This window comes from Skermanella mucosa (assembly GCF_016765655.2).
In the GTDB taxonomy this organism is placed as follows: domain Bacteria; phylum Pseudomonadota; class Alphaproteobacteria; order Azospirillales; family Azospirillaceae; genus Skermanella; species Skermanella mucosa.
Genome location: NZ_CP086106.1, coordinates 2,756,641 through 2,868,767 on the forward strand (window position 1 = coordinate 2,756,641; position 112,127 = coordinate 2,868,767).

Below are 112,127 nucleotides of genomic sequence, written 5' to 3' on the forward strand. Positions count from 1 at the left end.
GGATGGACAGGGACACGTGGTCGGTCGCGACCAGCCCGCCGAAGCGCTTGCAGAGATCCCGCGTCTCCAGCATCGCCTAGCGCTCCCGCCGGTCCGGGCCGGCGATGACGCCCCAGATGCCGCGCCGGGCGAACACCACGACGAACAGCAGGATCGGGCCGAGGAAGATCTGCCAATGCTCAGTCAGGTCGGCCAGCCATTCCTCCAGCAGCAGGAAGGCCGCGGCGCCCAGCACCGGGCCGAACAGCGACCCCATTCCGCCCAGCACGACCATCACGATCAGCTCGCCCGACCGCTGCCACGACATGTAGGCCGGCCCGACGAACTCGGCGGCGTTGGCCAGCAGCGCACCGGACAGCCCGGCGGCGGCGCCCGAGATCACGAAGGCGGTCAGCTTGTAGCGATAGGTCGGGAAGCCCAGCGCCTTCATGCGCCGCTCGTTGACCTTGGCTCCGCGCACCGCCATGCCGAACCGGCTGCCGACCAGCCGCCGGCACAGCATCAGGAACGCCGCCAGGATCGCGAGGCAGACATAGTAGAAGGTGGTCCGGTCGAACAGGTCGAGGGCGGGTACCAGCTCGCTCTTGTCGTAGAGCGCGATGCCGTCCTCCCCGCCATATTTCCGCAGGCTTATCGCCAGGTAGAACAGCATCTGGGCGAAGGCCAGCGTGATCATGATGAAGGAAATGCCGGTCGTCCGCAGGCTGACCGCCCCGATCACCAAAGCGAACAGCCCGCCCATCAGCGCCGCCAGCGGCCAGACGACGAAGGCGTTCTCCGTCCCCTCGATCAGCAGCGGCCACGTGATCACCGGCGAGGCGTCGAACACGTGCCACGACAGGATGCCCACCGTATAGGCCCCGATTCCGACGAACGCCGCGTGGCCGAAGCTGACCATGCCGCCATAGCCCAGGATCAGGTCCAGGCTGACCGCGGCCAGCCCGAAGATCAGGATGCGGGTGAACAGGGTGACGTAGAAGCCCTTGCCCATGGCGTCCGCCAACGGCGGCAATGCCAGCAGGAAGGCGAGGCCGATCAGGACCGCCCAGGTTTCGCGCTTGCTGAAGTCAGGCATGGGCCGGGAACAGCCCCCGGGGCTTCCAGGCCAGCACGGCGGCCATAAGGATATAGATGGTCATGGACGCCAGCGACGCGCCCATGCCGTCCGCCTGGGACGGCGGCATCACGGCACGGAGCAACGTCGGCAGCAGCGCCCGGGCCATGGTGTCGGCCATGCCGACCAGCAGGGCTCCGGCCAGTGCGCCCCGCACGGAACCCAGCCCGCCGATCACGATCACCACGAAGGTCAGGATCAGCACGCTCTCGCCCATGCCGACCTGGACCGCCAGGATAGGCCCCGCCATGGCGCCGGCCAGGGCGGCCAGCGCGGCCCCCAGGCCGAACACCAGGGTGTACAGCCGCTTCACATCCACTCCCAAGGCGCCCAGCATCTCCCGGTTGGAGGCGCCGGCCCGGATCAGCATGCCGGTCCGGGTCCGGGTGATCAGCAGGTAAAGGAAACCGGCGACCGCCAGCCCCACTCCGATGATCGCCAGCCGGAACGCCGGATACGGCACGCCGGGAATGATCTCGACGGTGCCGCCCAGCCACGCCGGCGGGCTCAGGAAGATCGGCTGCGGCCCCCAGACGATCCGAACCAGCTCATTGAAGAACAGGATCAGGCCGAAGGTTGCGAGCACCTGGTCCAGGTGCTCGCGCCGGTACAGGGTCCGCAGTGCCACCATCTCGACCGCCATGCCGGCCAGGGCCGCCAGCGGCAGGGCGACCAGCACGCCCAGGACGAAGCTGTCGAGCAACGGCGCGAAGGTCGCCGTCAGGTAGGCGCCGACCATGTAGAAGGAGCCGTGCGCCAGGTTGATCATGTCCATGATGCCGAAGACCAGCGTCAGCCCGGCCGCCATCAGGAACAGCATCACGCCCAGTTGAAGCCCGTTCAGCCCCTGCTCGACCAGCAGAAGCGTGTTCACATCCTGCACTCTGCCGCGTAGGGATCGGCATGGTCCTCGAACACGGTGCCGCGGATCACGTTGGTCAGACGGCCCTTGTCGTCCTTGACCACCTCGCGCAGGTAATAGTCCTGGATCGGGAAGTGGTTGGCGTTGAACTTGAAGTCGCCCCGGATCGACTTGAAGTCGGCCGCCTTGAGCGCCGCCCGCAAGGCGTTCTTGTCGTCAAGCTTTCCGCCGGTCCTGCGTACCGCGCTGTCCAGCAGCAGCGCCGTGTCATAGGCCTGCGCCGCATAGACCGACGGCAGCCGGTTGTAGGCCGCCTCGAAGCCCTGGACGAACTTGCGGTTCTGCGGGTTGTCGATATCGCCGCTCCACTGCGCCGTGTTCATGACGCCGAGCGCCGCGTCGCCGATCGCCGGCAGCGAGTCCTCGCTGAAGCTGAAGCCCGGACCGAACAGCGGGACCTTCCCCTTCAGCCCGGCCTGCTCGAATTGCTTTACGAAGTTGATGCCCATCCCGCCGGGATAGAAGATGTAGATGCCATCCGGGGCCGCCGCGCGGAGCTGCGCCAGCTCGGCCGCGTAGTCGAGCTGCCCGACGGCGGTGTAGACCTCGCCCACGACCTCGCCCTTGAAGAAGCGCTTGACCCCGGTCAGGGCGTCCTTGCCCGCCGGGTAGTTCGGCGCCATCAGGTAGGCCCGCTTGATCCCCTGGGACTGCATGTGCTGCCCCATCGCCTCGTGCTGGCCGTCGTTCTGGTAGGCGACGCCGAAGAAGAACGGATTGCACTGCTTGCCCGCCAGCTGCGACGGACCGGCGTTCGGGCTCAGAAAGAACACTTCCGCCCGCTCCAGGCTGGGCATCAGGGCCAGGGCCAGGTTGGACCAGATGATTCCGGTCACGACGTCCACGTCGTCCCGCTCCACCATGCGGTCGGCGAGCTGCTTGGCGATGTCGGGCTTCTGCTGGTCGTCGCCCTCGATCACCGTTGCCTTCAGGCCGCCTAGCGTGCCGCCCAGGTCCTTCAGCGCCAGCGCGAAGCCGTCGCGCACGTCAATGCCGAGTCCGCTGCCGGGACCCGACAGCGTGGTGATCATGCCCACCTTCACTTCGCCCGTCTGGGCGGAAAGGGGCGCCGCGAAACAGGCCAATCCTGCCGCCAGGACGGCGGCGACGCCGCGGGATACGGATTTCATCTATTGGGGACTCCCTGTCCGGTCTTCTTCGTTGCCGCAGCTTAGCGACGTTTTTTGCCGGTATCCCGCTGAATCTTCAAGCGGATCCTTTCAGCATCTTCTCCAATTCCCGCCACAGCGGCCCGTCGGCGTCGGCCAGATCGTCGAGGATGGTGAAGTGGTTGCGCCCCGCCACCTCCAGTGCCTCGGCCGGCGATTCCTCGACCCGCAGCGCGTCGGCATAGTCGCGCGACTGGCGGCGGAACTCGGCGCTTTCCAGTCCTCCGACCGCGGCGAGCACGGGGATCGGCACCGGCGGCGGGCGCCGGATCGGGCTCTCGTTCAGGATGTCGTCGCCGGTCAGCTGGATGGTCGGCTGGAGCCAAGACCAGCGCAGCGGCTCCAGGTCGAACAGCCCGCTGATCGGCAGCGCCCCCTTGATTAGGTCGGCCGGCAACCCGTAGTCGCGGACCCAGTTGGTCGCCAGCAGCCGGCCGACCAGATGACCGCCGGCGGAATGCCCCGACACCACGATGTTGCCGCGGTCGCCGCCGAACTCGGCCGCGTTGTGCCAGACCCAGGCCAGCGCGCCGCGGACCTGCCGGGTGATCTCAGGGATCCTGACCCTCGGGCACAGGTCGTAGTTGACCACCACGGTCGCGACACCCCGCCCCCGTCCGGAGTCGGCGATGAAGCTGAAATCGTCGGCGTTGAACGCCCGCCAATAGCCCCCATGGACGAAGACATGGATCGGCGCGTTCGGCGATTCGGCGGGAAAGACATGAAGGTATTCAGCCAGCGTCGGCCCGAAGGAGCGGCGCAGTCGGTTCGGGCAAGCCTGCCGGGTCGCGGCACTCCGCTCGGTCCAGCCCGCCACCACCCGATCGACGTCCGTCACGATGAGTCGGGGATTGTACTCGCGGTCGATCTCGTCCTGGCTGGTCAGGTGACGGTACATCCGGCTCCTCCTCTGCGTCTCCGGCCCGGCGTCTGCCGCGCTTTTGGGCACTCTCCCGGTGCGCGGCGGCAATTGCAAGGAGAGCCGTCGAAAAGCATGGCGTGGACCTAAGGTAATATGACTAAAGTTCGCGGTGGACGGCATCACGTCATTTCTCAATGAACTCGACCCCAGCATGACGGAGCGGCACGATGAACAGGACCCCCCTTGAGCGAATCGAGCATCTGGAACTGCTCCAGTCCGAAGCCCTGAAGATCCTCTCGGCCTTCGAAAACCTGGCCCTGATCCAGGACCCGCCGCAGCCTGTCACCGAGCGGCTGGTGAACCTGACCCGCGAGCAGGTCGAGGCTATCGGCGAAGCACTCCAGCTCGCCCGCTCGACCCTGGCCGACGCGGTCTGATCCGGCGGGCCGGGGCCGTCCTCTATCCCGGGACGGCCCCGGTTCACCCCGGACTGAGGTTCCTGCCATGGACATGCCCGACGACAGCCTGCCGCGCGACATCAGGGGGTACCACCGGCGCAGCAAGCATGCGCCGCACCGCTACGCGCTCGGGCCGGCCTTCCTGGACTGGGAGTCGCAGCCGAACCCTTTCCGCCGATACCGTGGCGCCCGTCAGGTAGACCTACCGCTCGGGCTGGATCAGCCGACGCCACCATTCGGAAAGTGGGACTGCGTGCCGCCTCGGCACCTCGACGCCGGATCGCTCGGCCTGTTCCTGGAACTGGCACTGGGGCTGAGCGCCTGGAAGGCGGTCGACGGCGCCCGTTGGGCGGTGCGGAACAATCCGTCCAGCGGCAACCTGCATCCGACCGAAGGGTATGTCGTCCTCCCGACCCTTCCCGGCATCGGCGAGGCGCCGGCCCTTTACCACTACGCGGTCGCGGCCCACGCTCTGGAAGAACGCTATGTCTTCGAGACCGTACCCGAACTGCCGCCCGCCGGCTTCATGGTCGGGCTTTCCTCGGTCGTCTGGCGCGAGGCTTGGAAATACGGCGAGCGGGCTTTCCGCTACTGTCAGCACGATGTCGGGCACGCGATCGGATCGCTCACCTACGCCGCGGCCTGCCTGGGCTGGCGGCTGACCGTGCTGGCCGAGCCCGGCGACGCCGAGGTCGCGGACTGGCTCGGCGTGAACCGCGAGGACTCCGGTCACCGGTTCGAACGCGAACATCCCGACCTGCTGGCCCTGGTTCATCACCCCGGCCCCTGTGTCGCGTTCCTTCCTCAGCGCCCCGGCGGGACCTGGCATGGACAGGCAAACCGCCTGAGCGACGACCATGATCCCTGGCCGGCGATCGACCTCGCCCTGCACTTCACCGCCAAGCCGGCCGGGGAAGCGCCGAAAAGGCGGCCGGTCGCGGCACCACCCGTTCCGGCGAGGGACGAGGCGGCCGGGACCATCATCAGGCGTCGGCGCAGCGTGATGCGCATGGACGCTTCGCAGATCCTTTCGAAAGGGGCATTCCTCGGCATGCTGGCGGCAACCTTGCCGGACGCGGGGCATGTTCCCTGGTCGGGCTTTCCCTGGCCGGCGCGGGTCGCGCTCTTCCTGTTCGTCCACCGGGTCGAGGGGATGGAGCGCGGGCTGTACGCCCTGGTCCGGGACCCGGACTCGTTTTCAGCCTTGAAAGCGGCATGCGACCGCGACTTCCTCTGGCAGCCATTGGCGGAGTCGGGTGGCCCGCCGCTTTTCCTGCTCGCGCGCGGCGACCTTGAGAAACGCGCTTCGCAGCTCAGCTGCCTTCAGGCCATCGCCGGCAAGGGAGCCTTCAGCCTCGGCATGGTCGCCGAGTTCAGCCGGACCTTGGACGAGGAAGGCCCCTGGGCCTACCGGCGCCTGTTCTGGGAAGCCGGATTGATCGGCCAGGTGCTGTATCTGGAGGCGACCGCCGCGGGGGTTTCGGGTACCGGGATCGGCTGCTTCTTCGACGACTCTGTACACGAAACCTTGGGCATCGACGGCGAGGCGATGGCGTGGCAGAGCCTCTACCACTTCACCGTCGGCACCGCGATCGAGGATCCCCGCATCGCGACGGAGCCGGCTTACGGCCACCTCGACCGGTGACCGCGGTCAGGGCTCCGCCCAGAGGCGCATCAGGTTCGCGGTGCTCTTGGAGATCAGGTCGAACTCCGCCGTCTTGCCCTGCTGCTGGAAGATCGCGCGTCGCGCGGTGTCCAGGTCGAACAGGATCTCCCGCTTTCCGGGGTCCCGCACCAGGCTCTGCGCCCAGCCGACCGCGGCGAGGCGGGCTCCCCGGGTGACCGGCTCGACCCGGTGCAGCGCGCCGGACGGATAGAGGATCATGGAGCCGGCGTCGAGCTTGTAGGCCTGCTCCCCGCCGGTCCCCTCCATCACCAGCTCCCCGCCGTCGTAGGTCGCGGGGTCGCCGAGGAACAGCGTGAAGGATATGTCGGTGCGGATGCCGCCCATCATCGCGTCGTCCACATGGGTCCCGTATTCCATGCCGGCTGTGTAGCGGCTGATCATGACCGGCCGGACCGCCTTGGGCCGTGCCGCGATCTGGAACAGCGGATGCCCCTCGACGGCGTCATTGATCCGGCGGACCAGGTCGGCGTGGGCGGCGTCGGCCGATGACAGCTGCTCGTTCGCCTTGACCAGCCTTGCGTGCCAACCGGCGGTCCGGGCGCCGTCGACGAAGCGTGCGTCCTCCAGCCGGCGGACGATGTCCGCCAGCAGGTCGGGCGGCAGGACCTGTGCGATGCATAGTATCATGACGGTTTCATCCCCGAGGTTCCCAGCCGCCCGATGCCGTCGCTCAGCGCAGCCGGGCCGAGGCGAACTCGATGCGGGACACCAGGCCGGAGACTTCCGAGGCGCTCTTGGCCGCCTTGCGTTCGGGCACGACCGACGGCCATGCCTGGAGCAGCGTATTCATCTCCTGCCGCAGCGTGTTCGCGGCGTCGGCGTCCTTGGCGGTCAAGGCGGGGGTCAGCAGCTCGACCGAGGCGTTGGCGACGCGCGCAAAGCCCAGCGAATCCTGGTACTCCACGGGATTGGCGATGGACTCGCCCTCGAACGCCGCCGCGTACTCGTCGGCCGCCGTGCGCAGCACGCCGATCACGATCGGCAGGGCGAAGGCGGGATCGGTCTGCCTGGCAGCCGGAACCACGGCGGTCGCGTCGGTCAGCCGGGTCAGGACCACTTCGGTCTGGGCCTGGACGTCCGACACGGAGGCTTTCCGCTTGACCATGTCGGACAGCTTGTCGAGATCGGCCTTGAACGGCGAGACGCTCTTCTCCTTGATCATCCCTTCCAGCTCGCCGTACAGCTCCTCGACCGGGTGCAGGAAGTGCGGCAGGGCGTCGTCGGGGCGGTTTTTGGCGTACAGCTCGTTGCCGACATTGAGGTGCCCCCGGATCATGGCGATGTTCGCCAGGTAGGCCTGCTCGGCGTCCAGCCCGGCGAGCGCGTCGGAACCGGCCTCGCCGCCTTCGCCGCCCTCACCCCCCTCGCCGCCTTCTCCCCCCTCGCCGCCGTGGCCATGGGTGGCCTGGGCAATCTGCACGCCGTGCTTGCCGTGTTGATCGGCCTTGGGAGCTTCCGCCCAGGCGGCGCCGACGCTGCTGGCCAGCACATATGTGCCGAGCCCGACCCAGATCTTGACCTTCGAACCAGCCATCGTTCCGATGCCTTCCTTTTGACCGCGAATGAGAGCTATTCGCAAAGCAATAGAACATAGGGCCGGCTATCGCCGCTTGGCAATGGAGAAACGTTGGATTTGTTCTTCCGACCGTCTCAGAACCAGGTCGCCACCGCCGAGACGACGTCATACCTGTCGTCCACGACGTAGAGCACCCGCCACTTGTCGAAGGTGGTGCAGGGATGCGAGACACCCAGGGCCACCATGTCGCCTACCTCCAGGTCCGACTCCGGCGGAATGGACAGGTGGGCGTGCTGGTCGTTCAGTTCGGTCACCACGGCACCGGACGCCATGGCGGCGGGATGGCCGTGCCGCCCCGGCCGGAACCACAGGGCGGGAACCGGCATTCCGGCATCGTGGGAGATGTCGCGCTTGCCCACCGTCAGGATCGCCTTGTCGGGCTGCGGCCTGCTCTGGACATAGGCCCATACCTCCAGCGCCGCGGCGGGTCCGGGTCCGAGGTCGTCCACTTCGGGCATGCGTTGCCGGACCTGCTCGAACAATGCCGCGTAGGAGCTGCTATCATGGGTCAGGTAACAGCCGGACCGCAGCAGGACCATGCTTTCCCGCCCCAGATCCACCCTGCCGAGGCGCTCCGCGACCATGTCGTAGAAGGCGGAGCCGCCGGCACTCAGGATCACGGGACCCGGCCCGAACAGGCCCTTGTCCTCGCAGGCCGCCGCGACGGCGGCGATGCGGTCGAGATAGGCCCGGATGGCCCCGTCGCGGTCGCCATCGCCCCGCACCATGCCCTCATAGCCCTCCACGCCGCGCAGGGTCAGGAGCGGTTCCGCCCGTTTCACCGCCTGCGCCACCGCGAGCGCCATGCCGTCGCTCCGGCACCCGGTACGGCCTCCGGCGGCGCCGACCTCGACCATGACCTGGAGCGGCCGGCCCGGCGCGCGCGCTTCCAGGCGGGCGGCGAGCTGTTCCACGCCCTCGATCGAGTCGACCAGACAGTAGAAATCGAATCCGGGATCCGCCGCCAGCTCGGCGGCGACATAATCGATCGCCTGCCGGCCGACCAGCTGGTTGGCCAGGACGATCCGGCCGATCCCGGCGGTGCGGGCGACCCGGACCTGCTGCACCGTCGCCAGGGTCAGTCCCCAGGCGCCGTCGGCGAGCTGCCGGGCGAACAGGTCGGGGCTCATGGTCGTCTTGCCGTGAGGCGCCAGCGCGGTCCCGGTCAGATCGACGAAGCGGCGCATCCACCGGCCGTTATGGGCAAGGGCGGACGACTTCAGCACGGCCAGCGGCAGGACCATGTCCTCCCGCAGCACGTTCCATCCCTTGCCGCCGATCTCTGCAAGCGCGAACGGCGCCTCGCCCGGCGGGATGCCCTTGGTCCTGCCGTCGATCAGGGTTTTCTCCTCCCGGTCCGTCATGGTGTGCCCTTCCCGTGCTGAACTACTTCCGGATGCAGCTTAAGCGACGCTGAACAGCGTGCCAACGGCAAGATAGGTCAGGCCGGTGATCAGCAAGGTGCTGATCAGGTTCAGGTAGAATCCGGCCTTGGCCATGTCGGCGACGGTCAGGTTGCCGCTGCCGTAGACAATGGCGTTGGGCGGCGTGGCGACCGGCAGCATGAAGGCGCACGACGCGGCGAGTGCCACCGGCATGGTCAGCATGAAGGGGTCCATGCCGATGCCGACCGCGACCGATCCGACCAGCGGCAGGAAGGCGGCCGCGGTCGCCGTGTTGCTGGTCAGCTCGGTCAGGAAGATCACCGCCAGGGTCGCTACCAGCATGACCAGGATCACCGGCCAGCTTCCCAGCAGCCCCAGGGTCTGGCCCAGCCATTCCGCGAGACCGCTGTCGGAAATGGCCGAGGCCAGCGACAGGCCGCCGCCGAACAGCAGCAGGACGCCCCATGGGATCCCGCGGGCGGTGTCCCAGTCCATCAGGAACCCGCCGCGGTCGGAACCCGACGGGATCAGGAACAGCAGGAGCGCCGACGCCATCGCGATGACGGTGTCGTCAAGACCGGGGATGAAGTCCGACAGCAGCGGCCGCAAAATCCAGGCCGCCGCGGTGGCGACGAAGACCATGCCGACCAGTTTCTCCGGCCTGCTCATGGGACCCAGCGAGGCGATCTCGCTCCCGACCGCACTCATGGCGCCTTTGATCGCCCCGGCCGGGGTACGGAACACGACCTGGGTCAGCAGCGCCCAGGTCAGGGCGAGCATGACCAGGACGAGCGGCACGCCGACCATCATCCACTGTGCGAAGCCAATCTCCACCTGATATGTGCGCGCCATGTAGGCCGCCAGGAGGGCATTGGGCGGCGTGCCGATCAGGGTCGCCAGTCCGCCGATGCTGGCCCCGTAGGCGACCGCCAGCAGCAGCGACACCGCGAAGTTCCGCCGGCCGGCGGCCAGCGCGCCGTCCGCGTCGCCGCGAGCGTCGGAACTCCGGTCGTTCTGCAGCAGTGCTATGACCGACAATGCCACCGGCAGCATCATCACCGCGGTCGCGGTGTTGCTGACCCACATGCTGAGGAAGGCCGTCGCCAGCATGAACCCGCCGACCAGCCGGGCCGGTTGGGTGCCGACCCAGGAGATGATGGTCAGCGCGATGCGGCGGTGCAGGTTCCAGCGCTGCAGACCGAGCCCGAGCACGAAGCCGCCGAGAAAAAGGAAGATCAGGGGATCGGCGTACGGCGTAGCGGCTTCCCGGCTCGTCGCCACCCCCAGGAGCGGAAATGCCACGATCGGGATCAGCGCGGTGGCGGCCAGCGGCAGGGCTTCCGTCACCCACCAGGCTGCCATCAGGATTGCCACCGCCGCCACGGTCCATGCCGTCTCGGACATGCCGGCCGGGGGTGGCAGCAGAAGCATGACGACGAACAGCAGGAAGCCTGCTCCCACCGCGAGCAGGGAGCGCCCCACAGGGATCCGCCCGATCCGGGAACCTGGGGCGTCCGCCGCGTCCGCCGCGCGGGCGGTTCGTTCGGTCTTCGCCATGCTTCGGTCTCCTCCAGATTTGCCCAGGCATAGGCGGTGCACGCCCGCCGTTTGTCTTAATTGTGCATGGGAGTCCAACAATCGATCATCACGATGGCTGCCGGGTCACCCGAAGGAAGGGGGCGGCGCCTTGGTGGTATTCCATCCTGTTCCGGATCGTCCACCAGTGTGGTAGATTTGCACTCACCCTGGAGGCAGCGGACCGATCGTGACGGAAATGTCGATAACAGCCAATCCCAAGGACGTTCAGATCGTCATCGGGATGGCGCGCACCCTGGCCGCCGACATCACCGACCTTCAGCGCCAATCCAACGGCGGTGCCATCAAGACGTTCCTGCACTACAAGAAGGTCCGGGAGAACTATCTCGGGATCCAAAGCCTGATCTTCACGGTCGAGGACAGATACCCGCGTGTCGAGAAAAGCCTGCCGACCGGTTTCAACCAATGGGTCATCCGGGCGAAGCTGAAGGCCCTGTCCGCCTTCACCCATATCAGCCATGTCTTCTTCTCGAATCCGCCCCTGACACTGACCCATTCGCTCGGCGCCTGGGACATCCTCTCGGACGAGATGACGGCCTTCGCTGCGGTGAACGGTTATTTCGACAACATGATCTTCGAAGCCGGAATCGACGACAAGACCGCGGACGCGCTCGAGGCGACCCGGATCGAGATCGAGGAGATCGTCGGCATGCTGGAAACGCTGCTCAAAAGCAGCCCGAAGCGGCTGGAAGAGTTCTGAATCCGATTCGGATCCGAAGTGGTTGCTACAAAAACGTGCGGTTTCAGGATGTCCTTCTGTCAGAGATTTGACAAAGCGCACCTGAATGCATGTGAAGAGAGAGGCTGTTCCGGGAAATGCACCCATCAAAGGGTGCGGCAAATTGGTCCAAGAAAAATCCGCCTTCCAGTCGGATTTTCTGCAAGACCTGTGAGTTTGCTCACAGCTCGTTAACCATTATCGACTTATAGTCCATTCCACGATGTCCTTTGGGCAGCGTTTCCTCCCTGTAAAACTCGAGCCGCTCGGCGATAATGCCGAGCGGCTTTTTTCTTGCTGGCCAGCCCCTGGTCAGCCTCCCCTCACTGTGCGGCAACTCCGGCGGATATGACGGTCCGGTCGGTCATGAGACTGGACAAGGTTGCGATAAGGCGGTCGGCGAGCACCGGCTTGGCCAGCAAGGGAACCTGGTTCAATCTTTCGCTGACGTCATCCAGCCTCGAATAGCCCGAGCAGAACAAGAAGGGAACGCCAAGAACCAGCAGCCGTTCGGCCACGGGGAAAACCGTCTGGCCGAACAGGTTGACGTCGAGCACGGCGACGTCGGGGGTTGTCTCGCGCAGCAGTTCCAGGGCGTCTTCGACCCGACCTACCGGTCCGAGCACGGTAAGGCCGGCGTCGAGCAGGACCTGTTCCATGGCAAGTGCTGTCAGGGCCTCGTCCTCCACGACGAGGACGCGCGCGCCCGAGCCGGCGGGCCCCGTCACCTGCCCTTCATCGAAGGCTTCGTTCAAAGGTTCCGAGGAATCCGTCGTTCCCGCGGTCGAGAAGCAGTCGTTCGGCATCGCGATCCGGCAGCGCAGTCCCGCCGCATTCCAGTCGAGGACCAGTTCTCCGCCAAGCTGGCCTTCGACCGTCTGCCGCAGGACTATCGAGCCGAACCCCTCGTGGCTGGGCGGCGTCACGGGCGGACCACCGTCCTCCACCCACTCCAGGACCAGCCGCTCACCACGCTCCTGTTCCTCCACCCTCCAGGACAGTTCCAGACGTCCGGCGGGGGTCGAGAGGGCACCGTACTTGGCGGCGTTGGTGGACAGTTCGTGCAGGCTCATGGCGACCGCCTGGGCGGCCTCGGCGGAAATCGACACCGCCGGCCCACGGATCGCGATCCGGTCGGCGCTGGCGAACGGTGCCAATTCATCGACGCTCATGGCGGCGAGGTCGGCACCGGCCCAGTGGCTGGCGGCCAGCAGCATGTGGGCGCGGGCCATCGCCGCCAGGCGGCCTTCGATCGCGGTGGTGAGGTCGGCCGGATTCTCGGCGCGCGTGAGGTGCAGGATCGACTGTACGACGGCCAACACGTTCTTGGCGCGGTGGTCGACCTCGCGCATCAGCAGGTGAAGCCGCGCCTCGTCCTCCTTGCGCTCGGTCAGGTCCACCGCCATGGTGACGACCAACTGGCGCCCGTCCAAGTCCCGCCCGATCGGAGCCGAGCGGAAACTCCAGGTCCGGCGCGATCCGTCGGCCGTCCGCACCACGTTCTCCCGCTCATCGACCGGGCAATCGCGCTCGAACAAGGATTTCACCCGCATCCTGACCGCTTCGGCGCCATCGCCGTAGGCGAGGCGGATCCAATCGGCCGTGGTCCGGATGTCCTCGGCGGCATAGCCGGTGATCGTCAGCCATGCCTTGCTGAGATGGACCACGCTTCCGTCCTCCGCGTGGACCATGATCGGGAACGGTGCATCCTCGACCGCGCGACGAAGCCGCGCCTCGCTGTCCCGCAGGGTGTCCGCGGTTCGCCGCTCCGCGTCTATGTCGAAGATCGTGACGACGATGCCGGTGACGTCCCCGTTGGGATCGCGGATGGGAGCGCTGGTGATCCGCAGCCAGCCCATGGAGCCGTCCTGACGAGGGCTCCGGGCGATCAGTTCCGCCGGCTCGCCGGATGCCATTGTGATGGCCAGCGGCTGGGCGGCGGCTGGGATTTCCCGACCGGTCTCGTCATAGCCCTTCCACCGGTCCAGCACCCAGGCATCGGGATCCTCCGGGATAGCGCATCCCGTGATCCGTTCCACCTGGAGGTTGCCCACCAAGGTCCGGCCCGATGGGATTTCCACCAGCAGGAGGCCCACCGGCACATGCTCGACCACGGTCTTGAACCTCATGCGCTCGATCATTAGCGCCTGTTGGGCCGCCTTGCGGTCGGTGACGTCCTGCAGCGTGCCGATCACCCTGATCGCCTTGCGGTCGCCGCGTTCGCCCTCGAAGACCACATGCGATTGGGAATTGATCCAACGCGTCTGCCCGTCCGGACGCAAGATGCGGTAATCGATCGACCAGAAGCCAACCCCGCCCGGGTCCAGCCCGCGTTCGAACGCCGCCGCGACGCGGTTCCTGTCCTCGGGATGGATCAGGTCGAAGGCGCGTTCGCAAACGATCGATCCGGTGCATGGCAGCCCATGGATCGCGTGGCTTTCCTGTGACCAGAACAGCTGCCCGTTCGCGACGTCCCAGTCGTAGGTGCCGAACCGTGCGGCGTGGGCCGCCAGCCGAAGGCGCTTCTCGCTTTCGTTCATGGCGGCTTCCGCCGCCTTCTGGGCGGATATGTCGCGTGAATGGACCAGCAGGCCGCCGTCCGGCCGGGGCAGCACGAGGTAGGATTTCCAGCGATTGAGGATCGGGGACACTCCGACGAATTCCCGCGCCTTGCCGTCCCGCATGGCTTCGATGCAGCTGCTGTGAAGTCCCGACCCCTCGGCCTGGGGAAAGACCTCGAGGAATTGCCGGCCGATCAGCTGGCCTCGCGGCTTGCCGATCTGCTCCAGGGCCTTGCGGTTCAGATAGGTGAACCGGAAATGGCGATCCACCGCGTAGAAGGCGTCGCCGACACTCTCCAGTATTTCCGATGTCTGCCCAAGCACTTGTTCGTCGGTGATCCTGTGGGCGATGCGGTTGCGCGCCACCCTGAAGAGCATTGCCGGCACCAAGGCAAAGATCGCTGTAAGAATTGCAGGTACATTCAATGTTAGACAAAACTGAATTATGTTGACGCTAAGCAAAGTCGTCAGACTCCACTCAAGTGTCCAAGGAAGTCTGATCCTCTTCACGCGCCTCATAACGGGCTATGGACCCCCGAGACATTAAAACTACGTTTCGCCAGATTTTTAGTCGATAGCATGAATTTCGCGCAGTTACTATAGTTGTGAGAAGATAGACAGGTCGGTCTTCACAATGATGAAGAGTTATTTTCCTGAAGCGGAAAGTCATGAGGGGTTGCTTCTCCGCGACGGGACGCGATCCCGTTCGGAAGGGGAGCATGGATGGGACGTATCAGCGTTCCCGACGTTCCCGCGGCGGCGGCACGATGTCCGCTGGTCCGCATGGACCCAGCCTGTGATACAAGGCTCTCCCAAGGTGACGGCCGGGAGCCGCTCGAAGGAAGGGAAGCTGAACTAGATGACCGAGGACAGGCGGCGGACATCCGCCGGTGGCGCGACCTTCTGGGCCGATGCGCTCCATCACTTCGACGCGGTCCGCCGCTGGCGCGGCTTCGCCATGGACGGCATGGGCCTGGGGCCGCAGGAAAGCCCGTACGCGATCGTGCTGGAGCAGTCGGGGGTCCGCCTGCGGCGCTACGAGCTTCCGCCCGCCTCCGACCCCGCGGTATTGCCCGCGGTTCTGATCGTACCCGCACCGATCAAGCGCGGCTACATCTGGGACCTGCTGCCCCATGTCAGCGTCGTCCGGCGGTTGGCGGCGGATGGCTTCCGGGTCTATATGACGGAATGGACGGAACCCGGCGACGCGGAGCAGGACTTCGGCCTTGCCGACTATGCCGACCGCCTGATCGGGAAGTGCGTCGCCGCCATCGCCCGGGACGGCGGAGGCGAGCGGGTGTTCCTGGCCGGCCACTCGCTGGGCGGCACGCTGGCGACGCTGTTCACCAGCCTCCATGCGGACAGCGTGCGCGGACTGGTGGTCGTGGAAGCCCCGCTCCATTTCGGTGTGGGCGGCGGCGCGCTCGCCCGGATGGTCGCCGACGCGCCGCCGGCGGCGACCCTTCGCGAGGCTTTCGGCAACATTCCCGGAAGCTTCCTCAATCTCGTCTCGGCGCGGGCGTCCCCGCGGGAGTTCAACTGGCAGCGCCGGGTGGACATGATCGCGAGCCTCGCCGATCCCAGGGCCCTTCAGACCCACTTGGCCGTCGAGCGGTGGACGCTGGACGAGTTCCCCATCGCCGGCCGGTTCTTCGAGGAACTGATCGAGCAGCTTTACCGAGACGACCTGTTCGCCCGCGGCCAGCTTTCGATCGGCGGCCGGCCGGCGCTGCCGTCGGGCCTGGCGGCGCCGCTGCTCGCGGTCATCGGCAAGGGTAGCGAGATCATCCCGCCCGGTTCCATGCTGCCGGTGATCGACGCCTCGCCCGCCGACCGGAAACTGGTGCTCGACTATGCCGGCGACGTGGGCGTGGCGCTCCAGCATGTCGGTCCGCTGATCGGCCGCGCGGCGCACGAACATCTTTGGCCGCAGATCACCCGCTGGCTATGGGAGATCGTCCGTTCCGATGAACCCGGCCGACCGGCTTGAGCGGCGCCGTGAGCGTTGGTCTGAATGCCGCACCCCGTGACTGCCACTGCCGCCAAGGTGGGCTTTATGGTAAATCTTTTCCAGGGAGGATCACACTCGTCCCGTGTTGACTCTGGCAACGCCAGGCGCAGCACCCGCCCGGCTTCGGACACAGGGAGAAGCAGATGAGTGATCCCCGCAGCGGCAAGGATGAACCTACCTTCGCGAACGACACCGACACGCCCGAGACGCCCTCCATCGAGACGACTCCGGGCGTTCTCCCGCAGAAGCCCATCCCGGGTGAGGCTCCGTCGCGGGAGCAGGCCGACCGCGGCCGCTCCACGGTGGCGGACCGCTAGGTCCCTGACCACTATACCAGAACTGCCGAAGCCGGCTCGTCCGGCATCAGAATTAGGGGGGAACCAGCATGGCGACCATGAAGAGCGATGAAACCAGGCGCAAACGGCCGCCGGCTGCCAAGCGGGCCGTCGACGCTTCGGAGAGCCCGGGCCAGCCGAGTCCGCAGAAGGTTTCCGGAGACACGGCACCCCGGAGCCCGGCTCCGCACGACGATGCCGGGCCGCCGGTCGGCATGGGAATTCCGACGCCGGAGGCGGCGCTCGGCCTCTGGATGTCCTGGATGACGCAGAATGTCGGCGGCATGGGCAAGATGCCGGGCGCTTCCGCAGCCGGTGGCGACCAGCCCTGGTGGGCGATGAACGCCGATGCGATGTCCGGCACGCTGCTCGCCAGCGGCGTGGAGCAGTTCCAGCGGTTCGTGGCGGCGGATCCGATGCTGGCGTCGATCGACAAGGTCTGGAACGCCAACCCGCTCCGGGAGGTGATCCCGGTGGATTGGGCCGAGGCGGTCCGCGCCCTGCGGATCGTCTGGCTCCGTTCGATGCGCGACCCGGCCAAGACCCTGACGCGGTCGGCCGAGCTGAACATGCAGATCTGGACCTCGGCCGTCGAGGCCTGGAACGCTGCCGGGGCGCGCTGGTGGGGCGTCGCTTCGGGCGCGCCCGCCGGCGGCGACAAGCGGTTCGATGCGCCGGAGTGGCATTCCAACCCGGTCTACCGGACCCTGAAGGAGATGTATCTGCTCGCCTCCGACTTCCTGCTGCGCCAGGGGCTGGAGGATAACGACATGGACCCGCAGGAGCGCGAGCGCATCGCGTTCCACCTGCGCCAGTTCGTCGACGCGATGAGCCCCAGCCTGCTGCTGCTGTCCAATCCGGTGGCATTGCGCCGGGCGATGGAGACGGGCGGCGCCAGCCTTGCCGACGGTGCGCGCAACCTGCTGCATGACCTGCGTGAGGGCCGCCTCAGCATGGTCGACGCGACCGCCTTCGAGCCGGGGCGCAACCTGGCGGTCACCAAGGGCAAGGTCGTCTATCGCAACCGGCTGATCGAGCTGATCCAGTACAGCCCGACCACGGAGCAGGTCCAGGAGGTCCCCATCCTGTTCATGCCGCCGTGGATCAACAAGTTCTACATCCTGGACATGCAGCCCAAGAACAGCATGGTGAAGTACCTGGTCGACCAGGGCTTCACAGTGTTCATGGTCAGCTGGAAGAACCCGGACGCCTCGATGGAGGATATCACCTTCGAGGACTACATGAACCTCGGGCCGCTCGCCGCGGCCGACGTGGTCCGGGACATCACCGGCAGCAAGACGGTCAACCCGGTCGGCTACTGCATCGGCGGCACCCTGCTGGCGATGACGCTGTCCTACCTGGCCGAGAAGGGCGACGAGCGGTTCGGGGCCGCGACCTTCATGGTGTCCATGCAGGACTTCAGCCGGGTCGGCGACACGGCCTTCTTCATGGACGAGCCGCAAATCGACTTCATCGAGCAGCAGATGATGGAGCGGGGCTATCTCGACAGCCGCGAGATGGCGAACATGTTCAACCTGCTCCGTTCGAACGACCTGATCTGGAGCAACGTCGTCAACAACTACCTGCTGGGCGGCAAGCCGCCGGCCTTCGACCTGCTCTACTGGAACAGCGACGGAACCCGCATGGCGCGCGCCGCCCATAGCTGGTACCTGCGCAACACCTACGTCGAGAACAACCTGATCAAGCCGGGCAAGATCCAACTGGGGGGCGTGCCGATCGATTTGGGCCGGATCAAGCTGGACATCTACGCGGTGGGTGCCGAGAAGGACCACATCGTGCCCTGGAACTCGGCGTGGCGGATCACCCAGCTGACCGGGGGCAAGGTGCGGTTCGTCATGGCCACCAGCGGCCATATCGCCGGCATCATCAACCATCCTGCCGGCAAGAAGGGCAGCTACTCGGTGCTCGAAGGGGAGAAGCCGGCGGAAAGCCCGGAAAAGTGGCTGGAAGCGGCCGAGCGGAACGACGGCAGCTGGTGGACGGACTGGAACCGCTGGCTGGTCGCCCATTCGGGCGGCAAGGTGGCCGCCCCGCCGGTCGGCAACGCCAATTATCCGGCGCTGTGCGACGCCCCCGGCACCTACGTGCTGGAGAAGTAGCGGCATCCCGGGGCCGGCCCTCCGCCGGCCCCGGAGCCTGTCAGACCTCTTCCGGGAAACAGCCCGCTCGTGCCGCCGCCACGGCCACCTGGGTCCGGTTCTTGACGCCGAGCTTCTGCATGATGGCGCGGACGTGAACCTTGACGGTCCCTTCCAGGACGCCCAGCGACCGCGCGATCTCCTTGTTGGAGTGGCCGGCCAGCAGGAGTTGGAATACGTCCCGCTGCCGGTCGGTCAGGCGGTCGAGCATGTGGTTGCTCGGACGCTCCGGCTCGGCCATGGCTGCGCTGACCAGCACCGTGCGCGGCATCGGAACATAGGTTTCCCCGGACAGGACCAGAAGGATGGCGTGCTCGAGCAGGGCCGACGATCCGGATTTAAGGAGGTATCCCTTCGCCCCGGCGCGTACGCTGTCGATGACGTCGGCGCTTTCGTCGGAAGCCGAGATCACGATCAGCGGTATGCCGTCCAGCGCCTCGATCATGCGGCGCACGTTTGACAATCCGTCGGCGCTGTCCAGATGAAGGTCGAAAAGAACGAGCGATAGACCCTCGGTGCGGCGCACGATCGACAGGGCCGCGTCCAGGGAGTTCGCTTCGAAGACTTCCGCATCCGGGAACAATTCAAGGACCGAGAGCGCAAAGCCGTGCAGAACGAGGGCGTGATCGTCAACGATCAGCACTTTCAATCGATTGCCGGTCATTGCAGCAGATCACGTCTGTTGTTGGGTAAATTGATTAGAAAAGAAACCTTTTCAGGTCGGACTGTGGGTTGCTGCAGTGCAACCGTCTGGCTGGTGTCCATGGATACTCCCCCTCGCAAGGATTCACGAAGCCTGATCCGGCTCGACGAAACGTCTCTTTTTAGTTGCCCCCTACGATCACCGGATTAGGATTGCGTATTTGGACTTGTAAGTATCCTATAGCACTGCACTACATAATTCATGTAGGTTTTTGTTAACGGTGTCCTCAACTACTCCTTTTGACGAAATCAGCCGTAGAACCTGATCTAACTTCAAACAATGCGGATTGAGCCGCCAGATCGGAGAGCCCGATGACGACCAACTGCGAAGTCATGCTTGTCGACAGCGACCGTCTTTTTTGCGCCGCGTTGGCAGCTCTGCTGGAAACGACCGCATTCCGCATTTCCGCGGAATTCCCGACGCTCGCCGATGCCAATAACGCCGTTCGCCAGGGACGGCGGCCGGACCTGATCCTGCTCAACCTGCAAAGCGGCAACGCCGAGGAACTGGGTCAGCTCAAGCTGCTGCGCACGAGCTCGGCGCAGGCGCGCATCGTCGTCCTCGCGTCGGAGCTGACCTCGCAGATCTTGAGCGGCGCGCTGCAGAGCGGCGCCGATGGGTGTCTGAACAAGACCATGTCCTGCGAAGCCCTTCAGCGGTCGCTGCATCTCGTCATGCTTGGCGAGGCGGTTTTCCCGCGCAGCATTGCCGACCTGCTGATCAGCAACGCGCTGGAAGACGTCGCCCTGCCGTCTTCGGCCGCCATGCCCCCAATTGGCAACGAACTGTCGAAACGCGAGATCGAGATCCTTCGCTGCCTGCTGGGCGGCCAGTCGAACAAGGCCATTGCACGCAACTTGAATATCACCGAGTCGACCGTGAAAATGCACTTCAAGAACGTGATGCGAAAGATTCGTGCCCAGAACCGCACGCAGGCAGCCGTCTGGGCGATCCAGCACGGCATCTCACCCCGACTTTCCGCCTAGGCGGGCCGGACAGGAATCTCGGATTCACATATCCTTAAGCAATCCTCACCTTCGACCGTGTTGCAAGTGCGAACCCATTGGGGGCACCATCCGGGTGTAAGGCTCACGGAGCGTTCTGTCTTCGCAAGGCGGAACGCTCCGGATGCTGTGCCAGGAAGCGGGGGTACGCCGGCATGCAACGGGTTCTCGAATATTTGCGTAATGATCTGGGAAGACGCCACGCGGGGTCTCCGCGCAAGTGCGAAGATCCGCAGGCGCTGCGTTTCCACGCCATGGGCCGTAACGGCAACTGGCCGGTGATCATGACCGTTGACGAAGGGTGCCGGGAGCACGGGGACGACATTCTCGACATCACTTCCACGCTGCCCCTGACCGTCATCCGGCGCCAGCGCGCCTCGGTCGAGGAACTGGTTGCGTGCCTGAACGACCTGGCTGACGACGGGTGGTTCGAGGGACCGGACGCTTCGGGACGAATTCATTGCCGGGGCATCCACCACATTCCGGCCGAAGCGGTTCCCAGCGGCCTGCGCCTGCTGGTGGAGCGCCATATCGCCCTGGTCGATCGTCATCTTCCCAGCTTTTTCGCGGTTGCCGCCGGTGGCCAGACCCCTTCGGAAGCGGTCAGCCAACTGGAACGGATGCGCCGCTTCGCCTGATCCAGTCCGTGCTCCTGCCGATGAGCGGACGCCCCGCGGACTTGTCCGCGGGGCGTCCGCCAGTCGCTGGGATTTCCTACGCGGCCTTCCTCAATTGTGACCGGGCGGCCCTGACGGCCTCGTCGGCATCCTCGAAAACGTGACCTTCCAATTCCGCCATGCGTGCATCCGACGCATGGAAGGTGACCCGGCTGCCATAGGGCACGACGACGCCGACCGCATCGTCTTCCAGCTCTATGATGTAGCTTTCCCGCACTACCATTCCTGACATGTCTCGACCGGTTGCTTTCGGGTTTTCCTGCCCGAAGTATGACGGCGCTCTGTGACAGTTTCCACCGGGACACCGAAAGTAGTTCGGTGCGCTGAAAGTTCACTGATCCGGCATAATCGTTGATGCGGCGGACCGGCAAGCCTGTATAACGAAACGGGTGGTGCCGGCCGGACGCCCGAGACCAACAAACCGAGCCCACGCAGATGGAAGAAGCCCGACGCGCCCCGAGGCAGGTTATGGACGAGCTTCCCGAACCGGGGACCGTGCGGCAGGTCGCGCCCGGCGTCCTGTGGGTGCGGATGCCCCTTCCGTTCGCGCTCAATCATATCAATGTCTGGCTTCTGGAATCCGAAGACGGCTGGACGATCGTCGACACCGGCATCGGCAGCGATCGGACCAAGGACTGCTGGGAGCGGATCTTCAAGAACTCGCTCGGTGGAAAGCCAGTGGGACGGGTGATCGCGACCCATTTTCACCCGGACCATGTCGGCCTTGCGGGATGGATGGTCGACCGCTGGCAGGCCGAGTTCTGCGCCAGCCTGACGGAATGGCTTTTCGGGCGGATGCTCAGCCTGGAAAGCCCGGAAGCCATGGTCCGCACCAGCCTCGCCTTCTACCGCCGCGCCGGGCTGGATGAAGCGGCGCTCGCCGTCATGGCGGATCGCGGCAACTCCTATGCCAGGGGCGTGGCTCCCCTGCCCGCCCAGCTGCGCCGCCTCAAGGCGGGCGACCGCCTGCGGATCGGTGGGGCCGACTGGCACGTGATCACGGGCGGCGGCCACACGCCGGAACATGTCTGCCTGCATTGCCCCGACCGTGGCCTCTTCATCGCCGGCGACCAGGTGCTGCCCCGGATCAGCCCGAACATCAGCGTCTGGTCATCGGAACCGGACGCCGACCCGCTGGAGGATTTCCTGCGCACCCTCGACCGGCTGCGGAACCTTCCCGACGATCTCCTCGTCCTGCCGTCCCACGATACGCCGTTCACCGGCCTGCATGCCCGGCTGGACGCCCTCGCGGCTCATCATGGCGAGCGGTTGGAGCAGGTCGCGAACGCCTGTTCTGAGCCGAGCACCGTCGCCGAGGTGACCCGCGTGATGTTCAACCGCCCGCTCGACCCGCACCAGCTGGTGTTCGCCATCGGCGAGGCGCTGGCGCACCTCAACCATCTCGCCGCCCGAGGCCGGCTGGTTCGGCGGACGGATAGGGACGGCCTGCTTCGATTCTCGCGTCGCTGATCCCTTGCCGGGCTTTGCGCGCCAGGACCCGGGAAGATGATGCATTCTTTACCAAACCATGTCCGGCCGGGTATTGCTGGGGACGGCCCCGGGTGCGGGCGTCACTGGCATGGACGGAGATAAGCATGGTTCGGGTCGCCTGCATCGGCGAATGCATGATCGAGTTGTCGGAGCGTGCCGACGGTACCCTGTCGCGCAGCTTCGGTGGCGACACCCTCAACACCGCCCTGTACATGGCCCGTCTCGGCGTCGAGGTCGATTATGTCACCGCGCTGGGCGATGACGGGTGGAGCGAGGAGATGGTCACGGCCTGGGCCGACGAAGGCATCGGGACCGGCCGGGTGGTCCGCATGGCCGGCCGTCTCCCGGGACTCTACGTGATCCAGACCGATCCGAAGGGGGAGCGGCGGTTCCAGTACTGGCGCGACCGCGCGGCGGCGCGCGACCTGTTCGACCAGCCTGCCACCCCGTCCCTGATCGAGGCGCTGGCCCGCGACTACGGCCTTCTGTATCTCTCCGGCATCACCCTGTCGCTCTATGGCGAGGCTGGGCGCGGGCGCCTGTTGGAGGCGATCGACCGCGCCCGTGCCGGCGGCGCGCGCCTGGCCTTCGATACCAATTTCCGTCCCCGCGGCTGGCCCGAGCCCGAGTTGGCGCGCAACGCCTACCGTCAGGTCCTCGACCGCTCGGACATCGTCCTGGCGTCAACCGAGGATCTCAACCTGCTGTACGGCGGGCGCGGCGAGGAAACGCTGCTGGAAGGCGGCAAACCCGAAGAATTAGCCCTGAAGCTGGCCCATCCCTCGTGCCGGGTGATGGCGGGAGACACCGACACCGTGGTCGATGCGGCACCGGTGGAGAATGTCACCGACACCACCGCCGCCGGCGACAGCTTCGCCGCCGCCTACCTCGCGGCCCGCCTGAAGGGAGCCGACCCGGAAGCGGCGGCGCGGGCTGGGCATCGGCTGGCCGGCGTGGTCGTGCAGCATCGCGGCGCCATCATCCCGCGGGCGGCGATGCCTGCGACCGTGTTCGAAACCTGAAGAGCGAAGGACTGACAAGCGTGACCGAAACAGACCTGTCCGCAGCCGCCGACCTGCTGCTCGACGCCCGGCGCACCGGAGCGTGGCTGACGGAACTTCCTGAGTCCGCCCGGCCCCGCACCCTGGAAGAGGCCTACGCGATCCAGGACCTGCTCGTCCGGCGCAAGGGCGGGGCAACCGGGTGGAAGGTCGGAGCGCCGTCCCCCACGGCCGAACCCGTCCGCGGAGCCCTTGCGGCTGACACCATCCACGACAGCCCCGCCCGGCTTCCCGCCTCGGGCTTCAACGTGATCGGGGCCGAGGCCGAACTGGTCTACCGCTTCGCCTCTCCCCTGCCCCTCCGGGACAAGTCCTACGACCTCGAGGAAGTGCTGGCCGCGGTCGGATCGGTCCACGCGGCGATCGAGATCGCCGACACGCGCTACAAGGTCTGGAAGTCGGTGGACCAGTTCAGCCAGATCGCGGACCAGACCAGCCACGGCGTCCTCGTGGTCGGCACCGGCACGGCCGACTGGCGCGGCATAGAGCCGGTCAACGAACCGGTCACGCTGTGGGTCGATGACAGGAAGGAATTCGAGACCATCGGCGGCAACACCGCGGGAGATCCCCGGCGCATGCTGCTGTGGCTCGCCAATGTCGGTTCCCGCGGCCAGGGCGGCATCAAGGTCGGCGACCAGGTGACCTCGGGCTCGACCTGCGGGACGATCTTCGTGAAGGCTCCCTGCACGCTGATCGCCGAATTTCCCGGAGTGGGCAAGGCCGTGCTCGAAATCTTCTAGTGTTCCGGCCGGGACATTTGATTCCATGCGTTGGGCCACGGCCCAACGCATCGCGAGATCTTAGGAACCGCCCGATCCTTGCCGCGGACACGCGCCCTTCCTTCATTTCAGTACGATCGCGGCATGCCCAGCACGTGCTCGCCGACATAGGCCAGGATCAGGTTGGTCGAGATCGGCGCAACTTGGTACAGCCGGGTCTCGCGGAACTTGCGCTCCACGTCGTACTCCGCCGCGAAGCCGAACCCGCCGAAGGTCTGGAGGCAGGCGTTGGCCGCCGCCCAGGAGGCGTCGGCCGCCAGCAGCTTGGCCATGTTCGCCTCTGCGCCGCAGGGCTGGCCGGCGTCGTGCAGGCGGCAGGCCGTGAAGCGCATCAGGCTGGCCGCCTCCACGTCCACGTGGGCGCGGGCGATCGGGAACTGGATGCCCTGGTTCCGGCCGATCGGCTGGTCGAATACCACCCGCTCCCCGGCATAGGCCGATGCCTTCTCGACGAACCAGCGGCCGTCGCCGATGCACTCCGCCGCGATCAGCGCGCGCTCGGCGTTAAGGCCTTCCAGGATGTAGCGGAAGCCCCGGCCCTCCTCGCCGATACGGTTCTCGGCAGGGATCTCCAGGTCGTCGAAGAAGACGGAATTGGTCTCGTGGTTCACCATGTTGCGGATCGGGTGGACGGTCATCCCCTTGCCGACCGCTTCCGCCAGGTCAACGATGAAGACCGACAGCCCCTCCGACTTCTTCGCCACCTGATCCAGCGGCGTCGTCCGGGCCAGCAGGATCATAAGGTCCGAGTGCTGGAGCCTCGACGTCCATACCTTCTGCCCGTTGACCACGTAGCGGTCGCCCTTTCGGACCGCCGTCGTCTTAAGCTTCGTCGTGTCCGACCCTGTCGTCGGCTCGGTTACCGCCATGGATTGCAGGCGGAGGTCTCCCGACGCGATGCCCGGCAGGTACCGGCGCCTCTGTTCCTCGCTACCCGCCCGCAGGAGCGTGGACATGTTGTACATCTGCCCGTGGCAGGCACCGGAATTACCGCCGGACCGGTTGATTTCCTCCATGACGATGGACGCCTCCGTCAGCCCGAGGCCCGAGCCGCCGTATTCCTCGGGGATCAGCGCCGCCAGCCATCCGGCCCGCGTCAGGGCGGTGACGAACTCCTCCGGATATCCCCGCTCCTCGTCGATCCGCCGCCAATAGGCGCCATGGAAGTCCGCGCACAGGGCGCGCACGGCGTCCCTCAGGTCTGAGTGGTCGTCACGGTTCGGGATCTCGATCGGCATCGGTGCGCATTCCTTCGGAATCTTCGACAAGTCTTCCCTGGATAACATCTGCCAGCCGAATGTGCTGCCGGTCATTTGGGCACCGCCGACACACTGCCGTATTTTTGAGCATGAAACGAAGCGTTGCGAACAGTCAGTTCGACCAATCGCCAAGCGCCACCTCCCTGGCACCGATCTTGAACAAGCCCTGCGACAAATCGGACCTGAAACGGGGCGGAGGCACTTTTGCGCATGAGCACGATGAAGAGACTGATGGCCGCGGCGGCGGTCGCGACGGCGCTGACGGCGCCAGGCTTCGCCAATGCCCAGGGTACCCTGAGGATCGGCATGACGCTGGCGGACATCCCGCTGACCACCGGCCAGACCGACCAGGGCGGCGAGGGCCAGCGCTTCATGGGCTATACAGTCTATGACGCGCTGGTGAACTGGGACCTGACTTCGGCCGACAAGCCGTCCGAACTCGTCCCCGGCCTCGCGACGGAGTGGGCGGTGGACGCCACCGACAAGACCAAATGGACCTTCAAGCTGCGTGAGGGCGTCAAGTTCCACGACGGCTCCGACTTCACGGCGCAGGCCGTGGTCTGGAACCTGGACAAGCTGCTCGACGACAAGTCGCCCCAGTACGACCCCAAGCAGGCGGCCCAGGGCCGCAGCCGCATCCCGGCGGTCGCCTCCTACCGGGCGGTCGACGACCATATCCTGGAGGTGACCACCAAGGAGCCCGACGCCTTCCTGCCCTACCAGCTCGCCTGGATCCTGATCTCAAGCCCGGCCCATTGGGATGCGGTCGGCAAGGACTGGGTCAAGTTCGGCGAGAAGCCTTCCGGCACCGGGCCGTGGCAGCTCGTCTCGTGGACCCCGCGCGAGCGCGCCGAGATGCTGCCGTTCAAGGACTATTGGGACGAAACCCGCGTGCCCAAGCTGGACAAGCTGATCCTGGTGCCGATCCCGGAAGCGGCGACCCGCACCTCGGCGCTCCGCTCCGGCCAGGTGGACTGGATCGAGGCCCCCGCCCCCGACGCGATCCCCAGCCTGAAATCGGCCGGGTTCCAGATCACCTCCAACGGCTATCCGCATAACTGGACCTGGCATCTCAGCCGGGTCGAGGGCTCGCCCTGGAACGACATCCGCGTCCGCAAGGCCGCCAACCTGGCCGTGGACCGCGAGGGGCTCAGCGAGTTGCTGGGCGGCATGATGGTGCCGGCCAAGGGCCATGTCCTGCCCGGCAGCCAGTGGTTCGGCAAGCCCGAGTTCGACATCACCTACGACCCGGAGCAGGCCAAGGAGCTGCTGGCCGAGGCCGGCTACGGTCCGGACAAGCCGGTCACCGTCAAGGCGCTGATCTCCGCCAGCGGGTCGGGCCAGATGCAGCCGCTTCCCATGAACGAATACATCCAGCAGACGCTCGGCGAAGTCGGCATCAATGTCGAGTTCGAGGTGGTCGAGTGGAACACCATGGTGAACCTGTGGCGGGCCGGCGCCAAGTCGGACCAGGTCAAGGGCGCCCACTCCATCAATTTCAGCTACTTCATCCAGGACCCGTTCACCGGCTTCATCCGTCACCTGGACAGCCGGCTGACCGCTCCGAACGGCACCAACTGGGGCTGGTACAATGATCCGGAGATGGACGCCCTGTTCCTGAAGGCCAAGACCACCTTCGAGCCGGCCGAGCAGGCCAAGGCTCTGCAGCAGGTCCACGAGAAGTTCGTCAACGACGCCCTGTTCCTCTACGTCACCCACGACGTGGCCCCGCGCGCCATGTCGCCCAAGGTGAAGGGCTTCGTCCAGGCGCAGAACTGGTACCAGAACTTCTCCTCCATCACCGTCGAGTGACGGGCCGGGGCGGCGCCGCGCCGCCCCGATCCAGGAAGGCCGCGCCATGATCTCCTACCTGATACGACGGCTGCTCTATTCCGTGCCCATCGCGCTCGGCGTGTCGCTGATGATCTTCCTGCTGGTCCATCTCGCCCCCGGTGACCCGATCAGCGCCATCGCCCCCGCCGACGCGCCTCCGGAAGTGGTCGAGCGGCTCCGCGCCGACTATGGCTACGACAAGCCGCTGCCGGTCCAGTTCGCGCTCTGGCTCGGCCGCGCCGTCACCGGGGACCTGGGCAATTCCGTGGCCTCCGGCCAGCCTGTGGCGGCGGAGGTCATGTCGGCCGTGGGCAACACGATCCTGCTCTCGCTCTGCGCGGCCCTCGTCGGCTTCACCCTGGGCGCCGTGCTGGGCTTCGTCGCCGGCTACAACCAGGGGCGGGCGATGGACAAGGCCGCGACCGCCATCGCCGTGGCCGGGATCAGCGTGCCGCACTACTGGCTCGGGATGGTGCTGGTGATCGTCTTCTCGGTCCAGATGAACGCGCTGCCCGCGGTCGGCATGGGTCCCGGCGGCTCGACCGACTGGGCCTGGGACTGGGACCACATGAGGCACCTGATCCTGCCCGCGATCACCCTGGCAGTGATCCCGATCGGCATCGTGATGCGCACCACCCGCTCCGCCGTCGCGGAGGTCCTTAACCAGGAATTCGTCCAGGCGCTCCGCGCCAAGGGCCTGTCCGAACGCCATGTCCTGGGCCACGTCATCCGCAACGTCGCCCCGACCGTGCTGGCCGTCATGGGGCTCCAGCTGGGCTATCTGCTGGGCGGGTCGATCCTGATCGAGACGGTCTTCTCCTGGCCGGGCACCGGCTTCCTGCTGAACACCGCGATCTTCCGCCGCGACATCCCGATGCTCCAGGGCACCATCCTGGTGCTGGCGCTCTTCTTCGTCTTCCTCAACGTCGTCGTGGACCTGATCCAGACGGCGGTCGATCCCCGCATCAAGAGGGCCTGACCCATGGCCGAAACCACACTGCCGGGTTTGGTCCCCGACGCTCCGGTCACGTCGCGCGGCTACTGGAGCACCGTCTTCCGCCGGCTGAGCGGCGATTGGACGACGATCCTCTGCCTCGTCGTCCTCGCCGTCATCATCCTGTCCGCCGTCTTCGCGCCGTGGATCGCGCCGGCCGACCCCTACAAGACCAGCGTGATCCGCCGCCTGAAGGATATCGGGACGCCGGGCTTCCCGCTGGGCACCGACGAGCTCGGCCGCGACATGCTGAGCCGGCTGATCCATGGCGGGAGGCTGTCGCTCCTGATGGGCATCACCCCGGTGATCAACGCCCTGGTGATCGGCAGCCTGCTCGGCATCGTGGCGGGATTCGTCGGCGGCAAGGTCAACATGGTGATCATGCGGACGGTGGACGTGTTCTACGCCTTTCCCTCGGTCCTGCTCGCCATCGCGATCTCCGGGGCGCTGGGCGCAGGGCTGGTCAACAGCATCGTGTCCCTGACCATCGTCTTCATCCCGCCGATCACCCGCGTCGCCGAGAGCGTGACCACCAGCGTCCGCAACCTGGACTTCGTGGAGGCGGCGCGCGCCAGCGGCGCCGGCAGCTTCACCATCATCCGCGTCCATGTGCTGGGCAACGTGCTGGGGCCCGTCTTCGTCTTCGCAACCGGGCTGATCAGCGTGTCGATCATCCTGGCCTCCGGCCTCAGCTTCCTGGGGCTGGGGGTCCGCCCGCCCGAACCCGAATGGGGCCTGATGCTGAACACGCTGCGCCAGTCGATCTACGTCAATCCCTGGGTCTGCGCCCTGCCCGGCGTGATGATCTTCATCACCTCGATCTGCTTCAACCTGATGAGCGACGGCCTGCGCGCCGCCATGGACGTGAAATCATGACCGCGGCGATCTCCGCCCCCGGCAGCGCGCAGCCGCTCCTCCTGGTCAAGGATCTGAAGAAATATTTCCCGATCCTGGGCGGCGTGCTGAACCGCAAGGTCGCCACCGTGCAGGCGGTGGACGAGGTCTCGTTTGAGGTCGCCCGCGGGGAAACCCTGGGCGTCGTGGGCGAAAGCGGCTGCGGCAAGTCCACCACCGCCCGCCTGCTGATGCGCCTGATCGAGCCCGACGCGGGCGACGTCATCTTCGACGGCGAGGGCGTCGGCGAGCAGCATGGCATTTCCGTCCGGGACATGCGGCGGAACATGCAGATGGTCTTCCAGGACAGCTACGCGAGCCTCAACCCGCGCCTGACCATCGAGGAATCGATCGCCTTCGGTCCCAAGGTCCATGGCCTGCCCGCCAAGGCGGCGCGGGAGCGTGCCCGCTCCCTGCTCGCCAAGGTCGGGCTGGACCCCAACCTGTTCGTCCGCCGCTATCCGCACGAGCTGTCGGGCGGCCAGCGCCAGCGCGTCAACATCGCCCGCGCCCTGGCGCTGGAGCCCCGCCTGGTCATCTTCGACGAGGCCGTCTCCGCCCTGGACAAGTCGGTCGAGGCGCAGGTTCTGAACCTGCTGAACGACCTGAAGCGCGAGATGGACCTGACCTACATCTTCATCTCCCACGACCTCAACGTGGTCCAGTACATCAGCGACCGGGTGCTGGTCATGTACCTGGGCAAGGTGGTCGAGACCGGCACGGTCGAGTCCATCTACGGCGATCCCCGGCACCCCTATACCCGCGCCCTGCTCTCCTCCATGCCCAGCATGGACCCGGCCCGCCGGACGACCGCGCCGGCCCTGACCGGCGACCCGCCCAACCCGATCAATCCGCCGTCCGGCTGCCGCTTCCGCACCCGCTGCGCCTTCGCGGAGGATGTCTGCGCCCGCACGGAGCCCCGCCTGGAGACCATCCGTCCCGCCGAACGCCACGCCGCCGCCTGCCACATCGAAATCGCGGGTTCCGGCCACACCAGGGCCGCCCCCCAGCCGATCGGAGCCGTAGCATGACCGCAGCCCTGCGCCAGGACGCCGCCCCCGTGGCGGCTCCCGCCGAAGCGCCCCTCGTGTCGGTGGAAGGCCTGACCGTCCGATTCCGGGGCGGCGACGGGGAGATCAACGCCGTCAACGGGGTGGACTTCACCCTGGAGCGCGGCAAGGTGCTGACGATCCTGGGGGAGTCCGGCTCCGGCAAGAGCGTCACGCTGAAGGCCATGATGCGGCTTCACCCGCCGAGGCGCACCCAATATGGCGGCGGCATCCGGATCGGCGGGCGCGATATCCTGTCCCTTTCCGAGCGCGAACTGGTCCAGGTCCGCGGCTCCGTCGTCAGCATGATCTTCCAGGAGCCGATGCTGGCCTTCGACCCGGTCTACACGATCGGCCGCCAGATCGCCGAGACGGTCGTCCGCCACGAGGGCGTGTCCTACCGGGATGCCGACAAGCGCGCCCTGGAGCTGCTGGAACTGGTGCAGATCCCGTCGGCCGCCCGCCGGCTCAAGGCGTATCCGCACGAGATGTCCGGCGGCATGCGGCAGCGGGCGATGATCGCCCTGGCCCTGTCCTGCCGGCCCGACCTGCTGCTGGCCGACGAGCCGACGACGGCGCTGGACGCCACCGTCCAGATGCAGGTGCTGGTCCTGCTGCGCCAGCTTCAGCGCGAGATGGGCATGGCGGTGATCTTCGTGACCCACGACATGGGCGTGGCGGCCGAAATCGCGGACGACGTCGCCGTCATGTATGCCGGCCGCTTCATCGAGACCGGTCCCGTCGGCGACGTGATCGGCCGGCGCCTGCATCCCTACACCGAGGGGCTGCTCGCCTCGACCGTCCACGGCGCGTCGCGCGGCGAGCGCCTGCAGACGATCCCCGGAGCCCCGCCCAACCTCGCCCGCCTGCCTTCCGGCTGCAGCTTCGCGCCGCGCTGCCGATATGTCGATGCCCGGTGCCGGGAGACCGATATCCCGCTGTTCCAGCCGGCCCCCGACCACACGGCCCGATGCCTGAGAATCGACCGCGAGAGATCATGAGAGTCCTCGTCATCAATCCGAACACGACCGTAGCCGTCACCGAGAGCATCGTGGCCGAGGCGCGGCGCGTCGCGACCCCGGACATCGAGATCACCGGCTTGTCCGCCCGCTTCGGCTCCTCCTTCATCCAGACGCCGGAAGAGTCGGCGACGGCCGCCGAAGCGGTGCTGGAACTGGTCGCCCGCTTGGCCCCGGGATTCGACGCCGTCGTGATCGCGGCGTTCTCCGATCCGGGACTGGACGCGGCACGCGAAATCTCGCCGGTTCCCGTGGTCGGCATCGCGGAAAGCGCGATGCTCACCGCATTGATGTGCGGCGGCCGATTCGCGATCGTGACCCTGGGATCTGCCTTGAAACCGGTCCTGGAGCAGGCGGCTCGCCGGCTGGGCTGCGCCGCGAGGCTCTCCGCCGTCCATGCGCTCGACCTGCCCGCCGGCGCGGAGGACGGCGCCCGAAGGGCGACCACCGTGCAACACGACCACGGCGCCACCTTGGCCGGCCTTTGCCGCAGGGCCGCCGCGACCGAGGGCGTACGGTCGATCATCCTCGGCGGTGGCCCCCTTGCCGGCCTCGCCCACCATATCCGCGACCAGGTTCCAGTCCCGCTGCTCGACGGCACCACCTGCGCCATCAACCATGCCGCCACGCTTGTTCGGCTGGGCGTTCGCTTCTGGCCGGAGCCCGAACCGAAACCGGAGGTGGCCAAGGCTTCCTGATCCGCGGCAAGCAAATTTGCGGTAAGCATGATCCGAAGGGGCGGTCAGGCCGTTATCAGCGGTCACTGCCCACGAACGAAACCCAACAGGGGAAGCTTGCCGACGATGGAATACCTGCTCGCGCTTGCCGCCGATCCGGCGGCCTGGATCGCCCTCGCGACGCTGATTGCGATGGAGGTTGTCCTGGGCATCGACAACCTGATCTTCATTTCGATTTTGACGAATCGCCTGCCGGAAGATCAACGCTCGCGTGGACGCCGCATCGGTATCAGCCTCGCCCTGGTCCTGCGTCTGGGCCTGCTCGGCACCGTCGCCTTCATCGTCCAGCTGACCGAGCCGATCTTCACCGCCTTCGGCCATGGCTTCTCCTGGCGCGACCTGATCCTGATCGCCGGCGGCCTGTTCCTGGTCTGGAAGGCGACCAAGGAGATCCACCACAACGTCGATCCCGATCCGGGGCCGGACATGTTCGACAAGAAGGGCGGCAGCATCGGATTCGGCGCGGCGATCGGCCAGATCCTCCTGCTGGATCTCGTCTTCTCCGTCGACAGCATCATCACCGCCGTCGGCATGACCGAGCATATCCCGATCATGGTGATCGCCGTGCTGGTCGCCGTCACCGTCATGCTGGTGGCCGCCGACCCCCTGGCGAACTTCATCGCCAGGAATCCGACGGTCGTCATGCTGGCCCTGGGCTTCCTTCTGATGATCGGAATGACCCTGATCGCCGAAGGCTTCGGCGCCCATGTGCCGAAGGGCTACATCTATGCGGCGATGGCCTTCTCCGCTCTGATAGAAAGCCTGAACATACTGGCCCGCCGCCGGGCCGGCAAACGCGCGCATTGAGCATGGGGAACAGGCGGACCGGGCGTCTTCGTGCCCGGCCCGCCGATGATCAGGCCTCGACGTAGTCTTCTGCCGCGGCCTCGTCCGGCTGGGTGACCATGCTGACGCCGATGAAGAGCACGACGTTGACCATCAGGCCCAGGATACCGGCATTGATGTCCAGCGGCGTCGCAGGCTGGACGAGCTGGAAGTAGTAGTTGACGGCGATGCCGCCGACCAGGCCGGCGATGACGCCCGGGGCCGTGCCGCGCCGCCACCAGAGGGCGCCGTAGACGGCCGGGGCGAACTGGACGATCGATCCGTACGCACCGACCAGGAGTTGGACCAGCCCGGCGGCCCCGAAGATCGACAGGTAATAGGCCACCGTCCCGATCGCCACGACCGACAGGCGCATGATCCAGATCTGCGCCCTTTCGGACAGGTCGGGCTTGAGAGGCTGGATGATGTCACGGCCGAAAGACACTGATCCGCCATGGGTAATCGCGTCCGCCGAAGACATGGCGGCCGCCAGCGCCCCGGCGCCGATCAGGCCGTAGACCAGCCCGCTCGCCCCCAGCTCGTTGGTCACCAGATGCGGCAGGATCGTGTCCGGGCCGGACAGCTCGGACGGATCGACGATGCCGATCGCGGAAAAGCCGATGAACAGGATGGGCACCAGGAAGATCGCGAACAGCGGATAGACCAGCACCGTCTGCTTGATCTTCTTCTCGGTCGTGGTGAAGGACTTGGTGAACAGGTGCGGCCACATGATGAACCCCACCACCGAGACCAGCAGGATGGTCGTATAGGCCATGGGCGACATCGCCGACCCTTCGCCGCCGATCGTCAGGAAGCCGGGACGGGTTTCGGCGATCCCCCGGAACATCGCGCCGATACCGTCATGGAACTGGTAGACCAGGGCGAATCCGACGACCCAGGCGACCACCAGCATCAGGATGCCCTGCAGCACGTCGCTCCAGGCGGCACCCCGCACGCCGCTGGTCGCGACATAGACGATGACGATCCCGTAGGAGATCAGCGCACCCAGCCAGATCGGGATCGCGTCTTCAGTCAGAACATTGAAGACGTACGCCATCCCCTTGATCTGCAGCGTTAGATACTGGATGAAAGCCAGCACGGAGATGACCCCCACGAGCACCTGGATCGCCCGCGACCGGTAGCGGTCGCCCAGGAAATCGCCCATGGTGTAGAAGTTCTTGCGCTCGCCGATGCGGGCCACCTTCGGTCCGATCAGGTACCAGGGCAGCAGGCCGAGGCAGGTGTAGGCCAGGATGTAGAAGGATGCCGCCCCTTTGGAATAGGCCCAGCCCGGCCCGCCCAGGAAGGCGAAGGCGCTGAACACGGTCCCGCCCATCAGGAACCACATCAGCACGAGGCCGAGACCCCGGTCGGCGACGGTATATTCCGACACCGACCAGAAGGACCGGCCCCGGCCCGCCAGCAAACCGACCAGGAAGGCGAAAACCAAGTACGCGCCCATGGCCAGCAACGCGATCATCCACCGTTCCATCAGCGGTCGCCTCCCGTGAACTCATACGCGATGAAGCAGACCAGGCCGACGAACTCGACGCAGATCCAGGCGATGATCCAGAACAGGGAGAACGGCAGGCCCAGGATCATGGGCTCGACGGTGTTGGCGAAGCCATAGACGGGGAAGATCATGACCAGCAGCATGATCAGGGTGAAGATCGCGAAAGGCTTGCTCGCGTCCCGGCGGCTTTCATTCGGCAGTCTCGCCACGGTCACCTCCCTCAGCCGCGCGCCGGAAGGGCGCGCTCGACCAGTTCGCTCCAGTAGGAGACCCCGATCGGCAGGATGTCGTCGTTGAAATCGTACCGGGGATTGTGGAGCAGTCGGTTGCCGTCGGTCGGGCCGTTGCCCACCCAGACATAACAGCCGGGCCGGTGCTCCAGCATGAAGGCGAAATCCTCGGCGCCCATGCTGGGCGCCAGGTCGGTCCGGACCTGGTCGGACCCGACGACCTGGGCCGCGACGATCCTCGCGAACTCGGTCTCGGCCGCGGTGTTGACCGTCACCGGGTACCCGTAGGTGTATCGCAGGTCCATGGTGATGCCGTGGGCGTGGGCCAACCCCTCGCAGATCCGGCGCAGCGCCGGCTCCATCCCCGCCTGGACGTCGCGGTCGAGGGTGCGCACGGTGCCGCGGATGTTCACCGTCTCCGGGATCACGTTGAAGGCATCCCCGGCGTGGAACTGCGTCACGCTGACCACGACGGCGTCGGTCGGAGCGATCGTCCTGCTGGCGATCGTCTGGAGGGTCGAGACCAGGTTGGCGCCCGCGACGATCGGGTCCCGGCCCAGGTGCGGCATGGCGGCGTGCGTGCCCAGGCCGGTCACGGTGATCTCGAAGGTGTCCATCGACGCCATGACCGGCCCGACCATGGCGCCGATGCTTCCGACCGGCATGCCCGGCCAATTGTGCATCCCATAGACCGCCGCCATCGGAAAGCGGTCCATCAATCCCTCCTCGACCATTACCCGGCCGCCACCGGCGGTTTCCTCGGCGGGCTGGAAAATGAAGTAGGCCGTCCCGTCGAACCGCTTGGTTTCCGCGAGGTAGCGGGCGGCACCCAGCAGCATGGTCGTATGGCCGTCATGGCCGCAGGCATGCATCTTGCCCGGCGCCATCGACTTGTACGGCAGGTCGTTGGCCTCGGTGATCGGCAGGGCGTCCATGTCGGCGCGAAGGCCGATCGCCTGGTTTCCGCCGTGCCCCGCGCGCAGCACGCCGACCACGCCCGTCTTCGCGATGCCCCGGTGGACCTCCAGGCCGAACTGCTCCAGTTTGGCCGCGACGAAGTCGCTGGTCCGGTGCTCCTCGAATCCCAATTCCGGGTGGGCATGGAGGTCACGCCGCCAATCGGTCAGTTCACCGTGCATCTCCCTGATGCGGTCGTCGATCTTCATGTCACTTCTCCAAGACTTTACCCGCCGTCCATCGATTCAATGGACGGCGGGCCGTAAAGTGCCGTCAGTTGGACGGCATCAGCCGGATCCGCTCCGCTGCGGCTCCTTCGATCTCCTTGCGGCTGTAGAGCAGCGGGAAATACTGTTCCTGCTGCCAGAGCGGAGCGAGGTCCCGGTAATGGGGGCTGTTCGGATCCCCGGACTGGCCCGGCGTGTTGACCGCGCGCGAGGCGTCCCAGTTGCCGACGTCGAGCACCATCTTGAACGAGCCGCCGGCGGTGATCCGGAAATCGCTCGTCCGGTAGGTCGTGGCGTTCGGCGTGAAGCCGCTGCCGCCCTTGGGGAACGGCCCCACATCCAGCAGGCGTCTTTCCTCATCCCCGACGACCGCCGCCAGGGGATGCTGGAAATAGCCATGGTGCAGGCCGGCCCAGCGCCATGCCTGCATGTCCGGCCCCAGCTTCGCCTTCACCTCCGCTATCGCCGGCTTCAGGGTGTCCAGCAGCAGGGCATTCCGCGCTTCGGCGGGATCGCTGCCGAGCCGCTGGTCCGGCTGTTCGAGCGCCGCGATGATCGCCGCCGGTTCGCCGCTCCGGACGCCGCCTTTATCCACCAGTTCCACGGCTTCCTTCGGCACCGTCGCGCGGACCACCGCGGACCGCAGGTGCTTCATGAACCATACCTCATAGAGCGCGCCGGCGGCGCTGTCCGCGGTCAACACGCCATTCCAGGAGGTCAGCAGCCGGAGCGCCTCCGCCACTTCCCCATCGGGGCTCTGAAGCCCGTCGAGGAGCGCGGTGACGCGCCGGCCCTGGATCGAGGTCGTGTCGGCCTGGAGCGCCATGGAGTCTTCCAGCCCGAACTTCCGGTCGGCGTCCAGGACCTCGCTGATGCGGTTGAACCGGGACGGGTCGGTCCATTCGAAGCCGATCTTCTTCTCGGCGTTGGGGTAACCGGGCGGCAGGTTGTTCTGGTTGGCGCTTCCGACCCAGTTGCGCTGTGGATTGTACTCGACCGGCAATTCGTCCATGTCGCGGTAGCCGGCCCATTCGTAGCGGCCGTCACCCGGCACCGGCAGCAACCCGTCCCAGTTCGGCCGCACGGGCGTCAGCCCGCCCGGCTTCCATCCGATATTTCCCTCGACGTCGGCGTAGACCTGGTTCTCCGACGGGGATCCCCAGCGGTTCATGGCTCCCAGGAACTCGTCCCAGTTCTCGGCGCGCATATAGTCGATGCTGCCGAAGTAAGGCGCCATGCCCGGCTCCAGCCAGGCGGCCCGCACGGCGTAGGCCTTGTTGTTCGCCTCGTCCACGTGGAGGACCGGGCCGTGCCGGGTATAGCGGAGACCCACCTTGCGGTCGGACTGGCCCTTGACCGGGATCTCGTCGGCCACGGTCGCCATGGACTCCCAGCGGCCCTGGTAACTGTACTGGGACCGGTCGGCCGGGTTCAGGTCGTAGACGTAGAGGTCTTCCTGGTCGATGGAGAAGATCGTCAGGCCGAAGGCGATCTTGCCGTTGTGGCCGATCGAGATGCCGGGAAGCGACGGCTCGCCCGCGCCGATCACGCTGAAGCCCGGTCCGTTCAGGTGGGTGATGTAGCGCAGCGACGGCGCGCCATGGGCCCGGTGGGGATCGTTGGCCAGGATCGCCCTGCCGGTCGTGGTCTTTTCAGGGGCGATAGCCCAGTTGTTGCTGCCGAGCGCCGTCGGCTCGATCTCGGGCTCCCGCTCGAACTCCAGTTCCGCCCGCTGGCCGCCCGCCAGCTTCTCCTTGGTGAAGGTGACGCCGCCGGTGCCGAGCTTGTACGCCTGCGCCACCTGGGGCGGTATCGCACAGGGGTCGAGCCCCTCCGGCACCTTCGTATCCCAACCCGTCGTCTCGGCATCGACCTCCAGGCTGCGGCGCATCAGGTCGGTCTCGAGGTCGGCGGCGCAGGCCACGGCGGCGCGCTCGATCTCGCTGTCGAGATTCCGGGTCAGGCCGTGGCTGCGGATGCGCACCACGTCTTCCGGCAGCCAGTAGGACGGCTGGTATCCCAGAAGCTTGAACTCCATCGGCAGCAGGTCGGCGTCCTGCCGCGCGAGGGTGACGAACGCGTTCACTCCGTCGGTGTACCGCTGGGCGATCCGCTTCGCATCGGACCCGTACGCCAGCCATTCCCGGTACATGTCGCCGCGGTACAGGAACTGCCGTGCCATCCGGTCCTGCTCGACATAGGCCGGGCCAAAATCGCGGGCGAGTTCGCCCAGGCCGCGCTTCCGCCACAGGTCGATCTGCCAGAGCCGGTCGCGCGCCGCGTTGAAGCCCTGCACGAAGAAAACGTCGTAAGTATCTTCCGCATAAAGGTGTGGGACGCCCCAGCGGTCGACGATGATCTCGGCCGGGGTGGTCAGGCCGGCGACCCTGTAGGTCGTCTCCGCGACCCGCGCGGGCGATCCGGTCTGTGCCGTGGCGGCCGTCCCCATCAGCGCCAGGAGCGAGCAGGCCGCAAGCGCCCGCTTCGTGAACTTTTCCATTTATCCTCCCTTTTTTCCTTCAACCGCTGAACTTTCGGTTGAACGCAGTCTATTCGGCCCGTCCGACATCAGGACAGGGTTCCGATCCGGGAAGAGCTTCATGGCAGGCATGCCCGACTTTCATCCGGGCGTGCGGGAACAGGCTGGCCCCCGATGCATTTCACTATGTTGCCCCGATTGAACGAATGCTGGAGACTTTCGCGCCTATCGACCTAAATGACCGTATCGGCAAGCAAACGGCAGCCATCGAACAGAAGGAGGAACCAAGCCATGGCAGAACCAGCAATGAATCGTCGTGCCCTGCTCGGCACCGCAGCGGCCATGACCGCGGCTGCGGCGGCAGGCCCGCTTGTCGCCGGCAGTGCCCAGGCCCAGGGCGCACCGCCGCAGGCCAACGCCCAGCTTCCGGGAGCCTTCCGCTACAAGGTCGGGTCGTTCGAGGTGACATCCCTGTTCGACGGGTACGGCACCCGGCCCATGAACGACCAGTTCGTCGTCAATGCGCCGCTCGATCAGGTGCAGGAAGCTTTGAGGGACGCGTTCAGGCCGACCGACAGTCTCCGCATCACCTACACTCCGGCGGTTGTCCATACCGGCAGCCAGATCGTCCTGCTCGACGCCGGGTCCGGCGGCAAGCTGGGGCCGACCACCGGCATGATGAGTCGGAACATGGCCGCGGCCGGGATCGAGCCGGCCTCGATCACCACCCTGGTGATCTCCCATTTCCACGGCGACCACATCTCGGGGATCAAGGGCACCGACAACAGCCTCGCCTTTCCCAACGCCGAGATCCTGGTCCCGGAAGCGGAATGGGCCTATTGGATGGACGATGGCGAGATGAGCCGGGCGCCGGCCGGACGGAAGCCGGCTTTCGAACTGGTCCGCTCAACCTTCGGCGATCTCGGCGACCGGGTCCGGCGCTACAAATCCGACGAGGAGATCATCCCCGGTTTCACCGCCGTCGAGGCCCACGGCCATACGCCCGGCCATACCGCGCTCCAGATCTCGTCAGGCAACGAAACGGTCATGGCGCTGGCCGACACCACCAACGTCCCGTTCCTGTTCGTGCGGAACCCCGACTGGTCGGCGGTGTTTGACATGGATGCCGATATGGCCCGGGCGACGCGCCGAAGACTGCTCGACCGGATCGCGGCTGACCGCGTCCTGGCGTTCGGTTACCATTGGGGCCTGCCCAATGCCGGCCATATCCGCCGCGAAGGCTCGGGATACGAGTTCGCACCGCTGAATTACGTACAGACCCTCTGATCGACCCGGGTGACGGAACGGGAAAGGTAGGACTTCATGAAGCTAGACGGTTCATGCCGCTGCGGCGCGGTCAAGTTCTCCCTGAACTCCCCTACGCCTGTCCCCTTCATGTACTGCTATTGCTCGATCTGCCGGAAAAGCGCCGGCGGCGGCGGTTACGCCATCAATCTCGGCGGCGACGCCGACACCCTGGTGGTTCTTCAAGGCAAGGAGGAGATCGCGACGTGGCGGGCTCCGATGCAGGATCCCGAACACCCAGGCGAGACCAGCCTTGGCACCTCGCACCGGCGTTTCTGCGCCAAGTGCGGGTCCGCCCTGTGGGCGGAGGACCCGGCTTGGCCGGACCTGGTCCACCCCTTCGCGTCGGCGATCGACACCCCGCTGCCTGTGCCGCCGGAGCGGGTCCATATCATGCTGGATTTCAAGGCGCCGTGGGTGACGGTACCCTCGGGACCGGGCGAGGTTCATTTCGCCCGGTATCCCGACCTGTCGCTGGAGGACTGGCATCGGCGCCACGGCCTGCTCGACCGGTGAAGCGGCCGGAGCCCTGCGTCAGCCCTGGCTCCAAGGCAGGCCGGACCGCTTCCAGCCGGCGACGGTGCCCCGGTGGCCCTGCTCATCCTTCGGCCCTTCGAAGCCGTCTTCGATGTTGAAGACCTGGGTGTAACCGTGTTGGGCGGCCAGTTTCGCGGCGGCCGTGCTGCGCACGCCGGAACGGCAGAGGAAATAGACCTTGTCCTCCGGCTCCACTCCTTCCACCCGCAGTTTGTGGATGAAGTCAGCCTCCACCTCCATTCCTGGATACACCTGCCACTGGATCCTGACCGGCGCCTTGCCGATCGAGGACATGTCCGGCTGTCCGACGAACGACCATTCGGGCGTTGTCCGGACATCCACCAACTTGGCGGAGGGGTCGGTCTTCAGTGCCTCCCATACGTCCTTCGGCTGCACGTTCGGAATGTCTTCGCTCATTGTTCCAAGCTCTCCCTTCAGGTTCGTGACGGGCCGGCGCGCCGGCCCGTCACTCTCCGGACGCTCGGGCGGGCGGTCAAGGGCGCATCATGGCACGGCCGGATCGCAGGGACGTCTCCAGGCGGCGCGCCTCGCGCTCGGCCTGGGCGGGACTCTTGAAGATACGGCCATCCAGTGCCCGTGCCGCGGCATCGGACGCGAAGAAGCGATATCCGCCGTCCTGGAGGACGACGACTCCGACGGCGTTTCCGGCCGTCTCTATGATGAAGGCGGGTGCTGTAGACATACTCAACTCCGAGAAGCCGCTTCGAGCGCGGCAGCGGTCTAACAGCGGGATCAGGTTTACGTTCCGTTCCGAACTTTCCGGACGGCATGGATGTGCGAAAACGAACATGCCGCGCCTCGCCTCTCCTTGCCGTTCCCCGACCCGGGCGGCTAGAAGGTCAGGACCATGACGCCCCCGACCGCGACGCCAGCCCCATCCCCGCCCTCGCCCGGCATCCGTTTCGCCGCCACGCTGACCGAGGGGCGGCTCGTCCAGCGCTATAAGCGCTTCCTGGCGGACGTGGCCATGTCGGACGGCGCCGTGGTGACCGCCCATGTGCCGAACTCGGGCGCCATGCTCGGCCTAAACGCCCCAGGGTCCCGGGTCTGGCTGTCCCGGTCGGACAACCCGGCGCGGAAGCTGGCCTATACCCTGGAACTGGTCGAATCCGACGGCCACCTGATCGGCGTCAACACGGGCCATCCCAATGCGATCGCCGCTGCCGCCGTCCGCGCCGGCGCGATCCCGGAACTGGCCGGCTACCCGACGGTGCGGCGCGAGGTCAAGTACGGGCGCAACTCCCGGATCGACCTGCTGCTCGAGGCGGACGGCCGCCCGAACGCTTATGTCGAGGTCAAGAACGTCCATCTGCGCCGCCGGGACCGGTACGGCGGAACGGCCGCCGAATTCCCCGACTGCGTCACGGCGCGGGGCGCCAAGCACCTCCTCGAGCTTGCGGACATGGTTGCCTCGGGGTGCAGATCGGTCATGCTGTACCTTGTGCAACGCACGGATTGCGACCACTTCCGAGTCGCACATGACATCGACCCGGCCTACCATCGGGGTCTGGTCGACGCGAGGAATGCCGGTGTCGAGACCTTGTGCTATTCATGCACCGTCTCGCCGGAGGCGATCCTGCTGGAGCGGCCTCTCCCGGTGCATCTTGAACTTGCTTGAAACCCTACGGGACCAGAATGACTAGAGCTGAAGCGGCCCAGACCGACGACCTTGACTCCAACCGGATCCGTCTGCATGGGCCCGAGGATTTCGCAGGCATGCGCAAGGCCGGTCAGCTGGCCGCCGCGACGCTGGACTTCATCACGCCCCATGTGGTCCCCGGCGTCACCACGGGCGAGATCGACGGCCTGTGCGAGACCTTCATCCGCGACCACGGCGCGGTGCCGGCGCCGCTGGGTTACCGCGGGTATCCCAAGTCCACCTGCATCTCGATCAACCACGTGGTCTGCCACGGCATTCCCGGCGACAAGCGGCTGCGTGACGGCGACATCCTGAACATCGACATCACCGTCATCCTGGACGGCTGGTTCGGCGACACCAGCCGGATGTTCCTGGCCGGCGACGCCGTCAGCGTCAAGGCGCGCAAGCTGGTGGACGTCACCTACGATTCGCTGATGCTCGGCATCGCGGCGGTCAAGCCGGGCGCCACCCTGGGCGACATCGGATATGCGATCCAGAAGTACGCCGAGTCCCACCGGTTCTCGATCGTGCGCGACTTCTGCGGCCACGGCGTGGGCCGCGTTTTCCACGACGCGCCGTCCGTGCTGCATTTCGGGCAGCCCGGGCGCGGTACCGTGCTGCGCGAGGGCATGTTCTTTACGATCGAGCCGATGATCAACGCCGGCCGCTACGACGTGAAGATCCTGTCCGACGGCTGGACCGCGGTCACCAAGGACAAGAGCCTGTCGGCCCAGTTCGAGCATTCCATCGGCGTCACCAAGGACGGCTGCGAGATCTTTACGCTCTCGCCCGCCGGGTACACCAAGCCGCCCTACATCACCGGCTGACAACCGACACGCGACACGTCTATAGTCCTGCATTCCACTGCATGCAGAACTGTCGCGAGGATCGCGTGACCGACACAGAACCGGCCAGAACAGAAGGCGCCCTGGCGGCCGGTACCCTGGAGGACGCGGGGCCGGACCATCTCGGCCACCGCGATCGCCTGCGAACCCGTTTCCTGACGGCGGGCGCCGACGCGCTCCAGGACTACGAGTTGCTGGAGCTGCTGCTGTTCGCGGCGCTCCCCCGTCGCGACGTCAAGCCGCTCGCCAAAAGCCTCTTGCGCGCCTTCGGTGGCCTGTGGGGGGTGCTGAACGCTCCGCCGGAGGCGCTGCGCCGCCAGTTTCCCAAACTGACCGACGGCACCATCGCCGCGCTGACGGTGGTCGGCGCGGCCGCGCTCCGCATGACCCGGCAGGAGATCATGGACAAGCCGGTGCTCAGCACGTGGCAGCGCTTGCTCGACTATTGCCAGGGGACCATGGCGAACCTGCCGACGGAGCAGTTCCGCCTGCTGTTCCTGGACCGCAAGAACGTGCTGATCGCCGACGAAGTGCAGCAGCGCGGCACCGTGGACCATACGCCGGTCTATCCCCGCGAGGTGGTCAAGCGGGCGCTGGAACTGGGCGCGTCCGCAATCATCCTGGTCCACAACCACCCGAGCGGCGACCCCACGCCCAGCCGCGCCGACATCGAGATGACGAAGGAGATCGCCCGGGCTGCCGCGGCGCTCGGCATGCAGATCCACGATCATCTCGTGATCGGCAAGGGCAAGCACAGCAGCTTCAAGGCGATGGGGCTGCTCTGAGCCTTCAGGAGGCGTAGTCCGGCTCCTCCCGGTCGAGGATCCGCAGCAACGCCGCGAAGTGCCGGTCGGAATTGTCCTCGCCGGCGATCTGGAGCGCCACCTTGCGCGCCAAGTCGTCGGGCACCCGCTTCAGCGGCCGGCCGGTCGACATCGCGAGCACCTGGTTCCGGCAGGCCCGCTCCAGGTAATACATGGTGTCGAAGGCGAAGGCCACGCTGTGGCCGATCACCGTCACCCCGTGGTTCGCCATGAACATGACCTGGCGGTTGCCCAGCGCGCCGCAGATCCGGTCGCCCTCCTCCTCGTCCAGTGCCAGCCCGTTGTAATCGTCGTCGTAGGCGATACGGTCGTAGAAGCGCAGGGCATTCTGGTTCACCGGCTCCAGCCGTCCCCCTTCGAGCGAGGTCAGCGCGGTCGCATGGGGCATGTGGGTGTGCAGGATGCAGCGGGCCTGCGGAACGCCGCGGTGCAGCCTGGAATGGATGAAGAAGGCGGTCGGCTCGGGCGGCTCGCCGCCGCCCGCGACCGAGCCGTCCGGCTCGACCAGAAGCAGGTCGGACGCCCGGATCTCCGAGAAATGCATGCCGTGCGGGTTGACCAGGAAACGGTCCCCGGCGTCGCTGACCGCGACGCTGAAATGGTTGCACACGCCCTCATGGAAGCCGAGCCTCGCGGCCCAGCGGAAGGCTGCGGCCAGTTCCACGCGCAGGCGCTGGATTTCGTCGCTCTCCATGGATGTCTCTCCCCTCCCCGTTGTGCTGCCGCCCCTCCGGGGGTGCGGTCAATTCTCCCAGGCAGCAGTATTAGAGAAACCCCGCCCTGACCAACTCTGCTATAAGGCTTATCCATACACCTTTCGGCATAGCCACAAGGCCCCTGCATGAGCGAATTGGATTTCCGTGATGCCCGCGTGCTGATCATAGACGATCAGGAGATGAATATCGCGATGTTGTCGGGCATGCTGAAGAAGCACGGATTCCGCCAGCGTTTTTCGGCGAACGATCCGTTCGTCGGGATCGAGATGTTCCAGCGGATCGCTCCCCACCTCGTGCTGCTCGATATCGAGATGCCCGGCCTTGACGGCTATGGCGTGCTGGCCAGGATCCGCGCGATCAGTCCCGACGTGATGATCCCCGTGATCGTGCTGACCGCCCATACGGAACAGGCCGTGCGGCTCAAGGCGATCGACGCCGGGGCCAGCGATTTCCTGACCAAGCCGTTCGACGGGATGGAGGTCATCGGCCGGGCGCGGAACATGTCGATCCTGGGCATGATGTCGCGCCGCATCGCCGACGAGAACCGCCGTTTGGACGAGGCGGTGCGGGCGCGGACAGCCAAGCTGGAGCAGATGGTCGAGATCCTGCGCACCGCCGAATCGGCCCTGTCGGCGAAGGTCAGCGCCGCCGACGAGTCGACGACCCTGATGCGCAACCTGGCTTCCCGGGGCGCCCGCAGTTTCGCCGCCCTGGCCGATACCATCATGGAAACCAGCCTGGCCAATGCCGGCGAAACACCGGAATGGCTGGCGGTCAGCGGGATCGCCGAGCGGATCAAGCTGACCGCGGAGGAGATCGAACTGGTCGCCGATGCAGAGCGGCGCGACCTGACGGTGTCGCGCCAGCGCGTCGAGCTGAAGGGGGCCGTCAACGGAGCCATTGCCGCCGTCGCCGGAACCGCGGAAGCCCGCAAGGTCACCATCTCGGTGGACCTGGAATCGGCTCCGGCCGCCGTGATCACCGACAAGAGCTGGTTCGGCGTGTCGCTTCAGCGGGTGCTGGCCGAAGCGATAGACTGCACGCCCCCATCGGGCGCCGTGAAGGTGTCGTGGGATGGATCCGGCGGTCCGGGATGGCTGTCGGTCGCCGACGGCGGCTCTCCGGTCGTCCTGGCGCAGCCGCGGGAACTCGCGATGCCCTTCGACGTGAGACGGGTCCAGCCGGCGGCGCGGGACGCGCGCACCGGCCTCGGCCTCGCCATCGCCGCCGCCCTGAGCCAGATGATGGGTTCGGAACTGGAGATCGCAGGAACGAGCGAAGGCGCCGTCTACCGCATCAGGCTGACGCCGGAGTGATGCCGGACCTGCATATCGCGCCGCCTATAGTTTGTCCTTGAGATTTCCGGCGCCCTTCTGGATCTTGCCTTCGGCCTTATCTAGGCTTCCCTCATCCCTCAAGGCTTGGTTGCCGGTCAAATCCCCGATCTCCTTCTTGATGTCGCCTTTGATGTCTTTTGCCGCGCCGGCGATCTGGTCCCGATTCATGGTCCATTCCTTCGTTTCGTCGAATGAAGGCGAAACCCGCGATTGACCTTTTAGTTGCCGATGGCAGGAGAATCGATTCGGACTGCGCCCTATGGCGGATTCCCGTCGCGCCCGCTATGGTCGCCCCGTCGCCCGCTGCCCTGCCGCTGCCCTGAGAGATGAACGATGATTCCGCGCTACAGCCGCCCGGAAATGGCCCGTATCTGGGAGCCCGAGAACAAGTTCCGCATCTGGTTCGAGATCGAAGCACATGCCTGTGACGCCCAGGCCGAACTGGGCGTGATCCCCCGCTCCGCCGCCGAGGCCGTGTGGCAGAAGGGCAAGTTCGACATCGCCCGGATCGACGAAATCGAGCGCGAAACCAAGCACGACGTCATCGCCTTCCTGACGAACCTCGCGGAGTATGTCGGTCCGGACGCCCGCTTCGTGCACCAGGGCATGACTTCCTCCGATGTGCTGGACACCACCCTGGCGGTCCAGCTGGCCCAGGCTTCCGACCTGCTGCTGGCCGACCTGGATGCCCTGCTGTCTGCCTTGAAGCGCCGCGCGATCGAGCACAAGGATACGCCCACCATCGGCCGGAGCCACGGCATCCATGCCGAGCCGACGACATTCGGGCTGAAGCTGGCGGGACACTACGCCGCTTTCGCGCGCAACCGGGAACGGCTGGTCGCCGCCCGCGCGGAGATCGCGACCTGCGCCATTTCCGGCGCGGTGGGCACCTTCGCGAACATCGACCCCTTCGTCGAGAAGTACGTGGCGGACAAGATGGGGCTGGCGGTCGAACCGGTCTCCACCCAGGTCATCCCGCGCGACCGCCACGCCATGTTCTTCGCGACTCTTGGGGTGATCGCCTCCTCGATCGAGAACCTCGCGGTCGAAGTCCGCCATCTCCAGCGCACCGAGGTGCGGGAGGCGGAGGAGTATTTCTCGCCGGGCCAGAAGGGTTCCTCGGCGATGCCGCACAAGCGCAACCCCGTCCTGTCGGAGAACCTGACCGGGCTGGCGCGGCTGGTCCGCGCCGCCGTAACGCCGGCCCTGGAGAACGTGGCGCTCTGGCACGAGCGCGACATCTCCCATTCGTCCGTGGAGCGGGTGATGGGGCCCGACGCCACCATCGCGCTGGACTTCGCGCTGGGGCGCACGATCGGCATGATGGAGAAGCTGGTCGTCTATCCGGAGCGGATGCGCCGGAACCTGGACGACCTCGGCGGCCTCGTCTTCTCGCAGCGGGTGTTGCTGGCCCTGACCCAGGCAGGCATGAGCCGCGAGGGCGCCTATGTAGCCGTCCAGCGCAACGCCATGAAGGTGTGGGAGAGCGGCGGCAGTTTCCTGCAGAACCTGCAGGGCGACGCCGAGGTCGCGCAACACATCGATGCCGACGCGCTCGCCGCCCTGTTCAACATGGCCTACCACACCAAGCACGTGAACACGATCTTCAAGCGCGTGTTCGGCGAGTGATCGGCGTCGTCCGCCGCCGCCCGAGCTATTCGCGGCGGCGGATACCGCCCCTGAGGAGACCGGGCTTGCCGGACCGCCTTACTGGGTAGTGATCTGTTGGCGCGCGACCTGGAGCAGGTGTTCGGCTTCCTTCTCGACCCGGTGCCGGCTGATGTCGATGCCGTGCTGTTCCAGGTCGGTGCAGACCCGCCGGACGATGTCGGCGGAGCCGGCCTCCTCGAAATCGGCGTCGACGATGGCGCGGGCGTACGCGTCGGCCTCCGGCTTCTCGAACTTCATCTGCTCGGCCGCCCACAGGCCCAGCAGCTTCGCCCGGCGAACCTGGATCTTGAACAGCAACTCCTCGTCATGCTTGAACTTGTTCTCGAATGCTCTTTCGCGCTCTTCAAACGTGGTCATTCGACCTTCTCCCCAGTTGACTGGCACCAGGTGACTGGCATCGGTTGGCTCACTGCCCTGCCGGTGGCTGTTCCATCTCCTACATAATGGCAAAGCGGACGGACGACCATGTGCTCTATCGTCATTCTACGCCAGCCGGGCGCGACATTCCCGCTGATCATCGGCGGCAACCGCGACGAAATGGCAGGACGCCCCTGGAAACCGCCGTCACGCCACTGGCCCGACCGGCCCGACGTGCTGGGCGGCATCGACGAGCTGGCCGGTGGCAGCTGGCTTGCGCTGAACGATACCGGCGTGGTCGCGGTGGTGCTCAACCGCATGGGAACCCTGGGACCCGAACCGGGCAAGCGCAGCCGTGGCGAGCTGGTGCTCGATGCCCTCGACCACGCCGACGCGGCCGACGCCGCCGGAGCGCTGGTCCACCTCGATCCGGCGGCCTACCGGCCGTTCAACCTGGTCGTCGCCGACAACCGGGACGCCTTCTGGCTCACCCGGCGAGTTGACGGCACCCGTATCGAGATCGAGCGGATTCCCGAGGGGGTGTCGATGGTCACCGCCAACGACCTCAACGACGACTCGAGCCACCGGATCCGCTTCTACCGCCCCCTGTTCACCCATGCGTCGGCTCCCGACCCGGAGAAGGGCGACTGGAAGGCGTGGGAGGGACTGCTGGGCAGCCGGATCTGGGACGGCGACGCGGGACCGCGGGGCGCCATGTGCGTGGTCACCCCCACCGGATTCGGGACCACCAGCAGCGCTCTGCTGGCGCTGCCGGCGGCCGACCATCCGGAAATCAAGCCGGTCTTCCGGTTCTGTCCGGGACGACCGGACGAGACCCCTTGGGAGGAGGTCGATCTCTCCTGACCATCCATTTCGACCGGTTGCCGGTGCAAGCCGCACGCGGAGGCTCCGCACGCCGCCTCCATTGTGCTAAAGGTAGTTGCTTGCTATATCAGCAACCATATTACCTGGACCGGTCCGTACAATCCGGTCCTGCCACTTCCGGAAGCCCATCATGACGCGACGCAGGCGGATCTACGAGGGCAAGGCCAAGGTTCTGTTCGAGGGACCGGAGCCTGGCACTCTGGTTCAGTATTTCAAGGACGACGCGACCGCCTTCAATAACCAGAAGCGAGGCATCATCACGGGCAAGGGGGTCCTGAACAACCGGATCTCGGAATACCTGATGACCAAGCTGGGGGAGATCGGCGTTCCCACGCATTTCGTGCGGCGCCTCAACATGCGCGAGCAGCTGGTCCGCGAGGTCGAGATCATTCCGATCGAGCTGGTGGTCCGCAACGTCGCCGCGGGCTCCCTGTCCAAGCGTTTCGGAATTCCGGAAGGCACTCAGCTCCCACGCTCGATCATGGAGTATTATTACAAGTCGGACGAACTGAACGATCCCATGGTGTCGGAAGAGCATATCACCGCGTTCGGCTGGGCGACGCCCCAGGACCTGGACGACATGATGGCGCTGTCCCTGCGGATCAACGATTATCTCTCCGGCCTGTTCCTGGGCATCGGCCTGAAGCTGGTCGACTTCAAGGTCGAGTTCGGGCGCCTTTGGGAAAACGACGAGATGCGGATCGTGCTGGCCGACGAGATCAGCCCCGACAATTGCCGGCTGTGGGACGTCAAGACCAACATGAAGCTGGACAAGGATCGCTTCCGCGAAGACCTTGGCCGGGTCGAGGAGGCGTACCAGGAAGTGGCGCGCCGGCTGGGCATCCTGCCGGAGGGCGGACCGGGCGATTTCAACACACCGAAGCTGATGCAGTAGCGGCTCACGCGTTCTCGAAGGCAGATCGATCATGAAGGCAAATGTTCACGTCACCCTGAAGCGTGGCGTTCTCGACCCCCAGGGCAAGGCGATCGGCCATGCGTTGCAGTCCCTGGGCTTCGATGGTGTGGACGAGGTCCGGCAGGGCAAGTTCATCGAGCTGGATCTGGCGGAGACCGACCCGGAAGCCGCCCGAAAGGCGGTCGAGGCCATGTGCCAGAAGCTTCTGGCGAACACCGTGATCGAGGATTACCGCATCGACCTCGTCGGTTGACCTCCCACGAGGCCGCGGTAGGGTCCCTGCTCTCCCGGGACCCTTTGTTCCACCGGTGTCTGGAGGCCGGTGGACCGCTGGCCGAACCCGTCCCCCGGACTCCCGCCGGCTTTCCAGGGTTGCTGCGCATCATCCTGGAGCAGCAGGTCTCGACCCTGGCGGCCGAGGCCATGTGGCGCAAGCTGTGCGCCGCAGCCGGCCCGCTGACGCCCGACGCTGTGCTGGCGCTGCCTGACGACACCCTGAAGGCCTGCGGCTTCAGCCGCCAGAAGATGATCTATGCCCGCGGCTTGGCCGACGAGGTGGCCTCCGGCCGGCTCGACATGGATGCGGTCGACCGGATGCCCGACGACGCAGCGCTGGAGGCGCTGGTCCGGGTGAAAGGCATCGGCCGCTGGAGCGCCGAGATCTACCTGCTGCTCGTGCTGTGCCGGCCCGATATCTGGCCGGTGGACGACCTTGCCGTCGCCGTGGGACTGCAATGGCTGCTCGGCCGCGATGCTCGCCCGCCGCGCGACGAATTGGTGGCGCTCGGCGATCCCTGGCGCCCCTACCGCAGCACCGCCGCCCGCCTGGTATGGCATTACTATCTCGCGGAGGCGCCTGGGCGCCGGCGTCTCGCGCGCGGTTCAGCGGCACTGGCACCCGACCGCATTTCTCCTAAATAGCAGCGGGTGTCTGCGCGGGACAATAGCCAGGGAGGAACAAGATGATCGGCTCCACCACCCGGAACATCCGACGCTGGGCAATCGGCGCCATAGCGCTTTCGGCTTCCATCACCCTGGCGCTCCCGGCCGGCGCCGCCCCGCGCGACTACCGGATCGATCCGGAGCACGCCTCGTTCGGCTTCCTCGTCTCCCACATCGGCTATGCCGACGTGCTCGGCATGTTCAGGGACGTCGCCGGGACCTTCCGCTTCGACGAGGAGACCCAGGCCATCTCGGACGTCAAGGTGACGGTCAAGACCGCGAGCGTCTTCACCAATCATGACAAGCGCGACGAACATCTGCGCAAGGAAGACTTCTTCTGGGCCGACCGGCACCCGGAGATGACCTTCATCATGACGTCGGCGCAGAAGACCGGGGAGCGTGCCGGCAAGATGACCGGGGACCTCACCCTGCGCGGAGTGACCCGGCCGGTAACCTTCGATGTCGTCCTGAACAAGGTCGGTGAGTATCCCTTCGGAGGAGGTCTGTTCGGCAGACCGAACTACGTTGCCGGGGTATCCGCCCGCGGCACCATTCGACGGAGCGAATGGGGCATGGTGTACGGGACGGACAACGGCTGGGTCGGTGACGACGTGCAGTTGATCATAGAATTCGAGGGCATCCGGCAGAACTAGAGCGGCACCCGATCGGCTTGACCCGGCCGGAAGCGTCGGGTCGATGCGTTGGGCCGCGGCCCAACGCATCGGAACGATCTTGAACGGCAGGCTCGGCGCGAATGAGCAGGCGGCACCGTCGCGTGTAATTCAATCACAGAAGTTAATGTTATCTTAAGTATTGCGTGGGCGTGCCAGTTTTGGATGTGTAGATGCGATACCTGTTGACGCTCCCAGACCTTCGTTTATGCTAACGACCAAGGGTGAATCCCGCTCTGGCTGCCATAGTCCAGTATCGGCGGTACCGCTGGGCGGGTTCTTCGCTTATGCAGCACAAGAATAATCAGTCAGACAGAAACTTGATGTAGGGAGGATGAACATGAAAACCGAAGAGAACACGGTTTCGCGCCGCAAGTTTCTGCGCACCGGCGCCATCGGTGCGGGTGCCGCCGCCGGAGCGCTTGCCGCTCCCGCCGTCGTGACGGCCCAGTCCCCGGTCGTACTCAAGATGCAGACCTCCTGGCCGTCCTCGGACATCTTCCAGGACATGGCGAAGCAGTATGTCGAACGCGTCGAGGCCATGTCCGGCGGACGTCTCAAGATCGACCTGCTGCCCGCCGGCGCCGTGGTCGGCGCCTTCCAGGTCCAGGATGCCTGCCACGACGGCATCATCGACGCGGCACATACCGTCCCCGTCTATTGGTACGGCAAGCACAAGGCCGCGTCCCTGTTCGGCACCGGTCCCGTCTGGGGCGGCAGTGCCTCCAACCTGCTGGCCTGGATCCACAAGGGCGGCGGGCAGGAGTTCTACCGGGAACTGACCCAGGACATCCTCGGGCTCAACGTCGTGGGTTTCTTCGGCTTTCCGATGCCGGCCCAGCCGCTCGGCTGGTTCAAGAAGGAGATCACCGGAGCCGGTGACGTCAATGGCCTGAAGTACCGGACGGTCGGCCTGGCCGCCGACCTGATGCAGGCGATGGGCATGCGGGTGACCCAGCTCCCCGGCGGCGAGATCGTCCCGGCGATGGAGCGCGGCGTCATCGACGCGTTCGAGTTCAACAATCCGACCTCCGACATGCGGTTCGGCGCCCAGGACGTGGCCAAGAACTACCTGCTGTCGTCGTACCATCAGGCCAGCGAGTCGTTCGAGTTCATCTTCAACAAGGACCGCTTCGAGCGGCTGGACAAGGACCTCCAGGCCATCCTTCGGTACGCGGTCGAGTCCGCGAGCACGGCCAACACCGCCCTCGCCCTGGACCAGTACTCCGCCGACCTGCAGAAGCTGCAGAAGGAGTCGGGCGTCAAGGTAGTCCGCACCCCGTCCGACGTCCTCGCCAAGCAGCTGGAGGCTTGGGACAAGCTCATCCCGCAGCTGGAAGGCGACGCCTTCATGAAGCGCGTCATGGACAGCCAGCGTGCCTGGACCGAACGCACCGTGTTCTATCAGCTGATGAACGACCCCGACTACAAGCTGGCCTTCAACCATTACTTCCCGAGCAAGATGGCCCTCTGAGCGGCAAGGCCCCGGGTTTTGACGCCGGCGCGGTCCAGGACCGCGCCGGCGCTTTGCTGACCTTGAGGCTTGGGAGTATTCCATGATCCGGTATATCGAGTTCGCCGATCGCTTGTCGGCATGGATCGGCAAGGCGTTCGCCTGGGCGATCGTCGTCATGACGTTCGGCGTAAGCTACGAAGTCTTCGTCCGTTACTTCCTTGACAATCCCACCACATGGGCGTTCGACATTACCTACATGATGTACGGCGCGCTGTTCATGATGGGTGGCGCCTACACGCTGTCCCGCGACGGGCACGTGCGGGGCGACTTCGTCTACCGGCTGTGGCAACCCCGCACCCAGGCGAAGGTCGAACTGGTACTTTATTTCCTCTTCTTCTTTCCGGGAATCCTCGCGCTGATCCTGGCGGGTTGGAAATACGCCTCGCGGTCGTGGCGCTATGCCGAGGTCAGCGTGATGAGCCCGGCGGGTATTCCGATCTTTCAGTTCAAGTCGATCATCATTGCTGCCGGCGTTCTTCTCCTGATCCAGGGGATAGCCCAGGTATTCCGTTGCATCATCTGCATACGCACCGGTGAATGGATGCGGGCCCGCGACGACATCGAGGAAACCGAAACTACCTTGGCGAAGTCACTCGCCACCGGCAGCCTTCCCCATGCATCCGAGGCGGTGGATATCGTCACCCCCATGCATCACAAGAACAACGGCGACAGGCGGGGCTGATCCATGTCCGACCCACAAGTAGCCCTGCTGATGCTGGGCTCGTTCCTTTTCGTCATCCTCCTCGGCTTCCCGATCGCCTTTACGCTCATGGCCATGGGTGTCGGGTTCGGCTACTACGCCTATTTCGACGCCGAGCGGATGCGGACGATCTTCGACAACCGCATCTTCGACCTGTTCGTCAACCAGACCTATTCGGTCATGGCCAACGACGTGCTGACCGCCGTGCCGCTGTTCCTGTTCATGGGATACGTGGTCGAACGAGCCAACATCGTCGACCGTCTGTTCCAGACGATCTACATCGCGGCGCGCCGGGTCCCGGGCTCGATGGCCGTGGCGGCATTGATCACCTGCGCGCTGTTCGCGACCGCCACGGGGATCGTCGGCGCGGTCGTGACGCTGATGGGCCTGCTGGCGTTCCCGGCCATGCTCAAGGCTCGCTACGACACCAGTTTCGCATCGGGCGTGATCTGCGCGGGCGGCACGCTCGGCATCCTGATCCCGCCGTCGATCATGCTGATCGTCTATGCGGCTACGTCGGGCGTCTCGATCGTCAGGCTGTACGCCGGCGCGCTGTTGCCCGGCCTGATGCTGGCGGGGCTGTACCTCGTCTATGTCGTCATCCGCGCCGTCCTTCAACCGAGCATCGCACCCAAGCCGCGGGACGAGGACATCGGCGACGTGCCGATCGGCAAACTGATGTTCATGCTGGCGACGTCGTTCCTGCCCCTGGCGGTGCTGATCCTGTCGGTGCTGGGAGCCATTCTGTTCGGGCTGGCGACACCGTCCGAAGCGGCGGCCATCGGCGCGCTGGGCGGCCTCGTCCTTGCGGCCGCCTATGGGTCTCTGACCTGGGAGCGTTTGAGGCAGTCGGTCTATCTCACGGTCCGCACCTCGGCGATGGTGTGCTGGCTGTTCGTCGGTTCCTGGACCTTTTCCTCCGTCTTCTCCTATCTCGGCGGCGAAGGGGTCATCACCGAGTTCGTCACCGGCCTGGACCTGACGCCGCTGCAGTTCCTGCTGCTGGCGCAGCTGATCATCTTCCTGCTCGGCTGGCCGCTGGAATGGTCGGAGATCATCATCATCTTCGTGCCGATATTCCTGCCGCTGCTGCCGCACTTCGGGATCGACCCTCTGTTCTTCGGCATCCTGATCGCGCTGAACCTCCAGACCTCGTTCCTGACGCCGCCCATGGCGATGTCGGCATACTATCTGAAGGGCATAGCACCGCCCCATGTCCAGCTCGTGCAGATCTTCAAGGGATGCATGCCGTTCCTCTTCCTGGTGTTCCTGTCCATGATCATCCTCTACATGTTCCCGCAGATCGCCTATTTCCTGCCGAACCTGGTCTATGGTCAGTAATAGCATGACTGAGAACCCGGAACTGACGCGCCTTTCCGCCGCCGACCTCCGCCGCCGGCTCGACCGGGGCGAGGTTCGGGCCGTCGAGGTCGCCGAAGCCCATCTGGAAGCCATATCCGCCCGGGAGGAGGAGGTCCGCGCCTGGACCTTCCTCGACCCCGACCATGTCCTGCTCCAGGCCCGGATGCTCGACAGCCTTCGTTCGTCCGGGCGTCCGACCGGCCCGCTCCACGGCATCCCGGTCGGCGTGAAGGACATCATCGACACGCGCGACATGCCGACCTGCAACGGCACGCCGCTGGATGCCGGCAGAAGGCCGCAGACCGACGCTTTCCTCGTCGCGCGGCTTCGCGAAGCCGGCGCCATCGTCATGGGCAAGACGGCCACGACCGAACTGGCCGTGATGAACCCTTGCGAGACCCGAAACCCGCACGATTCCGGACGGACGCCGGGCGGCTCGTCCTCCGGGTCGGCGGCGGCGGTCGCGGCGTCGATGGTGCCGCTGGCCGTGGGAACGCAGACCAACGGATCGGTGATCCGGCCGGCGTCGTTCTGCGGCGTCGTCGGCTACAAGCCGAGCCGCGGCACCATATCCAGGCGCGGCGTGCTGACCCAGTCGCCGACGCTCGACAGCGTCGGCGTCTTCGCCCGCTCCGTCGAGGACGCGGCCCTGCTGGCCGACGTGCTCGCGGTCTACGACGAGGCGGATGCCGCCATGCGGCCGACGGCCCGGCCGCAACTCCTGGACGGGGCGAATGCAACTCCTCCCCTGACGCCCGTGCTGGCCTTCGTGCCGTCGCCCGTCTGGGACCGCGCCGAGCCGGCCACCCGCGAGGCATTCGGCGAACTTTGCGACGAACTGGGCGATGGGATCGACCAGATCGACCTGCCGGAGCCGTTCGACCGGGCGCACGGCCTGCATCGGACGATCATGCTGGCCGACATCGCCCGCAACTTCGCCCGCTATGCCGAGCGGGGGCGCGACCAGCTCAGTCCCCTGCTCCGCGGCATGATCGACGAAGGGGGCACGCTGCGGGCGGTCGATTATTCGCTGGCCCAGGACTGGACGGAAGTCCTGAACAGCGCGCTGGACCGTATCTTTGACCGGTACGACGCCATCGTCACGCCGGCCGCCATCGGCGAGGCTCCGGCCGGGCTCGAAACAACGGGCGACCCGGTTTTCTGCACCATCTGGACCTATTGCGGCGTCCCGGCGATCACCCTGCCCCTTCTCCAGGGGGAGAACGGAATGCCGGTCGGCGTCCAACTGGTCGGTCGGCGCGGCGGCGACGCCCGGCTGCTTCGGACCGCAAGCTGGCTGATGCGCAGGTTCGCCACGGCATAACCCATTTGAGGATCGGATCATGAGGATCATCGACATCGTTCTCGCAATCCTGGGGCTGGCGGGCTTCGCCGGGTTCCTCGGGATCATCGCGGCCTACGTGACGGAGCCGGTGCTGATCATCATCTTCGTCGCCTGCGTGGCGATGGCTGCATTCGATTTCGCCCAGGAGATCATGAAGAAGCGGTACGGCCAGGGGTGACCCCGGACTGAGCGGCGGCACCCTTCGGCAGGGCTGCCCCGCGTCCGCGGGCTTGCAATGGCGGGGCCGGCTCTTTAGTGTCTGCCGCAATTGCCGCTGGGGCATCATCTCCAAGGAAGTTGCTGAAGCGCCTCATGAAGGCCGCCGTCATTGTATTCCCCGGCTCCAACTGCGATCGCGACGTCAGCGTCGCTTTGGAGCACGCCACGGGCACAAAGCCCGCCATGGTCTGGCACCGCGACAGCGACCTTCCCCCGGTCGATCTGATCGCCGTTCCGGGCGGATTCTCCTACGGCGACTATCTGCGCAGCGGCGCGATGGCAGCCAGGTCCCCGGTGATGCGCGAGGTCGTGGCCCGCGCCAGGGCCGGCGTCCGTGTGCTGGGGATCTGCAACGGATTCCAGATCCTGACCGAAGCCGGCCTCCTGCCCGGCGCGCTGATGCGGAACGCCGGGCTGAAGTTCATCTGCCGGACCGTGGACCTGCGGGTCGAGAACACCGACAGCGCCTTCACCTCCGCCTTTTCCAAGGGGCAGGTCGTCCGGTTTCCGGTCGCCCATCACGACGGCAACTATTTCGCCGACGCCGACACGCTCGCGCAGATTGAGGATGCCGGCATGGTGGCCTTCCGGTACGTCAGCCCCGGCGGCGTGATCGATGCGTCGGGCAACCCTAACGGCTCGGCCAACGCGATCGCCGGCCTGTTCAACGAGACCCGTACCGTGCTGGGCATGATGCCGCACCCCGAGCGGGCCTACGAGCCGCTGCACGGCAATACCGACGGCAAGCCCCTGTTCGATGGTCTGGTGGAGGCCCTGTCGTGACCGCGAACTCACCTCGCAAGGAACCTGCCGTCACCGCCGAACTGGCTGCGGAGCATGGTCTTTCCCCTGAAGAATACCAGCGGATGCTGGACATCGTCGGTCGCACGCCCTCCTTCACGGAATTGGGCATCTTCTCCGTCATGTGGTCGGAGCATTGCTCCTACAAGTCGTCGAGGGTCTGGCTGAAGAAGCTTCCGACCAAGGCGCCGCACGTCATCTGCGGACCGGGCGAGAATGCCGGGGTGATCGATATCGGCGACGGGCAGGCCGCCATCTTCAAGATGGAGAGCCACAACCACCCCTCTTTCATCGAGCCCTACCAGGGGGCCGCGACCGGCGTCGGCGGCATCCTGCGCGACGTCTTCACCATGGGCGCGCGGCCGATCGCGAACATGAACGCGTTGCGCTTCGGCAGCCCCGACCACCCGAAGACCCGTCACCTGATCTCGGGCGTGGTCGCCGGCATTGGCGGCTACGGCAACTGCGTCGGCGTGCCGACGGTCGGCGGCGAGACCAATTTCCACCCGTCCTACAACGGCAACATCTTGGTCAACGCGATGACCGTGGGATTGGCCGAGACCGATCGGATCTTCTACTCGGCCGCGGCCGGCGTGGGCAATCCCGTCGTCTATGTCGGGTCCAAGACCGGCCGCGACGGCATCCACGGCGCCACCATGGCCTCGGCCGAATTCACCGAGGACAGCGAGGAGAAGCGTCCGACCGTGCAGGTCGGCGACCCCTTCACCGAAAAGCTGCTGATCGAAGCCTGCCTGGAACTGATGGCGACCGACGCCATCGTGGCGATCCAGGACATGGGCGCCGCCGGCCTGACCTCCTCCTCGGTCGAGATGGCCGACAAGGGCGGCCTCGGCATCGAGCTTGACCTGGACACGGTCCCGCAGCGCGAGACCGGCATGACCCCGTACGAGATCATGCTGTCCGAGAGCCAGGAGCGCATGCTGATCGTCCTGAAGCCGGGCCGCGAGGATCTGGCGAAGGCGATCTTCGACAAGTGGGAGCTGGACTTCGCGGTGATCGGGCGGGTCACGGACAGCGGCCGCCTTGTCCTGAAAATGCATGGCGAGACCTATTGCGACCTCGAAGTGGGGCCTCTGGTCGATCGGGCACCGGTGTACGAACGCCCGTGGGAGCCGACCCCGCCGCAGGCCGACATCGACGCCGGCGACGTCCCCCTGCCCGCCCCCGCGACCGAGATCCTGCACCGGCTGGTCGGCAGCCCCGACCTGGCGTCGCGCCGCTGGATCTGGGAGCAGTACGACAGCCAGGTCGGAGCCGACACGGTCGCGGCCTCGGGCGGCGACGCCGCGGTGGTCCGGGTCCACGGGACGAACAAGGCGCTGGCCATCACGACCGACTGCACGCCGCGCTATTGCTTCGCCGACCCGGTCCGCGGCGGCGCCCAGGCGGTGGCCGAGGCGTGGCGCAACCTGACCGCGGTCGGCGCCAAGCCGCTGGCGATCACCGACAACATGAACTTCGGCAATCCGCAGAAGCCGCGGATCATGGGCCAGTTCGCCGGGTGCATCCAGGGCATGGCGGAGGCCTGCGCGGCGTTGGAGTTCCCGGTCGTGTCGGGCAATGTCAGCCTCTATAACGAGACCAACGGCGAGGCGATCCTGCCGACCCCGGCGATCGGCGGCGTCGGCATCCTGCCCGACGCGTCGCTGGCCGTCTCACTTGCGTTCAAGGCGCCGGACCAGGCGATCCTCCTGGTCGGCGAGACGGCGGGCCATGTCGGGCAGTCGCTGTATCTGCGGGAGATCCACGGCCGGGAGGAAGGCTCGCCGCCGCCGGTGGACCTCGCCGCCGAACGCCGCAACGGCGACTTCGTCCGCGACCTGATCCGCGACCGGGCAGTCACCGCCTGCCACGACGTCTCGGATGGCGGCTTGCTGGTGGCGCTCGCGGAAATGGCTATGGCCGGCCGGATCGGCGCCGCGATCGACCTGCCGGACGGTGCGGATGCCGCCGGCTTCCTGTTCGGCGAGGATCAAGGCCGTTATGTCGTCAGCACGGCCGATGCCGACGCGGTGACGGCGCGCGCGAACGCGGCCGGCGTGCCGGTGCGGCGTCTCGGCTTGACCGGCGGCGCCACGTTGACACTCGGTGCGGGTGACGCCATATCGGTAGATGGCCTTAGAACGGCACATGAAGCCTGGCTGCCGTCGATCATGGCAGGCGGTGCGGATTAAACCCACAAGCTGAGCGGGAAGGCTGAAAATGGCGATGGACGCGGCTCTCATCGAGAGCTTGATCAGGGAAGGCATCCCCGATGCCGAGGTTCGCATCGAGGATCTGCGTGGCGATGGCGATCATTACGCCGCCTATGTCGAAGCCGCCGCTTTCAAGGGCAAGACGCGCGTTCAACAGCACAAGATGGTTTACGACGCCCTGCAGGGCCGCATGGGCGGGGAACTCCACGCCCTCGCCCTGCAGACCAGCGTTCCCAAGGACGCGTGATCGCCCCCACCGCCGGTTCCCAATGCCGGTTCCCACTGCCGGCCGCCCCAAACGATCGAATTCACGAGGATATCGAGAGATGGATAATTCCGTAGCAGAGCGGATCAAGAGCGACATCGAGAGCAACGACGTCGTCCTCTACATGAAGGGCACCCCGGTCTTCCCGCAGTGCGGTTTCTCGTCCGCCGTGGTCCAGGTGCTGACCCATTTGGGCGTCAAGTTCAAGGGCATCGACGTGCTGGTCGACCCGAGCCTGCGCGAGGGCATCAAGACCTTCAGCAGCTGGCCGACCATCCCGCAGCTCTACGTCAAGGGCGAGTTCGTCGGTGGCTGCGACATCGTCCGCGAGATGTACCAGACCGGCGAACTGACGGAGATGCTGAGCTCCAAGGGCGTGGACGTCCAGATTAAGGCCTGACCGCTCCCGCTCAGTTGGAAACTTCCGGGAAAGGGCTCCGCTTGCGGAGCCCTTTTTCGTGTCCGTATCCAAGTCACTCAAGCACCCGATCCCGCCTTTTGGCATATGTCTTCGTTAAGCGGTCGGTAATGCTTAGCACGCGAAAGTCCTGGCCGAAGAAGAAGTAAAGGGAAAAGGACTTGGTCATGGCACGCGGTTCGACTACGGCAGTCACCAGCGGCTTCGCTCGACACCTGACGCTGCGGTTCGTGGGATCGGCCGTCGCTTACGCCCTGCTCGGGATCGGCGTCATCGGCGCCTCCATGTCGGTGCTCGTCCTCATGGGGCTTCGCCGATTCTCGCAGGACTGGACGGCGCTCGTGGCCGAAGCCCGCCTCCCGGGTGCCGAGAGCCTGACCTCCACCGTCTCCCTGATGTCCTTCCTGGTGACCTGGGGCAGCGTCGCGACCATCAGCACCCTGATATCGGTCGGCCTGTTCTTCCTGTGGTTCACGCGCAGCCGGGTCGTCAATCCGCTGGTGCGGCTGACCGGCGCCATCGACCAGCTTGCCGGCGGACAATCGACCGTCTCGATCCCCTATGCTGCGCAGCAGGACGAGATCGGGGTCATGGCGCGCGCCGTTCTGGTCCTCAAGCAGAACACCGTCGAAAAGCTTCGACTGGAGGCCGAACAGGCCGCCCTCAAGCAGCAGTCGGAGGCGGAGCGCAGGCGCGTGCTGGGCGATCTCGCCGGCCGTCTGGACGAGAGCATCGGTCAGGTCGTCGAGACACTGTCCGGAGCGGCCACCGCGCTCCAGTCCAACGCGCAGCTTATGCTGCATTCCTGCGATGACGCACGCCAGCGTTCGTCAGCCATCGCCTCGACCTCGAAGACCTCATCCGCCAGCGTCGAGAGCCTGGCCTCCGCCGCGAACGCACTGTCGGACAGCATCGCCGACATCGAGCGGCAGACCGGTAAGGCGACCAGCATCGCCCGCACCGGAATGGACCAGGTTGCCGCGACGAACGAGGTGGTGACGGGGCTGAACGATACCGTCCGGGAGATCGGGCAGGTGGTCGGCATGATCGGCGAGATCGCGGCCCAGACCAACCTGCTCGCGCTCAACGCCACCATCGAATCCGCCCGGGCAGGCATGGCGGGCAAGGGTTTTGCCGTCGTCGCGAGCGAGGTGAAGAACCTGGCCGGACAGGCCGGACGCGCGACCGAGGAAGTGACCCAGAAGATCCATCAGATCCAGGAGGTTACCGGAAGGGCGGTCGCGACCATGACCAGCGTCGCGCAGACCATCGAGCAGATCGGCGGCATCGTCACCGACATCGCGTCGGCCGTCGAGCGCCAGAGCACCGCGGCGAGAACGATCGCCCACAATGTGGACACCGCCTCCGACGGGACGCGGCGGGTCTACAGCGACATCGAGCGGGTCGCCTCCGCCACCGAGAACTCCGGGCGGACGGCCGACCAGGTCATGTCGTCGGCCCGTTCGGTGAACGACAAGGCCAGGGACCTCCGCTCGACCGTGGACAGCTTCCTGCAGAAATTGCGCAGCGCCTGACCTGTCCAGACACGTCGCAGGTCAGTCATGCCTGCGGTGCAGGACGTCCGATGCACCGGTTGGTCCGCTGCCGTGTTAAGCAGCGATCATGTCCGATTCGCCCCTCACCAATCCCGGAAGCCCTCGCGTGGCCCGTGACGCGCGCGCTCCCGTCGATCCCGCCGTTTCCGGCGTCCTGTACGCGCTCGGCGCCTTCCTGGTCTGGGGTGTCGCCCCGATCTTCTTCAAGGCGCTCCAGCCGGCCACTCCGGTAGAGATCCTGTCGCACCGGGTGCTCTGGTCGCTGCTGCTGATGATCGTCCTGGTGCTGGTGATGCGCGACCCGCGCGACGTCGTAACCGCCCTGTCCAGCGCCCGGCGCGTCGGTGTCTTCGCCCTGACCACCTGCCTCGTAACGACGAACTGGCTGCTGTTCATCTGGGCGGTCAACAGCGACCATATCGTCCAGACCAGCCTGGGCTATTACATCAACCCGCTGGTCAATGTCGTGCTCGGGGTGCTGTTCCTCGGCGAGCGCCTGAACATCAAGCAGACGCTTTCTGTAGCGCTGGCGGCGATCGGCGTCACCAGCCTCGTGATCAGCCTGGGCGAACTGCCCTGGGTTTCGCTGACCTTGGCGACCACCTTCGGCTTCTATGCCCTGATCCGGAAGAAGGCGGCCATCGATCCGCTCGTCGGGTTGCTGATCGAGACGGCGATGCTGACGCCCTTCGCGGCGATCTATCTGATCTGGATCGGCGCCGCGGGCACGGGTGTCTTCACCTTGGACGATCCCGGACTGGCGGCGCTGCTGGCCGTCTCCGGCGTGGTCACGGCACTGCCGCTGATCTTCTTCAACTTCGGCGCCCAACGCCTGAAACTGTCGACCATGGGGCTGATGCAGTACATCTCGCCGACGCTCCAGCTGGCGGTCGGCGTGCTTCTGTTCGGCGAAGCCTTCACTCCCGCCCATGCCATCGCTTTCGGGCTGATCTGGCTGGCGCTGGCGATCTACAGCACCGATGCCTTTCTGTTGCACCGGGCGCGCAGGTAGGCTTTCGTCCCTTCGGGGCGGGCATGAAAAAAGGGGCGCCGGTTCGAGCCGGCGCCCCTCTTGTTCTTCAAACCGCCAGGATCAGCGGCTGTAGTACTCGACCACCAGGTTCGGTTCCATCTGGACCGGGTACGGCACGTCGGCGAAGGCCGGGGCGCGCACGAAGGTGCCCTTCAGGGCCGAGGTGTCGACGTCCAGATAGTCGGGGATGTCGCGCTCACCGGAAGCGATCGCTTCCATGACCAGCGCCATCTGCTTCGACTTCTGCTTGACCTCGATCACGTCGCCGTCCTTGACCTGGTAGGACGGAATGTTGACGCGCTTGCCGTTGACGCGGACATGGCCATGGTTCACGAACTGGCGCGCGGCGAACGGGGTCGGGACGAACTTCATGCGGTAGACGACGGCGTCGAGCCGGCGCTCCAGCAGCTGGATCAGGTTCTCGCCGGTGTCGCCACGACGGCGGACGGCCTCGGCATAGAGACGGCGGAACTGCTTCTCGCCGATGTTGGCGTAATAGCCCTTCAGCTTCTGCTTGGCCATCAGCTGCAGGCCGAAGTCGGACGGCTTCTTGCGACGCTGGCCGTGCTGGCCGGGACCGTATTCACGGCGGTTGATCGGGCTCTTCGGGCGACCCCAGAGGTTTACGCCCAGACGGCGGTCGATCTTGTACTTGGACTCTTGACGCTTGCTCATACGCTATCGCTTTCGACGCTGTTTGTTGTCCCAATAGTTCCTGCCGGTCAGTGGATCCCGTAGGACCTGATCGACCGCGGACGGGGCGTTACCGCATGCACGCCCGCCTTCTTGGGAGGAAGCGCCGCACTATACAAACCGGAAGCCGAAAGTCAAACGGATGTCGCCTAAAAAGCCACTGCGCGGCGTCATACCCTGGTCCGCGACGCATTGACCGAGCGGATATCGGCCAGAAAGCGGTCGATCATGGTGCGCAGGTCGCTCGCCTGGCTGGACAGCGTGCCTACCGCGCCGTTGACGTCCTCCGCGGCCTTGCCGGTTTCTCCGGCACCGTCCCGGACGCCTTCGATGCTGCGGGACACCGTACGGGTTCCGTCGGCCGCCTGCAGCGCGCTGTCGACGATCTCGTGGGTGGCGCCGCTCTGGTCCCGGACCGCGCCGGCGATGATGCCGCCGATCTCGTTCATCCGGCCGATGATCGACGTGATCTCGCGAATCGCCTCCGCCCCCAGGCGGGTCGCGTCCTGCACGGCGGCGATCTGGGCCGTGATCTCGCCAGTGGCGTGGGCCGTCTGGTTCGCCAGATCCTTGACCTCGTGGGCGACCACCGCGAAACCCTTCCCGGCTTCCCCTGCCCGTGCCGCCTCGATCGTGGCGTTCAGGGCCAGCAGGTTCGTCTTGGCCGCGATGCTGGTGATCAGCTTGACCACCTCGCCGATCTTCCGGGTCGTTTCATCCATGCCGGTGACCAGATCGTTGGCCCGCTGCGCCGACGTGACGGCCTGGCCGGAGACCCGCGTGGACTCGCCCACCTGGCGGTCGATCTCGACGATGGCCAGCGACAGGCGTTCCGCCGTGGCCGCCACGGTATCGACGTTGGCGGAAGCCTGGGCCGCGGCGCCGGCGACCGAGTCGGCCTGGTGCTCCGTCTGCTGCGCGACGGCCGAGAGAGACTCCGCCGCTTTCTCAAGGGTGACGGTCGCGGCCGATACCTGGTTCAGGGTCCGGGAAATCTCTCCGTCGAGCGACAGGACGAGCTGTTCCATGGCCTGGGCGCGTCGCTCGCGCTGCTCGTGCTCGTGCTTCTGCGCTTCCCAGGACTGATCCAGCTTTATGCCATTGTCCCTGAACACCGCCAGCGACTCCACGATGGCACCCAGTTCGTCGCTCCGGGCAAGCGCGGCGATATCGACGTCACGCTCTCCGTCGGCGAGCTTCCGGGTCACGGCGGCGATCCGCTCGATGGAGCCGGTGGTCGACCGGCCGATGCCCCAGGAGAACCCGGCAACCACCACGGCGGCGAGCAGTGTCGACCCCAGGAACACCAGCCTCATCAGGTCGGCCGCGGTAGCGGACTGGTCGGCCTGCCCCCGGGCGTTCTCGACTCCGGAATCGATGATGCCGGCGATCAGCGCATTGAGCTTCTTATAGTTCTCCTCCAGCGGCCCGATCAGCTTGACCACCCCCCGGAAATCGAACTCCAGCATCGACTCGACGACGTCGATCATCTCGCGGTACGTGCCGAGCCCCTCGATCGCCTCGTCCAGCTTGCCGAGTTCCTGCGGCTGGGCGTATCGGTCGCGCCAGGTGCCGAGATCCCGGATGATCGAATCCAGTTCGCCGCGGATCGCCGTCAGCCGCTCCGGCACGTGCGCATCGTTGCCCTGGGCGGCTTTTGCGACGACGGTCTGGTAGAGATGGCCGTTCACCCTGTCGATCCGTCCGCTGACCGTCGCAAGGTCGATGCCGCCCCGCAGGTTCGCCTCGACCATGGTCCGGAGGTCTCCGACGAGCCTGCCCAACCCCGTGTAGCCCACCGTGGCGACGACCATCATCAGGCAGACCGCCAGACCCGGCGCGAGGGCGAACTTGAAGAAGAACGGCAGGTTGGACAGAGTCGGGCGCTTCGCCATGATGGCTTCTCCGGACAGGGTTTCCGAAGCGGGAACTCAGTAGTCGGCCCGCACCGAGAAATAGAGCCTCCGTTCGACCTCGGGCAGCGAGGTCTCCCGGTGGCTCGTCTGGTTGAACGACAGTCCCTCCACCGCGACGGTGATGATGTCGTTCAGGTGATAGCCGACGCGGCCGCTCAACGTGATCCGGTCCTCGACGTCGGCCAGCCCCCACATGCCGGCGCCGGGCTGATACTGCGGCACCCGGTAGCCGGAGACGTAGTTGGCGAAGAGGTCCGCCTCGAACCCGCCGCGCGTATAGCCGATCCGCCCGTTCACCTTGTGCCGCGGCGTGGAGTCCTCGAAGGCGACGGCCGTCGGATTGCCGTCGTTGTAGGCCGCGACCAGATCGTCGTCGACGATCTCGAACGCGTAGTTCAGCCCCCAGCGCCAAGCGGTGCCGATGCGGCCGTCCATGCCGACTTCCAACCCCGTGGCGTCCGAACTGCCGACATTGCCGAACAGGAAATCGACCGGGATCGGGAAGGTGTTGAAGTCGATCGAGCTGATCCGGGTCGGATCGACGTCTCCGATCAGGTTCTTCGAGGTTTGCCGGTACAGGCTGAATCGGGCCAGCGCGTCGATCTGCGGGATCTGCCGGTCGTATCCCAGCTCATAATTCATGACCGACATCGGGTCGATATCCGGGCTACCCGATATCCGGGAATAGATCGGCAGCGGACTGCCGGGATTCGGCGGGAACCCGTCGTGATAGCCGAAGGCCAGCATCGAGGGGAGCTGCACGCCCCGCGACGCCATTACGCGTACCGTGTCGAGCTTGGTCGGCCGCCACGCAAGGCTGCTGTTGAAGCTGTATTCCGTCAGGTTCTTGTCGTAGTCGTCGTTGGTGAACGGCCCGGTGGCGCTCGGGAAGTTAGCCAGGGTCACCGGCCCGCTGCGGTCCAGCCGCAGATGGTCCACCCGGACCGCGTTGGTCAGCGACACCGACTTCGACACCGACCAGTCCCACATTCCGCCGGCGGAGTAGACGTCGTAGGAGACGGTGGCTTCCTTGTGCGGCACGACTTCCATGGTGTTGTGCCGGTACTCGCCGGAGATCCGGAAGCTGTGGTCGGCGCCGACCTTGAACAGGTCCTGGAGCTTCGCCACGGTGACGCTGTTGGTAATCGGCAGGTCCGACGAGACGCCGCCGCTGTCCAGGTCGGCCTCCAGCCAGTTGCGGTAGATGGAGGCTTCCCACAGGCCCCAGCCGCTCTCGCCCGTCAGCGACGTGCGGGCGGAATAGGTATCCGTCGTCGCCCGCGACGGCGTGTAGATCGAAAGCGTGTCGGTATATTCCAGGTGGCTGCGCGTCAATTCGACGCCCCACTGCATGTCGTCCGTCACCTGGACCAAGCCGTCAAGGCTGAGCGACCGCCGCTCCGGCCCCCGGCGCAGGCGGTCCTCCAGCGCGCTCGCGTCGGTGTCGAACTCGTCGGCGTCGGAGGCGCCGGCGGATATCTTCAGACCCGCCCTGTCGCCGGCCTTCAGGGTATTGACCAGCGAGACCTGCCGGTACTTCTGCGTCCCGCCGCGCAGGGTCGCGGTGTTCACGTCGTCGTAGAGCGGCGAAAAGGTGATGATGTTGATCACGCCGGCGACGGCGTTGAATCCGAACAGCGCCGAGTTGGGTCCCTTCACTACCTCGATCTGGCGGATTTCCGACAGTTCGACGGGGATCGCATTCCAGGTCGTGACGCCGTAATGATCGAGATAAACCTGCCGGCCGTTCACCAGCACCAGCAGCCGGGGCGAGGCCGCCTGGTTGTATCCGCGCACGCCGACATCGGTGGCGCCGTTGGTCCAGCGCCAGACATCGACCCCGGCGACGTTCCGCAGGATTTCGGGAATGTCGTTGGCACCGGATCGGCGAATGTCCTCCGCGGTGATGATGTCCATGGTGACCGGCACTTCGGTCTGCCGCTGCGGCTTGCCGGTGGCGCTGGTGGTCACCGGCTCCTTGAACAGCGCCTCCAGCTCTCCGTAGTTGATCGTTTGGGCGGTCGCCGACCCGGTCGCGGTCAGGGCGAGCGCGATGCCGATGGATGCGAGCGGAAACAGGGTCTTCATGGCGGATCCTCGGAGCGTCACGCTAGGCGGGGACGGCATCAGATTTCGATGATGAGCATGCGGAAGGCGGCCTTGAAGGCCACCTGGGATTGATCAGCTGCCTGCTTGTTCACCAGAATTTCAACGGCCGGCTGGCTGGCGACCGACATGACGCAGCGGCCCGCGCGAACACAGCTGGAATCGGTCGAGACGGTGAGCAGGCGTTTCGCCTTCGCCGAGTCGAAGATCGCGCCGTGGTGCGCCGCCAAGCCCGTGGTCACGAAGACGACGCCGGCGCCCTCCAGCTTGTCCAGCTGGGTGACCGGCACCAGCAGCGGCTCCAGCGTCAGCGAGCCTTCCTTGAAACCACCGCCCAGCATGGCGGCCAGCCGGTCGGCGTCCGCCTTGGACGCTTCGATCTCCGGCGCGAAGACGATTGCCATCTTGGCGGGAGTGGCCGGCTTGGCCGTCAGGAAGCCCAACGACTTGGCGATGACCTGCACATCGTCCAGCGCCACGTCGGCGCGAGCCACGGCTGCGGGCAGGCAAAGCAGAACCGTCAGGACAAGCGCCTTCCACTTCATAAGCGTGTCCTCGCTGATTGGCGGGTAGTTTTCGGAAAGTCTCTCGGTTCGAAAGCTATAGTTTGCCTTTGCATGTCTCTAGTAAAACTTAGACGAATTTTGTGAATGAAATTGAATGGGTTATTTCAAAAGTGAAACTTCATAGTTCGCAAAGATCAGTAGATCGAGATCGATTGAATTCTTGGGTAATCACTTGCCGGTGTCGGGAAATCCCGCACATCGGGCGTCAGACCGCCGCGAAGCAGTATCCCTGGCCGTGGATCGTCAGGATCAGCCTCGGATCCTGCGGATCGATCTCGATCTTGCGCCGCAGTCGCCCGATCAGCACGTCGATCGTGCGATCGTCCGGCGACCCGGGCCGCCTGTTTATGGCGGCGGTCAGGCGGTCGCGGTCGAGGATGCTCCCGGGATTGGACGACAGCGTGACCAACAGGTCGAACTCGCTGCGAGTCAGCCGGACATTGCGCCCGGTCGGGTCCTGCAGATGGCGCCGCGCCAAGTCCAGCATCCACCCGTCGAAACGGCAGGTGGCTCCGGCGCCCGACCTTCCGGCACGCAGGCGGCGCAACAGGTTCCGGACGCGCAACGCCAGTTCCCGCTGGTTGAGAGGCTTCACAAGATAGTCGTCGGCGCCCAGCTCCAAGCTGAGGATGCGGTCGACTTCCTCCGTCCGGGCGGTGACGACGATGATGCCGAGAGATTCGTCGCGGCGGAGTTGTCCGAGACGGGTGAATGAAACGCCGTCGGGCAGAGCCAGATCGGTGAGAAGCAGATCGAAACGCCGCTCCGCCAACGCCCGGTCCATCTCCCTCAGGCTCGCCGCTTCGACGATATGGTGGCCTTCCTGCCTCAGGACCGCGGCCGTTGCGGCGCGCTCGGGCGAGTCTCCTTCCACCAGCAGTATGGCATGCCGGTTGGACGCACCGGTTTCAGTGCCCCGATCCATGTCGCTCGTCTCTGGTCAGCCCCGGCGCGGGCACTAGGTCCCCGGTATTGATAATCCGGGTCCCCTTGCCGGGCAAGCGGCATACCGTCTGTCCGGCTCTCCTGGGAGGCGAGAAAAGGCAGCTTGCCTCCCATCTATCCGATCCTGCGGTGGACCCCGCTGATCAGGTGGATCGCCTCCTGGATCTGGGCGGTTGCCTCGCGCAGGTCGGCGCACTCCAGGTCGTTGCTGTTCGCCGTTTCCAATTCCATGAGAGCGAGATCGACCTCCTCCGCCGCATCGCTCAGCAGAACTCCCGCCTCGGTCAATCTGACCCGCGTGTTCGCACCCTGCCCCGCAAATTGCAAATGTCGAAGCGCGTGGCGCAGGCTCCGGCTGAACTTCTGGAAATTCATGATCCCCTCCTATCCGTTGGATGGAGGCAATTCAGCAACCCTCATGCCAGTCGGCGGAAGTCTATCCGGATTGTAAAGGGACTATTCCTTTGCTGCCGACCTCTTCCGTCCGGTCAATGCCGAAATGATGCCATGGAAGGTCCTGACTTCCTGTTCAGTCATATCCATGCGCTGGAAGCAATTCCTTATCGATCGAATCATCGAAGGCTTTTTCTCGGGCGATGAAAAGAACCGCGAGTTTTCCAGTTCCTCTTCCAGGTGGGAGAACAGGTTGACCAGTTCTTCCTTGTTGGCGGGGCGGGTCGCTCCGGTGTGTAGATAGCGCCCAGGGGCCACGTCGCCGGTCTGGTACCATTCGTACCCGATGATCAGGACGGCCTGGGCGAGGTTGAGCGAGCTGAACGCCGGGTTCAGCGGTACCGTCAGGCTGGTGTCCGCCAGCGCCAGGTCGTCGTTGAACAGACCCGTCCGCTCCGGCCCGAACAGCACGCCGGTTGCAAGGCCGGCGGAAGACTGGGACCGCATCTCCGACGCCGCCTCGCGCGGTGTCATGATCCGCTTGATCATGCCGCGATTGCGCGCGGTGGTCGCGAAGACGTGGGACAGGTCGGCGATCGCGTCCTCCGTCCGGTCGAACAGGCGCGCGTTGTCGAGCACGAGGTCCGCTCCGGACGCGGAGGCCTTGGCGCTGCCGCTCGGCCATCCGTCGCGCGGACGGACCAGCCGAAGGTCGGTCAGCCCGCAGTTCAGCATGGCGCGGGCGCAGGTGCCGATATTCTCGCCGAGCTGGGGCTCGATCAGGATGATCGCCGGTCCGCCGAGCACGGCGTCCCGCTGGGGGTTGGTTCCTGCCATCTCTCTATACGTCTGACTATCTAAATCACTGTCCGTCCCGTGCCGGGGCGGTGCTGGCGCGGTACAGCCGGTAGGTGATGCTGTCATGCAGCGCGTTGTAGGATGCGTCGATCACGTTGGCCGAGACGCCGACGGTCGTCCAGCGGGCGCCCCGCCCGTCGGTGCTCTCTATCATGACACGGGTCACCGCCTTGGTGCCGTCGTTGGGCGTCAGGATGCGGACCTTGTAGTCGACCAGCCGGAGTCCTGCCAACTCCGGATAGGCGGGAAGCAGCGCCTTGCGCAGCGCAATGTCCAGCGCGTTGACGGGGCCGTTGCCCTCCGCGACCGTCATCAGGGACTGGCTGCCGACATCCAGCTTGATGGTCGCCTCGGACAGGGTGATCAGTTCGTCCCGGGCGTTCCAGCGCCGCTCGTCGATGACCCGGAAGCTCTGGAGACGGAAGAAATCCGGCACCTCGCCCAGGGCGCGGCGGGCCAGCAACTCGAAGCTCGCCTCGGCGCCGTCATAGGCGTAGCCGTCATATTCCCGCCGCTTGACCAGATCCACCAGATCGGCGATGCGCTCGTCCCGCGGATCGATCTCGATGCCGATCTCGCGGAAACGGGCGAGCAGGTTCGACCGGCCGGCCTGGTCCGAGACGACGATGGTCCTGCGGTTACCGACGCTGGCAGGGTCCACGTGCTCGTAGCTCGTCGGGTCCTTCTCGACCGCCGAGACATGCAGGCCGCCCTTGTGGGCGAAGGCGCTTTCCCCGACATAGGGCGCGTGCCGGTTGGGCGCCCGGTTCAGCCTTTCGTCCAATCCGCGCGAGACCTGGGTGAGGCGGCGCAGGCCGTCGGCCGTAATGCCGGTCTCGAAGCCCATCTTCAGCATCAGCGTCGGGATCAGCGACACCAGGTTGGCGTTGCCGCAACGCTCTCCCAGCCCGTTCAGCGTCCCCTGGACCATGCGCGCGCCGGCGCGGATCGCCGTCAGGGAGTTGGCGACGGCGTTCTCCGTGTCATTATGGGTGTGAATGCCCAGGTTGCCGCCGGGAATGCGCTCCGCCACGGCGCGGACGATGCGCTCTACCTCGTCGGGGAGCGAGCCGCCGTTGGTGTCGCACAGCACGACCCAGCGGGCGCCGGCCTCATAGGCCGCCCTCAGGCATTCCAGCGCATAGTCCGGGTTGGCCTTGTAGCCGTCGAAGAAATGCTCGGCGTCGAACAGCGCCTCGCCCTTGCGCTCCCGGATCAGCCGGATGCTGTCGGAGATCAGTTCCAGGTTCTCCGCGCGCGGGATGTTCAGCGCCACGTCCACATGGAAGTCCCAGGTCTTGCCGACCATGCAGACCGCATCGCATTTCGCACCGACCAAGCCGGCCAGGCCGGGGTCGTTAGCCGCGCTCCGGCCGGGCCGGCGGGTCATGCCGAACGCGGTGAAGGTGGCGTTCCGCAACTCCGGCGGGTCGGCGAAGAAGGCGTCGTCGGTCGGGTTGGCGCCCGGCCATCCGCCCTCGACATAGTCGATCCCAAGCAGGTCCAGGTCCTGGGCGATGGCGGTCTTGTCCGCCACCGAGAAATCGACTCCCTGGGTCTGCGCGCCGTCCCGGAGGGTCGTGTCGTAGAGATAGATGCGCTCGCCCATGGTCACGCCCGCTTCCAGGTGGTCCCGCCGGGACCGTCCTCAAGGACGATGCCCTGGTCGGCTAGTTCCTTCCGGATCCGGTCGGCGGCCGCGAAGTCCTTCGACTTGCGGGCCTGCTTGCGCTGCTCGATCAACGCTTCGATGGCCGCGGCGTCCGGCCCGTCGGCATCGCCGCCGCGGAACCACTCCGTCGGGTCCTGCCCAAGCAGGCCCAGCGCGCCTCCGGCCCCCAGCAGCGCGCCCTTCAGGGCCGCGCGCTCCGCAGGGTCGGTCGCCTTGTTCAGGGCAGAGACGATGCCGTGGACGTGGCTGATCGCCAGCGGCGTGTTAAGATCGTCCTCCAGCGCCGCCATCACCTCGGCCGGCACGCCGTCCCCCGACGCGGGCACGTCCTCGACGGCGCGCAACGCCGTGTACCACCGGTCGAGGGTCGCCTTGGACTGTTTCAGCCCGTCCTTGGTGAAGTCGAGCGGCTGGCGGTAATGGGATCCTAGCAGGGTCAGGCGGATCGCCTCGCCGGGGAACTCGCCCAGCAGGTCGCGGACGGTGAAGAAGTTGCCCAGGCTCTTGGACATCTTCTCGCCTTCCACCGTCAGGAAGCCGTTATGGATCCAGTACCGCGCCAGCGGCGCGCCGCCATGGACGCAGACGGACTGCGCGATCTCGTTCTCATGGTGCGGAAAGATCAGGTCCAGTCCGCCGCCATGGATGTCGAAGGTTTCCCCCAGGTGCTCCTCCGCCATGGCGGAGCACTCGATGTGCCAGCCCGGCCGTCCCCGCCCCCAGGGGCTGTCCCAGCCCGGCACCTCCGGGGCGGAGGGCTTCCACAGCACGAAGTCGGCAGGGTCGCGCTTGTACGGCGCCACCTCGACGCGGGCGCCCGCGATCAGCTCGTCCCGGGACCGGCGCGACAGCCGGCCATAGTCCGCCATCGACGGCACGCTGAACAGCACGTGGCCTTCGGCCTCGTAGGCATTGCCGGCCGCGATCAGGCGCCCGATCATCCGGATCATCTGGGCGACATGGGTGGTCGCCCGCGGCTCGACGTCCGGCGGCAGGGCGTTCAAAGCGGCCATGTCCTTGTGATAGGCCTCGGTCGTGCGGGAGGTGACGCTGTCTATGTTCTCCCCGCTGTCGCGTGCCCGGTCGATGATCTTGTCGTCCACGTCGGTGATGTTCCGCACGTAGCGGACCTCGCCGTAGAGCCGGCGTAGCAGGCGGTACAGCACGTCGAACACGACGACCGGGCGCGCGTTGCCGATATGGGCGTAGTCATAGACCGTCGGGCCGCACACATAGAGGCCCACCTTGCCCGGCACCAGCGGCTCGAACCGTTCCTTCTGGCGGGTCAGCGTGTTGAAAAGATCCAGCGCCACCGGTTCTTCCTTAAAACAAATCGACTTCAGGCAACCCGGCCGGCGAGGCGCGCTTCCGCCCGCTCGCGACCGATGAGAGGTAACAAATTCTTCAGCTCCGGTCCATGGTCGCGGCCGGTGAGCGCCAAGCGCAACGGCATGAACAGGCCCTTGCCCTTGCGCCCGGTGGCCGACTTGACGGCGGAAGTCCAGGTGCTCCACGTCGTCTCGTCCCAAGGCTCCGCCGGCAGAAGCGCCGCTGCGGCGGAGGTGAATTCCGCGTCCTCGACAGTAGGCTCGATCGGCTCCCGCGCGACGTGCCACCACTCCGCCACGTCGGCAATCCGCGACAGGTTGGGCCGCACCGCTTCCCAGAACATGGCGTCGATCCCGCCGAAGCCCAGGGCTTGCAGCCGGCCGGCGACCGCCTCGAAAGGCGTCGCGTGGAGCACGCGGGCGTTCAGCCGGGCCAGCTCCTCCGGATCGAACTTGGGGGCGCCGCGGGCGACCTTGGCCATGTCGAATTCGGCCGCCAGCTCCGCCAGGCTCATGCGGGCCTCGATCGCGTCCGACGTGCCCAGCTTGGCGAGCAGGCTGTTGATCGCCATCGGCTCGATGCCCTGGTCGTCGCGCAGGCTGGCGACGCTGATGCTGCCCAGCCGCTTCGACAGGCCCGCCCCCGTCGCGTCGGTCAGCAGCGGCAGGTGGGCGAAGCCCGGCACCGGTCCGCCCAGCGCCTGCCAGAGCTGGACCTGCACCGCCGTGTTGGCGACGTGGTCCTCCCCCCGGATGACGTGGGTGATGCCCAGCTCGATGTCGTCTACGACGGACGACAGCGTGTAGAGCGTCCGTCCGTCCTCGCGGATCAGCACCGGATCGCTGAGGTCCCTTCCGTGGAAATGCTGCGGACCGCGAACCAGGTCGTCCCATTCCACCGGCTCGTGCTCCAGCAGGAATCGCCAGTGCGGCGTCCGCCCCTCGGCTTCCAGGCGCGCCCGGTCCGCGTCGGTCAGCCGCAGCGCCGCGCGGTCGTAGATCGGCGGCAGGCCGCGGCCGAGCAGGCTCTTGCGCTTGAGCGACAGTTCCTCGGCCGTCTCATAGCAGGGATAGAGGCGCCCGGCTCCCTTCAGCCGCTCGACCGCCGCCGCGTAGCGGTCCAGCCGGTCCGACTGCCTGGCGAACCGGTCCCATTCCAGCCCCAGCCAGCGGAGGTCGCGCTCTATCCCGGCGGCATATTCGACGGTCGACCGTTCGAGGTCGGTGTCGTCGAGGCGCAGCAGGAAGCTGCCCCCCTGGCTGCGGGCGAACAGCCAGTTCACCAGCGCCAGGCGGATGTTGCCGACATGGAGCTGACCGGTCGGGCTCGGCGCGAAACGGACGGCGACGCTCATGGATCTCTTCGGGCTTCGGGAACACAGGGCCGGCACCGATAGCACACCGGGGCTCCATGCGAAACGGCGGAAACCCGGTCCATCCCCTGCCCTACTCCACGTCCACCCGAAGCTTCATCTTGGGATGGATGCCGCAGAACACATGATAGGTGCCGGGCTCGGTGAAGGGCAGGCTGACATGCTCGCCCGGTTCCTGGTATCCGCTGTTGAAGTCCATGTTCTCTTCGAACACACGGATATTGTGCGCCCGGGTGTCCTGGTTCTGGATCGTCAGGACCTCGCCGGCCTTGACATGGACATGGCGGTGGCTGAAACGCTTGTCCTTCTGCACGATCGTCAGGGTATCGGAGGTTTCGGACTCCGGCGTCGAGGCGACGGCGAGGCTATCCGCCGCGGTCGCGGGATCGGGGCTGAGGCTGCGCAGGAAGGCGACAAGGTCGGCCTTTTCCCGGTCCGACAGGGCGTCGATCCTCGGCAGGTCGGGCGACAGGGTGTCCCGGCGGACGATGCCGCTGCGGTAATGCTCGACCACCCCTTCCAGCGTCCCGATGGAGCCGTCATGCATGTAGGGGGCGCGGTCGGCGACGTTCCGCAACGGCGGCGTCTTGAAGGCGTGGTTCAACTCCGGCAGACCCAGGATCGCGCCGCGGCCGAGGTCGTCGCCGGGCAGGCCGATGTCATGGAAGGCATGGTCGGTGAACTGCCAGCCGGAATGGCAGGAGGTACAACCCGCCGGACCGGTGAACACCTCGAAGCCGCGCTTCGCCTCCTCGCTGATTGCCCCGCCGTCCCCGCCGACCCAGCGGTCGAAGGGCGTGACGCCGGAAACCAGGGTTCGTTCGAACGTGGCCAGCGCCTTGGCGACGGTGACCGGCGTGATCCTCGGGTCCTCCGGGAAGGCTCGGGCGAACAGAGGCGGATACTCCGGGTCCGCTTCCAGCGTCCGAACCATGCCTTCCAGAGTCTGGTTCATCTCGCGCGGGTTCTGGACCGGGCCGAGCGCCTGTTCCTCCAGGCTGCCGGCGCGGCCGTCCCAGAAGAACAGCTCGCCCCAGGCCGCATCCTGGACCGAAGGCGTCCGGCGACCCAGGGGCGTCCCGTCCAGCCCCTGGTGGGCCGGCACCCCGTCCTGCCACCCGGAAACCGGCGCGTGGCAGGTGGCGCACGACCGGTCTCCCGCTCCGGACAGGCTGGCGTCGAAGAACAGCTTGCGGCCCAGTTCGGCCTTCGCCTCGGTGAAAGGATTGTCGTCCGGAAAGGGAACGGATTCGGGTCTGACATAGTCGGCCAGCACCGATGCCACCGCCGAATCGAGTTTCCGTTGCGCCAGGGCGGGCATGCCGCCCAGCAGGGTGCAAACCAGGCTGGCCATCAGGACGTGGAAAGGATTGACAGCGGAAAAGCGCATTCGATTCAGGGCCTCGGTACGGGCGGATTACCGTGGCCACGACACTACTGCAAATCACTCGCATTAGCGATGCGACGGAATGCACCCCTGCCAAGGGCGCGGCGCGTCAAAGGATCGACGTGAAGCCGTTGACGACCGGCAACCTGAAGCCCGTGCCGAAGCCGCGTCCGCTGATCCTGACTCCCGGGGGAAGCTGGCGGCGCTGGTGCTCCGCCTGGGCCACCAGGCGCCAGACCTGTTCCACCACCACCGGGTCGTGGTCGCGGTCCAGGATTTCAGCCAGGGTCAACTCCTGGTCCAAGAGGCAGCGCAGGATGTCGTCGAGGAGGTCTCCCGGGGGCAGCGCCCGCTCCCCTTCCCGACCGGTCCGCCATCCGAAGGCCGCCGTGTCGGTGATGACCCGTTCGGGCACCACGCGGCCCGCTGGCCCCTTGGCATCGTCGGGAACATTCCGGTTGCGCCAGTTGGCCAGCGCCACGACGGTGGTCCGGTAGACATCCTTCAGCACGGCGAAGCCGCCCCACAGGTCCCCATGCAGCATCGACCGTCCGACCGCCACGTCGGTCCGGGTGGCGGACGACAGGGCGAGCGCATCGAACTTCTCCGCCAGGGCCAGCAGGACGGCACCGCGCAGGCTTCCCCGAAGGTCGTCATCCGCCCTGTCTGGGTCGCGGCCGGCGAAGGCCGGGGCGAGCATGGCATCGGCCGCCCGCAACGCCGGCGCGATCGCGATCTCGTCGATCTTGCAGCCGAGCAGCTCCGCGAGTTCCGCACCGTCCTCAAGCGCTTCCCGGCCGGTGTCGGGGGACGGCAGCAGGATGCAATGGACCCGGTCCGCTCCCAGCGCATCGACGGCCAACGCTGCCGCCAGCGCGCTGTCGACGCCGTCGGTCAGGCCGACCAGCACCCCGTTCCGGCGGCTCTTCCGGACATGATCGCGCAGTCCCAGCATGAGCGCCTGATATGCGGCGGCCAGCCCGGACGGCGGGGCCGCCAGTTCGCCTTCTTGGCAGATCCAGCCATCGTCACCGCCGCGTTCCCATCGGGCGACCGTCAGGCTCTCCCGGAAAGCGGGCGCGTGGATCCGCAGGGCGCGGTCCGCGCCCAGGACGAAACTCGACCCGTCGAACACCAGTTCGTCATGCCCGCCGACCTGGTTCACGTACATCAGCGGCAAGCCGGTCTCGGCGACCCGGGCCACGGCGCGGTTGATCCTGCGGTCCTGGATATCCACGTCGACCGCATCGCCCCCGGCGACCACCAGGATTTCCGCTCCGCATTCGCCGAGCGCTTCGGCGACGTCCGCCGTCGCCATGTCATCGGCGATCATGACGCCCAGGCGAACACCCCGGAAATTGACCGGACCGGGAACCGGGCCGGCGGCAAACAGGTGCCGCTCGTCGAACGGCGTCCCGTCCGCCAGAACATGCTTGGTCCGGATGGTAGCCACCCGGCCCCCGTCCAGCAGCAGGGCGGCGTTGCAGACCTGCCCATCCACCCGCCAGGGGGCGCCGACCAGCACTCCCGGCCCGCCGTCTGCCGTTTCCTCGGCGAACTCCCGGACCGCCTGCTCGACCGCGTCCAGGAAAAAGGACTTCAGGACGAGCTGCTCGACCGGCTGCCCCGAGACTCCCATGGCGGCGCAGACGACCAGGTCGGCCCCACGGGCGGCCGCCTCCGCCCGGGCCGTGCGGATCCGGTCGATGTTCTGGTCGATGGCGCCCGTGGTCGGGTTCAGCTGGGCCAGGGCGATGGCGAGGCGGTCGGTCATGGCGATGCCGGCATCAGGAAGGATCGATCGGGCAATCTACCAAGACGGTCCGCCTGCTCAAAGCGGCAAGGCGGGACCGTCGGTCATGCCGCCATCTGGCCCGACCGCAGCAGGCCCGCCAGTTCGACCGGCGTCAGCGTCCGCTCGAACTTCAGGTGGGTGATGTCGCTCTCGGTCGAGAGGATCTGCCCCCGGATCGCGGCCTCAAGTCCGGGAAGGACAAGCTCGACCATCCCGCCGGCCGAACCCGTGATGGTCCCGACGAGTCCGACGCCGCCCGCCGACAGGTCGACCAGCCCGACCTGCCTCCTGGCACCGCCGACGGAAACCGTCGCCGAGAAATCGACGGCGTGCCGTCGGTGTCTCCGGCGGTCGAATACCTCGTGGGTCCTCATCGTGCTCATCAGCCGATCGATCTCGTTCTGGAGGTGACCGACATGCTGGGTCATGGTGCCGGTTTCGGACCGCACCTCGTGCATCAACTCCGACGCCTCGCCGGTGTCATGGGCCACTTCGGTGATGCTGGCGGCGACCTGCCGCGTCCCGGCGGCGGCTTCCATGACGCTGCGGCTGATCTCACCCGTCGAGGCGGTCTGCTGCTCGATTGCGGCGGCGATGCCGGCGGAGATCGCCTCCACCTCGTGGATCACGCCGACGATGCTCTGGATGCCCGACACCGCCTTCTCGGTCTCGGCCTGGATGCGCGCGATCTGGGCGGAGATCTGCTCGGTCGCGCGCGCGGTCTGCGATGCCAGCGCCTTCACCTCGTTGGCGACCACCGCGAAGCCCTTCCCGGCCTCCCCCGCGCGTGCCGCCTCGATCGTGGCGTTGAGGGCCAGGAGGTTGGTCTGGCCGGCGATCTCGTTGATCACCCGGACGATCTGCCCGATCTCCCCCGCGGCGGTCGCCAGCCCCTGCACCGAGAGGTTCGCGGATCCCGCCTGATCGACCGCCTGCCGGGTGACGGTGCGCGAAACGCTGACCTGCCGGCTGATCTCCGATACCGAGGCGGAGAGCTGCTCGCCCGCTGCGGCCACGGTCTCGAAGCTGGCGGTGGCCTGCTCGGCCGCAGACGCCACGGCGGTCGCGTTGCCGGCCACGCGGTCGATCGCGGCAGACGTCTGCGTCGCGATGTTGGAAACATGGCCGCCGCGCTCGGCGACCTGGGACACGACCGAATGGACTTCCCGCTCCAGCGTGTCGGCAAGGTGCCACAGCTCCTTCTGCCGGTTCTGGTCGCCGCTCTCGATATAGCAGGAGATCGCCAAGTCCATGTCCAGGAATACCGTCTGGACGATCGCCCGGAGCACCCGCCTCAGCTGGGCCGGCTGCCAGCGGTAGCGGCTGACCGCCGCGTCCATCAGGTCGCCCATCGCCAGGGAATAGCCGCCGATGTACCAGCGCGGCTCGAGGCCGATACGCTGGTGCGTGGAGCCGATCTGGACGGTCCGATCCAGTTGGGCATCGTCGAAGGTCCCTGCGAACAGATTCGTCCAGTGACGGCGCTGCGCCTCCTTGAGGCGGTCGATCGAAACGCCGGCTAGCATGACCCGCATCTCGGCGTCGGTGGCGAGATGCTCATAGAACCTGTCCAAGGTCTTCGGCAGGGTCGCGTCGAGGGTCGGAGCGAAGTTCCGCAAGGCCGATCGCGTTTCGTCATTGATTCCGAGGAATCCGAGCCTTGCTTCGCGATCCAGATCGTTGGACATCCTGCCTCCGGGGTTCCAGCACGCCACCATAGAACGCCCAGTATTATGACTAAAGGCTTATCAAACCCTTCCACCAGTTTCCAAACGATCATCCGGATTGCAGGCCGGTGGGGCGTCAGGCCGGCCGCGGCAAGGTGAAAGCCGGCCCACAGCGAAATACCGGCCTCAAGGCCATTGACGGATAGGCGGTTCAGCTACGACTGCTGCCGAGGGAGCAGGCGGTAATTGCCTTAAACGGATAAATAATATTTTTGCATAAGAACTGTTCTGCCGCGTCGTAAGAAAAATTAAGTGGGACTGGTGAATAAGTAGCGTATGACACCAGGAGAAGAACGAAAACATACTCACTCGAAACAGGTTATTACTAGCAGGAATTCCAAATCCCGGCGTCCTCGAAACAAATCTGTAACTCAAAATTCATATTTCCAGGACAGGCTTGGTCGTAATGGGCGCCGGTACGGCCGCCGTGCATTTTCTCATTCCGAGAGGGTAACGTGAACAGAATGCTCTCACGTTTCAGCCTGAAGATACAGATCGGCCTTATCGGGGCGGTCGGGGCTGTGGCCCTGGTTCTGCTGGCCGGCTTCCAGGCCTACGAGCGGACGCGCGAGAACAGCTTCGCGTCCCAGGCACAGTCGGCATCCACCCTGAATGACAGGATAGTGGCGCTCCAGCTGGCGCTTCTCGATGCCCGGCGGGCCGAGAAGGACTTCCTGCTGCGCAGCGAGGAGAAGTATGCGACACGCAACGCAGCCACGGTGGCGCGGGCGAACAGCCTGATAGCCGATGCCATCGCCCATCCCGCGTCGGGTGAGATCGCGGGGCGCCTCGACCGGATCAGGGCCGAAATGTCCTCGTACAGCAACAGCTTCTCGGCGGTCGCGGCGACGCGTATCCGCATCGGCCTGAAGGAGACCGAGGGTCTCCTGGGCTCCCTGCGGTCCTCGGTCAGGGCGGTGGAGAGCACGCTGAAGGACAGGGACCAGCCGCGGCTCACGATCGCCATGCTGATGATGCGCCGGCACGAGAAGGACTTCCTGGCCCGGATCGATTCGAAGTACGTCGAGGAGATGAAGACGCGGCAGGCCGAGTTCACGGCTGAACTTGCCACCTCGACCCTGCCCGGCGACGTCGCGGCGGAGATCACGGGCAAGATGGCCGCCTATCAGCGCGACTTCCTCGCCCTGGCGGAAGCCACGCTCGGCCTGGGCGACCAGTTGAAGGAACTGTCCGAGGCCTACGCCCGCATGGAACCGATCCTCGCCGAGGCCTCCGCAATCCAGGAGACGGCGAGGGCGGAGGCGCTGGCCGGAAGCGAGAAGGTCGGCCGGGAAGCGGAGCGGCTGGGCTGGATCGCGCTGGCGGGCATCGTCACGGCCATGCTGGTGCTGAGCTTCATGATCTCGCGCGGCGTCACGGCTCCCCTGCTCGCGCTCGGAGACGTCATGCGGAGGCAGGCGGAGGGCGACCTGGATGCGGCCGTTCCCGGCATGGATCGCCGCGACGAGGTGGGCGAGATGGCTCGAAGCGTCGAGGTGTTCCGCGCCAACGGCCTGGAGATGCGCCGCCTGGCGGCGGAGCGGCGGCAGGCGGAGGCCAGGGCCGCGGAAGAGCGCCGGGCAGCGCTGCTTCAGGTAGCCGACGGGTTCGAAAGCCAGGTCAAGGGGATCGTCGAAGCGGTGGCTGCCGCCGCGATGCAGGTGGAATCGGCGGCGCAGACCGTCGCGTCCTCGTCCGAGCAGACGCGGCAGCAATCCACCGCGATCTCCGGCGCCTCCGAGGAGGCATCGCGGAACGTCAACATGATCGCCGGCGCATCCGAGGAACTCAGCTCCTCCATCCAGGAGATCGGCCGGCAGGTCGCCCTGTCCGGTGAAATCACCGCGGCGGCCGTGAGGGAGGCCGACGACGCCAACCGCACGGTGGAGGGACTGTCGAACTCGGTACAGTCGATCGGCGACGTGGTCCAACTGATCAACGACATCGCCAGCCAGACCAACCTCCTGGCCCTGAACGCCACGATCGAGGCGGCACGCGCCGGAGAAGCCGGCAAGGGTTTCGCCATCGTCGCGTCCGAGGTCAAGAACCTCGCCGCCCAGACGGCCAGGGCGACCGAGGAAATCCAGGCCAAGGTTTCGGAAATCCAGGGGTCCGCGGGCTTCGCGGTGTCGGGCATCAGGGGGATCGGCGCCACCGTGGTGCGGATCAACGAGATTTCCACAACGGTCGCTTCGGCCGTGGAGGAGCAGAGTGCCGCGACCAGCGAGATCGCCGGCAACGTCCAGCAGGCCGCGGTCGGCACGCACGAAGTCTCGCGCAACGTGGCCGGCATGATGACAGCCGCCACGGAAGCGGGATCGGCATCGGGCAAGCTGCTCGACGCGGCGCGCGGGCTGGCGCGCGACACCGACCGGATGCGGCGCGAGGTGGGTGCGTTCCTGGACCGCGTCAGGGCGGGCTGAGAGCGGGGGCCGCTATTTCCGGAACAGGAACTCGCGGCCCACCTTGACCCGCTTCTCGCCGTCATACTCGATGATGTCGGCGGTCGCGTAGGTCTCGGTCCAGCGTTCGGGCAGGTAGCTGCCGGTCCCGATCACGTCGATCGGCGCCTGGGCTTCCGCCATGATGCGGCATTTGGCCGGGCTGAAGCCGCTGCTTGCGACGATCTTGACCTTGTCGAAGCCTGCGGCGTCCAGCGCGTCCCGCAAGTGGAAGATGGCGGCGGCCGACACGCCGGTGCCGATCAGGTAACGGAGCTGGGTCTCGTCCCGGTAGCCGCGGATCGCGGCCGGGACGTGCCGCTCCAGCACCGCGTAGGAGCCCGGCGGGTCCAAGCCCTCGATGAATCGGCCGCCCGGCGTGTCGATGCGCATGCTCAGCCGGCCCTCGTCGGCCAGATGCGGCAACCGCCGGCAGACCTCCAGGCTGTCGGTGACCTCCCGGCCGAAATAGTCCACCAGGACCGTCAGGTTCTGGTCGGGGAAGGTCTCGTGGAACATCTCGGCCGCCCGCACGGTCGACCCGGCATAGCCGATCAGGGCGTGCGGCATGGTCCCCATGCCGGCGGAACGGCCGAAATAATGGGCCGTCGCGTCGGTGGCGTTGCCGACGAAGCCGACGGCGCCGACCTTCCGCTTGGCGCGGGCCGAGCCGACGCTGGCCGCATAGGCCATTATCTCCGCCATCTCGGTGCCGGCGCAGTGCCGGGCGTCCATGGCGAGGAACGCCACCTTGGGAAGGTCGGCGCACATGGTGAAGGCGTTGTAGGCGGCGACGCAGGCAGGCCCCAGCTTCATCAGCAGCAGGGTTTCCAGGTCGACCAGATGATAGAGCGGGCCGGTGATGTACATGATCGGCTCGCCGGCGCCGATCCAGCGGCCCTCGGTATGGAGCAGGTCCACCTCGACCTCGAACCCGCGTTCGCGGGCGACCCCCTGGAGCCAATCCACCGCCAGCCGAGGCGCCGAGACGACGGGCCGCCGCATGAAGATCGCGTAGGTGACCCGCTTGTCGCCGAACCGGCCGACCGTGTCCTTGGTGCGCAGGAAATAGGTATCGGTCCACCGGGCGATGTCGGATACCGACGGCCAGGGGGCTTGCAGGTTGCGGTCGTTGTCTCGACTGTCCAAGATTCTTTTGCTCTGGCTGGTCCCGGAGCGGCGGGGGGCCGCTCCGGGATTTGTTTTCGCGTCACTCCGCCGCGGCGATCCGGCGCTCCCGGTCCTGCTGCTGACGGCTCCGCTTCAGACCTTCGGCGATAAGGAACGCCAGTTCAAGGGCTTGGCTGGCATTCAGGCGCGGGTCGCAGTGGGTATGGTAGCGCTTGGCGAGGGCATGGTCGGTGATCGCCTGGGCGCCGCCCGTGCATTCCGTCACGTCCTGGCCGGTCAGTTCGAAATGGACGCCGCCGGGATGGGTCCCCTCCGCCTGGTGGACGGAGAAGAAGTCCTTTACCTCCGACAGGATGCGGTCGAACGGCCGCGTCTTGTAGCCGGTGGACGACTTGATCGTGTTGCCGTGCATGGGATCGCACGCCCACACGACTACCCGCCCCTCGCGCTGGACCTTGCGGATCAGGGCCGGCAGCTTGTCCTGGACCTTCTCGTGGCCCATGCGCGCGATCAGCGTCAGGCGTCCCGGCTCGTTCGCCGGGTTCAGGATGTCGATCAGGCGGATCAGTTCGTCCGGGTCGCTGGTCGGGCCGCATTTCAGGCCGATCGGATTCTTGACGCCGCGCAGGAACTCCACATGGGCATGGTCTGGCTGGCGGGTGCGGTCGCCGATCCACAGCATATGGGCCGACACGTCGTACCAGTCGCCCGTGGTGCTGTCGACGCGGGTCAGCGCCTCCTCGTAGGGGAGAAGCAGCGCCTCGTGGCTGGTGAAGAAGTCGGTCTCGCGCAGCTGGGGCGTCGTCTCCGCGGTGATGCCGCAGGCCGCCATGAAGTTCAGCGTCTCGTCCAGCCGGTCGGCCAGGTCGCGGTAGCGCTCGCCGGCCGGGCTGCGCTCCACGAAGCCCAGGTTCCACTGGTGGACCTTGTGCAAGTCGGCATAGCCGCCCTGGGCGAAGGCGCGCAGCAGGTTGAGCGTCGCGGCCGCCTGGTTGTAGGCCTGCACCATGCGGTCGGGATCGGGCTCCCGCGAGGCCGCGTCGAAGTCGAACCCGTTGATGATGTCGCCGCGGTAGCTCGGCAGCTCGGTGCCGTCGATGGTCTCGGTGTCGGTCGAGCGGGGCTTGGCGAACTGCCCCGCCATGCGCCCGACCTTCACAACCGGCGTGGCGCCGCCGAAGGTCAGCACCACCGCCATCTGGAGCAGGACCCGGAAGGTGTCGCGGATGTTGTTGGGATGGAACTCTGCGAAGCTTTCGGCGCAGTCGCCGCCCTGGAGCAGAAAACCGTTGCCGTGGGCCACGTCCGCCAGGGCCGCCTTGAGACGCCGCGCTTCGCCGGCGAAGACCAGCGGCGGATAGTTCGACAGACGCTGCTCGGCCGCGGCCAGCTTATCCTGGTCGGCATAAAAAGGCATCTGCTTGACGGGCTTCGAGCGCCAGGTGTTCGGGGTCCAGCGTTCGGCCATGGCACCATCCTCCACGTTGACCGGCGCAATCACCATAGCACCGGTCGTATTTTCGATATTCCAAGGAAACTGGCTATACTTCCTTAAGCGATTCATTTCCAGAGCTAAAGAATCCGCCGCGACTCGGAGGTGCCGCCGCACCGGCCGCGGCGGTCCCGGCCCCCTACTCCGCCGCCTCGCTGCGGACCGGGTCGGGCACCTTCTCGCGCATGGTGACGAATTCCTCGGCTGCGGACGGATGCAGGCCGATGGTGCGGTCGAACTGCCGCTTGGTGGCTCCGCAGTTCATGGCGATCGCGAGCCCCTGGACGATCTCCGGCGCGTCGGGTCCGAGCATGTGCGCGCCCATGACCCGGTCGCTCCGGCGGTCCACCACAAGCTTCATGAGCGTCCGTTCGTCACGACCGCTCAGCGTGTTCTTCATGGGCCGGAAACCGCTCTTGTAGATGTCGATCTCGCCGCAGATCTGCCGGGCCTGGGCCTCGGACAGGCCGACGGTCCCGATCGGCGGGCTGCTGAACACGGCCGTCGGGATGTTGGAGTAATCGACCTCCATCGGGTTGTCGTTGTACATGGTCTCGACGAAGGCGCGCCCTTCGGCGATGGCGACCGGTGTCAACGCTACCCGGTTGGTCACGTCGCCGACCGCGTAGATGTTGTCGATGTTGGTGCGCGACCAGGAGTCGACCTTGACGCCGCCCTTGTCGTCCCGCTCGATCCCGACCTCTTCCAGGCCCAGGCTGCGGGTATTGGGAACCCGGCCCGTCGCGGCGAACACCAGCTCCGTCTCCATCCGCTCGCCGTCGCGCGCGACGACGCAATAGCCGTTGTCGAGCTTTTCCAGCCGGTCGAGCTTGACGCCGGTCCGGATCGTGATCCCGCGTTTGCGCATCTCAACCGCGAGCGCTTGGCGGATATCGTCGTCGAACCCGTTCAGCAGGTCGCCGCTGCGGATCATCATGGTGATGTCGACGCCGAGCGCATTGAAGATGCAGGCGAACTCGACGGCGATGTAGCCGCCGCCGATGATCGCCATGCGCGAGGGCAGCCGCTTCAGGTCCAGCGCCTCGTTCGAGCTGATGGCGTGTTCGAAGCCCGGCAGGTTCGGTCCGACCGGATGCCCGCCGGTCGCGATCAGGATGGTGCGCGCGGTGTAGCGCCGCCCGGCCACTTCGACGGTATGGCGGTCGATCAGCCGGCCGAAGCCTTCGATCAGGGTCACCCCCGCCTTTTCCAGCATTCCGATATAGATGCGGTTCAGCCGGTCGATCTCCCGGTCCTTGGCCTCCAGCAGCTTCGACCAGTCGAAATCCGGAACGGTGGCGTCCCACCCGTAACCGACGGCGTCCTCGAAGGCGTCGCGGAACTGTCCGCCGTACATCAGCAGCTTCTTGGGCACGCAACCGCGGATGACGCAGGTTCCGCCGACCTTGCTGCCCTCGCAGATCGCGACGCGGGCGCCGTGGGAAGCGGCGCGACGGCTGGCGGCGACGCCGCCCGATCCGGCGCCGATGGTGAACAGGTCGTAGTCGTAGGACGCCATCGTCTCATTCCTCTGATGCGGACACAGCACTGCGGATACCGGCTCCGGCAATGCATAGCCTAACGCAAATGGCCCCGGAAGGCTCGAACCGGAACCCCGTCACGGCTTTTCAGGCGCGTTGCGGCAATCCTGGAGCCACGGCACAGGGGCAGAACGCGTGTCGAGAGGTGATTGCGAAAAGCCGGTGTGGGCGGACCTGCGGAATTGCAAACTCCAACCCGGAATGCTTGCATTCTGGTCAACCGAGTTCGGCTTTGAAAACGCACCGCTCTAAGTTGACGGCTGACGATCGGGATGACGTCCGCGCCACGTGCCAATACCCTTACCCGACAGCGGTTGGTCCGACTGCAAGAGGTGTTCGACGCGAACCGGTCCGGCATGGGGAGTCCCTTGCCGCGGCTGCCGACAAGGGTTGCCAAGGTTCGGAAACTATGGCCTGGCGGATTTTTCCGTCAGGCCTCTTCGCCGACCCGCTCGAATTGCTCCGGGTCAAGCAGGGCGGCGATCGCCAAGGTTTTCAGCGTCTTGGGATCGTCGGCCCGCTTCATCTGGGCGTGGGTCGCCCCCATGACGTCCTTGCGGACGGCGACGATTTCCCACACGCTGCCCCCGGGACCAAGCCTGCGGTAACGCTGGCCTTCCGCTATATCACGTTTCCTTCGCCGCATTGGCATTCTCCAGAACCTGTGACCATTCCAACCAAGCCGGCACCGGGAGATGATTAAACCAGTGGCGGTACCCTTGCGAGAGTTTCCGCATACCCCACATCGCAGGTTTGGGTTTTGTGACGGAAACGCAACAGCGATCCGCCGCTTATCGAATGTCGTATGCCTGAAGAAGGTCAGTCACAAAAGGAACAGATGCCTCATCTTGACCGTTACATGGACATGAAAACCGATCTCGACATTCTTCTGGTAGCGACTCGCCTGGTCGAAGAACTGGGTGACGACTCCGTGCGGCTGGCCAAGGTCAAGCTGGTCGAACTTATCGCCGCGAATAATCTCCGCGCCGCCGCCTTCTGGCGTGACGTCCTGCGTCTCTGCGAGGAGCATGTCGGCATCAAGCCGGCTGAAGTCCTGCAGAACCGGCCCCCGGCCCCGGAACAGGCCAAGCTCGCGGCGCACTGAGGCCCTGCCTCTTCGAGGCAGGGTCCAGGCCCGAAAAAAGCCCGGCGCGATGCGCCGGGCTTTTCGTCGTGCCGTTCAAGCGGCTTTAGTTGGTGGTGACTTCGGCGTACTTGCCGTCGTTCCACTTGTAGAAGACATAGGCCGGGGTCGTGACGTCGCCCTTCTGGTCGAAGGCGATCTTGCCGATCACGGTGTCGAACTCGGTGCTGCGCAGCACCGCCGCCACCTTGTCCAGATCGGTCGAGCCGGCCTTTTCCGCGGCCTGCTTGAAGATCTGCATCGCCGCATAAGTGTACAGCGTGTAGCCTTCCGGCTCGTAGCCCTGGGCCCGGAACTTCTCGACCACCGCCTTGGCGGCCGGCTTGTTGCGCGGATCGGGGCCGAAGGTCATCAGGGTGCCCTGGCCGGCCGGGCCGGTGATCGTCCAGTATTCCTCGGTGACCAGCGCGTCGCCCGAGATGATCTGGACATTCATGCCCTGATCCTTCAGCTGGCGCGCGATCAGGCCGGCCTCGGTATGATAGCCGCCCACATACAACACGTCGATGGCGGACTGCTTCAGCTTGCTGACCAGGGCCGAATAGTCGCGTTCGCCGGCGGTATACGCCTCGTACAGCTTCTCCTTCAGGCCGGCCGCGTTCAGCGACTTCTGCGTCTCGTCGGCCAAGCCTTTGCCGTAGGCGCTCTTGTCATGGACGATCGCGACGTTCTTGCCCTTGTACATGGTCGCGATGTACTCGCCGGCGACCTTGCCCTGCTGGTCGTCGCGACCGCAGACTCGGAAGACGTTGTTGCCCTTGGCCTCGTCGGTCAGCTTCGGGTTGGTCGAAGCGGGGGAAATCTGAAGCATTCCCTCTTCCGTGTAGACCTGGCTGGCCGGGATCGAGGAGCTGGAGCAGAAGTGCCCCGCCACGAACACGGCGCCCGATCCTGCGAGCTGGTTGGCGACGGCCACCGCCTGCTTGGGATCACAGGCGTCGTCGCCCACTTCCAGCTTGATCTGCTCGCCCAGGATGCCGCCGGCGGCGTTCAGGTCGGCCACGGCCATCTGCGCGCCCTTGTTCATCTGCTCGCCGAACGCCGCGTACTGGCCGGTCATCGGCCCGGCGACGGCGATCGTCACGTCCGCATAGGCTGCCGAGGCGGCGGTCGTGGCGAGGGTGAAAGCGGCGGTCGCCGCAAGAAGCGCTTTTCTGAACTTCATAACCATAATGCTCCCTGTTCATGAGCTGGCCGTTACATGCCTTGCGGGAAGGCCGAACCGGTCGCCGCCCGCATCGCGGTGCGATCGACGGGCGGCACTCCCTGTTGTATTTTCATTATATCCGGCCTGTCGCGCAGTGCGACAGAATCCGTCATCCCCTGACTTACGATACGGCTGCGTGACCACCGGCGGAGCTCTTCTCGCGCCAGCCGAACAGGCCGCTGCGCTCGTAGAGCCAGGGATACTGCTTCACCATCTTGCTGGCCTGGGTCATCCGGTATGCCGCGATGCAGATCGCCGTCAGCACGGCGGTATGGATGACGTAGCCGGTCACGCTGAGCAGTTCTCCGCCGAACAACGCGTAGACCAGGAAGCGGTCTCCCACTCCCAGCAGCGCCGTGTAGAGGAAGGCGGTGCGCATCGGCCGCCACTTGGACGCCATGCCCTGCCCGGTCATGAAGGCCGCGCCGCCGAACAGGATCACCGTCAGGCCGATGAACACCGGGATCGAGGTGCCGAGAAGCTGTTCCATCATGGCCTCCTAATGCCCGCCTTCCAGATATGCGGTGCGAACCTCCTCGTTGGCGAGGAGTTCGCGGCCGGTGCCCTGGAGGGTGATGTTGCCGTTGACCATGACATAGCCGCGGTGGGCCAGCTTGAGCGCGTGGAAAGCGTTCTGCTCCACCAGGAAGACAGTCATCCGCTGCTCGCGGTTGATATCCTCGATCACCTTGAAGATCTGCTTCACGATCAGCGGCGCCAAGCCCAGCGACGGCTCGTCCAGCAGCAGCAGGCGCGGCTGGCTCATCAGCGCGCGGCCGATCGCCAGCATCTGCTGCTCGCCGCCCGACAGCGTGCCGCCCCGCTGGGACTGCCGCTCCTTCAGGCGGGGGAACAGGGTATAGACCCGCTCCAGCTCGCGGTCGAAGCTGCCGGGCTGGGCCGTGACCGACCCCATCTGCAGGTTCTCCAGCACGGTCATGCGGCCGAAGATCCGCCGCCCCTCGGGCGACTGGGCGATGCCGCGGCGCACGATCTCGAAGGTCGGGACCCGGGTGATGTCCTCGCCCTCGAAGATGATCCTGCCGAACTTGGCCTGCGGGTTGCCGCAGATGGTCATCAGCAGGGTCGACTTGCCGGCACCGTTGGCGCCGATCAGGGTCACGATCTCGCCGGCGGACACTTCCATGTCAACGCCCTTCAGGGCCTCGATCGAGCCGTAGAAGGTGTGGACGCCCTGTATCTTCAGCATGGGCTCGCTCATGGCCGCTCCTCCCGCTCCGCGACCTCGGGGAGGTCCTGCATCACCTCGGGCGGCAGCTCCTCGTCCTCCTCCTCGCCCAGGTAGGCGCGAATCACCGTGGGGTCGCCCTTGACGAACTCCGGCGTCCCGTCGGAGATCTTGCGGCCGTAGTCCAGCACCACGACATGGTCGGAGATCTTCATGACGACGCTCATGTCGTGCTCGATCAGAAGCACGCCGATCTTCTCCTCGTCGCGGATATGGATCAGCAACTCGCTGAGATCGCCCGATTCGCGCGGGTTCAGTCCCGCCGCCGGCTCGTCCAGGCACAGCAGGACCGGCTCGGTGCACATCGCGCGGGCGATTTCCAGCCGCCGCTGGGCGCCATAGGGCAGGTTGCCCGCCTCCCAGTCGGCGAACCGGGTCAGCTTGACCTTGTCCAGCCAGTAGCGCGCCAGCTCGACCGCCTGCTTCTCCGCCTTGCGGTAGCTGGGCAGGCCGAGCAGGCCGGCGACCGTGAAGGCCGACGCCTTCATCAGCTTGTTGTGTTGGGCCACCACCAGGTTCTCCAGCACGCTCATGCGGGCGAACAGCCGGATGTTCTGGAAGGTCCGGGCGACTCCGGCCTGCTGGGAGATCCGGAACGCCTCCAGCCGCTCCAGCAGGAAGACGCCGTCCGGGCGGTGCAAGGCCAGCCGCCCGACGGTCGGCGAATAGAAGCCGGTCAGGCAGTTGAACATGGTGGTCTTGCCGGCGCCGTTCGGGCCGATGATCGCGGTGATCTGCCGCTCCATCGCGGTGAACGACACGTCGTTGACGGCGACCAGCCCGCCGAAGCGCATGGTCAGGTGCTCGACCTCGAGCAACGGGGTTCCGGGTACTGGGGTATCGGGTACGGCTGTCATGCCCCCGCCTCCGAATCGGCTTGCTGCTGCCTGGCGCTGCGCTTTGGGTGCAGCAGGATGGTGGGATCGCGGTGGGCCAGCAGGCCCCTCGGCCGCCAGACCATGATCAGGACCATGCCCATGCCGAAGGTCAGCATGCGGTACTCGGCCAGTTCGCGGAACGCCTCGGGCAGGCCGATCACGATCACGGCCGCGACGACCACGCCGATCTGACTGCCCATGCCGCCCAGCACGACGATCGCCAGGATGATCGCCGATTCGATAAAGGTGAAGCTTTCGGGGCTGATGAAGCCCTGGCGAGTCGCGAAGAAGGAGCCGGCGAAGCCGCCGAACATCGCGGCGATGGTGAATGCGGCAAGCTTGATGTTGGTCCGGTTGATGCCCAGCGACGTGCAGGCGATGTCGTCCTCGCGCAGCGCCTCCCAGGCGCGACCCAGCGGCAGCTTCCGGATCCGCATGGTGAAGACGTTGACCAACAGCGCCAGCACCAGGATCAGGTAATAGAGGAAGATGATCCGGTGCATCGGGTCGAACTCGATCCCGAAGAGCTGGTGGAACGCCACCTCGCCTTCCGCCGGGCGCCGGTCGAAATCGGCGATCCCGAAGAAGCTGGGACGCGGAATCCCGGAAATGCCGTTCGGCCCGCCCGTGAAGACGGCCCAGTTCAGCAGGACCACGCGGATGATCTCGCCGAAGCCCAGGGTCACGATCGCGAAATAGTCGCCGCGCAGGCGCAGCACCGGGAAGCCGAGGACCAGCCCGGAAAAGGCCGCCAGGATGCCGGCCAGCGGCAGGCAGAGCCAGAAGCTGAAGCCGAAATACTCGGCCAGCAGCGCGTAGGAATAGGCCCCGACCGCGTAGAAGGCGACATAGCCGAGGTCCAGCAGGCCGGCGAGGCCGACCACGATGTTCAGGCCCCAGCCCAGCATGATGTAGGTCAGGATCAGGATGCCGATATCCACGACCGACCGGCTGGCGAACGGCAGGAACGGCAGGACGATGGCGAAGACGATGGCGATCGGGCCGATCCAGACGGCGGCGTCCTGGACCCTGGCGCCCAGCCGGTCCATGGCGCGGTCGCGCTCCTGCTGGCTCAGCGTGCTGCGGTCGCGCCGCACCGTGATCGCAGCCCGGATCGCCAGCACCGCGGCGCCCGTGATGGTGATGACCTTGAGGACCTCGCTCGGGAACGGGACGAACCACGACACGGCCGCGATGGCGAGGCTGACGCCCAGGACCGCGGCGGCATGGCCTTCGCGGGTCAGGATCAGGCCGATCCGGCCGATGAAGACCAGCACGACGCTGATCAGCACCTCGTCGAAGCGGGTGGTGACCGTCAGGCGGGAGCCGACGTCGACCGTCCGCAGCCCCACCAGCGGAAATGTCAGGGCCAGCGCCACCAGTGCCGTGAGGCCGGCCTCCTTCACCATGGCCGCCACGTCGAGGCGCCGCCGTTCGGGAGTGTGTGAAACGATTGCGGTCATCGGATCAGACCTTCTCGATTTCGGGTTTGCCGAGCAGACCCGTGGGGCGGAAGATCAGCACCAGGACCAGGATGGCGAAGGTCGCCACATCCTTGTACTCGATCGAGAAATAGGCCGACCAGAACGCCTCGATCAGGCCGATCAGCAGTCCGCCCAGCATGGCTCCGGGCAGCGAGCCGATGCCGCCCAGCACCGCGGCGGTGAACGCCTTCACCCCCGCCAGGAAGCCTATGAAGAAGTCGATCACGCCGTAGTAGAGCGTGACCATCACGCCCGCGACCGCGGCCAGTGCCGCGCCCATCACGAAAGTCAGCGAGATCGTCCGGTCGACGTTCACCCCCAGCAGGCCGGCCATGGTCTTGTCCTGCTCGCACGCGCGCTGGGCGCGCCCCAGGTCGGTGCGGGTGATCAGCAGGGTGAAGCCCACCATCAGCGCGGTGGTCAGCAGGATGATCAGGATCTGCAGGTAGCTGAGGCTGACCACGAACCCGTCCGCGCGCTCCATGATCACGAAGCCGCCCTGGATCACCGGCGGCATCGGCTTGACCCGGGCGCCCTGGACCAGCTGGACGTAATTCTGCAGGAAGATCGACATGCCGATCGCGGAGATCAACGGCGCCAGCCGGAACGACCCGCGCAGCGGCCGGTAGGCCAACCGCTCGATCGTCCAGCCGTAGATGCTGGTGAACACCATGGAGATGATCAGCACCAGCATCAGCATCACCGGTACCCAGGTGATCCCGGCGGCCCCCAGCACGATGAAGCTGATCACGGCGATGAAGGCACCGATCATATAGATCTCGCCATGGGCGAAATTGATCATGCCGATGATGCCGTACACCATCGTGTAGCCGATCGCGATCAGGCCGTAGATGGCCCCGAGCGTCAGCCCGTTGATCAATTGTTGAAGGAAATATTCCATGTCCTCGCTACCCAGACGTCGTTTGCGTCACAGAGTCGGCACACACCATCCCTTCCAGGCGCGGGTCGCGCCCGGCTGGCCAGAGGGGAGGGTCCGGGACCCAGGCCCTTGCGAACAGCTCGAATAGCCGGCGTGGCGAAGCCCTGCGGCGCCGACGGAATTGCAAACAGTCGGAAGTCTCCCGATTCGAACCTTCGGCACGACGGTTCAGCCCGCCGGCCTTATTCTTGACGCGACGTTATATTACCCTCCACGGCCGGGCAAGCGGGGAAAATCGGGCGTCCGGAGACGCGAACCGCCTTGAGCGAACCTTGTGCAACTGCAGCACAAGAAACCCGCAGCCTGCTCGAAATGAAACACCCGGCCGACACTTGGCCGGTAAACTTAAGATCCGGCCATTCTTTTGAAATCCGCAATGAATGGTGGAGCCGAAACGGTGCCGACGACAATTAGAACATATGGACACCGGCGACCGTCAGCCCGATCAACGCCAAGGTACCGGCGGTGACGCCGAAAAATATGCTTTTGCGCATGATGAAGAACACGGCGAGCGCGATGGCGGCGGACACCAGGCGGGAACCCAGGTCGGTTTCCTGCAGCGGCCCGACCGGCAGGATGATCATGCGGGCGATCAGCCCGGCGAGCAGCGCATAGGCGACGCACCCGACCCATTCGAAGACGGGTCCCCCCGGATTGATCCGGCCCGACAATGCCACGCCAAGCGCCCGCCAGACATAGGTCGCGGCAGCCCCCACCAACAGGACGACGAAGATCCAGCCGTCAGCCACGATGCCTCGCGATCAACCTGTCGGCCCCGAACGCGGCGGTCCCGGCGATCAGGCCGGTCAGCATGAGTCCCCAGTCATGGGAAACGGTGTGGAGCGTCGGCCCCATCACGGCTCCCAGGCCCAGGGCGATCACCCGAGCCCGGTGGCGCAGGTCCGTCGCGAATATCAGCATGAAATAGATCGGGTTGAGGAAGACCAGCCCCAGCGTAACCGACTGCGGCACCGCGTCCGCCAGGAGGAAGCCTACCGCCGTCCCGATCAGGCTGGCCAGCCACAGGACCGTCGCGAACCCGACGAAGTAGGACAGCCGGACCTCCCGCGGCATCTCCGGGCAGCGGCGCATCGAGAAGGCCCAGCCGGTGACCGCGACCAAGTGGGAGTATAGATAATAGCGCCAGCGCGGCACCGCCGGGTCATGGATCAGCGGCATCAGGGTTATCGTCATCGGCATCAGCCGGGCGTTGGTCAGGGCCACCGCCAGGGCGATCACCAGCAGCGAGGCGCCGACGCCGTAAAGTTCGACCAGCGCCACCTGCCCCGGAAGCGCCCAGGCGGACAGCGTGGAAAAGAGGCCGAGCCACAGGCCTATCCCGCTTTCCCGGACCAGCGATCCGAAGCCCACGTAACTGGCGCCCAGAACGATGGACGGCATGCCGACGGCTTCCCGCGCGGCGATGAGGAACATGGTGCGCCGGGCCTTGGATCCGGCCGGCGTTGCGGTGGCAGTCATCAGGGTCCTGAACGGCGGCCGGATTTCCGGAATGGTGTTCGGCCGCCGCCGGAAGCGAGAATTACTCCGCGGCCGTCCTCAGTCAACTTTGGCGGCGGTCACGACCGTCTTGTTCGGCTTGGCGGGCGCCGATTTGCCGGTGCTCGCTACCTTGGCCGGCTTGGACTTCGAAGCGGTCTTCGAAGCCTTGGAGCCCTGGACCTGCGGCTTGCTGGAGGCCTGCGCCACCTGCGGGACGTTCTCGTCGCCCAGCACTTCGGCGACTTTTACCCCGCACGGCGGTGCCGCCGCGATCTGACCCGCGTCCCCGGTCGACAGGTACTGCTTCAGGTCCCCATCGGTCATGGCCATCGCCTGGTCCACCCGGTCGCTGTGGGACTGGCAGAACACCGGCGGCGTCAGCAAGGCCGCGCGCTGGGCGATCTCGTTGGCCAGGACGGTCCGGAAATCGTCGAACCGGCGGGTCGGATTGGACTTGTCGGTCTGGCGGAAATGTCCGATCAGAACCTTCTCCCAGGTCATCAGCTGGGCGCGATGCTTGGTCGTGAAGCTCTGATACTTGGCGAACAGGTTGCGTTCCTGCTGGACCGAATTGCAGGTCAGGCCGATGACCATCAACTCCGTATGGAGCCGCATCGCCTGCTCGGCGTCATATTCCGCCGGAGAATAGCACGCGGACTTGGCCCAGGCGGAGGACGACGCCGCCAGTACGCAGGCGGCCGTGACGGCGGTGACGATGCGGCGCGCGCTGCGGCGCGCCGGCTTCTCGCGATGGGGGTCGGTGGCGCTGTTCATGAAGACGGCCCTGTCGAGATTCCGGATGGGTTGGATGGCGCGAAAGAATTACTTCTTTGAGCGCAGATTGCCTGAATATGCTGCGGGATACAACGTCTGCCTGCCGCTTTTTTTTGGCGGTGATGACTGGCGTTCCATCGGCTAAGCTCCGGCCTCATATTCGTCAACCGCTCAATCCGCTGGTTTTCCTCAATGATCCGCATCGGCATCGATCTTGGTGGCACCAAAATCGAGGGAATCGCCATAGATCGCAACGGTCGGGAACTCTCTCGCCGCAGAATCGGCACACCGCGTGGCAATTATGCAGCAACCCTCGACTCGCTGGCGGGGCTGGTATCCTGGCTGGAGGAGCAGGCGGGCGATCGCGGCACGGTCGGCATCGGCATACCCGGCGTCGTGCTGCCGCCCGGGGGTCTGGTCAGGAAGGCCAATTCCACCTGGCTGATCGGCCACGCCCTGGGTGACGACCTCAGCGGGCTTGTCGGTCGGCCGGTGCGCGTGCAGAACGACGCCAACTGCTTCGCGGTGTCGGAAGCGGCGGACGGCGCCGGTGCGGGTTTCGGGACGGTGTTCGGCGCGATCGTCGGTACCGGAACCGGCGCCGGCATAGTGACCGGAGGCAGGGTGCTGACCGGGCGCAACGGCATCGCCGGCGAATGGGGGCATACCTCCCTTCCCTGGCCCGGTCCGGACGAGTATCCCGGCCCGGCCTGCTACTGCGGGAGGCCCGGTTGCATCGAGACCTGGATCTCCGGCCCGGCGTTCGCCGCCGACCATGCCCGGATCACGGGAGAGCAGCTTTCAGGGCAGGAGATCGCGGCCAAGGCGGATGCGGGCGATCCTGGCGCCTCCGCGAGCCTGGAGCGCTACGCCGGCCGTCTGGCGCGCAGCCTGGCCATGGTGATCGACGTGCTCGACCCCGACGTGATCGTGCTGGGGGGCGGCATGTCCAACGTGGCCCGCCTCTATGCGATGCTGCCGCCGCTGCTGAGCCGCTGGTGCATTTCCGATACCGTGGACACGCCCGTGGTTCCCGCCCGCCACGGCGATTCGAGCGGCGTCCGGGGAGCCGCCTGGCTGTGGAGCGCCGCCGAAAATGCGGCCCCGTGAGGCTATCCCGCCTCCGGTTCGACGGTGGATACAAGGGCGTAAAGTCGGTGCCACTGCTCATCGACCAGTTCGTTCATGGATTACTCGGCGGCGGGAAAGTAACGGTGCGCAAAAACTTGTTTCAATGACCGGCGCTTTTCGCAAGACCCGGGGCGAGCATTTCGCCGAAGGCCGGCCACAACGATTTCGCCATAACCGGTTGCGCCACGCCCTCCGGGATGCGAACACTGCGCTGGCACGAACCCTTGCCAGAAAAATTCACCAGGGAAGAGAACCGATGTCCATCCAGCGTTTCAAAATCGGCCCGCGCATGAGCCAGGTAGTCGTCCACGGCGACACGGTCTACCTCGCCGGCCAGGTCGCCGAGGACACCACGGCCGACGCGAAGGGCCAGACCGAGCAGATCCTGCGCCAGATCGACGAACTCCTGGCCCTCGTCGGCACCGACAAGAGCAAGTTGCTGTCCGCGACCGTGTACCTCAGCGAAATGGCCCATTTCGGCGCGCTGAACGCCGCTTGGGAAGCTTGGGTGGATGCCTCCAACCCGCCGGTTCGAGCGACCGTCGAGGCGAAGCTGGCCGCTCCCAAGTATCAGGTCGAGATTGCGGTCATCGCGGCGAAGTGATCGGACCGGGATAGCCCCACATCCGCGCGGACGGGAATATGTCGAAGTGAACGGCCCTGGTGGCCGGACAGCCTGACAGACCGACATCGAGACTGCGGCCGCCCAGCACCGCGTCGAGAACATCCGGCGATGCGCCGTTCCTGACGTCGTGGGCGGCGGTCAGCAGATCGACAGCCAGTCGCCGCGCGTCATTCCACATCGACTCCAGCGTCGCCGCCACCCGTTCCCCCGTGACCGGGTGGCGGTATCCGTCGAAGGCGAACAGTTCCATCGGCATCCGGTCCGGATCGGCGGGATAGAACAGGGCCAGGAAGCTGCGCAGCCGTCCTCCCGCCATCCGGTTCGCCCTCGCCGTGACCTTCATGGCGGCAGGGGACGCGAACATCCGCGTGAGAAGCATCTGGATCCGGTAGAAGCGCCGCGCATAGCGCCCGACGTCGCCGTCGATCCGCCAAGCCGCCCGGAAACAATCCGCGAAGAAGCCGAGGCAGGCAAGGTTTGTCGTCCCGTTCCGCCGCACCGCCTCCATCAGGCCGGAATGGGCGAGGTCGTTTCCCTGCCGGCGGAGCATCAGCAGGTCCAGCCACGATTCCACCAGGCGGTGACGCATCTGCGAGTCCATCCGCCGCACCGGGTCGGCGTCATAATACTGCCCGGTAACCGCATAGACCCAGGGATGGAAGACGATATCCAGCGCCATATGGGTCAGGAAACCACAGACGAAGACGAACTTGGCGTCGTCCGAAGCGTTACTTGACTTTGCCGCCGTGCCGTCTCGCAACCGTTCCAGCATTTCGCGGATCGGCGTGCCGGTATCCTCACCCTCCTCCCCGTGGATGATGTCGCCCCAGGGGTGGAAGTCCCGGTCCAGCACCGGCAACGTGAACCCGTAGAAGAGCGTATCGGTGGCGATCGAACCGAAATGAAGCGTGGCACGGTCGCGACGCAGCAGGCTCGCCAAGCCGGTTCGGCCACCGGATTCCAGATCTGCCGCGACGGCGTCCGCGAACAGGATGTGTGTCAATTCCTTCGGCATCATGGCCTTCCATGGTCCGTCCCGACAGGAACCGGAAGCCGAGAAAGTTTGTTCAACCCGGGTCACCTTTCGAATTCGGATCAGGAGTTCCCATGGACTTGGACTGGAACAGCATTGAACTGAACTGGGGCAAGTACAAGGACCTGGTTCGGGAAAAATGGCGACGGATCCCGCAGGAGAAAATCGACGATCTACGGGGAAGCCGCGACCGTCTGGTCGAGGCGATCTCGGAAAGCTATGCCGTCACCCGTGAGGACGCGCTCCGCGACGTAAGTGACTGGGCCGCCGAACTTAGGGAGAAGGCCGGGAAGCACGCCGACCGTGCGGCCCGGGCGCGGGCGGAAGCGGCTGCCGCGATCCGCGGCCTGGCCGAACAGGCTTTCGGCCAAGCCGCGGCCCATGCCGCCACCGGACAGCGCGGACTTGCCGAAATGCGCGCCGTCGCAGAGCGCCGTGGGCAACGGGCCGTAAGCCGCACCCGGCGGCACGTCCGTTCCCACCCCGGCGCGGCGCTGCTGATCGCATTCGGCATCGGAATGATGCTGGGCGGAATCGTCCGGAGACGCCGCTGACGGGTCCCCGGTCAAGTCCGCCCAGCCCTTGCCTCAGCCCTCCAGGGGCAGCGGCACGAAGCGAAGTTCGCCGCCCCGGCTCAGCAGCAACAGCACGTTCTTGCGACCAGCCTGACGCGCTTGGTCGATCCTCGACGTGACGTCCTCAGGATTTTCGACCGGCTCCTGACCGACCTCGACGATCACGTCCCCCGGAGCGATCCCCTGCCCTGCGGCCGGGCTGTCCTGCGCGGCTTCGGTCACCACGACACCTTCGACCGTATCCGGAATGCTGAATGCGTCGCGTGTCGCCGGGTCCAGGGTCGAAAGCGTCATGCCGAGCGTTTCCGTGGTCGGCGGGCTGGTGCTTTCGCTGCCCGGAGGCGTCTGCTCCGTCCCCAGCGCGGCGGACTGCTGCGCCTCGTCGAGGTCTCCGACCGTGACCTTGATCGTGCGGTTCTCGCCGCCGCGCTGTACGACCACGTCGGCCTGCTGGCCGATCGGCGTGTCTGCGACCAGCCGGGGCAGCTGGCGCATGGCGTCCACGTCCTGGCCGTTGAAGCGCAGGATCACGTCACCCTGCCGGATGCCCGCCTGCTCGGCCGGACCGCCGCCGGTCACCGTCGTCACCAGGGCCCCGCGAGGCTCCGGCAGTTGAAGGCTCTCCGCGATTTCCGGGGTGACCGCCTGGATCTGCACGCCCAGCCAGCCGCGGCGCGGCTTGCCATGATCGCGGATCTGTTCCAGCACCGGCCGGGCCAGGGACGACGGCACGGCGAACCCGATGCCGATGCTGCCGCCGGTCGGTGAGAAGATGGCGGTGTTGATGCCGATCACCTCGCCGGCCATGTTGAAAAGCGGCCCGCCGGAGTTGCCGCGGTTGATCGATGCGTCGGTCTGCAGGAATTCGTCGTAGGGACCCTGGTTGATGTCCCGCGCCCGCGCCGACAGGATGCCCGTCGTCACGGTTCCGCCCAGGCCGAACGGATTGCCGATCGCCATCAGCCAGTCGCCGATTCGCAGGCGGCTGGAGTCGCCCCAGCGCGCGGAGGGCAGCGGCTTGTCGCTCTTGATCCGCAGCAGCGCCAGATCGGTCAGGGGATCATTGCCCACCAGTTCGGCGTCAAGCACGGTATCGTCATGGAGCGTGACCTGAATCTCGTCCGCGTCGGCGACCACGTGATTGTTCGTCACCACCAGCCCGTCGGGATCGATGATGAAGCCCGATCCCAGCGCCGTCACGGGCCTCGGCGTCGGCTGCTGCTCGCGGAACTGGCGGAAAAATTCCTCGAAGGGCGAGCCGGGCGGGAACTCCGGGATGTCGGGACCGCCCGGACCGCCCGGACCGCCGGGGCCCTGCCCCGGCGGCCGGCCGGGAAGGCCCGGGCCGCCGGGACCGCCCGGCCCTCGGGTCTGAGTGGTCGAAATGTTCACGACTGTCTTGATCTGTTCTTCCGCGAGATCCGCGAAACCGGGCGGCCCGCTCTGCGCCGAAGCCGGCATGGGCAGGCCAAACCCGGCTGCGCCGATGAACGCGGCAAGCGGCAAAGCCAGCAGTCGCCGACCGACTCCGGCGCGATGCGGGCGATGGTGAGACGGGATCATGAACGGTCCTCCGAAAGAAACTTGGCGTTAGAAGCCCGGCGACGGAAACTCGGCCTGCGAATTGCCCGGAACGACGGATCCATCGACCATCGCCGGAACCGGGCGCAGCATCGCGGTGCCATGCGGTCACTCAACACTGCAACACCGATGCTCGTTGCGTCATTGTATCGAAGGAAGCATAAACGCCACGGCATGGCCGTATCGGGTCCGGGCATTCTTGCGCAGTTCCCATGGTCCGGCTCCTTCCATGCTCCGGGAAATATAGGGAAACAAGAGCTTCGCGAGCAGTTAACCACATTTTATTACTTTAGGCTGCAGTGAAAAAGCTTTTTCAATAAATGAATAGGCTCTTCTTAGGATACAAGCAGAGACAATTTTCGTAGTCGGGAGAACGCCGACCCGATTCGTCCGGCGTTCGGCTGTCCATCGTCAGCCCTACGCGCTATGCCGGGCATCTGGCGCCTCGGTTCGGAACACCGTCCGCTGCGTCTCCGTTATCCCCGAAATGCCCGATTCTTGCTTGAAAATGCTGACGAACAGCCATCTTGACTTCGTTCAATCGCGGGTACTTCTCCAACGCCGCGACGCGGCGGCGCAAAAATTCGCGGCTCCGCCGACAAATCTCCTGTACGAGTGAAAACGGTGCTGGTAATTTGATCGCGAATACCCAATATTGTTCTCAACAGACCACATCAACACCGCTGTCATGCGTAAACGTAGCTGCCCTCTGAGAGGACGCCGCGCTGTTTGCGCAATTTTCTCCGAGCAAAGTCACCGAACCAATGACGCAATCTTCACTCTGGCAACCGAGCGATATCATGAGCGCTGAAGCCGGCAATGAGCCGGAGGCGCCCAAGCGGCGCGGCCGAATTCCACAATCGGCATGGCCGCACATCTTGGAGCGGCACCGGGCGGGCGCGACTTTGTCCGCGATTGCTCGGGAGTTTGACTGCACTCCAAGCGCCATCTCCTACATCGTCCGCAAGGCCGAAGCCTCCGGAATGGAACCCGCACCTCCCCGTGCCAGCGAGACGGCGAGCCCGGCGGAAGAGGAACAGGCTACTCCGGCGCGGGAACCCGACACGGCTGCCCAGCCCCAGCAGCAGCCCGCGCCAGACGAAGCGGAAGAACCCGCATCCGCCCCGACGCCCAGCGTAGCGGAGAAGCAGCCCGTGGCCGAACCGCCGGCGGAGCCGCGCCCGGCGCCTCGCCGCAGCGCCACTCCGGAAGGTCGGACGCAGCTGCGCGCGTCCGATATCGGACGCAATGCCGCGCAATCCGCTGGCCGGACGGCGGAATCCGCACCGGCTGCTGCTCCGGTCGAAGCCCGGCCCGCTCCCGTCGCGGCGATTCCGCAGCCCCAGCCGGTCACCGGCGGTGAAACCGCTCGTGTCGCTTCGCCATCTGGCCGACCGGAACCGGCCCCTCCCGTCGATGCAGTCGAAGGGCGGCTCCGCGACACGGCGCGGTCATGCCTGGTGGCTTATCGCGGGTGGAAACAGGCGCCCAGCGAAGGCAGCATTCAGACCCTTCACGATGCGGTCCATGAATTGCGCAAGGCATTGGCACGTATCGAGATCGACATGTCGGCGAGCCGTCGCGACGAGCAGGTGAACCGTCCGATTCCGATCCCTGCCCATCGGGCAGCTCGCCGCCCGCGCTGACATTTATAAAAGGAGGGGGTTACTTTCCCTTCCATGTCGAGCAGAAGATCTCGGCGGGTTGCCACGCAAGGTGAACATTGTTTCTATCGGCCGTTGTCAGGAGACTACCTGACAACGGCCTTTTTGTTGCTCGCCCATCGCAATCGCCGGCGACCAGATCCTTCATTTACCACGATCCACGATGAATACGTCGCCAGTCCGTCCAGCCCGCCCCGCAACCTCAATACCCGAACACATGCCCGACGACCGTCCAGCCGTACAACGAGGTGACCAGACCGGCGAAGCCCAGGAACTCGGCAAAAAACTTGTGAACCGACATCGTATCCTCCCTTGCAGGTGACCCAGCGGATGCTGGCTGAGCGATAAGCGGATGATATGAGAACACTTCCGGAACATCAAGCGGGATGTTCGCCCTATGTTCCAATCGAGCCCATGTCGACCTTCTTTCCGGGAGGAACTTCCCCGATCGTGCGGCGAAAACGGTGGAACTTTCAGCGACCTGAGGACGTTCTCAGGTGCATCGACAAACCAATGTTGGAGAATAAAGTGGGGCGGAACATCTTCTACATCATCGGCGTGATTGTCGTCGTGATCGCGGTTCTTTCGCTGGTCGGCCTCGCCTGAACGAGCGTCCGCGCGACCCACGCGGCAGAGCGTATGATCCGCCCGGGTCATGGAAAGTACGGTCCATGATCCGGGCAGATCGCCTGACAGACATCTTCATCCAACGGACCCGCCATCCTCGGGAACGGCTGGGTATTTTCTTGCGTGCATGTCCGTAAGATTCGGAAATTTCAAGTAATCAGAGCTGGACTATTGGTTCAGCCAAGATACTCACCACAGCGATCATTCGGTCGTTTGCTTTCCTTCTGATTGCTCGGCGACCAACCGCCAGAATTCTTGTGCCGCCCTCGTAAGGTAACGTTCCCGATGCCGCATCGCGAAGAAGCGACGCTTCGGCAGGGCTAGATCTACGCTGACCAGAGTCCCCGCCCTCAGGGAGCTTTCCGCAACCAGTCTTGAGATCACGGTGGCGCCGGCTCCTGCCTCCACCGCCGCGCGCACCGCTTCGTTGGACGGAAGCTCAAGGCGGATTTCCAGCGTCCGCGGGTCGACTCCCATGACCGGCAGGAATGCTTCGAAGATCGACCTGGTTCCCGATCCGCGCTCCCGGAAGACCCATGACTCCCTCGGGAAATCGCGCGCGGGGTCCGGCGGCCGGTCGGCCCAGGAATGACCGGGCGCCACGACGAGCACCAGTTCGTCCTCCGCGACGGGAAGGATCGTCAAGGCGTCGTCGTCGATCTCTCCCTCGGAAAAGCCGAGGTCCGCCGTTCCCCCATGGACCAGACCCGACACGAGTTCGGTATTCCCGATCGCCAATGTCAGGGTGATGCCGGGGTAGCGGCGACGATAGTGATGGATGATACGCGGCAGCCAATAATTCGCGACGGTCTGGCTCGCGGCAAGCTTGAGCGAACCCCGTTTCAACCCCGCAAGGTCTCCGAGAACCGTCTCGGCGGCCGCGGCACGGGCCAGCACCGCCTTCGCTTCGGCAAGGAAGATCCGCCCCGTCTCCGTCAGGACGATCCGCCGCCCGACCCGATCGAAGAGCTTGATCGCGTAGCGCTCCTCCAGCGTCGCGATGGCGGCACTGGTCGCCGATTGCGTCAGGTTGAGATCGCGTGCGCCCTGGGTGACGTGTTCCCGTTCGGCGACCGCGACGAAGATGCGAAGTTGCTCCAGCGTCATGCCGGCTTCCTTACAGGAAAGCCTTGATCAGGCCCAGGCTGAAGCCGGCGATGAAAAGGGACGCGATGCCCCCGAGCGCCAACGGCCGGAGGCCCCTGGCACGTAGCTTGGCGAGATCGGTTTCAAGCCCCATGCCGGCCAGCGCCAGCGACAGCAGGAAGGTGGTCGCCGCGGTGGTGACCGCCTTCGCCTCCATCGGGATCGCGACGACGCTGTTGATGCACACCATCCCGATGAATCCCAGAACGAACCACGGCACGGGCGTGCGACCCTGGCCGCCGGTGTCGCCGCCACGATGAACTCTCCTCGAGGCCAGCAGGCTCAGCGCGACCACGACCGGGGCCAGCATCATCACGCGGGACAGTTTCGCGACGCTGCCGATCTCCCCGGCCTCGCTTCCGCCCTGGAATGCGGCCGCGACCACCTGCGCCACCTCGTGGATCGATGCTCCGGCCCAGATGCCGTAGGCATTAGGGTCGAGGCCGATCGGTCCAGCCAGCAACGGATATATGATCATCGCGACCGAGCCGAACACGGTCACGCAGGCGACCGCATAGGCGACATCCTCGTCCCGCGCGCGCGTCACCGTATTCGCGGCGACCACCGCAGAAGCACCGCAGATCGAAGTGCCTGCCGCGATCAGTTCGGTCAACCCGCGCTCCAGGCCCATGAGTCGCCCCAGCCCTACCGTGAACCCGAAGGTGCAGACGACCGTCACCACGATCACGGCGATCCCGGCCAGCCCCACCTCGGCTACCTGCCCCGCCGTCAGCTGAAGACCCAGCAGGACGATGGCCAACCGGAGCAGGCTTCGCATCGACAGGACGACGCCCGGCCGCGCGCGGGCCGGCATCCCCGCGACGGCGCGGAACAGGATTCCGATCAGGATGGCCAGTATCAGGGGGCTGAATCCGGTCAGGCCGGGAATCCGTCCCAGGGCGAAGGCGGCAAGCGCGACTGCCGTCGCCAGCAACAGCCCCGGCCATACGCCGGGATCCCGCCTGCGTCCGCGCCGGGTGCGGGACCCAACGGCGGACGTGGAAGTAGCCGGTGTCGTTGCGATCATGGGGCGAATCCTCTTGGTCCGGCCCCATGATCGTCGGTGAAGATCGATCGATCCAACTCATTATATGAGTTGTTTCGTTCGTTCAGAACGAACGATCGATGGTTCTCAGGTCGGAAACGGCGTTCCCGGCCATTCGATCCTCCGAAAACATGTCCCGCAGCAGCGCCAGCTGCCCGGCGAAGATTTCTCCCTCAAGTCCGCCTTGTCATGGATCGGACCTTTGCCAGGAAGACGTCCATGGCGACCGGCTTGCTGATCAACCCTGTGTCCGGCCCCTGGAAGGCGTCGCCATCGGTTGCCTGGCGCGCATAGCCCGTGAGAAACAGCACTTTCAGTGCCGGCCTCAGTACCCTCGCCATCTCGGCGAGCTGCCGTCCGTTGATGCCCGGCAGCCCGACATCGGTGACCAGCAGGTCGATCGGGGTGGGGCTTTCCAGGATTCTCAGTGCGGCCTGCCCCTCGGCAGCATCAAGGACCGTGTATCCCTGCTCCTCCAGCGTCTCGACCAGGACCATCGAGACGATCATCTCGTCCTCCACCACGAGGACGGTTCCCTGGGCCTCCAGGCTCGATGCGGGTTCCGCAACGGGCTCGACCGTCGTCTCCGGCACGCCCCGGTGGCGCGGCAGGTAGAGCTTCACGCTCGTTCCCCGCCCCTCGGTGCTGTCGATCTGGGTATGCCCTCCCGACTGCCTGGCGAAGCCGTAGAGCTGGCTGAGGCCGAGGCCGGTGCCCTGGCCGACCGGCTTCGTGGTGAAGAATGGCTCAAAGGCGCGCGCCAGGACTTCCGGCGCCATGCCCTTGCCGGTGTCCGTGACCGCCAGCATGACATAGTCCCCGGCCTGAACTCCGGTTCCGTCCGGTGAGGGCTCCCCGTCCAGAAAGATGTTTGCCGTTCGAATCGTCAGCAGTCCCCCGTCCGGCATGGCATCGCGCGCATTGATCGCCAGGTTGAGAAGAACGTTCTCGATCTGGTTTACGTCGGCCCAGGTAAACCAGATCTGCTCCTCGAAGGCGGTTTTGACCCGTACGGATTCACCGACCGATCGGCGGACCAGATCCTTCATTCCGGCCACCAGCGCATTCAGGTCCACGATTTCGGGGTCGAGCGGCTGCCGCCGCGAGAACGCCAGCAGGCGCTGGGTCAGCGTCGCCGCCCGGTCGACCGACAGGCGGGCGGCCCGGCTGAAATGCCCGATGTCCGTCCGCCCGGCCTCAAGCCGCCGCTCCACCGCCTCCAGGCTGCCGCCGATCCCTTGCAGGAGGTTGTTGAAATCGTGGGCTACCCCTCCGGTGAGCTGACCCAGCGCTTCCATCTTCTGTGCCTGGCGAAGCTGTTCCTCGGCGACCCGCAATGCTTCCGTCGCGGCCTTCTCGGCGGTCACGTCCCGGCCGACGCCGTGCAGATGCTCGCCGTTCGGATCGGCCGACAGGACCCAGGCGATCCATTTCCAGGATCCGTCCGCCGCCCTGATCCGGTTCTCGAACCGCACGGGCTGGCCGCCGGACCGCAAGGTCTCCAGATGCGCCGACACGCCGGCGATGTCGTCGGGGTGGATGATGTCCGGATAAGGCCGGGCGAGAAGCGCGGCCTCGTCGTGGCCAAGCAGCCGCGACCACGACGGGCTGACCCGAAGCAGCCGAGCGTGATAGTCCGCCACGACGAGCAGGTCCTCGCTCAGTTCCCACAGCCTGTCGCGCTCCCGCGTCCGCTCGACGACGCGCTCCTCCAGCGTTTCGTTCAGCCGCCGCAATCGCTCCTCGGACTGGGCCTGCTCGATGGCGGCGGAGGCGAGATGGGCAAGCTGGAGCAGCATCGCCTCGTCCTCCGAACTGAACTCTTCGCCATCGGGCTTGTCGGACACCCGGACCATGCCGAGTTCACGGCCGCGGCTGGATACCAGCGGTACTGCCAGCGTCGACCTGCCCAGCCGGACCGGCCGCCTGATCTCCCGCACCGGCGCGGCGAAAGCCTCATCCCGGCCCTGGTCTCCCGCCAGGTCTACCCTGGCGTGACCGGCGCCGATGATCTCCCGGGCGGCCGTGACGATCTCCGCCAGGGTCGCGTCGAGCGTGAGGGCCGCGGTGACGGCCAGCGACGCGTCGGCAAGTGCCTGGAGCTGCTCGGCCCGCCGGTGCTGGTCTTCGACGTCCATGACTACGGTGACGGCCGCGGCGACGGTGCCGTCGGCGCTGCGGACCGGCGCACTGCTCACCTGCAGGCGCCATCGCTTGTGCCCGGAACGTCCGCCCCGCAGATAGATCATCGGTTCGCGGTCGATGAACTCGCCCCGGGTCAGGGCTCGGACGGTCGGATAATCCTCGACCGCATAGTGCCTGCCATCGGGATGCACGGCACCGTAGGTCGCATAGCGTTCCAGGCCGCCGCCGAACACGTCGTGACCAAGCAGTTCCTTCGCCTTGTCGTTCAAGGTGACGTCCTGCCCGGCCGGGTCGCTCGCGATGGAGATTCCGACCGGGGCCCGCCGGATCAGGGTATCCAGGAACTCCCGTTCGAAACGCAGCCGATCCTCGCTCACCCGCAAGGCCTCCTGGGTCCGGCGGCGTTCCGTGACGTCTCGGAAATAGACCGACAGGCCGCCTGTGGCGGTCGGATGGATGTCCACGTCGACCCAGTGGCCGAGGATCGGCGAAACCGTTTCGCAATGGACGTGCCGCCGCAGCCGCATGGCCTCCTGATGAGCCTCGTAGGCCTCGCTGCCGACCGCTTGGGGGAACTCCTCCCAGTACACCTTCCCGATCAGGTCCTCGCGCCGGCGTCCCCACCACTCCTCGGCCTTGCGGTTCACATAGGTGAACCGCCAGTCGCCGTCGACCGCATAGAAGGCGTCGCTGATGCTCTCCAGGATCTCCAGCGTGCGGTCGTGCGACCTGTTCAGCCCGTCCTCCGCTTTCTGCCGTTCGATCGCCACGCCCAGCAGGTTGGCGAACCCCTGCATGAATGCGAGGTCATCCTCCTCGAAATGGCCGGGGTCCGGGCTGTCGACCTCCAGCACGCCGAACGGACACTCGGGGACGCCGTCGCGGATGACGACGTTGATAGCGCGCCGGACGCCATGCTCGGCCAGCAGCCGCGGCGTCCGGAAACGGGTCTCTCCCGCCAGGTGGTTCGAGATCACCGGCCGCCCCGTCTTCAAGGCGAAACCCGCGGGGGACTCCAGGTCGGCGCCGACGATGGCATGGCCGACCAGCCCCGCGGCCCAGCCAACGCCGGCCCGGACCAGCAACCGGTCCTCCGACCGTTGCCATTCCAGGACCTTGCACAAACGGGTCGCCATCCCCTCGGCGCACATCTCTGTGGCGCGCTGAAGCAGGCCGTCCAATTCACGGCAGCGCAACGCGTGGAGACCGAAATCGGCAAGAAGGCGTTGCTGGCGCAGTCGATATGCGAGTGCGTCCTCGCTAGGGGCGGGTTGGGTCACGGGCGCTCGTTCAGGAGGCGACCAATCCGCTCGCGCGGACCTGATCGGACAGGTCGGACATGGCCTGGGAAACCCTGGCGAAGTCGTCGCTGCCGTGGAGAAAGGCCGGGTTCAACCGACCGGATACCTTGCCGTCGTTGCAGACGAGAATCTTGTAGACATAGGCATGCTTATCTCCCCGATGCTCTATGCCGAAGGCGACGCGATAGCACGCGCTCGAACCATTGACGCTGCCGCTTGAGGCGACATCGATGTGCCGGATCGGGAAAAAGGTCTTCATTACGATGGTTTCTATGGTTCCATCGGTCAATACAGCGACCTTCGGCCGAACCGCCACTGTGCTTTCGGGGTAGTATTCATCCTTCTTTCCCATCGGGTTGCCCCCGGACTGAGAAATGGATCACAGATCATCGCAACCGAAAGGACGAAAATGCGTTCCGGTCTTTTGAAGGCTGTGACCAAGTTGGGCAAAGCAGGTGGGGAGATGGCGCGGTACGATCTGGACAGCATCCTCAACCAGGACATCCCGGATGACCTGCTGATGGATATCGCATACCATTGGCAAGCCAATGACAATCGCGTGTTGGAAGCACTCCCTACCGCGCCCGATCCGGACCAGCCCGTGCTGGAATGGCTGGATTGTCCGGTACCGGTCGAGGACCGCAAGACCATGGCCCTTACGATCTGTTGAACTCCGCATCGGCAATCCGACACGGGGGTCTCCGGCAATGCGACGAATCAGTCTGGTTTTCCTGGTATCACTGCTCGCCGTCCCGATATCCGGCTGCGTGCAGTCCGACGAGGACTATTTCGACTCGGCGGCCGAGTCCGGCATGACGCAGGAAAAACGCGACCGCCAGTCACGCCGGTCCGCCTACGGCACCTACGACTTCCAACGGGAGCAGGAGGAGGCTTGGCGGGATCGCTATTGAGCGTCCGCTGGTGACGCTTCGCCGGCGCTTTTGCAATTCGACTCGCGCCGCGCCATGAGTCTCAGAGCGCCTTGTGGTCGCGGACCGCCGCTTCCAGCGCGGGCTTCAGGCCGAGAAACCGCCGGTCGAGCGCGGCGGGATCGGTGCGGTTGGTCTCCAGCATCCGGGCCCGGGTTTCGCCGCCCCGCACGACTTCCATCGCATCGGAAACCATCCCCTCGACGATCGCTTCGGCCACGTCTTGCGCCGGTTCCTTGGTGAATCCGAGATCTGGGCCGGCCTGGCTCGACTGCATCATCGGCGTGTCGGTCGCACCGGGATAGGCGGTCAGGACATGGATGCCCTCTCCCGCAAGCTCACGGCGCAGGGCCTCCCCGAACCGGCCGATTCCGGCCTTGGCACCGGCGTAGGCGGCGTAGAACGGCACTCCCATCAAGGCTATTCCGGACGCGACGTTCACGATCATCGCCTCGCCCGAGTCCCGTAGCAGGGGAAGCGCCGCGCGCGTCAGCAGGATCGGGGCGAGCAGGTCCACCTCGATCATGGCGCGGATCTCCGCCTCGTCCATGGCCTCCAGCCGGCCGGCGCGCACCACGCCGGCATTGTTGACCAGGATGTCCAGCCCGCCGAAAGCCTTGGCGGCATCGAGGAACGCCGCGCGGACCACCGGATCGGCCACGTCGCCGGACACTGTCGCCACTTCGGCGCCCTGCTCCCGCAGACCATGGGCCGCCTCCATCAGCATCGTTTCCCGGCGCCCGGCCAGCAGGAGGCGGGCTCCGCGGCCGGCTAGCGACCGGGCCAGCGCCAGGCCGATGCCACTCGATCCGCCGGTGATCAGGACGCGCTTTCCAGACAGATCCATGACGAGGTTCCTTTTCCGAAGTCGATCAGATGGTCACCCTGCGGCCATTCGCCCATGCTATGAAGACGGACTGCCGGAACAAGCTTCATTCTCAATTGGCATGCCGCATGGATTTGCTCGGACTGCTTCGCATCTTCGCCCGCGCCGCTGAACTGCAAGGTTTCACGGCAGCCGCCCGCGACCTCGGCCTGACCCAGCCCACCGTCAGCAAATCGGTCGCCGCACTGGAGGAAAGGCTGGGAACGAGGCTCTTCCAGCGATCGACGCAGAAGCTCTCCCTGACCGAGGATGGCCGCCTGGCGCTGGAGCAGGCGCGCAACCTGCTGGACGAAGTGGCCGCTTTCGAAGAATCATTCGGGCGCCGGCGGCAGGCGCCGACCGGCCTTGTCCGGCTGGGCATGCCCGTCGCGTTCGGTCGCCTTCATATCGTCCCTCGCCTGAAAGCGCTGGTGGATCTTCATCCCGCGCTGGAGGTCGATCTGGTGATGGGTGACGGCGTCGCCGATCTGGTGGAAGCCGGCATCGACGTCGCGATTCGGATCGGCGATCTGAACGAGCCCGCCCTGATCGCGAGGCGGATCGGCGTCACCCGGCGCGTCACGGTCGCCTCGCGCGACTATTTCGACCTCCGGGGCAGGCCGGCCTGCCCCCAGGATCTCACCGGGCACAATTGCATCGTCTATACTTACCTGGCGACAGGTGACGAATGGCTGTTCGACGGCCCGGCGGGCCGAACGGCCGTGCGGGTACGCGGCAATGTGAAAGCCAACAATTCCGAAGCGGTCCGGGAAGCTGTGCTTGCCGGCATCGGCATCGCCGTATGCCCGGTGTGGCTGTTCGGCGACGAGATCAGCACCGGCCGCGTCGAGACGGTCCTTCCGGACTTCGCGCCGAAGAGCCTCCCGATCCATGCGGTGTGGCCCTCCCGGCGCTTCACGTCCCCCAAGGTTCGGGCGGTGGTCGATTTCCTCGCCGCCGGCTTCCGGGCGGATCCGCTGCTGTCGGACGCCGCACCCCGCACCCCCCACTCCCACTCGGCTATCTGACATCGTAATAGGGGCAAAAGCGCGGGCGCGCAGGTGCAACATCGCACTCCTTGGACGTGACCGGCCGGGCAAAAATGGCGGAAACGCTGGCGTTCAGCTAACACCTCGTCACATCGAATGCCTTATCTTTCATAACTTTCCGGCGCTTTTGCCCCCATTACCCGACATCGACATAACCGCCTGATTTTCCCGGTCTTGGATACGTGATGATCCCAAGTCGCGATGACCGAATCCGATGCGTTTCGGTCGGCTTCGGGTATCCTCTCAGCCGGTTTCGTTGCGCATCGCTACGCCGATCATGTCGGTGAATGCCCGTGCCTTGGCCGAAACCAGACGGCCGGTCGGGAATACCGCCCAGAGGTCGATCGGATCGAGCGTCCAGTCGGCAAGCACGATCGAGACCTGGCCCGAGGCCAGTTCGGGCGCGAACATCCAGTGCGAAGCAATGGTCAGGCCCATATCGGCGAGCACGGCGGCACGTATGCCCTCGGCGCTATTCACCCGCAGCCGCCCAGTGACCGCGACCGAAACCTCCGTGCCGTCGCGCCGGAACCGCCATGTGCTCGATCGCCCCTGCGTGTAGATGATGCTGTCATGCTCAGCGAGGTCGGACGGCGTCCTCGGCGTGCCCGCCCGGTCGAGATAGGCGCAGGTCGCAAGCACCGCTCGGGGGCTCGACCCAAGCCGCCGCGCAGTGGCCGACGAATCGGGCAGATCGCCCATTCGCAGCGAGACATCGATCCCCTCTTCGACCAAGTCGACGACACGGTCATCAAGGATCAGTTCCACAATGAGCCTGGGGTGCTGCGCGAGGAACGCCGGGAGCAAGCGCACGACATGCAGCCGCGCAAAGGTGGTCGCCGCCGCGATGCGCAGCGTACCGGCAAGCCCCGCGCCCTCACCCCGCGCCGCGATCTCGGCTTCATCGGCCTTCTCGATGGATCTGCGCGCGCGCTCGTAAAAGCGCAGGCCGGCCTCCGTCGGCGTGAGTCCTCGGGTCGATCGCGTCAGCAAGCGAACGCCAAGGCGATCCTCGAGCTGCGCGATCGTCTTCGAGATGGCGGGTTGGCCGATGTTGAGCTGTCGCGCGGCGGCGGAAAACGACCCAGTGTCGATCACGCGCACCAGCGTCACCATTGCTCCCAGCCGATCCATGCCCGTCTCCTGCCGATAACAGCACTGAATTAGCGCAAGCCATTCCGATGCGGAATAATGATTGTCACCACAAGCCGTCGTCCGCCGCTCGGCCTGCTCGCCTATCTCTCCGTCATCGCCGCCCGACCGCTGGACGGCCATCTGACGGAGGCTCACTTGGCCGGGATCCAGATCTACCAGGATGCACTCGCTGTCGCCGCGCCGATCCCACAGATCCGTTCCATCAGAACGGTAAAGGCCGCGATACGACAAGATGCTGCCACGAACGGCCGACTCGCAGTCCACCCGTTGACCCAAGGGGAACTCTTCAATGACCCTTCAAGAGAAGCTCGACGCCTTCAAGGCGGATTTCCGCG

The 112,127-nt window shown here is 66.0% G+C and carries 108 protein-coding genes (2 of these 108 only partly in view); 52 read left to right on the forward strand and 56 right to left on the reverse strand.

The window, feature by feature from the left end:
- The 5 genes from JL100_RS12550 to JL100_RS12570 all read right to left on the reverse strand — a co-directional run.
- A protein-coding gene (locus JL100_RS12550) for an ABC transporter ATP-binding protein (RefSeq protein WP_202679534.1) crosses the window boundary here: on the reverse strand, positions 1 to 73 show its beginning. The gene continues 668 nt to the left of window position 1, outside the view; the window shows 73 of its 741 coding nt (coding positions 1-73); the start codon lies at positions 71 to 73; its stop codon lies off the left edge, out of view.
- Positions 74 to 76: 3 nt separating this feature from the next.
- Positions 77 to 1,075, reverse strand: coding sequence for a branched-chain amino acid ABC transporter permease (locus JL100_RS12555; protein ID WP_202679533.1), 999 nt, complete (start codon positions 1,073 to 1,075; stop codon positions 77 to 79).
- Entirely contained in the window at positions 1,068 to 1,988 is a 921-nt protein-coding gene (locus tag JL100_RS12560) for a branched-chain amino acid ABC transporter permease (protein WP_202679532.1), read from the reverse strand. The genes JL100_RS12555 and JL100_RS12560 overlap by 8 nt, the downstream gene beginning before the upstream one ends.
- Entirely contained in the window at positions 1,985 to 3,166 is a 1,182-nt protein-coding gene (locus JL100_RS12565; RefSeq protein ID WP_202679531.1) for an ABC transporter substrate-binding protein, read from the reverse strand. Before JL100_RS12565 ends, JL100_RS12560 begins: the two co-directional genes overlap by 4 nt.
- Positions 3,167 to 3,242: 76 nt before the next feature.
- Positions 3,243 to 4,103, reverse strand: coding sequence for an alpha/beta hydrolase (locus tag JL100_RS12570; protein WP_202679530.1), 861 nt, complete (start codon positions 4,101 to 4,103; stop codon positions 3,243 to 3,245).
- A 191-nt stretch (positions 4,104 to 4,294) separates the two neighbouring features.
- Here JL100_RS12570 and JL100_RS12575 point away from each other — a divergent pair, with 191 nt between their 5' ends.
- A complete protein-coding gene (locus JL100_RS12575) occupies positions 4,295 to 4,504 on the forward strand; it encodes a hypothetical protein (RefSeq protein WP_202679529.1) in 210 nt (69 codons plus the stop codon).
- Between the two features lie 67 nt (positions 4,505 to 4,571).
- Positions 4,572 to 6,170 carry a SagB/ThcOx family dehydrogenase gene (locus tag JL100_RS12580; RefSeq protein ID WP_228421221.1) on the forward strand — a complete coding sequence of 533 codons (1,599 nt, stop codon included), beginning with the start codon at positions 4,572 to 4,574 and terminating at the stop codon, positions 6,168 to 6,170.
- Positions 6,171 to 6,176: 6 nt separating this feature from the next.
- On the opposite strand, the gene JL100_RS12585 is transcribed toward JL100_RS12580, so the two are convergent.
- From JL100_RS12585 to JL100_RS12600, 4 genes are all read right to left on the reverse strand, one after another.
- Entirely contained in the window at positions 6,177 to 6,839 is a 663-nt protein-coding gene (locus tag JL100_RS12585; protein ID WP_202679528.1) for a Fe2+-dependent dioxygenase, read from the reverse strand.
- Between the two features lie 43 nt (positions 6,840 to 6,882).
- Positions 6,883 to 7,746: a hypothetical protein gene (locus tag JL100_RS12590; RefSeq protein ID WP_202679527.1), complete on the reverse strand. Its 864-nt coding sequence runs from the start codon at positions 7,744 to 7,746 to the stop codon at positions 6,883 to 6,885.
- 116 nt (positions 7,747 to 7,862) lie between these two features.
- The gene (locus JL100_RS12595; protein ID WP_202679526.1) at positions 7,863 to 9,152 is read right to left on the reverse strand and encodes an amino acid deaminase; all 1,290 of its coding nucleotides are present in this window, start codon (positions 9,150 to 9,152) and stop codon (positions 7,863 to 7,865) included.
- A gap of 39 nt (positions 9,153 to 9,191) precedes the next feature.
- Complete coding sequence (locus JL100_RS12600) at positions 9,192 to 10,730, reverse strand: SLC13 family permease (RefSeq protein WP_202679525.1); 1,539 nt, start codon at positions 10,728 to 10,730, stop codon at positions 9,192 to 9,194.
- A 217-nt stretch (positions 10,731 to 10,947) separates the two neighbouring features.
- Here JL100_RS12600 and JL100_RS12605 point away from each other — a divergent pair, with 217 nt between their 5' ends.
- Positions 10,948 to 11,469 carry a hypothetical protein gene (locus tag JL100_RS12605; protein WP_202679524.1) on the forward strand — a complete coding sequence of 174 codons (522 nt, stop codon included), beginning with the start codon at positions 10,948 to 10,950 and terminating at the stop codon, positions 11,467 to 11,469.
- A 341-nt stretch (positions 11,470 to 11,810) separates the two neighbouring features.
- Here JL100_RS12605 and JL100_RS12610 read toward each other — a convergent pair whose 3' ends face one another.
- Positions 11,811 to 14,426, reverse strand: a complete 2,616-nt coding sequence (locus JL100_RS12610; protein WP_202679523.1) for a PAS domain S-box protein — start codon at positions 14,424 to 14,426, stop codon at positions 11,811 to 11,813.
- A gap of 481 nt (positions 14,427 to 14,907) precedes the next feature.
- On the opposite strand from JL100_RS12610, the gene JL100_RS12615 reads away from it, so the two are divergent.
- From JL100_RS12615 to JL100_RS12625, 3 genes are all read left to right on the forward strand, one after another.
- On the forward strand, positions 14,908 to 16,038 hold the full coding sequence (locus JL100_RS12615; protein ID WP_202679522.1) for an alpha/beta fold hydrolase: 1,131 nt from the start codon (positions 14,908 to 14,910) through the stop codon (positions 16,036 to 16,038).
- A 164-nt stretch (positions 16,039 to 16,202) separates the two neighbouring features.
- Entirely contained in the window at positions 16,203 to 16,376 is a 174-nt protein-coding gene (locus JL100_RS12620) for a hypothetical protein (protein WP_202679521.1), read from the forward strand.
- Between the two features lie 68 nt (positions 16,377 to 16,444).
- Positions 16,445 to 18,514: a PHA/PHB synthase family protein gene (locus tag JL100_RS12625; RefSeq protein ID WP_202679520.1), complete on the forward strand. Its 2,070-nt coding sequence runs from the start codon at positions 16,445 to 16,447 to the stop codon at positions 18,512 to 18,514.
- Between the two features lie 40 nt (positions 18,515 to 18,554).
- On the opposite strand, the gene JL100_RS12630 is transcribed toward JL100_RS12625, so the two are convergent.
- A complete protein-coding gene (locus JL100_RS12630) occupies positions 18,555 to 19,196 on the reverse strand; it encodes a LuxR C-terminal-related transcriptional regulator (protein ID WP_228421222.1) in 642 nt (213 codons plus the stop codon).
- 371 nt (positions 19,197 to 19,567) lie between these two features.
- Here JL100_RS12630 and JL100_RS12635 point away from each other — a divergent pair, with 371 nt between their 5' ends.
- Positions 19,568 to 20,242, forward strand: coding sequence for a LuxR C-terminal-related transcriptional regulator (locus JL100_RS12635; protein ID WP_202679518.1), 675 nt, complete (start codon positions 19,568 to 19,570; stop codon positions 20,240 to 20,242).
- A gap of 173 nt (positions 20,243 to 20,415) precedes the next feature.
- Positions 20,416 to 20,898, forward strand: coding sequence for a hypothetical protein (locus tag JL100_RS12640; protein ID WP_202679517.1), 483 nt, complete (start codon positions 20,416 to 20,418; stop codon positions 20,896 to 20,898).
- 76 nt (positions 20,899 to 20,974) lie between these two features.
- Here JL100_RS12640 and JL100_RS12645 read toward each other — a convergent pair whose 3' ends face one another.
- Entirely contained in the window at positions 20,975 to 21,169 is a 195-nt protein-coding gene (locus JL100_RS12645; protein ID WP_202679516.1) for a hypothetical protein, read from the reverse strand.
- A gap of 236 nt (positions 21,170 to 21,405) precedes the next feature.
- On the opposite strand from JL100_RS12645, the gene JL100_RS12650 reads away from it, so the two are divergent.
- The 3 genes from JL100_RS12650 (at position 21,406) to JL100_RS12660 (ending at position 24,229) form a co-directional block, all read left to right on the forward strand.
- Positions 21,406 to 22,407 carry an MBL fold metallo-hydrolase gene (locus JL100_RS12650; RefSeq protein ID WP_202679515.1) on the forward strand — a complete coding sequence of 334 codons (1,002 nt, stop codon included), beginning with the start codon at positions 21,406 to 21,408 and terminating at the stop codon, positions 22,405 to 22,407.
- A 125-nt stretch (positions 22,408 to 22,532) separates the two neighbouring features.
- Positions 22,533 to 23,450: a sugar kinase gene (locus JL100_RS12655; RefSeq protein WP_202679514.1), complete on the forward strand. Its 918-nt coding sequence runs from the start codon at positions 22,533 to 22,535 to the stop codon at positions 23,448 to 23,450.
- 20 nt (positions 23,451 to 23,470) lie between these two features.
- Complete coding sequence (locus JL100_RS12660; protein ID WP_228421223.1) at positions 23,471 to 24,229, forward strand: 2-keto-4-pentenoate hydratase; 759 nt, start codon at positions 23,471 to 23,473, stop codon at positions 24,227 to 24,229.
- 107 nt (positions 24,230 to 24,336) lie between these two features.
- Here JL100_RS12660 and JL100_RS12665 read toward each other — a convergent pair whose 3' ends face one another.
- Complete coding sequence (locus tag JL100_RS12665) at positions 24,337 to 25,506, reverse strand: acyl-CoA dehydrogenase family protein (protein WP_202679513.1); 1,170 nt, start codon at positions 25,504 to 25,506, stop codon at positions 24,337 to 24,339.
- A gap of 231 nt (positions 25,507 to 25,737) precedes the next feature.
- Between JL100_RS12665 and JL100_RS12670 the strand changes: the two genes are divergently transcribed.
- The 7 genes from JL100_RS12670 to JL100_RS12700 all read left to right on the forward strand — a co-directional run bounded on the left by JL100_RS12670 (position 25,738) and on the right by JL100_RS12700 (position 32,860).
- On the forward strand, positions 25,738 to 27,339 hold the full coding sequence (locus JL100_RS12670; protein ID WP_228421224.1) for an ABC transporter substrate-binding protein: 1,602 nt from the start codon (positions 25,738 to 25,740) through the stop codon (positions 27,337 to 27,339).
- 46 nt (positions 27,340 to 27,385) lie between these two features.
- Positions 27,386 to 28,339, forward strand: coding sequence for an ABC transporter permease (locus JL100_RS12675; RefSeq protein ID WP_202679512.1), 954 nt, complete (start codon positions 27,386 to 27,388; stop codon positions 28,337 to 28,339).
- A 3-nt stretch (positions 28,340 to 28,342) separates the two neighbouring features.
- Positions 28,343 to 29,230: an ABC transporter permease gene (locus tag JL100_RS12680; RefSeq protein WP_202679511.1), complete on the forward strand. Its 888-nt coding sequence runs from the start codon at positions 28,343 to 28,345 to the stop codon at positions 29,228 to 29,230.
- Entirely contained in the window at positions 29,227 to 30,279 is a 1,053-nt protein-coding gene (locus JL100_RS12685) for an ABC transporter ATP-binding protein (protein ID WP_202679510.1), read from the forward strand. The genes JL100_RS12680 and JL100_RS12685 overlap by 4 nt, the downstream gene beginning before the upstream one ends.
- Positions 30,276 to 31,298, forward strand: coding sequence for an ABC transporter ATP-binding protein (locus JL100_RS12690; RefSeq protein ID WP_202679509.1), 1,023 nt, complete (start codon positions 30,276 to 30,278; stop codon positions 31,296 to 31,298). The genes JL100_RS12685 and JL100_RS12690 overlap by 4 nt, the downstream gene beginning before the upstream one ends.
- Positions 31,295 to 32,014: an aspartate/glutamate racemase family protein gene (locus tag JL100_RS12695; protein ID WP_202679508.1), complete on the forward strand. Its 720-nt coding sequence runs from the start codon at positions 31,295 to 31,297 to the stop codon at positions 32,012 to 32,014. The genes JL100_RS12690 and JL100_RS12695 overlap by 4 nt, the downstream gene beginning before the upstream one ends.
- A 105-nt stretch (positions 32,015 to 32,119) precedes the next feature.
- Positions 32,120 to 32,860, forward strand: a complete 741-nt coding sequence (locus JL100_RS12700) for a TerC family protein (protein WP_202679507.1) — start codon at positions 32,120 to 32,122, stop codon at positions 32,858 to 32,860.
- 49 nt (positions 32,861 to 32,909) lie between these two features.
- Here JL100_RS12700 and JL100_RS12705 read toward each other — a convergent pair whose 3' ends face one another.
- The 4 genes from JL100_RS12705 to JL100_RS12720 form a co-directional block, all read right to left on the reverse strand.
- The gene (locus JL100_RS12705) at positions 32,910 to 34,370 is read right to left on the reverse strand and encodes a sodium:solute symporter family protein (RefSeq protein WP_202679506.1); all 1,461 of its coding nucleotides are present in this window, start codon (positions 34,368 to 34,370) and stop codon (positions 32,910 to 32,912) included.
- Positions 34,370 to 34,600: a hypothetical protein gene (locus JL100_RS12710; RefSeq protein WP_202679505.1), complete on the reverse strand. Its 231-nt coding sequence runs from the start codon at positions 34,598 to 34,600 to the stop codon at positions 34,370 to 34,372. Before JL100_RS12710 ends, JL100_RS12705 begins: the two co-directional genes overlap by 1 nt.
- Before the next feature lie 11 nt (positions 34,601 to 34,611).
- A complete protein-coding gene (locus JL100_RS12715; protein WP_202679504.1) occupies positions 34,612 to 35,787 on the reverse strand; it encodes a M20 aminoacylase family protein in 1,176 nt (391 codons plus the stop codon).
- A 64-nt stretch (positions 35,788 to 35,851) separates the two neighbouring features.
- Positions 35,852 to 38,305, reverse strand: a complete 2,454-nt coding sequence (locus tag JL100_RS12720) for a penicillin acylase family protein (RefSeq protein WP_228421225.1) — start codon at positions 38,303 to 38,305, stop codon at positions 35,852 to 35,854.
- A 270-nt stretch (positions 38,306 to 38,575) separates the two neighbouring features.
- Here JL100_RS12720 and JL100_RS12725 point away from each other — a divergent pair, with 270 nt between their 5' ends.
- Positions 38,576 to 39,571: an MBL fold metallo-hydrolase gene (locus tag JL100_RS12725; protein ID WP_202679503.1), complete on the forward strand. Its 996-nt coding sequence runs from the start codon at positions 38,576 to 38,578 to the stop codon at positions 39,569 to 39,571.
- Positions 39,572 to 39,607: 36 nt separating this feature from the next.
- Positions 39,608 to 40,105, forward strand: coding sequence for a GFA family protein (locus tag JL100_RS12730; RefSeq protein ID WP_202679502.1), 498 nt, complete (start codon positions 39,608 to 39,610; stop codon positions 40,103 to 40,105).
- A gap of 18 nt (positions 40,106 to 40,123) precedes the next feature.
- On the opposite strand, the gene JL100_RS12735 is transcribed toward JL100_RS12730, so the two are convergent.
- Both JL100_RS12735 and JL100_RS12740 read right to left on the reverse strand, forming a co-directional pair.
- On the reverse strand, positions 40,124 to 40,543 hold the full coding sequence (locus JL100_RS12735; RefSeq protein WP_202679501.1) for a rhodanese-like domain-containing protein: 420 nt from the start codon (positions 40,541 to 40,543) through the stop codon (positions 40,124 to 40,126).
- A gap of 76 nt (positions 40,544 to 40,619) precedes the next feature.
- A complete protein-coding gene (locus JL100_RS12740) occupies positions 40,620 to 40,829 on the reverse strand; it encodes a hypothetical protein (RefSeq protein ID WP_202679500.1) in 210 nt (69 codons plus the stop codon).
- A gap of 213 nt (positions 40,830 to 41,042) precedes the next feature.
- Here JL100_RS12740 and sfsA point away from each other — a divergent pair, with 213 nt between their 5' ends.
- From sfsA to radC, 3 genes are all read left to right on the forward strand, one after another.
- The gene (sfsA, locus tag JL100_RS12745) at positions 41,043 to 41,765 is read left to right on the forward strand and encodes a DNA/RNA nuclease SfsA (RefSeq protein ID WP_202679870.1); all 723 of its coding nucleotides are present in this window, start codon (positions 41,043 to 41,045) and stop codon (positions 41,763 to 41,765) included.
- Positions 41,766 to 41,782: 17 nt separating this feature from the next.
- The gene (map, locus tag JL100_RS12750; RefSeq protein WP_202679499.1) at positions 41,783 to 42,613 is read left to right on the forward strand and encodes a type I methionyl aminopeptidase; all 831 of its coding nucleotides are present in this window, start codon (positions 41,783 to 41,785) and stop codon (positions 42,611 to 42,613) included.
- A gap of 65 nt (positions 42,614 to 42,678) precedes the next feature.
- Positions 42,679 to 43,416, forward strand: coding sequence for a RadC family protein (gene radC, locus JL100_RS12755; RefSeq protein WP_228421226.1), 738 nt, complete (start codon positions 42,679 to 42,681; stop codon positions 43,414 to 43,416).
- A 4-nt stretch (positions 43,417 to 43,420) separates the two neighbouring features.
- Here radC and JL100_RS12760 read toward each other — a convergent pair whose 3' ends face one another.
- Entirely contained in the window at positions 43,421 to 44,149 is a 729-nt protein-coding gene (locus JL100_RS12760; RefSeq protein WP_202679497.1) for an aldolase, read from the reverse strand.
- Positions 44,150 to 44,296: 147 nt separating this feature from the next.
- On the opposite strand from JL100_RS12760, the gene JL100_RS12765 reads away from it, so the two are divergent.
- Entirely contained in the window at positions 44,297 to 45,487 is a 1,191-nt protein-coding gene (locus JL100_RS12765; RefSeq protein ID WP_202679496.1) for a hybrid sensor histidine kinase/response regulator, read from the forward strand.
- Between the two features lie 24 nt (positions 45,488 to 45,511).
- Here JL100_RS12765 and JL100_RS12770 read toward each other — a convergent pair whose 3' ends face one another.
- Positions 45,512 to 45,676: a CsbD family protein gene (locus tag JL100_RS12770; RefSeq protein ID WP_202679495.1), complete on the reverse strand. Its 165-nt coding sequence runs from the start codon at positions 45,674 to 45,676 to the stop codon at positions 45,512 to 45,514.
- A gap of 165 nt (positions 45,677 to 45,841) precedes the next feature.
- On the opposite strand from JL100_RS12770, the gene purB reads away from it, so the two are divergent.
- Positions 45,842 to 47,137 carry an adenylosuccinate lyase gene (gene purB / locus JL100_RS12775; protein ID WP_202679494.1) on the forward strand — a complete coding sequence of 432 codons (1,296 nt, stop codon included), beginning with the start codon at positions 45,842 to 45,844 and terminating at the stop codon, positions 47,135 to 47,137.
- Between the two features lie 78 nt (positions 47,138 to 47,215).
- Here purB and JL100_RS12780 read toward each other — a convergent pair whose 3' ends face one another.
- On the reverse strand, positions 47,216 to 47,536 hold the full coding sequence (locus tag JL100_RS12780; RefSeq protein WP_202679493.1) for a DUF1476 domain-containing protein: 321 nt from the start codon (positions 47,534 to 47,536) through the stop codon (positions 47,216 to 47,218).
- Positions 47,537 to 47,644: 108 nt separating this feature from the next.
- Between JL100_RS12780 and JL100_RS12785 the strand changes: the two genes are divergently transcribed.
- From JL100_RS12785 to rarD, 16 genes are all read left to right on the forward strand, one after another.
- A complete protein-coding gene (locus tag JL100_RS12785) occupies positions 47,645 to 48,400 on the forward strand; it encodes an NRDE family protein (RefSeq protein ID WP_202679492.1) in 756 nt (251 codons plus the stop codon).
- A 151-nt stretch (positions 48,401 to 48,551) separates the two neighbouring features.
- On the forward strand, positions 48,552 to 49,316 hold the full coding sequence (purC, locus tag JL100_RS12790) for a phosphoribosylaminoimidazolesuccinocarboxamide synthase (RefSeq protein ID WP_158045432.1): 765 nt from the start codon (positions 48,552 to 48,554) through the stop codon (positions 49,314 to 49,316).
- A gap of 31 nt (positions 49,317 to 49,347) precedes the next feature.
- Positions 49,348 to 49,590, forward strand: coding sequence for a phosphoribosylformylglycinamidine synthase subunit PurS (purS, locus tag JL100_RS12795; RefSeq protein WP_201080229.1), 243 nt, complete (start codon positions 49,348 to 49,350; stop codon positions 49,588 to 49,590).
- 44 nt (positions 49,591 to 49,634) lie between these two features.
- Complete coding sequence (locus JL100_RS12800; RefSeq protein ID WP_228421227.1) at positions 49,635 to 50,258, forward strand: DNA-3-methyladenine glycosylase family protein; 624 nt, start codon at positions 49,635 to 49,637, stop codon at positions 50,256 to 50,258.
- Positions 50,259 to 50,299: 41 nt separating this feature from the next.
- Positions 50,300 to 50,932 (forward strand): YceI family protein, encoded by a 633-nt coding sequence (locus tag JL100_RS12805; protein ID WP_202679490.1) that lies wholly within the window; start codon positions 50,300 to 50,302, stop codon positions 50,930 to 50,932.
- A 358-nt stretch (positions 50,933 to 51,290) separates the two neighbouring features.
- The gene (locus JL100_RS12810; protein ID WP_202679489.1) at positions 51,291 to 52,424 is read left to right on the forward strand and encodes a TRAP transporter substrate-binding protein; all 1,134 of its coding nucleotides are present in this window, start codon (positions 51,291 to 51,293) and stop codon (positions 52,422 to 52,424) included.
- Between the two features lie 82 nt (positions 52,425 to 52,506).
- On the forward strand, positions 52,507 to 53,148 hold the full coding sequence (locus JL100_RS12815; protein WP_202679488.1) for a TRAP transporter small permease subunit: 642 nt from the start codon (positions 52,507 to 52,509) through the stop codon (positions 53,146 to 53,148).
- A gap of 3 nt (positions 53,149 to 53,151) precedes the next feature.
- Positions 53,152 to 54,507, forward strand: coding sequence for a TRAP transporter large permease (locus JL100_RS12820; RefSeq protein ID WP_202679487.1), 1,356 nt, complete (start codon positions 53,152 to 53,154; stop codon positions 54,505 to 54,507).
- A 4-nt stretch (positions 54,508 to 54,511) separates the two neighbouring features.
- Positions 54,512 to 55,852, forward strand: a complete 1,341-nt coding sequence (locus JL100_RS12825) for an amidase (protein ID WP_202679486.1) — start codon at positions 54,512 to 54,514, stop codon at positions 55,850 to 55,852.
- 19 nt (positions 55,853 to 55,871) lie between these two features.
- Entirely contained in the window at positions 55,872 to 56,051 is a 180-nt protein-coding gene (locus tag JL100_RS12830) for a hypothetical protein (RefSeq protein ID WP_202679485.1), read from the forward strand.
- Positions 56,052 to 56,185: 134 nt separating this feature from the next.
- A complete protein-coding gene (gene purQ / locus JL100_RS12835) occupies positions 56,186 to 56,875 on the forward strand; it encodes a phosphoribosylformylglycinamidine synthase subunit PurQ (protein WP_202679484.1) in 690 nt (229 codons plus the stop codon).
- Positions 56,872 to 59,088: a phosphoribosylformylglycinamidine synthase subunit PurL gene (purL, locus tag JL100_RS12840; RefSeq protein ID WP_202679483.1), complete on the forward strand. Its 2,217-nt coding sequence runs from the start codon at positions 56,872 to 56,874 to the stop codon at positions 59,086 to 59,088. Before purQ ends, purL begins: the two co-directional genes overlap by 4 nt.
- 28 nt (positions 59,089 to 59,116) lie before the next feature.
- Positions 59,117 to 59,356 carry a BolA/IbaG family iron-sulfur metabolism protein gene (locus tag JL100_RS12845; RefSeq protein ID WP_202679482.1) on the forward strand — a complete coding sequence of 80 codons (240 nt, stop codon included), beginning with the start codon at positions 59,117 to 59,119 and terminating at the stop codon, positions 59,354 to 59,356.
- Between the two features lie 79 nt (positions 59,357 to 59,435).
- Positions 59,436 to 59,774, forward strand: coding sequence for a Grx4 family monothiol glutaredoxin (gene grxD, locus JL100_RS12850; RefSeq protein ID WP_202679481.1), 339 nt, complete (start codon positions 59,436 to 59,438; stop codon positions 59,772 to 59,774).
- A 185-nt stretch (positions 59,775 to 59,959) separates the two neighbouring features.
- Positions 59,960 to 61,327, forward strand: coding sequence for a methyl-accepting chemotaxis protein (locus tag JL100_RS12855; RefSeq protein WP_202679480.1), 1,368 nt, complete (start codon positions 59,960 to 59,962; stop codon positions 61,325 to 61,327).
- A 127-nt stretch (positions 61,328 to 61,454) separates the two neighbouring features.
- Positions 61,455 to 62,360, forward strand: a complete 906-nt coding sequence (gene rarD / locus JL100_RS12860) for an EamA family transporter RarD (RefSeq protein WP_228421228.1) — start codon at positions 61,455 to 61,457, stop codon at positions 62,358 to 62,360.
- An 81-nt stretch (positions 62,361 to 62,441) separates the two neighbouring features.
- Here rarD and rpsD read toward each other — a convergent pair whose 3' ends face one another.
- The 13 genes from rpsD to JL100_RS12925 all read right to left on the reverse strand — a co-directional run bounded on the left by rpsD (position 62,442) and on the right by JL100_RS12925 (position 79,101).
- Positions 62,442 to 63,056, reverse strand: coding sequence for a 30S ribosomal protein S4 (gene rpsD / locus JL100_RS12865; RefSeq protein ID WP_158045417.1), 615 nt, complete (start codon positions 63,054 to 63,056; stop codon positions 62,442 to 62,444).
- A 188-nt stretch (positions 63,057 to 63,244) separates the two neighbouring features.
- A complete protein-coding gene (locus JL100_RS12870; RefSeq protein WP_202679478.1) occupies positions 63,245 to 64,969 on the reverse strand; it encodes a methyl-accepting chemotaxis protein in 1,725 nt (574 codons plus the stop codon).
- Between the two features lie 36 nt (positions 64,970 to 65,005).
- Positions 65,006 to 67,078, reverse strand: a complete 2,073-nt coding sequence (locus tag JL100_RS12875) for a TonB-dependent receptor plug domain-containing protein (RefSeq protein WP_202679477.1) — start codon at positions 67,076 to 67,078, stop codon at positions 65,006 to 65,008.
- A 38-nt stretch (positions 67,079 to 67,116) separates the two neighbouring features.
- Positions 67,117 to 67,641 (reverse strand): YfiR/HmsC family protein, encoded by a 525-nt coding sequence (locus tag JL100_RS12880; RefSeq protein ID WP_202679476.1) that lies wholly within the window; start codon positions 67,639 to 67,641, stop codon positions 67,117 to 67,119.
- A gap of 226 nt (positions 67,642 to 67,867) precedes the next feature.
- Positions 67,868 to 68,587, reverse strand: coding sequence for a response regulator transcription factor (locus tag JL100_RS12885; RefSeq protein WP_202679475.1), 720 nt, complete (start codon positions 68,585 to 68,587; stop codon positions 67,868 to 67,870).
- 134 nt (positions 68,588 to 68,721) lie between these two features.
- A complete protein-coding gene (locus JL100_RS12890; RefSeq protein WP_202679474.1) occupies positions 68,722 to 68,982 on the reverse strand; it encodes a hypothetical protein in 261 nt (86 codons plus the stop codon).
- A gap of 81 nt (positions 68,983 to 69,063) precedes the next feature.
- A complete protein-coding gene (locus JL100_RS12895; protein ID WP_202679473.1) occupies positions 69,064 to 69,837 on the reverse strand; it encodes an RNA methyltransferase in 774 nt (257 codons plus the stop codon).
- Between the two features lie 25 nt (positions 69,838 to 69,862).
- Entirely contained in the window at positions 69,863 to 71,467 is a 1,605-nt protein-coding gene (gene cimA, locus JL100_RS12900; protein WP_202679869.1) for a citramalate synthase, read from the reverse strand.
- Positions 71,468 to 71,469: 2 nt separating this feature from the next.
- Entirely contained in the window at positions 71,470 to 72,843 is a 1,374-nt protein-coding gene (cysS, locus tag JL100_RS12905) for a cysteine--tRNA ligase (protein WP_202679472.1), read from the reverse strand.
- Between the two features lie 26 nt (positions 72,844 to 72,869).
- On the reverse strand, positions 72,870 to 74,213 hold the full coding sequence (gene gltX, locus JL100_RS12910) for a glutamate--tRNA ligase (RefSeq protein ID WP_202679471.1): 1,344 nt from the start codon (positions 74,211 to 74,213) through the stop codon (positions 72,870 to 72,872).
- Positions 74,214 to 74,304: 91 nt separating this feature from the next.
- The gene (locus JL100_RS12915) at positions 74,305 to 75,621 is read right to left on the reverse strand and encodes a cytochrome c peroxidase (protein WP_202679470.1); all 1,317 of its coding nucleotides are present in this window, start codon (positions 75,619 to 75,621) and stop codon (positions 74,305 to 74,307) included.
- A gap of 106 nt (positions 75,622 to 75,727) precedes the next feature.
- Positions 75,728 to 77,392, reverse strand: a complete 1,665-nt coding sequence (locus tag JL100_RS12920; protein ID WP_202679469.1) for an NAD+ synthase — start codon at positions 77,390 to 77,392, stop codon at positions 75,728 to 75,730.
- Between the two features lie 83 nt (positions 77,393 to 77,475).
- A complete protein-coding gene (locus JL100_RS12925) occupies positions 77,476 to 79,101 on the reverse strand; it encodes a protoglobin domain-containing protein (RefSeq protein ID WP_202679468.1) in 1,626 nt (541 codons plus the stop codon).
- A 503-nt stretch (positions 79,102 to 79,604) separates the two neighbouring features.
- Here JL100_RS12925 and JL100_RS12930 point away from each other — a divergent pair.
- Entirely contained in the window at positions 79,605 to 81,563 is a 1,959-nt protein-coding gene (locus JL100_RS12930) for a methyl-accepting chemotaxis protein (protein WP_228421229.1), read from the forward strand.
- Between the two features lie 12 nt (positions 81,564 to 81,575).
- Here the strand turns inward: JL100_RS12930 and JL100_RS12935 are convergent, their stop codons facing one another.
- From JL100_RS12935 to JL100_RS12950, 4 genes are all read right to left on the reverse strand, one after another.
- Positions 81,576 to 82,730: a nicotinate phosphoribosyltransferase gene (locus tag JL100_RS12935; protein WP_228421230.1), complete on the reverse strand. Its 1,155-nt coding sequence runs from the start codon at positions 82,728 to 82,730 to the stop codon at positions 81,576 to 81,578.
- A 61-nt stretch (positions 82,731 to 82,791) separates the two neighbouring features.
- Positions 82,792 to 84,180: a class II 3-deoxy-7-phosphoheptulonate synthase gene (locus tag JL100_RS12940; RefSeq protein ID WP_202679466.1), complete on the reverse strand. Its 1,389-nt coding sequence runs from the start codon at positions 84,178 to 84,180 to the stop codon at positions 82,792 to 82,794.
- 163 nt (positions 84,181 to 84,343) lie between these two features.
- Complete coding sequence (gene gor, locus JL100_RS12945) at positions 84,344 to 85,723, reverse strand: glutathione-disulfide reductase (protein WP_202679465.1); 1,380 nt, start codon at positions 85,721 to 85,723, stop codon at positions 84,344 to 84,346.
- Between the two features lie 452 nt (positions 85,724 to 86,175).
- The gene (locus JL100_RS12950) at positions 86,176 to 86,391 is read right to left on the reverse strand and encodes a hypothetical protein (protein ID WP_202679464.1); all 216 of its coding nucleotides are present in this window, start codon (positions 86,389 to 86,391) and stop codon (positions 86,176 to 86,178) included.
- Positions 86,392 to 86,550: 159 nt separating this feature from the next.
- Between JL100_RS12950 and JL100_RS12955 the strand changes: the two genes are divergently transcribed.
- Positions 86,551 to 86,850 (forward strand): hypothetical protein, encoded by a 300-nt coding sequence (locus JL100_RS12955; RefSeq protein WP_202679463.1) that lies wholly within the window; start codon positions 86,551 to 86,553, stop codon positions 86,848 to 86,850.
- Between the two features lie 85 nt (positions 86,851 to 86,935).
- Here the strand turns inward: JL100_RS12955 and JL100_RS12960 are convergent, their stop codons facing one another.
- The 9 genes from JL100_RS12960 to JL100_RS13000 form a co-directional block, all read right to left on the reverse strand.
- Positions 86,936 to 88,054, reverse strand: coding sequence for a branched-chain amino acid ABC transporter substrate-binding protein (locus tag JL100_RS12960; protein ID WP_202679462.1), 1,119 nt, complete (start codon positions 88,052 to 88,054; stop codon positions 86,936 to 86,938).
- A 163-nt stretch (positions 88,055 to 88,217) separates the two neighbouring features.
- Positions 88,218 to 88,586 (reverse strand): DUF6867 family protein, encoded by a 369-nt coding sequence (locus JL100_RS12965; protein ID WP_202679867.1) that lies wholly within the window; start codon positions 88,584 to 88,586, stop codon positions 88,218 to 88,220.
- A gap of 9 nt (positions 88,587 to 88,595) precedes the next feature.
- Positions 88,596 to 89,306, reverse strand: a complete 711-nt coding sequence (locus tag JL100_RS12970) for an ABC transporter ATP-binding protein (protein ID WP_201081265.1) — start codon at positions 89,304 to 89,306, stop codon at positions 88,596 to 88,598.
- A gap of 8 nt (positions 89,307 to 89,314) precedes the next feature.
- Positions 89,315 to 90,202 carry an ABC transporter ATP-binding protein gene (locus JL100_RS12975; RefSeq protein ID WP_202679461.1) on the reverse strand — a complete coding sequence of 296 codons (888 nt, stop codon included), beginning with the start codon at positions 90,200 to 90,202 and terminating at the stop codon, positions 89,315 to 89,317.
- Positions 90,199 to 91,686 carry a high-affinity branched-chain amino acid ABC transporter permease LivM gene (gene livM / locus JL100_RS12980; protein ID WP_202679460.1) on the reverse strand — a complete coding sequence of 496 codons (1,488 nt, stop codon included), beginning with the start codon at positions 91,684 to 91,686 and terminating at the stop codon, positions 90,199 to 90,201. The genes JL100_RS12975 and livM overlap by 4 nt, the downstream gene beginning before the upstream one ends.
- A gap of 4 nt (positions 91,687 to 91,690) precedes the next feature.
- Entirely contained in the window at positions 91,691 to 92,608 is a 918-nt protein-coding gene (locus JL100_RS12985) for an ABC transporter permease subunit (RefSeq protein WP_158045399.1), read from the reverse strand.
- A 449-nt stretch (positions 92,609 to 93,057) separates the two neighbouring features.
- Complete coding sequence (locus tag JL100_RS12990) at positions 93,058 to 93,396, reverse strand: AzlD domain-containing protein (protein ID WP_228421231.1); 339 nt, start codon at positions 93,394 to 93,396, stop codon at positions 93,058 to 93,060.
- Entirely contained in the window at positions 93,389 to 94,126 is a 738-nt protein-coding gene (locus JL100_RS12995) for an AzlC family ABC transporter permease (protein WP_228421232.1), read from the reverse strand. Before JL100_RS12995 ends, JL100_RS12990 begins: the two co-directional genes overlap by 8 nt.
- Before the next feature lie 78 nt (positions 94,127 to 94,204).
- Entirely contained in the window at positions 94,205 to 94,921 is a 717-nt protein-coding gene (locus tag JL100_RS13000; RefSeq protein WP_202679459.1) for a hypothetical protein, read from the reverse strand.
- On the opposite strand from JL100_RS13000, the gene JL100_RS13005 reads away from it, so the two are divergent.
- The 3 genes from JL100_RS13005 (at position 94,920) to JL100_RS13015 (ending at position 96,656) form a co-directional block, all read left to right on the forward strand.
- Positions 94,920 to 95,066, forward strand: a complete 147-nt coding sequence (locus JL100_RS13005; protein WP_202679458.1) for a hypothetical protein — start codon at positions 94,920 to 94,922, stop codon at positions 95,064 to 95,066. The two genes, JL100_RS13000 and JL100_RS13005, sit on opposite strands and share 2 nt — an antisense overlap.
- 47 nt (positions 95,067 to 95,113) lie before the next feature.
- Complete coding sequence (locus tag JL100_RS13010) at positions 95,114 to 96,031, forward strand: ROK family protein (RefSeq protein ID WP_202679457.1); 918 nt, start codon at positions 95,114 to 95,116, stop codon at positions 96,029 to 96,031.
- A 277-nt stretch (positions 96,032 to 96,308) separates the two neighbouring features.
- Positions 96,309 to 96,656: a RidA family protein gene (locus tag JL100_RS13015; protein WP_202679864.1), complete on the forward strand. Its 348-nt coding sequence runs from the start codon at positions 96,309 to 96,311 to the stop codon at positions 96,654 to 96,656.
- Here JL100_RS13015 and JL100_RS13020 read toward each other — a convergent pair.
- Positions 96,640 to 97,692 (reverse strand): zinc dependent phospholipase C family protein, encoded by a 1,053-nt coding sequence (locus JL100_RS13020; RefSeq protein ID WP_202679456.1) that lies wholly within the window; start codon positions 97,690 to 97,692, stop codon positions 96,640 to 96,642. The genes JL100_RS13015 and JL100_RS13020 overlap by 17 nt on opposite strands.
- 92 nt (positions 97,693 to 97,784) lie before the next feature.
- Between JL100_RS13020 and JL100_RS13025 the strand changes: the two genes are divergently transcribed.
- Positions 97,785 to 98,264: a CsbD family protein gene (locus tag JL100_RS13025; protein WP_202679455.1), complete on the forward strand. Its 480-nt coding sequence runs from the start codon at positions 97,785 to 97,787 to the stop codon at positions 98,262 to 98,264.
- 33 nt (positions 98,265 to 98,297) lie between these two features.
- Here the strand turns inward: JL100_RS13025 and JL100_RS13030 are convergent, their stop codons facing one another.
- A complete protein-coding gene (locus JL100_RS13030) occupies positions 98,298 to 99,848 on the reverse strand; it encodes a DegQ family serine endoprotease (RefSeq protein WP_202679454.1) in 1,551 nt (516 codons plus the stop codon).
- Between the two features lie 818 nt (positions 99,849 to 100,666).
- Here JL100_RS13030 and JL100_RS13035 point away from each other — a divergent pair.
- The gene (locus JL100_RS13035) at positions 100,667 to 101,512 is read left to right on the forward strand and encodes a hypothetical protein (protein WP_202679453.1); all 846 of its coding nucleotides are present in this window, start codon (positions 100,667 to 100,669) and stop codon (positions 101,510 to 101,512) included.
- A gap of 846 nt (positions 101,513 to 102,358) precedes the next feature.
- On the opposite strand, the gene JL100_RS13040 is transcribed toward JL100_RS13035, so the two are convergent.
- The 4 genes from JL100_RS13040 to JL100_RS13055 all read right to left on the reverse strand — a co-directional run bounded on the left by JL100_RS13040 (position 102,359) and on the right by JL100_RS13055 (position 108,146).
- Entirely contained in the window at positions 102,359 to 103,264 is a 906-nt protein-coding gene (locus tag JL100_RS13040; protein WP_202679452.1) for a LysR family transcriptional regulator, read from the reverse strand.
- Between the two features lie 10 nt (positions 103,265 to 103,274).
- On the reverse strand, positions 103,275 to 104,237 hold the full coding sequence (locus tag JL100_RS13045) for a YeiH family protein (protein ID WP_228421233.1): 963 nt from the start codon (positions 104,235 to 104,237) through the stop codon (positions 103,275 to 103,277).
- A 284-nt stretch (positions 104,238 to 104,521) separates the two neighbouring features.
- Positions 104,522 to 107,629 (reverse strand): PAS domain S-box protein, encoded by a 3,108-nt coding sequence (locus JL100_RS13050; RefSeq protein ID WP_407696990.1) that lies wholly within the window; start codon positions 107,627 to 107,629, stop codon positions 104,522 to 104,524.
- 154 nt (positions 107,630 to 107,783) lie between these two features.
- Complete coding sequence (locus tag JL100_RS13055; RefSeq protein ID WP_202679449.1) at positions 107,784 to 108,146, reverse strand: hypothetical protein; 363 nt, start codon at positions 108,144 to 108,146, stop codon at positions 107,784 to 107,786.
- Between the two features lie 57 nt (positions 108,147 to 108,203).
- On the opposite strand from JL100_RS13055, the gene JL100_RS13060 reads away from it, so the two are divergent.
- Entirely contained in the window at positions 108,204 to 108,464 is a 261-nt protein-coding gene (locus JL100_RS13060; RefSeq protein WP_202679448.1) for a hypothetical protein, read from the forward strand.
- A gap of 37 nt (positions 108,465 to 108,501) precedes the next feature.
- Complete coding sequence (locus JL100_RS13065) at positions 108,502 to 108,705, forward strand: hypothetical protein (RefSeq protein WP_202679447.1); 204 nt, start codon at positions 108,502 to 108,504, stop codon at positions 108,703 to 108,705.
- 61 nt (positions 108,706 to 108,766) lie between these two features.
- Here the strand turns inward: JL100_RS13065 and JL100_RS13070 are convergent, their stop codons facing one another.
- Positions 108,767 to 109,570: an SDR family NAD(P)-dependent oxidoreductase gene (locus JL100_RS13070; protein WP_202679446.1), complete on the reverse strand. Its 804-nt coding sequence runs from the start codon at positions 109,568 to 109,570 to the stop codon at positions 108,767 to 108,769.
- 107 nt (positions 109,571 to 109,677) lie between these two features.
- Between JL100_RS13070 and JL100_RS13075 the strand changes: the two genes are divergently transcribed.
- A complete protein-coding gene (locus tag JL100_RS13075; protein ID WP_202679445.1) occupies positions 109,678 to 110,616 on the forward strand; it encodes a LysR family transcriptional regulator in 939 nt (312 codons plus the stop codon).
- A gap of 264 nt (positions 110,617 to 110,880) precedes the next feature.
- Here the strand turns inward: JL100_RS13075 and JL100_RS13080 are convergent, their stop codons facing one another.
- Positions 110,881 to 112,068 carry a LysR family transcriptional regulator gene (locus JL100_RS13080; protein ID WP_323378513.1) on the reverse strand — a complete coding sequence of 396 codons (1,188 nt, stop codon included), beginning with the start codon at positions 112,066 to 112,068 and terminating at the stop codon, positions 110,881 to 110,883.
- A gap of 13 nt (positions 112,069 to 112,081) precedes the next feature.
- On the opposite strand from JL100_RS13080, the gene JL100_RS13085 reads away from it, so the two are divergent.
- Positions 112,082 to 112,127, forward strand: partial view of a peroxiredoxin-like family protein gene (locus JL100_RS13085; protein ID WP_202679443.1) — the 5' portion only. It continues 629 nt past the right edge of the window; only the first 46 of its 675 coding nucleotides appear in the window; it begins with the start codon at positions 112,082 to 112,084; its stop codon lies beyond the right edge, outside the window.

What these genes read in the sequence shown, in the direction of transcription:
- JL100_RS12830 (WP_202679485.1), top strand. Translation starts at nt 55,872, where the DNA reads ATGAGGATCATCGACATCGTTCTCGCAATCCTGGGGCTGGCGGGCTTC.
- JL100_RS13040 (WP_202679452.1), bottom strand. Translation starts at nt 103,264, where the DNA reads ATGACGCTGGAGCAACTTCGCATCTTCGTCGCGGTCGCCGAACGGGAA.
- JL100_RS13025 (WP_202679455.1), top strand. Translation starts at nt 97,785, where the DNA reads ATGGACTTGGACTGGAACAGCATTGAACTGAACTGGGGCAAGTACAAG.
- JL100_RS12735 (WP_202679501.1), bottom strand. Translation starts at nt 40,543, where the DNA reads ATGAGCGAAGACATTCCGAACGTGCAGCCGAAGGACGTATGGGAGGCA.
- JL100_RS12700 (WP_202679507.1), top strand. Translation starts at nt 32,120, where the DNA reads ATGGAATACCTGCTCGCGCTTGCCGCCGATCCGGCGGCCTGGATCGCC.
- JL100_RS12890 (WP_202679474.1), bottom strand. Translation starts at nt 68,982, where the DNA reads ATGAATTTCCAGAAGTTCAGCCGGAGCCTGCGCCACGCGCTTCGACAT.
- JL100_RS12975 (WP_202679461.1), bottom strand. Translation starts at nt 90,202, where the DNA reads ATGACAGCCGTACCCGATACCCCAGTACCCGGAACCCCGTTGCTCGAG.
- purS (WP_201080229.1), top strand. Translation starts at nt 49,348, where the DNA reads ATGAAGGCAAATGTTCACGTCACCCTGAAGCGTGGCGTTCTCGACCCC.
- JL100_RS12845 (WP_202679482.1), top strand. Translation starts at nt 59,117, where the DNA reads ATGGCGATGGACGCGGCTCTCATCGAGAGCTTGATCAGGGAAGGCATC.
- JL100_RS12780 (WP_202679493.1), bottom strand. Translation starts at nt 47,536, where the DNA reads ATGACCACGTTTGAAGAGCGCGAAAGAGCATTCGAGAACAAGTTCAAG.
- JL100_RS12715 (WP_202679504.1), bottom strand. Translation starts at nt 35,787, where the DNA reads ATGAAGATCGACGACCGCATCAGGGAGATGCACGGTGAACTGACCGAT.
- JL100_RS12600 (WP_202679525.1), bottom strand. Translation starts at nt 10,730, where the DNA reads ATGGCGAAGACCGAACGAACCGCCCGCGCGGCGGACGCGGCGGACGCC.
- JL100_RS12680 (WP_202679511.1), top strand. Translation starts at nt 28,343, where the DNA reads ATGGCCGAAACCACACTGCCGGGTTTGGTCCCCGACGCTCCGGTCACG.
- JL100_RS12950 (WP_202679464.1), bottom strand. Translation starts at nt 86,391, where the DNA reads ATGCGGCGAAGGAAACGTGATATAGCGGAAGGCCAGCGTTACCGCAGG.
- JL100_RS12960 (WP_202679462.1), bottom strand. Translation starts at nt 88,054, where the DNA reads ATGAAGTTCAGAAAAGCGCTTCTTGCGGCGACCGCCGCTTTCACCCTC.
- JL100_RS12740 (WP_202679500.1), bottom strand. Translation starts at nt 40,829, where the DNA reads ATGTCTACAGCACCCGCCTTCATCATAGAGACGGCCGGAAACGCCGTC.
- JL100_RS12585 (WP_202679528.1), bottom strand. Translation starts at nt 6,839, where the DNA reads ATGATACTATGCATCGCACAGGTCCTGCCGCCCGACCTGCTGGCGGAC.
- livM (WP_202679460.1), bottom strand. Translation starts at nt 91,686, where the DNA reads ATGACCGCAATCGTTTCACACACTCCCGAACGGCGGCGCCTCGACGTG.
- JL100_RS12675 (WP_202679512.1), top strand. Translation starts at nt 27,386, where the DNA reads ATGATCTCCTACCTGATACGACGGCTGCTCTATTCCGTGCCCATCGCG.
- JL100_RS12565 (WP_202679531.1), bottom strand. Translation starts at nt 3,166, where the DNA reads ATGAAATCCGTATCCCGCGGCGTCGCCGCCGTCCTGGCGGCAGGATTG.
- JL100_RS12605 (WP_202679524.1), top strand. Translation starts at nt 10,948, where the DNA reads ATGTCGATAACAGCCAATCCCAAGGACGTTCAGATCGTCATCGGGATG.
- JL100_RS12785 (WP_202679492.1), top strand. Translation starts at nt 47,645, where the DNA reads ATGTGCTCTATCGTCATTCTACGCCAGCCGGGCGCGACATTCCCGCTG.
- JL100_RS12970 (WP_201081265.1), bottom strand. Translation starts at nt 89,306, where the DNA reads ATGCTGAAGATACAGGGCGTCCACACCTTCTACGGCTCGATCGAGGCC.
- JL100_RS12815 (WP_202679488.1), top strand. Translation starts at nt 52,507, where the DNA reads ATGATCCGGTATATCGAGTTCGCCGATCGCTTGTCGGCATGGATCGGC.
- JL100_RS12625 (WP_202679520.1), top strand. Translation starts at nt 16,445, where the DNA reads ATGGCGACCATGAAGAGCGATGAAACCAGGCGCAAACGGCCGCCGGCT.
- JL100_RS12635 (WP_202679518.1), top strand. Translation starts at nt 19,568, where the DNA reads ATGACGACCAACTGCGAAGTCATGCTTGTCGACAGCGACCGTCTTTTT.
- JL100_RS12620 (WP_202679521.1), top strand. Translation starts at nt 16,203, where the DNA reads ATGAGTGATCCCCGCAGCGGCAAGGATGAACCTACCTTCGCGAACGAC.
- JL100_RS12580 (WP_228421221.1), top strand. Translation starts at nt 4,572, where the DNA reads ATGGACATGCCCGACGACAGCCTGCCGCGCGACATCAGGGGGTACCAC.
- JL100_RS12685 (WP_202679510.1), top strand. Translation starts at nt 29,227, where the DNA reads ATGACCGCGGCGATCTCCGCCCCCGGCAGCGCGCAGCCGCTCCTCCTG.
- JL100_RS12825 (WP_202679486.1), top strand. Translation starts at nt 54,512, where the DNA reads ATGACTGAGAACCCGGAACTGACGCGCCTTTCCGCCGCCGACCTCCGC.
- JL100_RS13035 (WP_202679453.1), top strand. Translation starts at nt 100,667, where the DNA reads ATGAGCGCTGAAGCCGGCAATGAGCCGGAGGCGCCCAAGCGGCGCGGC.
- JL100_RS12725 (WP_202679503.1), top strand. Translation starts at nt 38,576, where the DNA reads ATGGCAGAACCAGCAATGAATCGTCGTGCCCTGCTCGGCACCGCAGCG.
- JL100_RS12805 (WP_202679490.1), top strand. Translation starts at nt 50,300, where the DNA reads ATGATCGGCTCCACCACCCGGAACATCCGACGCTGGGCAATCGGCGCC.
- JL100_RS12590 (WP_202679527.1), bottom strand. Translation starts at nt 7,746, where the DNA reads ATGGCTGGTTCGAAGGTCAAGATCTGGGTCGGGCTCGGCACATATGTG.
- JL100_RS12855 (WP_202679480.1), top strand. Translation starts at nt 59,960, where the DNA reads ATGGCACGCGGTTCGACTACGGCAGTCACCAGCGGCTTCGCTCGACAC.
- JL100_RS12915 (WP_202679470.1), bottom strand. Translation starts at nt 75,621, where the DNA reads ATGCGCTTTTCCGCTGTCAATCCTTTCCACGTCCTGATGGCCAGCCTG.
- JL100_RS12930 (WP_228421229.1), top strand. Translation starts at nt 79,605, where the DNA reads ATGCTCTCACGTTTCAGCCTGAAGATACAGATCGGCCTTATCGGGGCG.
- JL100_RS12570 (WP_202679530.1), bottom strand. Translation starts at nt 4,103, where the DNA reads ATGTACCGTCACCTGACCAGCCAGGACGAGATCGACCGCGAGTACAAT.
- JL100_RS12695 (WP_202679508.1), top strand. Translation starts at nt 31,295, where the DNA reads ATGAGAGTCCTCGTCATCAATCCGAACACGACCGTAGCCGTCACCGAG.
- JL100_RS12610 (WP_202679523.1), bottom strand. Translation starts at nt 14,426, where the DNA reads ATGCTCTTCAGGGTGGCGCGCAACCGCATCGCCCACAGGATCACCGAC.
- purC (WP_158045432.1), top strand. Translation starts at nt 48,552, where the DNA reads ATGACGCGACGCAGGCGGATCTACGAGGGCAAGGCCAAGGTTCTGTTC.
- JL100_RS12655 (WP_202679514.1), top strand. Translation starts at nt 22,533, where the DNA reads ATGGTTCGGGTCGCCTGCATCGGCGAATGCATGATCGAGTTGTCGGAG.
- JL100_RS13020 (WP_202679456.1), bottom strand. Translation starts at nt 97,692, where the DNA reads ATGCCGAAGGAATTGACACACATCCTGTTCGCGGACGCCGTCGCGGCA.
- JL100_RS13065 (WP_202679447.1), top strand. Translation starts at nt 108,502, where the DNA reads ATGCGACGAATCAGTCTGGTTTTCCTGGTATCACTGCTCGCCGTCCCG.
- JL100_RS12720 (WP_228421225.1), bottom strand. Translation starts at nt 38,305, where the DNA reads ATGGAAAAGTTCACGAAGCGGGCGCTTGCGGCCTGCTCGCTCCTGGCG.
- JL100_RS13070 (WP_202679446.1), bottom strand. Translation starts at nt 109,570, where the DNA reads ATGGATCTGTCTGGAAAGCGCGTCCTGATCACCGGCGGATCGAGTGGC.
- gor (WP_202679465.1), bottom strand. Translation starts at nt 85,723, where the DNA reads ATGGCGTCCTACGACTACGACCTGTTCACCATCGGCGCCGGATCGGGC.
- JL100_RS12810 (WP_202679489.1), top strand. Translation starts at nt 51,291, where the DNA reads ATGAAAACCGAAGAGAACACGGTTTCGCGCCGCAAGTTTCTGCGCACC.
- JL100_RS12665 (WP_202679513.1), bottom strand. Translation starts at nt 25,506, where the DNA reads ATGCCGATCGAGATCCCGAACCGTGACGACCACTCAGACCTGAGGGAC.
- JL100_RS12645 (WP_202679516.1), bottom strand. Translation starts at nt 21,169, where the DNA reads ATGTCAGGAATGGTAGTGCGGGAAAGCTACATCATAGAGCTGGAAGAC.
- gltX (WP_202679471.1), bottom strand. Translation starts at nt 74,213, where the DNA reads ATGAGCGTCGCCGTCCGTTTCGCGCCGAGCCCGACCGGTCAGCTCCAT.
- JL100_RS12965 (WP_202679867.1), bottom strand. Translation starts at nt 88,586, where the DNA reads ATGGAACAGCTTCTCGGCACCTCGATCCCGGTGTTCATCGGCCTGACG.
- JL100_RS12765 (WP_202679496.1), top strand. Translation starts at nt 44,297, where the DNA reads ATGAGCGAATTGGATTTCCGTGATGCCCGCGTGCTGATCATAGACGAT.
- JL100_RS13030 (WP_202679454.1), bottom strand. Translation starts at nt 99,848, where the DNA reads ATGATCCCGTCTCACCATCGCCCGCATCGCGCCGGAGTCGGTCGGCGA.
- rpsD (WP_158045417.1), bottom strand. Translation starts at nt 63,056, where the DNA reads ATGAGCAAGCGTCAAGAGTCCAAGTACAAGATCGACCGCCGTCTGGGC.
- JL100_RS12770 (WP_202679495.1), bottom strand. Translation starts at nt 45,676, where the DNA reads ATGAATCGGGACCAGATCGCCGGCGCGGCAAAAGACATCAAAGGCGAC.
- JL100_RS12575 (WP_202679529.1), top strand. Translation starts at nt 4,295, where the DNA reads ATGAACAGGACCCCCCTTGAGCGAATCGAGCATCTGGAACTGCTCCAG.
- JL100_RS12925 (WP_202679468.1), bottom strand. Translation starts at nt 79,101, where the DNA reads ATGTCCAACGATCTGGATCGCGAAGCAAGGCTCGGATTCCTCGGAATC.
- JL100_RS12955 (WP_202679463.1), top strand. Translation starts at nt 86,551, where the DNA reads ATGCCTGAAGAAGGTCAGTCACAAAAGGAACAGATGCCTCATCTTGAC.
- JL100_RS12885 (WP_202679475.1), bottom strand. Translation starts at nt 68,587, where the DNA reads ATGGATCGGGGCACTGAAACCGGTGCGTCCAACCGGCATGCCATACTG.
- purQ (WP_202679484.1), top strand. Translation starts at nt 56,186, where the DNA reads ATGAAGGCCGCCGTCATTGTATTCCCCGGCTCCAACTGCGATCGCGAC.
- JL100_RS12615 (WP_202679522.1), top strand. Translation starts at nt 14,908, where the DNA reads ATGACCGAGGACAGGCGGCGGACATCCGCCGGTGGCGCGACCTTCTGG.
- JL100_RS12995 (WP_228421232.1), bottom strand. Translation starts at nt 94,126, where the DNA reads ATGACTGCCACCGCAACGCCGGCCGGATCCAAGGCCCGGCGCACCATG.
- JL100_RS12940 (WP_202679466.1), bottom strand. Translation starts at nt 84,180, where the DNA reads ATGGCCGAACGCTGGACCCCGAACACCTGGCGCTCGAAGCCCGTCAAG.
- JL100_RS12595 (WP_202679526.1), bottom strand. Translation starts at nt 9,152, where the DNA reads ATGACGGACCGGGAGGAGAAAACCCTGATCGACGGCAGGACCAAGGGC.
- JL100_RS12880 (WP_202679476.1), bottom strand. Translation starts at nt 67,641, where the DNA reads ATGAAGTGGAAGGCGCTTGTCCTGACGGTTCTGCTTTGCCTGCCCGCA.
- JL100_RS13010 (WP_202679457.1), top strand. Translation starts at nt 95,114, where the DNA reads ATGATCCGCATCGGCATCGATCTTGGTGGCACCAAAATCGAGGGAATC.
- JL100_RS13060 (WP_202679448.1), top strand. Translation starts at nt 108,204, where the DNA reads ATGCGTTCCGGTCTTTTGAAGGCTGTGACCAAGTTGGGCAAAGCAGGT.
- JL100_RS13000 (WP_202679459.1), bottom strand. Translation starts at nt 94,921, where the DNA reads ATGAACAGCGCCACCGACCCCCATCGCGAGAAGCCGGCGCGCCGCAGC.
- JL100_RS12670 (WP_228421224.1), top strand. Translation starts at nt 25,738, where the DNA reads ATGAGCACGATGAAGAGACTGATGGCCGCGGCGGCGGTCGCGACGGCG.
- JL100_RS12920 (WP_202679469.1), bottom strand. Translation starts at nt 77,392, where the DNA reads ATGACCGACCGCCTCGCCATCGCCCTGGCCCAGCTGAACCCGACCACG.
- JL100_RS12690 (WP_202679509.1), top strand. Translation starts at nt 30,276, where the DNA reads ATGACCGCAGCCCTGCGCCAGGACGCCGCCCCCGTGGCGGCTCCCGCC.
- JL100_RS13015 (WP_202679864.1), top strand. Translation starts at nt 96,309, where the DNA reads ATGTCCATCCAGCGTTTCAAAATCGGCCCGCGCATGAGCCAGGTAGTC.
- JL100_RS12640 (WP_202679517.1), top strand. Translation starts at nt 20,416, where the DNA reads ATGCAACGGGTTCTCGAATATTTGCGTAATGATCTGGGAAGACGCCAC.
- JL100_RS12730 (WP_202679502.1), top strand. Translation starts at nt 39,608, where the DNA reads ATGAAGCTAGACGGTTCATGCCGCTGCGGCGCGGTCAAGTTCTCCCTG.
- JL100_RS12820 (WP_202679487.1), top strand. Translation starts at nt 53,152, where the DNA reads ATGTCCGACCCACAAGTAGCCCTGCTGATGCTGGGCTCGTTCCTTTTC.
- purB (WP_202679494.1), top strand. Translation starts at nt 45,842, where the DNA reads ATGATTCCGCGCTACAGCCGCCCGGAAATGGCCCGTATCTGGGAGCCC.
- grxD (WP_202679481.1), top strand. Translation starts at nt 59,436, where the DNA reads ATGGATAATTCCGTAGCAGAGCGGATCAAGAGCGACATCGAGAGCAAC.
- JL100_RS12555 (WP_202679533.1), bottom strand. Translation starts at nt 1,075, where the DNA reads ATGCCTGACTTCAGCAAGCGCGAAACCTGGGCGGTCCTGATCGGCCTC.
- JL100_RS13050 (WP_407696990.1), bottom strand. Translation starts at nt 107,629, where the DNA reads ATGGCGACCCGTTTGTGCAAGGTCCTGGAATGGCAACGGTCGGAGGAC.
- JL100_RS12760 (WP_202679497.1), bottom strand. Translation starts at nt 44,149, where the DNA reads ATGGAGAGCGACGAAATCCAGCGCCTGCGCGTGGAACTGGCCGCAGCC.
- JL100_RS12895 (WP_202679473.1), bottom strand. Translation starts at nt 69,837, where the DNA reads ATGGCAGGAACCAACCCCCAGCGGGACGCCGTGCTCGGCGGACCGGCG.
- JL100_RS13005 (WP_202679458.1), top strand. Translation starts at nt 94,920, where the DNA reads ATGAAGACGGCCCTGTCGAGATTCCGGATGGGTTGGATGGCGCGAAAG.
- JL100_RS12985 (WP_158045399.1), bottom strand. Translation starts at nt 92,608, where the DNA reads ATGGAATATTTCCTTCAACAATTGATCAACGGGCTGACGCTCGGGGCC.
- cimA (WP_202679869.1), bottom strand. Translation starts at nt 71,467, where the DNA reads ATGGGCGAGCGCATCTATCTCTACGACACGACCCTCCGGGACGGCGCG.
- JL100_RS12875 (WP_202679477.1), bottom strand. Translation starts at nt 67,078, where the DNA reads ATGAAGACCCTGTTTCCGCTCGCATCCATCGGCATCGCGCTCGCCCTG.
- JL100_RS12870 (WP_202679478.1), bottom strand. Translation starts at nt 64,969, where the DNA reads ATGGCGAAGCGCCCGACTCTGTCCAACCTGCCGTTCTTCTTCAAGTTC.
- JL100_RS13055 (WP_202679449.1), bottom strand. Translation starts at nt 108,146, where the DNA reads ATGGGAAAGAAGGATGAATACTACCCCGAAAGCACAGTGGCGGTTCGG.
- map (WP_202679499.1), top strand. Translation starts at nt 41,783, where the DNA reads ATGACTAGAGCTGAAGCGGCCCAGACCGACGACCTTGACTCCAACCGG.
- JL100_RS12650 (WP_202679515.1), top strand. Translation starts at nt 21,406, where the DNA reads ATGGACGAGCTTCCCGAACCGGGGACCGTGCGGCAGGTCGCGCCCGGC.
- JL100_RS13075 (WP_202679445.1), top strand. Translation starts at nt 109,678, where the DNA reads ATGGATTTGCTCGGACTGCTTCGCATCTTCGCCCGCGCCGCTGAACTG.
- JL100_RS12705 (WP_202679506.1), bottom strand. Translation starts at nt 34,370, where the DNA reads ATGGAACGGTGGATGATCGCGTTGCTGGCCATGGGCGCGTACTTGGTT.